This window comes from Cryobacterium sp. TMN-39-2, from assembly GCF_004402745.1.
Lineage (GTDB): Bacteria > Actinomycetota > Actinomycetes > Actinomycetales > Microbacteriaceae > Cryobacterium > Cryobacterium zongtaii.
On record NZ_SOFX01000027.1, the window covers coordinates 229,151 to 343,241 of the forward strand.

At 68.1% G+C, this 114,091-nt stretch carries 101 protein-coding genes, 3 tRNA genes and 1 pseudogene (2 of these 105 cut by a window edge); 38 read left to right on the forward strand and 67 right to left on the reverse strand.

The genetic code is table 11. The features are described 5' to 3' along the window. From E3O57_RS09160 to E3O57_RS09175, 4 genes and pseudogenes are all read left to right on the forward strand, one after another. Window positions 1-538: pseudogene (locus E3O57_RS09160) on the forward strand (DUF3000 domain-containing protein) (its annotated part extends 17 nt beyond the left edge of the window); the annotation flags it as partial. 592 nt (window positions 539-1,130) lie between these two features. Further along, window positions 1,131-2,342, forward strand: a complete 1,212-nt coding sequence (locus E3O57_RS09165) for an HRDC domain-containing protein (RefSeq protein ID WP_370289951.1) — start codon at window positions 1,131-1,133, stop codon at window positions 2,340-2,342. 77 nt (window positions 2,343-2,419) lie between these two features. Continuing rightward, entirely contained in the window at window positions 2,420-3,625 is a 1,206-nt protein-coding gene (locus E3O57_RS09170) for a thiolase family protein (protein WP_103479534.1), read from the forward strand. Continuing rightward, on the forward strand, window positions 3,622-5,814 hold the full coding sequence (locus tag E3O57_RS09175) for a 3-hydroxyacyl-CoA dehydrogenase NAD-binding domain-containing protein (protein ID WP_103479535.1): 2,193 nt from the start codon (window positions 3,622-3,624) through the stop codon (window positions 5,812-5,814). Before E3O57_RS09170 ends, E3O57_RS09175 begins: the two co-directional genes overlap by 4 nt. An 87-nt stretch (window positions 5,815-5,901) precedes the next feature. On the opposite strand, the gene E3O57_RS09180 is transcribed toward E3O57_RS09175, so the two are convergent. The 7 genes from E3O57_RS09180 to dut form a co-directional block, all read right to left on the reverse strand. After that, a complete protein-coding gene (locus E3O57_RS09180; RefSeq protein ID WP_103479536.1) occupies window positions 5,902-6,882 on the reverse strand; it encodes an aldo/keto reductase in 981 nt (326 codons plus the stop codon). Continuing rightward, window positions 6,879-7,259: a MerR family transcriptional regulator gene (locus E3O57_RS09185; RefSeq protein ID WP_103479537.1), complete on the reverse strand. Its 381-nt coding sequence runs from the start codon at window positions 7,257-7,259 to the stop codon at window positions 6,879-6,881. The genes E3O57_RS09180 and E3O57_RS09185 overlap by 4 nt, the downstream gene beginning before the upstream one ends. 156 nt (window positions 7,260-7,415) lie before the next feature. Beyond that, a complete protein-coding gene (dxs, locus tag E3O57_RS09190; protein ID WP_103459880.1) occupies window positions 7,416-9,377 on the reverse strand; it encodes a 1-deoxy-D-xylulose-5-phosphate synthase in 1,962 nt (653 codons plus the stop codon). A gap of 115 nt (window positions 9,378-9,492) precedes the next feature. After that, window positions 9,493-12,312 carry an aconitate hydratase AcnA gene (gene acnA / locus E3O57_RS09195; protein WP_103479538.1) on the reverse strand — a complete coding sequence of 940 codons (2,820 nt, stop codon included), beginning with the start codon at window positions 12,310-12,312 and terminating at the stop codon, window positions 9,493-9,495. A gap of 121 nt (window positions 12,313-12,433) precedes the next feature. After that, a complete protein-coding gene (locus E3O57_RS09200; protein WP_103479539.1) occupies window positions 12,434-13,240 on the reverse strand; it encodes a DUF3159 domain-containing protein in 807 nt (268 codons plus the stop codon). Between the two features lie 31 nt (window positions 13,241-13,271). Next, window positions 13,272-13,865 (reverse strand): DUF3710 domain-containing protein, encoded by a 594-nt coding sequence (locus E3O57_RS09205; RefSeq protein WP_103460028.1) that lies wholly within the window; start codon window positions 13,863-13,865, stop codon window positions 13,272-13,274. Window positions 13,866-13,960: 95 nt separating this feature from the next. After that, a complete protein-coding gene (dut, locus tag E3O57_RS09210; RefSeq protein ID WP_088456345.1) occupies window positions 13,961-14,473 on the reverse strand; it encodes a dUTP diphosphatase in 513 nt (170 codons plus the stop codon). A 38-nt stretch (window positions 14,474-14,511) separates the two neighbouring features. Between dut and E3O57_RS09215 the strand changes: the two genes are divergently transcribed. Further along, window positions 14,512-14,967 (forward strand): DUF3093 domain-containing protein, encoded by a 456-nt coding sequence (locus E3O57_RS09215; RefSeq protein WP_088456346.1) that lies wholly within the window; start codon window positions 14,512-14,514, stop codon window positions 14,965-14,967. Between the two features lie 6 nt (window positions 14,968-14,973). Here E3O57_RS09215 and E3O57_RS09220 read toward each other — a convergent pair whose 3' ends face one another. Beyond that, window positions 14,974-15,267 (reverse strand): DUF4193 domain-containing protein, encoded by a 294-nt coding sequence (locus E3O57_RS09220; protein WP_066599570.1) that lies wholly within the window; start codon window positions 15,265-15,267, stop codon window positions 14,974-14,976. Between the two features lie 196 nt (window positions 15,268-15,463). Here E3O57_RS09220 and sepH point away from each other — a divergent pair, with 196 nt between their 5' ends. The 4 genes from sepH to E3O57_RS09240 are packed head-to-tail and all read left to right on the forward strand — an operon-like array spanning window position 15,464 to window position 19,539. Continuing rightward, on the forward strand, window positions 15,464-16,579 hold the full coding sequence (gene sepH / locus E3O57_RS09225) for a septation protein SepH (protein ID WP_088456347.1): 1,116 nt from the start codon (window positions 15,464-15,466) through the stop codon (window positions 16,577-16,579). Window positions 16,580-16,608: 29 nt separating this feature from the next. Then, window positions 16,609-17,742 carry a winged helix DNA-binding domain-containing protein gene (locus E3O57_RS09230; RefSeq protein ID WP_103479540.1) on the forward strand — a complete coding sequence of 378 codons (1,134 nt, stop codon included), beginning with the start codon at window positions 16,609-16,611 and terminating at the stop codon, window positions 17,740-17,742. A gap of 51 nt (window positions 17,743-17,793) precedes the next feature. Next, window positions 17,794-18,837: an FUSC family protein gene (locus E3O57_RS09235; protein ID WP_341476139.1), complete on the forward strand. Its 1,044-nt coding sequence runs from the start codon at window positions 17,794-17,796 to the stop codon at window positions 18,835-18,837. A 9-nt stretch (window positions 18,838-18,846) separates the two neighbouring features. Beyond that, window positions 18,847-19,539, forward strand: a complete 693-nt coding sequence (locus E3O57_RS09240; RefSeq protein ID WP_088456349.1) for a TMEM175 family protein — start codon at window positions 18,847-18,849, stop codon at window positions 19,537-19,539. 88 nt (window positions 19,540-19,627) lie between these two features. Here E3O57_RS09240 and E3O57_RS09245 read toward each other — a convergent pair whose 3' ends face one another. Next, window positions 19,628-20,188 carry a YceI family protein gene (locus E3O57_RS09245; protein ID WP_088456350.1) on the reverse strand — a complete coding sequence of 187 codons (561 nt, stop codon included), beginning with the start codon at window positions 20,186-20,188 and terminating at the stop codon, window positions 19,628-19,630. Window positions 20,189-20,362: 174 nt separating this feature from the next. Here E3O57_RS09245 and E3O57_RS09250 point away from each other — a divergent pair, with 174 nt between their 5' ends. Continuing rightward, on the forward strand, window positions 20,363-21,226 hold the full coding sequence (locus E3O57_RS09250) for an oxygenase MpaB family protein (protein WP_103479541.1): 864 nt from the start codon (window positions 20,363-20,365) through the stop codon (window positions 21,224-21,226). Between the two features lie 19 nt (window positions 21,227-21,245). Here E3O57_RS09250 and E3O57_RS09255 read toward each other — a convergent pair whose 3' ends face one another. The 11 genes from E3O57_RS09255 to E3O57_RS09305 all read right to left on the reverse strand — a co-directional run bounded on the left by E3O57_RS09255 (window position 21,246) and on the right by E3O57_RS09305 (window position 34,723). After that, window positions 21,246-21,818: a hypothetical protein gene (locus tag E3O57_RS09255; RefSeq protein WP_103459886.1), complete on the reverse strand. Its 573-nt coding sequence runs from the start codon at window positions 21,816-21,818 to the stop codon at window positions 21,246-21,248. 85 nt (window positions 21,819-21,903) lie between these two features. Further along, window positions 21,904-22,428 (reverse strand): hypothetical protein, encoded by a 525-nt coding sequence (locus E3O57_RS09260; RefSeq protein ID WP_103459887.1) that lies wholly within the window; start codon window positions 22,426-22,428, stop codon window positions 21,904-21,906. Between the two features lie 55 nt (window positions 22,429-22,483). Then, a complete protein-coding gene (gene treZ / locus E3O57_RS09265; protein ID WP_241990360.1) occupies window positions 22,484-24,250 on the reverse strand; it encodes a malto-oligosyltrehalose trehalohydrolase in 1,767 nt (588 codons plus the stop codon). Next, on the reverse strand, window positions 24,247-26,568 hold the full coding sequence (gene treY / locus E3O57_RS09270; protein WP_103479542.1) for a malto-oligosyltrehalose synthase: 2,322 nt from the start codon (window positions 26,566-26,568) through the stop codon (window positions 24,247-24,249). The genes treZ and treY overlap by 4 nt, the downstream gene beginning before the upstream one ends. 5 nt (window positions 26,569-26,573) lie before the next feature. After that, entirely contained in the window at window positions 26,574-28,802 is a 2,229-nt protein-coding gene (glgX, locus tag E3O57_RS09275) for a glycogen debranching protein GlgX (RefSeq protein ID WP_103479622.1), read from the reverse strand. A 106-nt stretch (window positions 28,803-28,908) separates the two neighbouring features. Then, window positions 28,909-29,943, reverse strand: coding sequence for an LLM class flavin-dependent oxidoreductase (locus E3O57_RS09280; RefSeq protein WP_103479543.1), 1,035 nt, complete (start codon window positions 29,941-29,943; stop codon window positions 28,909-28,911). A gap of 82 nt (window positions 29,944-30,025) precedes the next feature. After that, window positions 30,026-31,489: an FAD-binding oxidoreductase gene (locus E3O57_RS09285; RefSeq protein ID WP_103479544.1), complete on the reverse strand. Its 1,464-nt coding sequence runs from the start codon at window positions 31,487-31,489 to the stop codon at window positions 30,026-30,028. Between the two features lie 114 nt (window positions 31,490-31,603). Beyond that, window positions 31,604-33,268: an ABC-F family ATP-binding cassette domain-containing protein gene (locus E3O57_RS09290; RefSeq protein WP_088456357.1), complete on the reverse strand. Its 1,665-nt coding sequence runs from the start codon at window positions 33,266-33,268 to the stop codon at window positions 31,604-31,606. Window positions 33,269-33,323: 55 nt separating this feature from the next. Beyond that, entirely contained in the window at window positions 33,324-33,752 is a 429-nt protein-coding gene (locus tag E3O57_RS09295) for a YchJ family protein (RefSeq protein WP_103479545.1), read from the reverse strand. Window positions 33,753-33,772: 20 nt separating this feature from the next. Beyond that, a complete protein-coding gene (locus E3O57_RS09300) occupies window positions 33,773-34,288 on the reverse strand; it encodes a heme-binding protein (RefSeq protein WP_088456359.1) in 516 nt (171 codons plus the stop codon). A gap of 84 nt (window positions 34,289-34,372) precedes the next feature. Further along, window positions 34,373-34,723, reverse strand: a complete 351-nt coding sequence (locus E3O57_RS09305) for a zinc ribbon domain-containing protein YjdM (protein ID WP_088456360.1) — start codon at window positions 34,721-34,723, stop codon at window positions 34,373-34,375. Window positions 34,724-34,980: 257 nt separating this feature from the next. Between E3O57_RS09305 and E3O57_RS09310 the strand changes: the two genes are divergently transcribed. Then, complete coding sequence (locus E3O57_RS09310) at window positions 34,981-35,607, forward strand: hypothetical protein (RefSeq protein WP_133159795.1); 627 nt, start codon at window positions 34,981-34,983, stop codon at window positions 35,605-35,607. After that, window positions 35,604-36,398 (forward strand): PspA/IM30 family protein, encoded by a 795-nt coding sequence (locus tag E3O57_RS09315; RefSeq protein WP_088456362.1) that lies wholly within the window; start codon window positions 35,604-35,606, stop codon window positions 36,396-36,398. Before E3O57_RS09310 ends, E3O57_RS09315 begins: the two co-directional genes overlap by 4 nt. A gap of 144 nt (window positions 36,399-36,542) precedes the next feature. Here E3O57_RS09315 and E3O57_RS09320 read toward each other — a convergent pair. The 10 genes from E3O57_RS09320 to rplU all read right to left on the reverse strand — a co-directional run bounded on the left by E3O57_RS09320 (window position 36,543) and on the right by rplU (window position 43,488). After that, window positions 36,543-36,618, reverse strand: a tRNA-Ala gene (locus tag E3O57_RS09320). 73 nt (window positions 36,619-36,691) lie between these two features. Further along, window positions 36,692-37,177 (reverse strand): ribosome silencing factor, encoded by a 486-nt coding sequence (rsfS, locus tag E3O57_RS09325; RefSeq protein WP_103459897.1) that lies wholly within the window; start codon window positions 37,175-37,177, stop codon window positions 36,692-36,694. A gap of 72 nt (window positions 37,178-37,249) precedes the next feature. After that, entirely contained in the window at window positions 37,250-37,996 is a 747-nt protein-coding gene (locus E3O57_RS09330; protein WP_103479546.1) for a hypothetical protein, read from the reverse strand. A gap of 206 nt (window positions 37,997-38,202) precedes the next feature. Beyond that, on the reverse strand, window positions 38,203-38,805 hold the full coding sequence (gene nadD, locus E3O57_RS09335) for a nicotinate-nucleotide adenylyltransferase (protein ID WP_255416811.1): 603 nt from the start codon (window positions 38,803-38,805) through the stop codon (window positions 38,203-38,205). Window positions 38,806-38,807: 2 nt separating this feature from the next. Then, the gene (locus E3O57_RS09340) at window positions 38,808-39,014 is read right to left on the reverse strand and encodes a hypothetical protein (RefSeq protein WP_088456365.1); all 207 of its coding nucleotides are present in this window, start codon (window positions 39,012-39,014) and stop codon (window positions 38,808-38,810) included. Window positions 39,015-39,120: 106 nt separating this feature from the next. Further along, entirely contained in the window at window positions 39,121-40,410 is a 1,290-nt protein-coding gene (locus E3O57_RS09345) for a glutamate-5-semialdehyde dehydrogenase (RefSeq protein ID WP_088456366.1), read from the reverse strand. A gap of 4 nt (window positions 40,411-40,414) precedes the next feature. Continuing rightward, window positions 40,415-41,215 carry a glutamate 5-kinase gene (gene proB, locus E3O57_RS09350; RefSeq protein WP_088458016.1) on the reverse strand — a complete coding sequence of 267 codons (801 nt, stop codon included), beginning with the start codon at window positions 41,213-41,215 and terminating at the stop codon, window positions 40,415-40,417. Between the two features lie 20 nt (window positions 41,216-41,235). Beyond that, window positions 41,236-42,819, reverse strand: coding sequence for a GTPase ObgE (obgE, locus tag E3O57_RS09355; protein WP_088456367.1), 1,584 nt, complete (start codon window positions 42,817-42,819; stop codon window positions 41,236-41,238). A gap of 84 nt (window positions 42,820-42,903) precedes the next feature. After that, on the reverse strand, window positions 42,904-43,161 hold the full coding sequence (rpmA, locus tag E3O57_RS09360) for a 50S ribosomal protein L27 (protein ID WP_066595878.1): 258 nt from the start codon (window positions 43,159-43,161) through the stop codon (window positions 42,904-42,906). Between the two features lie 18 nt (window positions 43,162-43,179). Continuing rightward, window positions 43,180-43,488, reverse strand: coding sequence for a 50S ribosomal protein L21 (rplU, locus tag E3O57_RS09365; RefSeq protein WP_066595881.1), 309 nt, complete (start codon window positions 43,486-43,488; stop codon window positions 43,180-43,182). A 260-nt stretch (window positions 43,489-43,748) separates the two neighbouring features. On the opposite strand from rplU, the gene E3O57_RS09370 reads away from it, so the two are divergent. After that, window positions 43,749-44,012, forward strand: a complete 264-nt coding sequence (locus E3O57_RS09370; protein ID WP_088456368.1) for a DUF4031 domain-containing protein — start codon at window positions 43,749-43,751, stop codon at window positions 44,010-44,012. 7 nt (window positions 44,013-44,019) lie between these two features. Here E3O57_RS09370 and E3O57_RS09375 read toward each other — a convergent pair whose 3' ends face one another. The 4 genes from E3O57_RS09375 to E3O57_RS09390 form a co-directional block, all read right to left on the reverse strand. Beyond that, window positions 44,020-45,474, reverse strand: coding sequence for a hypothetical protein (locus tag E3O57_RS09375; protein ID WP_103479547.1), 1,455 nt, complete (start codon window positions 45,472-45,474; stop codon window positions 44,020-44,022). Beyond that, window positions 45,464-46,261: a TIGR03943 family protein gene (locus E3O57_RS09380; RefSeq protein WP_241980143.1), complete on the reverse strand. Its 798-nt coding sequence runs from the start codon at window positions 46,259-46,261 to the stop codon at window positions 45,464-45,466. Before E3O57_RS09380 ends, E3O57_RS09375 begins: the two co-directional genes overlap by 11 nt. Before the next feature lie 4 nt (window positions 46,262-46,265). After that, window positions 46,266-47,327: a permease gene (locus tag E3O57_RS09385; RefSeq protein ID WP_088456371.1), complete on the reverse strand. Its 1,062-nt coding sequence runs from the start codon at window positions 47,325-47,327 to the stop codon at window positions 46,266-46,268. A gap of 144 nt (window positions 47,328-47,471) precedes the next feature. Then, window positions 47,472-50,138, reverse strand: coding sequence for an Rne/Rng family ribonuclease (locus E3O57_RS09390; RefSeq protein WP_103479549.1), 2,667 nt, complete (start codon window positions 50,136-50,138; stop codon window positions 47,472-47,474). Between the two features lie 278 nt (window positions 50,139-50,416). Here E3O57_RS09390 and E3O57_RS09395 point away from each other — a divergent pair, with 278 nt between their 5' ends. After that, window positions 50,417-51,016 (forward strand): vitamin K epoxide reductase family protein, encoded by a 600-nt coding sequence (locus E3O57_RS09395; protein WP_103431970.1) that lies wholly within the window; start codon window positions 50,417-50,419, stop codon window positions 51,014-51,016. An 80-nt stretch (window positions 51,017-51,096) separates the two neighbouring features. Here E3O57_RS09395 and ndk read toward each other — a convergent pair whose 3' ends face one another. The 5 genes from ndk to E3O57_RS09420 all read right to left on the reverse strand — a co-directional run bounded on the left by ndk (window position 51,097) and on the right by E3O57_RS09420 (window position 57,541). Then, a complete protein-coding gene (gene ndk / locus E3O57_RS09400) occupies window positions 51,097-51,516 on the reverse strand; it encodes a nucleoside-diphosphate kinase (RefSeq protein WP_088456374.1) in 420 nt (139 codons plus the stop codon). Further along, a complete protein-coding gene (locus E3O57_RS09405; RefSeq protein WP_103459903.1) occupies window positions 51,513-51,869 on the reverse strand; it encodes a DUF4233 domain-containing protein in 357 nt (118 codons plus the stop codon). The genes ndk and E3O57_RS09405 overlap by 4 nt, the downstream gene beginning before the upstream one ends. After that, window positions 51,866-53,236, reverse strand: coding sequence for a folylpolyglutamate synthase/dihydrofolate synthase family protein (locus tag E3O57_RS09410; RefSeq protein ID WP_088456376.1), 1,371 nt, complete (start codon window positions 53,234-53,236; stop codon window positions 51,866-51,868). Before E3O57_RS09410 ends, E3O57_RS09405 begins: the two co-directional genes overlap by 4 nt. Then, window positions 53,229-56,657 carry an isoleucine--tRNA ligase gene (ileS, locus tag E3O57_RS09415; protein WP_103479550.1) on the reverse strand — a complete coding sequence of 1,143 codons (3,429 nt, stop codon included), beginning with the start codon at window positions 56,655-56,657 and terminating at the stop codon, window positions 53,229-53,231. The genes E3O57_RS09410 and ileS overlap by 8 nt, the downstream gene beginning before the upstream one ends. Window positions 56,658-56,917: 260 nt before the next feature. Further along, window positions 56,918-57,541 (reverse strand): TetR/AcrR family transcriptional regulator, encoded by a 624-nt coding sequence (locus tag E3O57_RS09420; protein ID WP_240632186.1) that lies wholly within the window; start codon window positions 57,539-57,541, stop codon window positions 56,918-56,920. A gap of 124 nt (window positions 57,542-57,665) precedes the next feature. Here E3O57_RS09420 and E3O57_RS09425 point away from each other — a divergent pair, with 124 nt between their 5' ends. From E3O57_RS09425 to E3O57_RS09445, 5 genes are all read left to right on the forward strand, one after another. Beyond that, window positions 57,666-59,348 (forward strand): ABC transporter substrate-binding protein, encoded by a 1,683-nt coding sequence (locus tag E3O57_RS09425; RefSeq protein WP_174776233.1) that lies wholly within the window; start codon window positions 57,666-57,668, stop codon window positions 59,346-59,348. Beyond that, on the forward strand, window positions 59,333-60,322 hold the full coding sequence (locus tag E3O57_RS09430; protein WP_241990361.1) for an ABC transporter permease: 990 nt from the start codon (window positions 59,333-59,335) through the stop codon (window positions 60,320-60,322). The genes E3O57_RS09425 and E3O57_RS09430 overlap by 16 nt, the downstream gene beginning before the upstream one ends. An 80-nt stretch (window positions 60,323-60,402) precedes the next feature. Beyond that, a complete protein-coding gene (locus E3O57_RS09435) occupies window positions 60,403-61,203 on the forward strand; it encodes an ABC transporter permease (RefSeq protein WP_103479624.1) in 801 nt (266 codons plus the stop codon). Beyond that, a complete protein-coding gene (locus E3O57_RS09440) occupies window positions 61,200-62,951 on the forward strand; it encodes an ABC transporter ATP-binding protein (protein WP_103479551.1) in 1,752 nt (583 codons plus the stop codon). Before E3O57_RS09435 ends, E3O57_RS09440 begins: the two co-directional genes overlap by 4 nt. 27 nt (window positions 62,952-62,978) lie before the next feature. Further along, window positions 62,979-64,241, forward strand: a complete 1,263-nt coding sequence (locus E3O57_RS09445; protein ID WP_103479552.1) for a hypothetical protein — start codon at window positions 62,979-62,981, stop codon at window positions 64,239-64,241. A 15-nt stretch (window positions 64,242-64,256) separates the two neighbouring features. On the opposite strand, the gene E3O57_RS09450 is transcribed toward E3O57_RS09445, so the two are convergent. The 3 genes from E3O57_RS09450 to E3O57_RS09460 form a co-directional block, all read right to left on the reverse strand. Beyond that, entirely contained in the window at window positions 64,257-64,742 is a 486-nt protein-coding gene (locus tag E3O57_RS09450) for a hypothetical protein (protein ID WP_133159796.1), read from the reverse strand. An 89-nt stretch (window positions 64,743-64,831) separates the two neighbouring features. Then, a complete protein-coding gene (locus E3O57_RS09455; RefSeq protein ID WP_103479554.1) occupies window positions 64,832-65,425 on the reverse strand; it encodes a hypothetical protein in 594 nt (197 codons plus the stop codon). Beyond that, window positions 65,422-66,114 carry a hypothetical protein gene (locus tag E3O57_RS09460; RefSeq protein ID WP_103479555.1) on the reverse strand — a complete coding sequence of 231 codons (693 nt, stop codon included), beginning with the start codon at window positions 66,112-66,114 and terminating at the stop codon, window positions 65,422-65,424. Before E3O57_RS09460 ends, E3O57_RS09455 begins: the two co-directional genes overlap by 4 nt. A 157-nt stretch (window positions 66,115-66,271) precedes the next feature. Between E3O57_RS09460 and E3O57_RS09465 the strand changes: the two genes are divergently transcribed. Then, a complete protein-coding gene (locus tag E3O57_RS09465; protein ID WP_103479556.1) occupies window positions 66,272-67,762 on the forward strand; it encodes an HNH endonuclease in 1,491 nt (496 codons plus the stop codon). A gap of 35 nt (window positions 67,763-67,797) precedes the next feature. Here the strand turns inward: E3O57_RS09465 and E3O57_RS09470 are convergent, their stop codons facing one another. Further along, complete coding sequence (locus E3O57_RS09470) at window positions 67,798-70,716, reverse strand: S26 family signal peptidase (protein WP_103479557.1); 2,919 nt, start codon at window positions 70,714-70,716, stop codon at window positions 67,798-67,800. A 45-nt stretch (window positions 70,717-70,761) separates the two neighbouring features. After that, window positions 70,762-71,385, reverse strand: a complete 624-nt coding sequence (locus E3O57_RS09475) for a hypothetical protein (protein WP_088456382.1) — start codon at window positions 71,383-71,385, stop codon at window positions 70,762-70,764. A gap of 416 nt (window positions 71,386-71,801) precedes the next feature. Here E3O57_RS09475 and valS point away from each other — a divergent pair, with 416 nt between their 5' ends. The 3 genes from valS to E3O57_RS09490 are packed head-to-tail and all read left to right on the forward strand — an operon-like array spanning window position 71,802 to window position 75,110. Beyond that, a complete protein-coding gene (gene valS, locus E3O57_RS09480) occupies window positions 71,802-74,384 on the forward strand; it encodes a valine--tRNA ligase (RefSeq protein ID WP_088456383.1) in 2,583 nt (860 codons plus the stop codon). A 10-nt stretch (window positions 74,385-74,394) separates the two neighbouring features. Next, window positions 74,395-74,841: a GNAT family N-acetyltransferase gene (locus E3O57_RS09485; protein WP_088456384.1), complete on the forward strand. Its 447-nt coding sequence runs from the start codon at window positions 74,395-74,397 to the stop codon at window positions 74,839-74,841. Between the two features lie 2 nt (window positions 74,842-74,843). Then, on the forward strand, window positions 74,844-75,110 hold the full coding sequence (locus E3O57_RS09490; protein ID WP_088456385.1) for a hypothetical protein: 267 nt from the start codon (window positions 74,844-74,846) through the stop codon (window positions 75,108-75,110). A gap of 53 nt (window positions 75,111-75,163) precedes the next feature. Here the strand turns inward: E3O57_RS09490 and E3O57_RS09495 are convergent, their stop codons facing one another. Genes E3O57_RS09495 through E3O57_RS09505 form a run of 3 tightly spaced genes read right to left on the reverse strand, consistent with a single transcriptional unit; the run spans window position 75,164 to window position 78,700 of the window. Beyond that, complete coding sequence (locus E3O57_RS09495; protein WP_088456386.1) at window positions 75,164-76,375, reverse strand: thiolase family protein; 1,212 nt, start codon at window positions 76,373-76,375, stop codon at window positions 75,164-75,166. Beyond that, a complete protein-coding gene (locus E3O57_RS09500; protein ID WP_103479558.1) occupies window positions 76,356-77,801 on the reverse strand; it encodes a class I adenylate-forming enzyme family protein in 1,446 nt (481 codons plus the stop codon). Before E3O57_RS09500 ends, E3O57_RS09495 begins: the two co-directional genes overlap by 20 nt. 32 nt (window positions 77,802-77,833) lie before the next feature. Then, on the reverse strand, window positions 77,834-78,700 hold the full coding sequence (locus E3O57_RS09505; protein WP_103479559.1) for a class I SAM-dependent methyltransferase: 867 nt from the start codon (window positions 78,698-78,700) through the stop codon (window positions 77,834-77,836). Between the two features lie 67 nt (window positions 78,701-78,767). Between E3O57_RS09505 and E3O57_RS09510 the strand changes: the two genes are divergently transcribed. Further along, window positions 78,768-80,813 (forward strand): M3 family metallopeptidase, encoded by a 2,046-nt coding sequence (locus E3O57_RS09510; protein ID WP_103479560.1) that lies wholly within the window; start codon window positions 78,768-78,770, stop codon window positions 80,811-80,813. A gap of 81 nt (window positions 80,814-80,894) precedes the next feature. On the opposite strand, the gene clpX is transcribed toward E3O57_RS09510, so the two are convergent. From clpX to E3O57_RS09535, 5 genes are all read right to left on the reverse strand, one after another. Further along, complete coding sequence (gene clpX, locus E3O57_RS09515; protein WP_088456390.1) at window positions 80,895-82,175, reverse strand: ATP-dependent Clp protease ATP-binding subunit ClpX; 1,281 nt, start codon at window positions 82,173-82,175, stop codon at window positions 80,895-80,897. A gap of 158 nt (window positions 82,176-82,333) precedes the next feature. Beyond that, window positions 82,334-82,969: an ATP-dependent Clp protease proteolytic subunit gene (locus tag E3O57_RS09520; RefSeq protein ID WP_174776240.1), complete on the reverse strand. Its 636-nt coding sequence runs from the start codon at window positions 82,967-82,969 to the stop codon at window positions 82,334-82,336. Between the two features lie 63 nt (window positions 82,970-83,032). Further along, on the reverse strand, window positions 83,033-83,632 hold the full coding sequence (locus E3O57_RS09525) for an ATP-dependent Clp protease proteolytic subunit (protein WP_088456392.1): 600 nt from the start codon (window positions 83,630-83,632) through the stop codon (window positions 83,033-83,035). 165 nt (window positions 83,633-83,797) lie between these two features. Further along, window positions 83,798-85,204, reverse strand: coding sequence for a trigger factor (gene tig / locus E3O57_RS09530; protein WP_088456393.1), 1,407 nt, complete (start codon window positions 85,202-85,204; stop codon window positions 83,798-83,800). A gap of 54 nt (window positions 85,205-85,258) precedes the next feature. Further along, window positions 85,259-85,335, reverse strand: a tRNA-Pro gene (locus tag E3O57_RS09535). Window positions 85,336-85,541: 206 nt separating this feature from the next. Here E3O57_RS09535 and E3O57_RS09540 point away from each other — a divergent pair. After that, window positions 85,542-85,615 (forward strand) — tRNA-Gly (locus tag E3O57_RS09540). Window positions 85,616-85,643: 28 nt separating this feature from the next. Here the strand turns inward: E3O57_RS09540 and E3O57_RS09545 are convergent. Continuing rightward, window positions 85,644-86,597 carry an oxidoreductase gene (locus E3O57_RS09545; RefSeq protein ID WP_103479561.1) on the reverse strand — a complete coding sequence of 318 codons (954 nt, stop codon included), beginning with the start codon at window positions 86,595-86,597 and terminating at the stop codon, window positions 85,644-85,646. Between the two features lie 3 nt (window positions 86,598-86,600). Beyond that, a complete protein-coding gene (locus E3O57_RS09550; protein ID WP_103431987.1) occupies window positions 86,601-87,587 on the reverse strand; it encodes an L-lactate dehydrogenase in 987 nt (328 codons plus the stop codon). Between the two features lie 98 nt (window positions 87,588-87,685). Here E3O57_RS09550 and E3O57_RS09555 point away from each other — a divergent pair, with 98 nt between their 5' ends. After that, window positions 87,686-88,375 carry a hypothetical protein gene (locus E3O57_RS09555; protein ID WP_103479562.1) on the forward strand — a complete coding sequence of 230 codons (690 nt, stop codon included), beginning with the start codon at window positions 87,686-87,688 and terminating at the stop codon, window positions 88,373-88,375. Between the two features lie 103 nt (window positions 88,376-88,478). On the opposite strand, the gene E3O57_RS09560 is transcribed toward E3O57_RS09555, so the two are convergent. The 7 genes from E3O57_RS09560 to E3O57_RS09590 form a co-directional block, all read right to left on the reverse strand. Further along, window positions 88,479-89,177 carry a response regulator transcription factor gene (locus E3O57_RS09560; protein WP_088456397.1) on the reverse strand — a complete coding sequence of 233 codons (699 nt, stop codon included), beginning with the start codon at window positions 89,175-89,177 and terminating at the stop codon, window positions 88,479-88,481. Further along, window positions 89,177-90,628 carry a sensor histidine kinase gene (locus E3O57_RS09565; RefSeq protein ID WP_103479563.1) on the reverse strand — a complete coding sequence of 484 codons (1,452 nt, stop codon included), beginning with the start codon at window positions 90,626-90,628 and terminating at the stop codon, window positions 89,177-89,179. Before E3O57_RS09565 ends, E3O57_RS09560 begins: the two co-directional genes overlap by 1 nt. Before the next feature lie 78 nt (window positions 90,629-90,706). Further along, window positions 90,707-92,188, reverse strand: coding sequence for an amidohydrolase (locus E3O57_RS09570; protein ID WP_103479564.1), 1,482 nt, complete (start codon window positions 92,186-92,188; stop codon window positions 90,707-90,709). Next, window positions 92,185-92,841, reverse strand: a complete 657-nt coding sequence (locus E3O57_RS09575) for an FMN-binding negative transcriptional regulator (RefSeq protein ID WP_103479565.1) — start codon at window positions 92,839-92,841, stop codon at window positions 92,185-92,187. Before E3O57_RS09575 ends, E3O57_RS09570 begins: the two co-directional genes overlap by 4 nt. A gap of 65 nt (window positions 92,842-92,906) precedes the next feature. Next, a complete protein-coding gene (locus E3O57_RS09580; protein ID WP_103459927.1) occupies window positions 92,907-93,893 on the reverse strand; it encodes an Fpg/Nei family DNA glycosylase in 987 nt (328 codons plus the stop codon). A 41-nt stretch (window positions 93,894-93,934) separates the two neighbouring features. After that, window positions 93,935-94,423, reverse strand: coding sequence for a ribose-5-phosphate isomerase (locus tag E3O57_RS09585; RefSeq protein WP_103459928.1), 489 nt, complete (start codon window positions 94,421-94,423; stop codon window positions 93,935-93,937). A 41-nt stretch (window positions 94,424-94,464) separates the two neighbouring features. Next, a complete protein-coding gene (locus E3O57_RS09590) occupies window positions 94,465-95,091 on the reverse strand; it encodes a DsbA family protein (RefSeq protein ID WP_103431995.1) in 627 nt (208 codons plus the stop codon). 283 nt (window positions 95,092-95,374) lie between these two features. On the opposite strand from E3O57_RS09590, the gene E3O57_RS09595 reads away from it, so the two are divergent. From E3O57_RS09595 to E3O57_RS09605, 3 genes are all read left to right on the forward strand, one after another. After that, window positions 95,375-96,949 (forward strand): MFS transporter, encoded by a 1,575-nt coding sequence (locus tag E3O57_RS09595; RefSeq protein WP_088456404.1) that lies wholly within the window; start codon window positions 95,375-95,377, stop codon window positions 96,947-96,949. Window positions 96,950-97,112: 163 nt separating this feature from the next. Then, window positions 97,113-98,657, forward strand: coding sequence for an SDR family oxidoreductase (locus tag E3O57_RS09600; protein WP_103431997.1), 1,545 nt, complete (start codon window positions 97,113-97,115; stop codon window positions 98,655-98,657). A gap of 173 nt (window positions 98,658-98,830) precedes the next feature. After that, complete coding sequence (locus E3O57_RS09605; RefSeq protein WP_240632188.1) at window positions 98,831-99,586, forward strand: exonuclease domain-containing protein; 756 nt, start codon at window positions 98,831-98,833, stop codon at window positions 99,584-99,586. Window positions 99,587-99,593: 7 nt separating this feature from the next. Here the strand turns inward: E3O57_RS09605 and E3O57_RS09610 are convergent, their stop codons facing one another. Beyond that, window positions 99,594-100,631, reverse strand: coding sequence for a DUF2332 domain-containing protein (locus E3O57_RS09610; RefSeq protein WP_103479566.1), 1,038 nt, complete (start codon window positions 100,629-100,631; stop codon window positions 99,594-99,596). A gap of 102 nt (window positions 100,632-100,733) precedes the next feature. Between E3O57_RS09610 and pepN the strand changes: the two genes are divergently transcribed. From pepN to E3O57_RS09630, 4 genes are all read left to right on the forward strand, one after another. Beyond that, a complete protein-coding gene (gene pepN / locus E3O57_RS09615) occupies window positions 100,734-103,277 on the forward strand; it encodes an aminopeptidase N (RefSeq protein WP_103479625.1) in 2,544 nt (847 codons plus the stop codon). 116 nt (window positions 103,278-103,393) lie between these two features. Continuing rightward, the gene (locus tag E3O57_RS09620) at window positions 103,394-104,539 is read left to right on the forward strand and encodes a mechanosensitive ion channel family protein (RefSeq protein ID WP_103479567.1); all 1,146 of its coding nucleotides are present in this window, start codon (window positions 103,394-103,396) and stop codon (window positions 104,537-104,539) included. Beyond that, window positions 104,529-104,969, forward strand: a complete 441-nt coding sequence (locus tag E3O57_RS09625; protein WP_103479568.1) for a globin — start codon at window positions 104,529-104,531, stop codon at window positions 104,967-104,969. The genes E3O57_RS09620 and E3O57_RS09625 overlap by 11 nt, the downstream gene beginning before the upstream one ends. A 54-nt stretch (window positions 104,970-105,023) precedes the next feature. Next, window positions 105,024-106,709 (forward strand): FAD-binding dehydrogenase, encoded by a 1,686-nt coding sequence (locus E3O57_RS09630; protein WP_103479569.1) that lies wholly within the window; start codon window positions 105,024-105,026, stop codon window positions 106,707-106,709. A 24-nt stretch (window positions 106,710-106,733) separates the two neighbouring features. Here the strand turns inward: E3O57_RS09630 and E3O57_RS09635 are convergent, their stop codons facing one another. Next, the gene (locus E3O57_RS09635) at window positions 106,734-107,411 is read right to left on the reverse strand and encodes a hypothetical protein (protein ID WP_088456410.1); all 678 of its coding nucleotides are present in this window, start codon (window positions 107,409-107,411) and stop codon (window positions 106,734-106,736) included. Window positions 107,412-107,475: 64 nt separating this feature from the next. On the opposite strand from E3O57_RS09635, the gene E3O57_RS09640 reads away from it, so the two are divergent. After that, entirely contained in the window at window positions 107,476-108,351 is an 876-nt protein-coding gene (locus E3O57_RS09640; protein WP_174776328.1) for an acyl-CoA thioesterase II, read from the forward strand. A 36-nt stretch (window positions 108,352-108,387) separates the two neighbouring features. Continuing rightward, window positions 108,388-108,810, forward strand: a complete 423-nt coding sequence (locus E3O57_RS09645; RefSeq protein ID WP_103479570.1) for a ubiquinol-cytochrome c reductase iron-sulfur subunit — start codon at window positions 108,388-108,390, stop codon at window positions 108,808-108,810. A gap of 23 nt (window positions 108,811-108,833) precedes the next feature. Here the strand turns inward: E3O57_RS09645 and E3O57_RS09650 are convergent, their stop codons facing one another. The 4 genes from E3O57_RS09650 to E3O57_RS09665 are packed head-to-tail and all read right to left on the reverse strand — an operon-like array spanning window position 108,834 to window position 112,077. Then, window positions 108,834-109,310 (reverse strand): thioesterase family protein, encoded by a 477-nt coding sequence (locus E3O57_RS09650; protein WP_103432005.1) that lies wholly within the window; start codon window positions 109,308-109,310, stop codon window positions 108,834-108,836. Window positions 109,311-109,317: 7 nt separating this feature from the next. Continuing rightward, window positions 109,318-111,000 (reverse strand): energy-dependent translational throttle protein EttA, encoded by a 1,683-nt coding sequence (ettA, locus tag E3O57_RS09655; protein WP_088456413.1) that lies wholly within the window; start codon window positions 110,998-111,000, stop codon window positions 109,318-109,320. 5 nt (window positions 111,001-111,005) lie between these two features. Beyond that, window positions 111,006-111,512 (reverse strand): hypothetical protein, encoded by a 507-nt coding sequence (locus tag E3O57_RS09660; RefSeq protein WP_241990362.1) that lies wholly within the window; start codon window positions 111,510-111,512, stop codon window positions 111,006-111,008. A 46-nt stretch (window positions 111,513-111,558) separates the two neighbouring features. Further along, a complete protein-coding gene (locus E3O57_RS09665) occupies window positions 111,559-112,077 on the reverse strand; it encodes a single-stranded DNA-binding protein (protein ID WP_103459933.1) in 519 nt (172 codons plus the stop codon). 198 nt (window positions 112,078-112,275) lie between these two features. Here E3O57_RS09665 and E3O57_RS09670 point away from each other — a divergent pair, with 198 nt between their 5' ends. From E3O57_RS09670 to E3O57_RS09680, 3 genes are all read left to right on the forward strand, one after another. Beyond that, window positions 112,276-113,283, forward strand: a complete 1,008-nt coding sequence (locus tag E3O57_RS09670; RefSeq protein WP_103432009.1) for an aldo/keto reductase — start codon at window positions 112,276-112,278, stop codon at window positions 113,281-113,283. 108 nt (window positions 113,284-113,391) lie between these two features. Further along, a complete protein-coding gene (locus tag E3O57_RS09675) occupies window positions 113,392-113,748 on the forward strand; it encodes a hypothetical protein (protein ID WP_103479571.1) in 357 nt (118 codons plus the stop codon). A 32-nt stretch (window positions 113,749-113,780) separates the two neighbouring features. After that, on the forward strand, window positions 113,781-114,091 hold the 5' end (the start) of the coding sequence (locus E3O57_RS09680; RefSeq protein WP_103479572.1) for an EI24 domain-containing protein. It continues 508 nt past the right edge of the window; 311 of the gene's 819 nt are visible here — the first part of the coding sequence; it begins with the start codon at window positions 113,781-113,783; its stop codon lies beyond the right edge, outside the window.

Here is a 114,091-nt window from a genome sequence, read left to right on the forward strand (position 1 = left end):
TCAGCCCCAGCGCCCTGCGCAGTTTGCCGCGGCGCTCGACGCTATCCGTTCTTCCAGCCCGCGCCCGGAGCTGGTGGTCACCGAGATTTCGGCCCCCGGAAACCTCGCTCCGTATGCCGTGGCACTGTCTGCGGATGTCACGCCGGTGCGACACGGCAGCGACTCCGACTTCGGTACCGGACGCTTCATTCTGCTCTACGACCCCGACGAACCCGAAAGTTGGGGCGGACCCTTCCGCGTCGTCTGCTTCGCGCAGGCGCCCCTCGAGAACGACATCGGAGTCGATCCGTTCCTCGCCGAGGTCGCCTGGGCCTGGTTGGTGGATGCCCTGGACACCCGAGGTGCGAACTACACCGCCGCCTCCGGCACCGCCACCAAGATCCTCTCCTCGGGCTTCGGTGAGCTCGCCGCTCAGGGCGATGGCGCCCAGATCGAGCTGCGGGCGTCATGGAGTCCGTTGGACAACGACCTCGCCGCACACGTCGAAGGCTGGGGTGAGCTGCTGTGCATGCTCGCAGGCCTCCCGCCCGCAAGCGAGCTGCCCGCCCCGCCCCGTCACGGCCACCCTTCTTCCTCCCGTTCCTCGTCCTCTTCGTCCTCCTCCGCTCGGCATGGGCGTCCCTCCAGCGCTGAGGTACCCCGCTCCTCTGAACCGGGTGCTGACCATGGCGTGTCAGGACCGGGCTCGACGGGACCGGGCTCGCCAGGACAGGGCTTGTCAGAACAGGGCTTGTCAGAACAGGGCTCGAAAGAACAGGGCTCGAAAGAACAGGGCAGCTCAGGGATCACGCTGGGCCCGGTGGACCAGATCGGGCCGTCAGCCTCGTCTGTTCTGCGAACCGGCCCGGGATTGCATACGCTGGGAGTGGCCGCCGGCGGCCGCGAGTCTGCCGGCAGGGAAACGGCCGGTGGCGATTTCGCCGGCCTCGATGCGCCGGGCGCTGAACGCGCCGGCAGGGAGACCGCGGGAATGAACGTCATGGCAGGAAATGCAGTCGGAACCGAAACCAGCCCGGGGATGAACCCCGGGGCGTTGAGCAACACGGCGTTAGGCATGGGCAACACGCCTCTGACCAGCACGGCGCCGACTCTCACCAGCGTCGCGTATCTCTCGGCACATCGTGCATCCCGTGGTTGACCGACCCGTGGTCACCCACCAGGTCATCGACTCCCGCACAGCCTATCTGGCGGCACTCGACGTGCTCGCCCAGGGAACCGGGCCGATCGGCATCGATGCGGAACGGGCATCGGGTTTCACCTACTCCCAGCGTGCTTACCTGATCCAGATCTTCCGCCGGGATGCGGGCACCTTCCTGTTCGATCCGCCGGCTATCGGCGACTTCGGCGAACTCAACGACGCCCTCGCCGACGAGGAATGGATCCTGCATGCAGCAAGTCAAGATCTCGCCTGCCTCCGCGAGGTCGGCCTCGACCCCACCCGCATCTTCGACACCGAGCTCGCCGCACGCCTGCTCGGCCTGCCCCGCGTGGGACTCGGCACTGTCGTCGAAGAACTCCTCGGCATTCACCTAGCCAAGGAACACTCCGCCGCCAACTGGTCGACCCGGCCGTTGCCCGAAAGCTGGCTGGTCTACGCAGCCCTGGACGTGGAGCTGCTCCCGGACCTCCGTGACAGCATGGTCGACCTGCTCGTGGAATCCGGCAAAACCGAGATCGCCGACCAGGAGTTCGCCGCGGTACTCGCCAAGGAAGCGAAGCCGGCCCGCGCGGAGCCCTGGCGCCGCCTGTCCGGCCTGCACGCCGTGCGTGGCCAGCGCAACCTGGCCGTGGCCCGCGAGCTGTGGGTCGCCAGGGACACCCTCGCCCAGGAGCTCGACGTCTCCCCCGGCCGTTTGGTTCCCGACGCGTCGCTGGTGGCCGCAGCACGTCTGCTGCCCGCGAACCGGAACGCTCTCGCCGAGCTTCGCGAGTTCAACGGTCGCGCCAGCCGTACCGAGCTCGACAGGTGGTGGCAGGCCATCCTGCGTGGCCTCGCCAGCGTTGACCTGCCCTCGGTGAAGGCGAACGGCGACGCACTGCCGCCGCCCCGCGCCTGGGCTGACCGCAATCCCGACGCCGACCTGCGGTACAAGGCCGCGAGGGCCGCCCTGACGGCGGCCTCGGAGGAGCGCGCGGTGCCGTTGGAGAACCTCCTCACCCCCGACCACCTGCGTCGCGTGGCTTGGCAGCCGCCGGAGCCTGCCGGTGCCGATGCCGTGGGCGAGGCCCTCGCCGGTCTCGGTGCGAGAACCTGGCAGATTGAGGCCACTGCACAACTAATCGCTGATGCCTTTGTGGAAGTCCACCAAAGCGCGTCCGTTGCCGCCGACGCTGAGTCGTAGGAACAGTCAAAGGATTCACACCGGTTATTCCGTCACCCTAGGATCGTGCGATACCTGTTTTGAGTGATGGAGGCAAAGTGGCCGAGAGAACTGAAGTCGTCTTCGTGGACGGGGTTCGCACCCCGTTCGGTCGTGCCGGCGAGAAGGGTATGTATTGGAATACCCGCGCCGACGACCTGGTCGTCAAGGCGATCACCGGACTGATGGAACGCAACCCGAACGTGCCGGGCGAACGCATCGACGATGTTGCCATCGCGGCGACCACCCAGGCCGGTGACCAGGGGCTGACTCTCGGTCGCACCGCGGCCCTGCTGGCGGGCCTGCCCGTCTCGGTGCCGGGCTTCGCCATCGACCGCATGTGCGCGGGGGCGATGACCTCGGTCACCACCATGGGCGCCGCGATCGGTTTCGGCGCATACGACCTCGCCATCGCCGGCGGAGTCGAACACATGGGTCGCCACCCGATGGGCGCCGGGGTCGACCCGAACCCCCGGTTCCTCAGCGAACGCCTGGTCAGTGAGGACGCCCTCAACATGGGTGCGACCGCCGAGCGCATCCACGACCGGTTCCCCGAGTACACCAAGGACCGTTCCGACCGGTATGCCCTGCGCAGCCAGCAGAAGGTCGCGGCCGCGTACGAAGCGGGCAAGATTCAGCCGGACCTGGTGTCCGTGGCAACCCGCAGCGCCGCGGGCTGGGGCCTCGCCACCCGCGACGAGGCGCCGCGCCCCGAGACCACCCTCGAGGGCCTCGCCGGCCTGAAGACGCCGTTCCGGCCGCACGGCCGCATCACCGCCGGCAACGCGTCCGGCCTGAACGACGGTGCCACCGCCTGTCTTCTGGCCAGCGGCGCCACAGCTAAGGAGCTCGGCCTCAGCGTGAAGATGAAGCTCGTGAGCTTCGCCTTCGCCGGTGTCGAGCCTGAGGTGATGGGGCTGGGCCCCGTGCCCTCCACGGAGAAAGCGCTGCGCAAGGCCGGTCTGTCGATCACCGACATCGGCCTGTTCGAACTCAACGAGGCGTTCGCGGTGCAGGTGATCTCCTTCCTGGACCACTTCGGCATAGACGACGACGATCCCCGCGTCAACGAGTACGGCGGCGCCATCGCCATCGGGCATCCGCTCGCGTCGTCGGGCGTGCGCCTGATGAACCAGCTCGCCAGCCAGTTCGCCGAACACCCCGAGGTGCGTTACGGCCTCACGGCCATGTGCATAGGCCTCGGCCAGGGTGGCACTGTGATCTGGGAAAACCCGCACTTCAACAAGAAGGCAGCCAAGCGATGACCGACAAGACCAGCACCCCCATCGACTACGCCACCGTGGACTTCTCCCCGCTCATCGTGGTGTCTGGTGATGAAGTCGTCACCCACTCGCTCGTCCGGGACGTCCCGCTTTCCGGCGGCCGCACCCTCGCCCTCGTGACGCTGGACAACGGGCGGGACCACACCAGGCCCAACACGCTCGGCCCGGTCACCCTCCTGGAGTTCAGCGCCGTCATGGACGAGCTCACCGCCCGCGCCGGACGCGGTGAGATCCACGGCGTAGCCGTAACGGGCAAGCCGTTCATCCTCGCCGCTGGAGCCGATCTCAGTAAAGTCAGCGAGATCCCATCCCGCGAGGTGGGCAAGCTGCTCGCTCAGCTCGGTCACTTCGCCCTGGGCAAGCTGAGCACCTTGGGGGTGCCGTCGTTCGTGTTCATCAACGGTCTCGCCCTGGGCGGCGGCCTCGAGGTGGCCTTGAACGCCGACTACCGCACCGTCGACGCGAGTGTCCCGGCCATAGCGCTGCCCGAGGTCTTCCTCGGCCTGATCCCCGGCTGGGGCGGCTCCTACCTGCTGCCCAACCTGATCGGCATCGAGAATGCCCTCAAGGTCATCGTTGAGAACCCGCTGAAGAACAACCGCACCTTGACCGGCGCGGACGCACTCAAGCTGGGCATCGCCGACAGAATGTTCGGGTCGGTGACCTTCCTGGAGGACTCCATCCGGTGGGCAGACGGTGTCATCGCCGGCAGCGTTTCGGTGAGCCGGCCCAACGCGCCCGGCAAGATCGAGCGCATGGTCAAGTGGGATGCGGCCGTCGGTATCGCCCGCAAGATGCTCGAGTCCCGCATCGGCACCGTCGCGGCATCGCCGTACGCGGCACTGGACTTGATCAAGGCGGCCCGCACCGGCACCAAGGCCGAGGCCTTCGCCCGGGAGGACGAAGCCCTCGCCGACCTCATCTCCGGCGATCAGCTGCCCGCGAGCATCTACTCATTCAATCTGGTGCAGAAGCGCGCCAAGCGCCCGGCCGGCGCCCCGGACAAGACCCTGGCACGCCCCATCGGCAAAGTCGGTGTCATCGGCGCAGGCCTGATGGCCAGCCAGTTCGCCCTCCTGTTCGTGCGCCGGCTGAAGGTACCCGTCGTGATCACCGACCTCGACCAGGCCAGGGTCGACAAGGGAGTGGCCTACATCCACGGTGAGATCCAGACCCTGCAGGACAAGGGCCGGATCAGCTCCGACGAGGCGAACCGGCTGCGCGCCCTGGTGACAGGCACCACCGACAAGGCCGACTTCGCCGACGCCGATTGGGTCATCGAAGCGGTCTTCGAGGAGCTCGGGGTGAAACAGGACGTTTTCGCCGAAATCGAAAAGCACATCTCCCCCACCGCGGTGCTGGCCACCAACACGTCATCGCTGTCGGTGGAGCAGATCGGCGCGAAGCTGGCCCACCCCGAACGGCTGGTCGGTTTCCACTTCTTCAATCCAGTCGCCGTGATGCCGCTCATCGAGGTCGTGAACACCCCCGCGACCGATGACGCCACCCTCTCAACCGCGATGGTGATCGCCGCCAAGCTGCGGAAGAACGCCGTCATCACCCGCGACACCCCGGGCTTCGTGGTGAACCGGGTGCTAGCCAAGCTGCTCGGCGAGGCCATGCACGCCGTCGACACCGGCACACCGTTCGAGGTCGTCAACGGCGCCCTGGCGTCGTTCGGCCTGCCGATGACCCCGTTCGAGCTGCTCGAGCTGGTCGGCCTCAAGGTCGGCGCGCACGTGTTGGACACCCACCACGCGGCATTCCCCGACCGGTTCTTCGAGAGCACCAACCTGCACCGTCTGGCCGAGCACGGCAAGATCCTCGAGCGCAACTCCAGCGGCAAGGTCACCGGCTTCGACAAGGGTGCGGTGAAGATCGTCGCAGGCGGCACGACGCCCATCACGGCGGAGCAGATCCTGCGCCGGGTGGAGGACGGCCTCGCTGACGAGATCAAGCGGATGCTCGATGACGATGTGGTGCACGCGCCGGAGGACATCGACCTGTGCATGCTCCTCGGCGCCGGCTGGCCCTTCCAGATGGGCGGGATCACCCCGTACCTCGACAGGGTCGGCGCCAGCGAGCGGGTCTTCGGCGGCACGTTCCACACCCCGATGGTGCGCGGCGTCGGCTCCGCGGCAACGGCGAGCAGCACTCCCGTGTTGAGTTAGCCGCTCAGGGCACACCAACTGTTGCCCGTGCGGACAATTGTGGCCGGTGCGCCGGCCACAATTGTCCGTTTCGGGAACAGATGCGGGCTACCGGTTCAGCGGGCTCATGTCGGCGTAACGGTCTCCGACCGGGGCGTCGATCGCGGACAGGGTTGCGAGCTGGGCAGCGCTGAGCACAAGCGCATCCGCCGCGACGTTCTCCTCGAGCCGGCCCACCCTCTTGGTACCGGGGATCGGGGCGATGTCGGTGCCCTGAGCGAGCAGCCAGGCCAGGGCCACCTGGGCCGGCGTCGCATCGAGTTCCGTCGCGACAGCGTCGACCTGCTCCACGATGCGGATGTTGGCGGCGAGGTTGGCGCCGGCGAACCGGGGATTGCTGCGCCGGAAGTCATCCTCGTCGAGCTGGTCGAGTGTACGGATGGCGCCGGTCAGGAAGCCCCGACCGAGCGGCGAGTACGGCACAAAACCGATCCCGAGCTCGCGCACCAGGGGCAGCAGTTCCGTCTCGGGCTCGCGGCTCCACAGAGAGTACTCGGTCTGCAGCGCCGTGACCGGGTGAACGGCGTGGGCCCGCCTGATGGTGTCCGGCGCCGCCTCCGACAGGCCGTAGTGACCGATCAGGCCGGCGCTGATGAGCTCGGCCAGGGCACCGACGGTGTCCTCGATGGGCACGCCCGGATCCATCCGGTGCTGGTAGTAGAGATCGATGTGATCGGTACCGAGGCGGGCCAGTGACCCTTCGACGGACAAGCGCACGTTCTCCGGACTGCCGTCCAGTCCCCTGGAGCCGTCGGTGCGGTGTTGGATGGTACCGAACTTAGTGGCGATGACCACGTCGTCGCGGCGCCCGGTCAGCGCCCGGCCGAGGAGTTCCTCGTTGAGGTACGGGCCGTAGATTTCGGCGGTGTCGAACAGGGTGACACCGAGGTCGATGGCTCCGCGGATGGTGCGGATCGACTCGCCATCGTCGGTGCCGGCGCCGGAGTAGAACGCTGACATTCCCATGCAGCCCAGGCCGAGACGGCCGACCTCGAGTGGAGTGCTGGTACCCAGGGTGATGTGTTTCATGCTGTGGTCCTTTCGGCGTAGAGGGAGATCTTGTGGTCGATGGCGGCGAGGCTCGCCTGCATCTCGGCGAGCTGTGCCACGACGGCGATCCGGTGGCGTTGCAGCAGCTCGAGGCGCTCCGGCGTGGTGTCCCCGCCGCGCCGGGCGAGGTCGGCGTACTCCTTGACCTGCGCGATCGGCAGGGCGGTGCTGCGTAGCCGGGTCAGGAAGGTGATCCAGGTCACGTCCCGCGCCGAGTATGCCCGGTGGGTGGACGCAGCCCGATGGATGGGTGCGAGCATCAGGCCCGCTCGCTCGTAGTACCGCAGCGTATGGGCGCTCAGCCCGGTGCGCTCGGCGACCTCGGAGATCGAAAGCTGTTCGTCGGGTGGGGTCATGCTGCAACCCTAAAACCTCGAGTGCACTCTAAGTCAAGCGGTGTCCTGATCCGGCCATAACCATCCGCCAAAGCGGTCGCGTGGTCGCCTCGACGTGGTGGAGGTGACCACAGGGCCGCTTTCGCGGAACATAGCGACGGGCGGCGGGTGAGGCGGTCAGTCGCGGGGGGCGCGCTGCAGGGGGACGGTGCCGGTTTCGGGGCGGTCGGCGTCGGCCGGCAGGGGGCGGGCGTGCGGTAGCTTGCTGCCGAGGACCATCGCGACGACGTCCCTGGCGATGTGCTGCGGCGTGAGGCCGACCCGCTCGAGGATCTCGGCGCGGGTGCCGTGGTCCAGGAACTCGTCAGGCAGACCCAGCTCGGTGACGGCGGTGTCGACGCCGGCCTCGCGCAGGTCCTGACGGATGCGGGTGCCGATGCCGCCCACCCGGATACCGTCCTCGATGCTCACCACGATGCGGTGCTGGGCGGCGAGTTCGATGATGCTCTGGGGCACCGGGACCACCCAGCGCGGATCGACGACGGTCGCACCGATGCCCTGGGCGGCGAGCCGCTCGGCGACCTCGAGGCCCATTCCGGCCATCGGACCGACGGTGACGATCAGCACGTCCTGCTGGCTGCTGCGGAGGAGCACGTCGACGCCGTCGGACAGACGCTCGAGGGCGTCGAACTCGACGCCGGTGCTGCCCTTGGGGAACCGCAGCACCGTGGGCGCGTCGTCCACGAGGACCGCCTCGGCGAGCTCTTCCCGCAGTCGGGTGGAGTCGCGCGGTGCGGCGAGTCGGATGTGCGGGATGACCTGCAGGATTGCGAGGTCCCACATTCCGTGGTGGCTCGGACCGTCCGGCCCGGTGACCCCGGCCCGGTCGAGCACGAAGGTGACGCCGGCCCTGTGCAGGGCGACATCCATCAAGACCTGGTCGAAGGCACGGTTGATGAAGGTGGCGTAGAGGGCGACGACGGGGTGCAGGCCACCGAACGCGAGCCCGGCGGCGCTGGTCACCGCGTGCTGCTCGGCGATGCCGACGTCGTGCACCCGCTCGGGGAACCGCTCGGCCATCTTGTGCAGACCGGTGGGGCGCAGCATGGCCGCGGTGATCGCCACGAGCTTCGGATTGTCGGTGGCCAGGCTCAGCAGCTCATCGGCGAAGACCGAGGTCCAGGACGGTGCTCCCGCGGATTCGGTGGGCTCACCGGTCTCAGGGTCGATGACGCCGACGGCGTGGAACTGGTCGGCGACGTCCTGCACGGCGGGGTCGTAACCCTTGCCCTTCTGGGTGATGGTGTGCACGATCACGGGAGCGCCGTAGTCCTTGGCCTGGCGCAGCGCCTCGAGCATGGCCTCCATGTCGTGGCCGTCCACCGGCCCGATGTACTTGATGTCGAGGTTGGAATACAGCGCCTCGTTGTTGGAGAACCGGCTGAGGAAGCCGTGCAGACCGCCACGCACGCCGCGGAAGATGGCGCGAGCCGGCGCGCCCATGTGGTCGAAGGCCTCCCGGCTGGAGAGGTAGGCGGCCCGGTAGCTGCGGCGCAGGCGCACGGTGTTGAGGAACCTGGCCATGCCGCCGATGGTGGGCGCGTACGAGCGGCCGTTGTCGTTGATCACGATGATCAGGCGCCGGTTGTTGTCGTCGCTGATGTTGTTCAGCGCTTCCCAGGTCATACCGCCGGTGAGCGAGCCGTCGCCGACGACGGCTATGACGTGCCGGTCGCTCTGCCCGGTCATCTCGAAGGCGCGGGAGATCCCGTCCGCCCAGGACAACGAGCTCGACGCGTGGGAGCTCTCGACGATGTCGTGCACGGATTCGCTGCGCTGCGGGTAGCCGGCCAGACCATCGGACTGTCGCAACCGGCTGAAGTCCTGCCGTCCGGTGAGCATCTTGTGCACGTAGGACTGGTGACCGGTGTCGAAGACGATGGCGTCACGCGGCGAATCGAAGATCCGGTGGATGGCGATGGTCATCTCGACCACGCCGAGGTTGGGGCCCAGATGCCCGCCGGTCTTCGAGATCTCCGCCACCAAGAAGGCGCGAACCTCCGCAGCCAGCTCTTCCAGCTGGTCCTTCGTGAGGCCGTCAAGGTCCCGGGGACCGTGGATCGTCTCCAGAAGGGTCATGGGCACTACCTTTCACGTTTGTTGCAACGAACGGCTCACGCCGACGCAGAACTGGCGCGCAGTTCGGATTCCCCGAGTCTACGCGCCAGTCTGCGGCGATTCTGCGAATTCCCGGTTAGACGACGAGCGAGCGCAGCACGTACTGCAGGATGCCACCGTTGCGGTAGTAGTCCGCTTCGCCGGGGGTGTCGATGCGCACGACGGCGTCGAACTCGACAACGGCCTTGCCCGGAGCGGAGTGCTCGGTCGGGGTGGCGACAACGTGCACTGCCTTGGGCGTGCGGCCCTCGTTGAGTTCCTCGATACCGGTGATCGAGACGCTCTCGGTACCGTCCAGGCCCAGGGTCACCCAGGACTCGCCGGCGGGGAACTGCAGCGGGACCACTCCCATTCCGATCAGGTTCGAGCGGTGGATGCGTTCGAAGCTCTCGGTGATGACGGCCTTGACGCCCAGCAGGCTGGTGCCCTTGGCCGCCCAGTCCCGAGACGAGCCGGAGCCGTATTCCTTGCCGCCGAAAATGACCAGCGGGGTGCCGGCGGCCTGGTAGTTCTGGCTGGCGTCGTAGATGAACGACTGCGGCGCATCCGGCTTGGTGAAGTCGCGGGTGTAACCGCCCTCGACGCCGTCAAGCAGCTGGTTGCGCAGCCGGATGTTGGCGAAGGTGCCGCGGATCATGATCTCGTGGTTACCGCGGCGCGAGCCGTAGGAGTTGAAGTCGCTTCGGTCGACGCCGTGCTCCATCAGGTACGCACCGGCCGGGCTGTCGGCCTTGATGTTGCCTGCCGGGCTGATGTGGTCGGTGGTGACCGAGTCGCCGAGCTTGGCGAGCACCCTCGCGCCGACGATGTCGGCGACCGGGCTGGTCTCCAGCGTCATACCGTCGAAGTACGGGGGCTTCCGCACGTAGGTGGACTTGGGGTCCCACTCGAAGACCTCGCTGTCGGGCGTGGGCAGTGAACGCCAGCGCTCGTCTCCCTCGAAGACCTCACCGTATTCCTTGGTGAACATGGCCGTGTCGATCGAGCTGTCGATGGTGGACTGCACCTCGGCGGAGTCCGGCCAGATGTCCTTGAGGAACACGTCGTTGCCCTCGGTGTCCTGGCCGAGGGCATCCGTGTCGAAGTCGAAGTTCATCGATCCGGCCAGGGCGTACGCGATGACCAACGGCGGGCTGGCCAGGTAGTTCATCTTGACGTCCGGGCTGATGCGGCCCTCGAAGTTACGGTTTCCGGAGAGCACCGCGGTGACAGCGAGGTCGTTGTCGTTGATCGCGGCGGAGACCTCGTTGATGAGGGGTCCGGTGTTGCCGATGCAGACCGTGCAGCCGTAGCCGACGGTGTAGAAGCCGAGGGCCTCGAGGTCGTCGGTGAGGCCGGCCTTGGCGTAGTAGTCCGTGACGACCTTGGAGCCCGGCGCCAGGGTGGTCTTGACCCAGGGCTTGGACTTCAGGCCCTTCTTCACGGCGTTCCGCGCCAGCAGGCCCGCGGCGAGCATGACCGACGGATTCGAGGTGTTGGTGCAGGAGGTGATGGCCGCAACGGCGACGGCTCCGTGGTCGAGCGTGTAGCTCGCCCCGTCGGCCGTGGTGATCGGAACCGGGCTCGACACCGAGACGGGAGCGTGGCTCACGTGCTGGTGCGAAACCTGGTGGGCGCTCTGCTCGTCCTCGGCGGTGAAACCGATCGGGTCAGAGGCGGGGAAGGATGCCTCGACGGCCGCGTCCACCATGGACAGGTCGTGCGTGGCGTAGTTCTGCAGGTCGATCTCGAATTGCGACTTCGCGTTGCTGAGTTCGACCCGGTCCTGCGGGCGCTTGGGTCCGGCGATCGACGGTACGACGGTGCCCAGGTCGAGTTCGAGGTACTCGCTGAAGACGGGCTCCTGTGCGGGGTCGTGCCACAGGCCCTGCAGCTTGGAGTACGCCTCGACGAGTGCGACCTGCTCTTCGCTGCGGCCGGTGAGACGCAGGTAGCCGAGGGTGACGTCGTCGATCGGGAACATGGCAGCGGTGGAGCCGAACTCCGGGCTCATGTTGCCGATGGTGGCGCGGTTGGCCAGCGGCACCTGGGCGACGCCCTCGCCGTAGAATTCGACGAACTTCCCCACAACGCCGTGGCGGCGCAGCATCTGGGTGATCGTGAGCACAACATCCGTCGCGGTGACGCCGGCGGGGATGGAGCCGTTGAGCTTGAAGCCGACGACCTTGGGGATCAGCATCGACACGGGCTGGCCGAGCATGGCCGCCTCGGCTTCGATGCCGCCGACGCCCCAGCCGAGCACGCCCAGGCCGTTGACCATCGTGGTGTGCGAGTCGGTGCCGACACAGGTGTCGGGGTAGGCGCGGAGGACGCCGCCTACTTCGCGCGTGAACGTGACGCGGGCCAGGTACTCGATGTTGACCTGGTGCACGATGCCGGTTCCCGGCGGGACGACCTTGAAGTCGTCGAACGCGGTCTGGCCCCAGCGCAGGAACTGGTAACGCTCACCGTTGCGCTCGTATTCGATCTCGACGTTGCGCTCGAGGGCGTTCTCGCTGCCGAACAGGTCGGCGATGACCGAGTGGTCGATGACGAGCTCGGCAGGGGCGAGCGGGTTGATCTTGTTGGGGTCGCCGCCGAGGTCGGCGACGGCCTCACGCATGGTGGCGAGGTCGACGATGCACGGCACGCCGGTGAAGTCCTGCATGATCACGCGAGCTGGCGTGAACTGGATTTCTGTGTCGGGATCGCTGGTGGGAACCCACGCGCCGAGTGCGCGGATGTGATCCGCGGTGATGTTGGCGCCGTCTTCGGTGCGGAGGAGGTTCTCCAGCAGCACCTTGAGGCTGAACGGCAGCTTCTCGTATCCCTTGACGGCGTCCAGGCGAAAGACTTCGTAGTCCGTCGCACCGACGCGCAGGGTGTCCCGAGCTCCAAAACTATTAACAGCAGACACGATGCCCTCTCCTTTGTGGAAACCGACGGGAACCCGTCCGCGATCCTCAATCCTGACCAACTGACGCCGGGTTCTGCCAGCAAGGGTAGCCTTACCGCAAACTATCTTGACGTCGAGATAACTATAGCACCGGCCGCTGTGCGGCGGTCGCCGCGTACACGGAACGCACCATCAGCCAGGAGACCACAAGAAGCGGCGCATACAGCGGGATCCCCATGAGCAGTTTGGTCGCGCCCAACCACTCGACGTTGCCGGCGTAGTACAGGGGAAGCTGCACGGCCAGGCGCAGGATGAACAGTCCCGCCCACATGAAGGTAAGAATTGTCAGCACCCGTCGTTTGGACGGGTCGGCCCGCCAGGCGAGCTGCTCCCCCATCAGGAACCCGACGGCCACACCGATGAGCGGCCAGCCGATCAGTGCGGATACCAGCAGGGCCGCTCCGTACACACCGTTGGTCCAGAAGCCCGGCAGGTAGAAGTCTTCAGCGCGGCCGGTGAACAGGGCGAGCACGGCGCTGAGGCCGATTCCGACGAGTCCACCGACGGCCTGGGTGACGGTCTGTTTACGGGCCAGCCGGAGCGCGAAGAAGATCACCCCGATGATCACCGGAGCGATCAGGGACGGAATCAGCTCACGGGTGAGGGTGTAGGTGACCAGGAAGACCAGGCCCGGCAGGACGGCCTCGACCAGGCCGCGGATGCCGCCCATGGCAGCCAGCAGCGCGTGGCCGCTGATGGGTTCCCCGTCTGCGGCCGGACTGAACCCGGCGCGGCGGGCCGCCGCGGCCATACTGTCGGCGAGGGCGCCGGCGGGCTCTGCCGGGCTGCCGGCACTGTTGGCACCGGCTCTGGCGGCACTGTCAGTGCCGTCGGTGCCGTCGGACGTCTTACGCGGTTCGGGTTCTGGCCCGGAGAGGGAATCCGTCATCAGGTGACTTTCGGTGAGTGCACCTGACGGATCAGGTGCCGGTGGGTTCGGGCTTACCGGCCGGGGTGGCCGGCATCCGCAGCGGGATGAGGTCGCGCGGCGGCATCGGGGCCGAACCGCGCACCACGACGATGCTGCGGAACAGGTCTTCGATCTGCGCTGCGGCTTCGGGGTTGATGGCACCCTCGCCGGCGATGACGCCGCGGAGGAACCAGCGCGGGCCGTCCACGCCGATGAAACGGGCCAACCGGGTGGTGCCCGCGGGACCCTGGCCGGCTGCGACGGGGATCTCGGCGACGAGTTCGGGCCCGAACGGACCTTCGCGCGGAGTGGTCGAGCCACCCTGCTTGGCGATCTGGTCGGCGATCTGGGCGCGGATTTCCTGCCACAGGCCGCTGGAACGCGGCGCCGCAAAGGGCTGCACCTGCAGGGTCGAACCGGCATAGTCCAGGCCGATGGCAACGACTCGCTTGGAGCCCTCTTCGATCTCGAGCCGGAGGTGCAGGCCCTCGCGCGGCAGGATCTTCACGCCACCGAGATCGACGTATGGGCGGACCGGGTTCGCCTCAGACTCGTCGAGGGGACCGTCTACGTCACGGTCGACCGGAGCTGACTTGGCGTGCATGTCGGGGACCTGCTGCTCGGCTCCGGCGAGTTCGGCGCTGTCGGTGCCGGCCGTTTCGTCGGTGCTTGAGCGCGTGTCGGGGTTCACTTTGTCACTCACAGGGTTTCTCCGCTTCGGTGGGCGTCCGTCGGGGCGGACGATTCGGTCTGGGGGGCGCGGTCCGCAGGAGCGCCCGGCGCGACGCCGGTCGAGCCGAAGCCGCCCTCGCCACGCATGCTGCCGGGCAGCCGCTCGACTGGAACGAAGACCGCCCGGGCCACCGGAACCACGATGAGTTGGGCGATGCGGTCGCCGATGTTGATGGGGAACGGGGTGACGGTGTCGGTGTTGAGCAGGCAGACCTTGACCTCGCCCCGGTAGCCCGCGTCAACGGTCCCCGGCGAGTTCACGACGGTGATCCCATGCTTGACGGCCAGTCCGCTGCGGGGGACCACGAAGGCCGCGTATCCGTCCGGCAACGCTATCGACACACCGGTGCCGACGAGGGCCCGTTCACCGGGAGCCAGGACCAAGGCCTCCGAGGCGTGCAGGTCGGCTCCGGCGTCACCCGGATGGGCGTATGTCGGGAGAACGGACGCGGTAATCAGGACTTCGACGCTTTCAGCCACGTGTCGAGGGTAGTGCAGTTATCTGGTCGAATAGACCCATGCCCGATTATCGCGAAAAACTCTGGCCATCCCCATGGCTCTTCATCATCACTGCGCTTGTGATTCCCGCGAGCCTCCTGGTCTTCCTGCCGATCTCGGTGTTGGCGGGGATCCTGACCGGCGCCGGCCTCTACCTCGGCAGCGCCCTGCTGCTGGTGCTGGCGTCGCCGACGGTTTCGGTGTCCGACGGTGTCCTCACCGCCGGCCGGGCGCGCATCGAAACCCGCCTGCTCGGTGAGGCCGTCCCCCTCGAGGCTGCGGACGCCACTCTCGAGCGTGGCCAGAAGCTGGATGCCCGCGCGTGGCTGCTGATCCGTGGCTGGATCGCACCCGTGGTGCGGATCCCGCTTGAAGACCCGACCGATCCGGCGCCGTATTGGCTGGTCTCCAGCCGCCGGCCGCAGAAAATGGCCGCCGCGATCAATGGATCGCGACGGCCAGCATCAAGTAACTAAGCGCGCTTAGGCGTCGCACTCCAGGCAGACCGGGCCGAGCTTGGTCTCGTGCGACATCTGCGAACGGTGCTTCACGAGGAAGCACTCCACGCAGGTGAACTCGTCGGCCTGCGGGGGCAGGACGACGACGTCGAGGTCGAGGTCGGACAGATCGGCGCCCGGGAGGTCGAAGCCACCGGGGTTGTCGGAGTCGTCAACATCAACGACACCAGACATCTTGTCGGGTACACGCTCCTTGAGGGCCTCAATCGACTCTGAGTCGTCTTCGGTCTTTCGCGGTGCGTCGTAATCGGTTGCCATGCCCATCCATTTCATTAACGCCGATAAACGAAATCGGCGGCCATAGTTTGCAACAATCCGTGCGGAATAGCAAACCAATCACCAACCTTTCAGGTTGGCAATGGGAGCAACTTCCGGCACGCCCGCAGTATTCCCCGAAAAATGCCAGATTGCATGGCAGGGTTGGGCCATCAGTAATCGCGAGAGGGCTTTCGCCATGCAGGATTTGAAAGTTATCGGAGTCGAGAACGGCGCGCTGCTTGCAGCGTCAGAGGAGGGTGATCGCTTTCGGATCCCCATCGATGCGGTTCTCCAGTCCCGGCTTCGCCAAACCCAAACGGATGCGTCCGTTCGGCCCAAACTGTCGCCCCGGGAGGTGCAGGCGCACATCCGTGCCGGCATGTCCGCGGAGGACGTCGCTGCAGTGACCGGTGCGTCGCTGGACTTCGTCAAGCGGTTCGAGGGACCGGTGGTCGCCGAACGCGAATACATAGTGTCGAGCGCGCTGAGCGTACCCGTGCACACCGCGATCGACCCCGATCCCATCGACGAGCAGGCCAACTTCGGCAGCGTCATCCGGGAACGCCTGGCGTCCCTGGGTGCGTCCAACGAACGCTGGGCCAGCTGGAAGGAACCCGGCGCCGGGTGGATCGTCAAGCTCGCCTTTACGGCTGACGACATCGACCACGACGCCCGGTGGGGCTTCGAACCCAAGAAGAACACCCTCTCGCCGATCGGCAGTGAGGCCATTGCGCTCTCCCAGCAGGGCGAGCTCAAGGGTGCCCTGATCCCCCGGCTGCGTGCCGTCGGCGCCGAAACCAGCCTGGCCGACGTGAGCCGGTTCGACAGCGGCGCCTTCACCTTCAAGGAATCCCTGGCCGACGACATCCTCAACGACACGGCTCCGCTGCACGATCCGGTGCCGTACGCCCGTTCCGCCGGTACGACGGAGGCCGTGTCCAAGGCCGCCATCAAGCGAGCGGCCGAACCGCCGCAGAGCCTGAGCGAGACCGCGGACTTGCTCGAGTCGCTTCGCCGCCGCCGCGGCGAACGGGAAGCGGCCGCCGGAGAGACCGAAACGCCCGTCACGCCAGTGGTGGATACCCGCCGTACCGAGCGGGCACCGGCCGAGTCCGGGATCCGCCTGGTCAACGAGGCTCCCCCGGTCGCCGAGGCTGCCACCGCAGCCCCCGAGGAAACCCGCAACGTGTGGGCCACTCAGGCCGCCACGGGCCAACCACGCACCGGTCAGACCGGTCGCCGCGGCCGCGCATCGATGCCCAGCTGGGACGAGATAGTCTTCGGCGCACGAACCGACGACGACCTGGCCTGATCCTCACCTGAGTCATAGGCTGCGGTTCCATGACGCGTGCCTCCCGCTCCGACATCACCCGGCGTCGCCTGGCCAGCCAGGCGCTGACCGGGTCGATCACCGAGGCCGCCCAGGTCGTCGACCGCATGCTGGCCGTGCAGGCGCAGGACCTCCGCTGGGCGAAGTGGGCCGTTGCCGTGCGGGCCCCCGGAAGCACCTCCGCCGACATCGACACGCTGATCGACTCCGCCAGGATCGTGCGCTCCTGGCCGATGCGGGGAACCCTGCACCTGGTGCCGGGGCCGGACCTGGCCTGGATGCTCGGACTCACCACCGCCAGGCTCTGGGCCGGTGCGGCAACCCGGCGCCGCGACCTGGGCCTGGACGAGGCGACCATCGAACGCTCCCGCACCGTGGCCGAGAATGCCCTCAGCGGCGGACGGGAGCTCACCAGGGCAGCCTTCCTGGCACTGCTGGAGCGCCACGGCATCGGCACAGACGGCCAGCGGGGATATCACCTCATCTGGCACCTCGCCCAGTCGGGAACCCTCTGCTGGGGCCGGCAGCTCGACGCCCAACAGATGCTCGTGCTGCTCTCGGACTGGGTCCCGCACCCCCGGCAGCTCGAACGCGACCAGGCACTGGGCGAATACCTGCTGCGCTACCTGGCCGGACACGGGCCGGCTCCCCTGACCGACTTCGCCTGGTGGTCCCAGCTCACCATGAGCGACGCCAAGACCGCCCTGGCCGTTGCGGGAGGGCAGCTCAACAGCCTCGACGTCGACGGCGTGAGCCACCTGCTCCCCCAGAGCTCAGATCTCGGACCGCTGGGCCGCGCCGCGCCGGGGCGCGGTCCCAGTGCCGTGCTGGCCCTGCCGGGCTTCGATGAATACCTGCTCGGCTATCGGGATCGCAGCTTCGCGATCGAACCCGAGAACCTGACCAGGGTCGTCCCGGGCAAGAACGGGATCTTCCTGCCCGTCCTGGTTCGCGGCGGCCGCATTTTCGGCACCTGGCGGCGCGACTGGCAGCCCCGGGCGATCACGGTGCACCCTGCGCCGTTCACCCCGCAGGGCGCCGCATCGCTCCCGGGAACCGATCGGGCCCTTCACGAATACGCCCGCTTCCTCGGCCGCCCGGTGCAGGTGCTTCCGGCCTCACCGACCGTGCCCGCCGCGCCCTAGCCTGCCGTGGTGAGACCGGTGATCGGTCCGGTCCGTCGGGCCTTGTACCCTATGACAGTGCGAATAACGACCAGCCTGCGAGTATCCAGACGGATCCCGCTGCTGCAGACCCTCAAGACCTCGGTCGCCGTGGTCCTGGCCTGGGTAATCTCGCTGTGGCTCCTGCCCGGCGAGCTGCCCATCTTCGCCGCGATGGCCGCCATCTTCGTCGTGCAGCCCAGCATCAACCAGTCCCTGGGACGGGCCCTGGAACGCAGCCTCGGCGTCGTCGGCGGAGTCCTGGTCGCTCTGGGCATCGGGCTGTGGTTCGGACAGGACAGCTGGATCGTCCTGGCGGCGATCGTGCTCTGCATCCTGCTGGCCTGGGCCCTGAAGCTGTCGCCTGGCTCGGCGAATCAGATCCCGATCAGCGCGATGCTCGTCCTCGTGCTGGGTGCCGCGACACCGACCTACGCCAGGGACCGCATCATCGAGACCATCCTGGGCGCCGCGATCGCCGTGATCGTCAACGCGTTGATCGTCCCGCCGGTGCTGCTCACGCCCGCACACGACGCGGTGACCCGGCTCACCCTGGAGGTGGCCGCGACCTTCGACCGGGTGGCCACCGCGCTGCTGAGCCCGCAGAAGTACGCCGATCTGGAGAGCCTGATGATCCAGGCCCGACTACTGCGGCCCATGTTGGCCAAGGCCGAACGGGCCATCAGCCAGGCCGAGGAGAGCCTGACACTCAATCCCCGCCAAAGCAGGCACCGCGAGGTTCTCGACGCCGACACCGACCTCTACGCCCGCCTGGTGCCCCTGGTCACCCGGGCACTGGGCATGACGAGAGCGCTGCGGGACCACTACGACGACAGCCTGCACCTCGAGCCCACCGTGCAGGCCTTCGCCATCGAGCTGGAGAGGGCCGCGCACGATCTGCGATTGCTCACCGTGCCGGCGGACGGGAAGCCGTCCGCCTCAGCGGCTCCGGGGATCGAGCCGCTCGCCCTGACGGCGCCGCTGATGATCATGACTCCACATCCCCAGCACTGGATCTTGATCGGCGCCCTGATGGAGGACCTGCGACGGGTGCGCGAGGAGATCACCGGCGAGTAGGCTGCCCGCATGTCGAGCAGCCCGGAGCCCGAGCGCCACGCTGCGCCGACCACGGCGACGACGGCCCGGCGAACGGTTCTGTCCACCCGGCGGCTGGAATCGTACACTGACGGCGTCTTCGCCATCGCGGCCACGCTGCTGGTGCTGAACGTCTCCGTGGACAGCATCGGCGTCGTGACGTCGAACGCCGAGTTCCTACGGCAGGTCAACGCCTTGGCACCGAGCATCCTGAACGTGGTCATCAGCTTTCTGCTGCTCAGCCTGCTGTGGCTCATTCACGTGCGTCAGTTCGAGTTCATCCCCCGTGTGGATACCACCATCATCTGGCTCAACAATTTCCGCCTTCTCGGCGTGGTCCTGGTTCCGTTCACGACGAGTCTCAACGACGAACTCAGCCGGTACCTGCTGGGCCGCACGCTGTTACCCCTGAACTTCTTCGTGATCCTGCTCTTCAGCACCTGGCAGTGGTTCCACGCCAGCTCTCCCCGCAGACAGCTCGTGCATGGCGCATCCGCCACCGCCGTTCACAACGCACGGGTGAACAATGTCAGCGCGCTCGCACAGTCGTTCGCCGTCGTTCTGCTGGCGACGCTGGTCGGTTCCCCCGCGTTCTTCCTGTTCGCCCTTGATCCGCTCATCGCCCTGGTGTTGCGACGAATCGGGGTCCTGCGGCCGACGCCGGACGAACCGGTGGCCGGGTGACGGGCGGAACCGCACACAGAGACAACACAACCCAGACACAACAACGGGGACCCCACTGGTGGGATCCCCGTTGCGCGATGCCGAGTGCTTAGGCCTGGAGGGCACCCTGCAGTTCGAGGGTGATGGTGACCTTGTCGCCCAGCAGCATGCCGCCGGTCTCGAGGGCCGCGTTGTAGGTGAGACCGAAGTCTTCACGGTTGACCTGGGTCGTGGCGGTGGCGCCGAACTTGTAGTTGCCGTAGGGGTCGCCGCCGAAGCCACCGAACTCGAAGTCGAAGGTGACGGGCTTGGTGACGCCCTTGATGGTGAGGTTGCCGTCCACGAGGTAGTCGCCGCCGACGACGCGCACTCCGGTCGACACGAAGTCGATGGTCGGGTAGGTCTCGGCGTCGAAGAAGTCGCCGGTGCGCAGGTGGCCGTCGCGGTTGGCCTCGTTGGTGTTGATGGACGCGACGACGGCGGACGCCGTGACGCTGGTCTCGAGGGGGTTCTCGGTGGTGACGAAGGTGGCGTTGAAAGTCTCGAACGTGCCCTTGACCTTGCTGATCATGATGTGACGGATGCTGAAGCCGACGACGCTGTGCGTGGGGTCGATGGTCCAGGTTCCCGCTTTGTAGCCCGGGATGGTCGTGGTGGTGATGTCGCTCATGGTGCTCCTCAAGTCCGTGGGGGCGGTGGATTCGCTGCCCTCAGGTATATGCAAGCGCATAGGACTACAGGATATTCCATCACCGACCAGAAAAGATGTGAACGATTCAGGAACGCACGGAGAACCCGACTCCTCGGCGGGGAAGTAGGCTCGGCCTGTCAAGAGGAGTCCACGATGCCGACAGCGTCCCCGTCCAGTCCGGCGTCCCTGTCGAGCCCGGCACTGAGCATTCGCGATGTGGCCCCGGAAAGCGTTCTGGTTCTCGGCGGCGGTCGCGCGATCCTCCTACAGCTCGCGAACCCCGCCGTCGGGCACGGCGTCGCCAGGCACAGCGACTTCGCGACCCGACCGCTGAGTCGACTGAGCGGCACGCTCTCCTACGTATACGCAGTCACCTGCGGCTCGCCCATCGACCGGGCCGCGGCCGTGCGCCGGGTCTCCCTGGCCCATCGCCCGGTGCACGGCACCCAGAGCGTCGGCGCCCCGGCGTACAACGCTTTCGATCCGCAGTTGCAGCTCTGGGTTGCCGCGACCCTGTACGAATCCGCGACCCGTGTGCACGAGCTGGTCTACGGACCGCTCACGGATACCGACGCCGAGTCCGTCTACCGTGACTACGGCGTTCTAGGCACCGCCCTTCAGGTGCCGCCCGGGCTGTGGCCCGCGGACCGGGAGGCTTTCGCGGCGTACTGGAGCCGCGCAACGTCCGGCCTGGCGACCGACGAGACGACCCGATCGGTGGCCAGGCAACTGCTGCACCCCACCACCGGACCGGTCTGGTTGCGCCTGGCGATGCCGCTGGGGCGCCTGGTCACCACGGGCCTCCTGCAGCCCGACGAACGAGCCCTCTTCGACCTGCCCTGGTCGCCCGGACGCCAGCGCAGGTACAACGCCGTGATCGGCGTCATCCGTCTGATCTATCCGCGCCTGCCGACGCGGCTGCGGCAGGCCCCCATGCGGCACTACCTTCGTGCCGGCCGATCCCTCGCTGCGAGGGATCGCGCGACCGGGCAACCTGGCGGCGCCGACGGGCGTTGACTGGGCTGAGCTGAACCGCCTAGAAGAAGTCGTCCGGGGTACCGGCCGCCCGGGTCACCGCGACGGTGGACACACCGGCACCATCGAGCTTGGCCATTGCGACCCGAAGCCCGGACTCCATCTGGGAGGCCCACACCTCGGTCTCGCGGGCACCGGCCTCGACGGCCGTGAGCCTGGCGAGGGCCTTCTCCTTGTCGGCACGCTCAGTGGCGACCTGCTGGATGCTCAGGGTGACGGCGTAGTACGCCGCCACCATCGAGGCGATCGGCGTGGCGATGACGGCCAAGGCGATGATGCTCTCGTTGGAGACGTTCACGAAGATCATGATGATGAACGCGATCGTCAGAACGGCGATGCCTACGAGAACCACCAGTGCGGCCCGCTGCGGCGGCCCCGTTCTAAGGTCGGAGAGCAGGGTGCGGCTTCGGGTCTTGGTCCGGTTGGGGACCGGGGACTCTGCGGGGTCGACCGGCCCGTCACCCGTCGGCCCGTCGCCGGCGGGCTGAGTGCCCGGCATCGGCAGGCGTTCTGTGGTGGTCGAGGTGTCGAGGGGGAACGTTCGGTCGAACGGGTCATAGCTCTGATCGGTCATGGTCACTCCGTGGGTGGGTTTCGGTAGCTCGGGTGATGTCTCAAGGCTCTGTCGTTGAGGGGATCGTCGTTGCGGGGGTCGTCGTCTAGGGGGTTGGTTTTTCGGGGTCAGTTTCCGCGGATTCTGTCGTCGAGGGTAGCGCGTCCCCGGGAAGGATGACGCGTTTGTAACTGCGGCCATCCGCCAGCTCGACGGTGCGGCTGACCAGTTTACCTCTGCTCACCTGCAGGTACACCGCTTGAACGCTGACGCCGAGCAATCCGGCAGCCTCGGCCACCGAGTGCCCGGGCAGGTCGGTCGGAACGCTGCTGGGCCGCGCGCTGCGCTTGCGTCCGGCATCCAGGCGGGCCGCGATGTCGGAGTCGGTGCCCTGCCAGCGCCACTTGGCCGCGGTGGGTTTGAGCCCGGCGGCATCCGCGATCTCGGGCCAGCCCGCTCCATCGGACAGGGCGTCGCGTACGCTCGCCAGCGCGGCCGGGTCGGCGTCAAGGTGGTGAAGTACCGCACGAATGGCCCGCATCCGCTCCAGCGGCGGAGCCGCCGCGTTGGCGTCCAGCTCCGTCAGCCGGGCCAGCGCAGCCGCCGTCTCCGTGGATAGGAAATGGCCCATGGGTCCTCCTCGATGGTCAGTGGTACTGGCGAGTGGAGCTGGCGGGTAGATGGACCTAGGCGAGGACCGCGACCGAGTGCGGCGGCAGCAACACCCGGCCGGCGTCGAGCCGGGGGCTCGCATCGGCGTTGTTCGCGAAGGCGAGCAGGACGCTCTGCCCGGCAACCGGAACGGACCGAGCGGTCGCGGAAAGGTTGATCACGATCTCGGTCTCGCCGCGGGACAGCAACAGCCAGCCGTCCGCCTCGTCATAGGCCACCGCGACCCGCGCGAACCGTGGATCGGTCAGGTCGGCGAGCCGGCGACGGAGACCCGCGAGGTCACGGTAGAACGCCAGGAGACGACCGGAATCGCCACGCTGCAGTTCGGACCAGTCCAGTTTTGACCGCTCGAAGGTGGCCGGGTCCTGGGGGTCGGGCACCACGGCCGGGTCCCAGCCCATCCGGGCGAACTCGCCGATGCGGCCCTCTGCGGTGGCCAGGCCGAGTTCAGGCTCTGGGTGCGAGGTGAAGAACTGCCACGGTGTGCGCGCCCCCCACTCTTCGCCCATGAACAGCATCGGGGTGAACGGGCCGAGCAGGGTGAGTGCGGCGGCGATGCCCAGCTGGCCGGTGTCGAGCTGGGCGCTGAGCCTGTCGCCGATGGCCCGGTTGCCGATCTGGTCGTGATTCTGCGAGGCGACGACCAGCCGCCAGGCCGGCATCCGTTCGGTGTCGACAGGGCGGCCGTGGTGGCGGCCGCGGAAGGTGGACAGGGTGCCGTCGTGGAAGAACCCGCGGGTGAGCACCTTCGCCAGGGCGCCGAGGGGGGCGAAGTCGGCGTAATAGCCGACAGTCTCACCGGTGAGGGCGACGTGCACGGCGTGGTGGAAGTCGTCGCTCCACTGGGCGTCGAGTCCGTACCCGTTGGCTTCACGGGGGGTGATCAGCTTGGGGTCGTTGAGGTCCGATTCGGCGATGAGGGTCAATGGGCGGCCCACGGAGGCGCTGAGCACGGCCACCTCGCCGGCGAGCTGTTCCAGCAGGTGCACCGCGGAGTGGTCCTTGAGGGCGTGCACGGCGTCCAACCGCAGGCCGTCGACGTGATAGTCGCGCAGCCACATCAACGCGCTGTCGATGATGTACCGGCGCACCTCGTCGGAGTCCTGGCCGTCGAGGTTGACCGAGGCGCCCCAGGTGTTGCCCTCGGCGTCGCTGAGGTAGGGCCCGTAGTTGGGCAGGTAGTTGCCGCTGGGGCCCAGGTGGTTGTGCACGACGTCCTGGATCACGCCGATGCCGGCCGCGTGGCAGGCGTCGACGAACCGCTGGTACGCCGCCGGGCCGCCGTAGCCCTCGTGCACGGCATACCAGAGCACACCGTCGTAGCCCCAGTTGTGAGTGCCGTTGAAGCCGTTCACCGGCAGCAGCTCGACGAAGTCGACACCGAGTGACACGAGGTGGTCGAGCCGGCCGGCCGCGGCCTCCAGGGTGCCCTCGGGGGTGAACGTGCCGATGTGCAGCTCGTAGATGGTGGCACCGGCGAGCTGACGACCGGTCCAGGCGTCGTCCTGCCAGGTGTGCGTGGCCGGGTCGAAGCTGCGGGAGAGGTTGTGCACGCCGTGCGGCTGGCGGCGGGATCGCGGGTCGGGAAACGGGCCGGCGCCATCCAGCAGGAAGCCGTAGTCGACACCGTCAGCGCTGCCGGGCAGGCTGCCGTGCCACCAGCCGGCGTCGCCGCGGGTCATCGGCGCGGTGGCGTCGCCGGCCACCAGCCCGACGGTCTCGGCGGCGGGCGCCCACACGTCGATCGGAACGGCGACGACGTCGGGGTTGTCTGTCGTCACGGGGTGGCCTCCTCGATAGCGGTGGGTGCGGTGATGCTCGCGGGGATCAACAGCGCAACCGGATAGCGCGACAGCAGGTCGGCCAGACGCACCTGGCCGCCGGCGAAGCGGATGCCGGTGAGAGCATCCTGCCAGTCGTGCCCGGCGAGCATGATCGTGGTGTCACCCCAGCCGGTGCGGGCGAGCGCGACGGGCAGCCGGGTGGCGACGGTCACGGCGCCGCCGCGGTCGTAGGCCACCACGTGGGCGGCGGCCGGGCCGAACGCCTCGACCGGTGCGTGCCGGACGAACAGCTCCGGCCGATCACGGCGCAGGCGCAGGGCGTTGGTGGTGACGAGCAGTTTCGCGGCGCCGGTTTCATCGATCGGGGGCAGCCAGCCCGCGCTGACGCGGTCCAGGTAGCCCCGGCGCACGGTGTAGTCCACCGGGCGGCGGTTGTCGGGGTCCACGAGCGACATCTCCCAGAGTTCGCTGCCCTGGTAGACGTCGGGCACACCGGGCGCGGTGAGCTGGATGAGCTTGAGGGAGAGCGAGTTGCTCCAGCCGGCCTGCTTCACCCTGTCGACGAAGGCGGTAACGGTGCGGGTCAGGGGCCCGTCCTCGGCGAGTTCCCGAACCAGGGCGCGCATCCGGTTTTCAAAGTCGTCGTTGGGCGCGGTCCAGGTGGTAGAGAGGTTCGCTTCCCTGGACGCCTTCTCGGCATAGCCGATGAGACGGTCGGTGGAGGCGGGCCAGGAGCCCACGATGGCCTGCCAGAGTAGGTTCTCGAACGGGGCGTCGCCGAGCGGGGCCAGGGCACGCAGCTCGCCGAGCACAGCGGTCCACTCGTCAGGGATCTCGGCCAGGACCGAGATGCGGGCCCGCACGTCTTCGCCGCGCTTGGTGTCGTGGGTCGACAGGGTGGTCTGTGAGGCGGGCGCAACGGCCAGCCGGGTCTGCTGGCGGCGGTGGAATTCCTCCACCGGCACCGCGAACTCGCTCGGGTCCGCGCCGACCTCGTTGAGGGAGGTGAGCCGGCTGTAGCGGTAGTAGGCGGTGTCTTCGACACCCTTGGCCATCACCATCCCCGAGGTCTGCTGGAACCGCACGGCCGCGGGGTGTGCGGGGTCGGTGAGATACGGCAGCAGGGCGGTGATGGTGGCGTCGAGGTCGGGCCGGCGCTGCCGGGCAAGTCGCACGGCGGTGTCGAGTTCGTGGCGGCCGACGGGCAGGTAGGAGCGGTAGACCGGGAACCAGGCGATCAGTTCGGCGAGGGCGTCGGCTGCATCGGGGACCTCGGGGATCAGACGGTCGAGTCGGCGTACCTCACTCTGCAGGATGCCGTCGGCGATGGCGCGCTTGCCGGTATAGACCAGTTCGGTCCAGGAGACGGCGCCGCCCTGCAGGGTGGCCTCCAGGGTGTCGAGGGCGTCCTGGCCGGCCGGGTCCACCAGGACCCTGTCGAAGTCGGCAAGGGCGTCATAGCCGGTGGTGCCGTGGGTCGACCAGCTGCTGGGCAGCTGTTCGCGGCCCTCCAGGATCTTCTCCACCAGCAGGTAGCCGTCCGGCATGGCGGCGTGCAGCCTGTCGAGGTAGCCGGCCGGGTCGGCGAGGCCGTCCGGGTGGTCGACCCGCAGGCCCTGCACCTGGCCGGTGTGCACCCAGCGCAGGATCTCGCGGTGGGATTCGTCGAAGACCCAGGGCACCTCGACGCGCACACCGGCGAGCGTGTTCACGGCGAAGAAGCGGCGGTAGTTCAGGTCGGTGTCGGCGCGGCGCCAGCTGACCAGTTCGTAGTGCTGCCTGTCGTGCACCACGGCGGCGGGGGCGCCGTCGTCCGCGGTGCCGGGAGCCAGCGGGAACCGGTTGTCGTAGTAGCGCAGTTCGTCGCCCACCACGGTGAGCTGGTCGAGTTCGGTGTCGCCGTCACCGAGTACGGGCAGCAGCAGCCGACCGTTGCCGGCGGGCCAGTCCACGTCGAAGGCCTCGGCATAGCGGGAGCCCTGCCCGGCTCGGAGCAGGTCCCACCACCAGGCGTTGCTGTGCGGCGTCTGGACGCCGACGTGGTTGGGGACGATGTCCACCAGGATGCCGCGGCCGGCCGCGGCCACCCGCTCCGACAGTCGGGCGAGCGCCTCGGGGCCGCCGCGGGCCGGGTCGATGCTGCCGTGGTCGATCACGTCGTAGCCGTGGTCGGAGCCCTCCTCGGCCGTGAGCAGCGGCGAGAGGTAGAGCCAGTCCGCGCCGAGCCGGCTGACGTAATCGAGCACACCCGCCGCCGCATCCAGATCGAAGGCCGACGTGATCTGCAGGCGATAGGTGGAGACGGGGATGCTCATGGTGGTTACTCGTGTCCTTCGGTCGAGGAGTACGGGTCCGGCAGCACCGGCAGGGTCAGCGTGGACGTCGGCGGCGACGGGTGGCTTGCCAGCGACGCGGCAACGGAGTGGTCCGGAGCAACCTCGGGCACGTGGTACTCGCGCAGCACGACGAGTGAGCGTCCCATCACGGTGTGGGTGGCACCGGCCGGGCGGGGCTCCGAATCGGCACCCTCTCCCCCGGTGTCGATCACGATCTCCCACGCGGGCGAGTACTCGGCGCTCGGCAGGGTGAATTCGACGTCTTCGGCATCCGCGTTGAACAGCAGGATGAAGTTGACGTCGGTGACCTCGCGGCCGCGGGAGTCGCGTTCCCGGATGCCCTGGCCGTTCAGGAACATGCTGACGGTGCGGGACCGACTTTCGTCCCAGTCCTCCGCGCGCATCTCCTGGCCGTCGGTGTTCAGCCAAACGATATCTGCCAGCGGGTCGCCCTCGCCGCGCTTGCCGGGGTGACCGTCGAAGAACCGGCTGCGACGGAAGGTGGGGTGCTCCTTGCGCAGGCGGACCACGGCGGACGTGAACTCGATCAGGGGCTGGTCGGCCTCGTCCCAGTGGATCCAACTCAGCTCGGAGTCCTGGGCGTAGGTGTTGTTGTTGCCGTGCTGGGTGCGGCCGAGTTCGTCGCCGTGCAGGATCATCGGGACACCCTGGGAGAGCAGCATCGTGGCGATGAAGTTGCGCTGCTGGCGGCCGCGCAGGGTGCGGACGGTGTCGTCGTCGGTGGGGCCCTCCACTCCGGCGTTCCAGGACCGGTTGTGGCTTTCGCCGTCGTTGTTGTCCTCGCCGTTGGCGTCGTTGTGCTTCTCGTTGTACGACACGAGGTCGTTGAGGGTGAAGCCGTCGTGCGCGGTGACGAAGTTGATCGACGCGACGGGGCGGCGGCCGGAGTGCTCGTAGAGGTCGGCGGAGCCCGAGATGCGGGAGGCGAATTCGCCCAGGGTGGAGGGCTCGCCGCGCCAGAAGTCGCGCACAGTGTCGCGGTACTTGCCGTTCCACTCCGTCCACTGCGGCGGGAAGTTGCCGACCTGGTAGCCGCCGGGGCCGACGTCCCAGGGCTCCGCGATCAGCTTGACCTGGGAGACGATCGGGTCCTGCTGCACGAGCTCGAAGAAGGTGGACAGCTTGTCGACGTCGTAGAGGTCGCGGGCCAGGGCGCTGGCGAGGTCGAACCGGAAACCGTCGACGTGCATCTCGATGGCCCAGTAGCGCAACGAGTCCATGATCAGCTGCAGCGAGTGCGGGTGGCGCACGTTGAGGGTGTTGCCGGTGCCCGTGTAGTCCATGTAGTACCGGCCGTCGTCGTCCATCAGCCGGTAGTAGGCGGCGTTGTCGATGCCCTTGAACGAGATGGTCGGGCCCAGGTGGTTACCCTCCGCGGTGTGGTTGTAGACCACGTCGAGGATGACCTCGATGCCGGCGGCGTGCAGGTTCTTGACCATGCCCTTGAACTCCTGCACCTGCTGGCCGAGGTCGCCGCTGGAGGAGTAGGCGTTGTGCGGGGCGAAGAAGCCGATGGTGTTGTAGCCCCAGTAGTTGCTCAGCCCCTGGTCCTGCAGGGTGCTGTCGTTGACGAACTGGTGCACGGGCATCAATTCGATCGCGGTGACGCCGAGCTTCTGCAGGTGCTCGATGACCGACGGATGCGCGACGGCCGCGTAGGTGCCGCGCTGGGACTCCGGCACCTCCTGCTGCAGCTGGGTGAGGCCCTTGACGTGCGCTTCGTAGATGACCGATTCGCTGTACGGGGTGCGCGGGGAGCGGTCGCCGGTCCAGTCGAAGAACGGGTTGACGACGACGCCGAGCATCATGTGCGGGGCGGAGTCCTCGTCGTTGCGGGAGTCGGGTTCGCCGAAGTTGTACGAGAACAGTGCCTGGTCCCAGTCCATGACGCCGCAGGTGGCCTTGGCGTACGGGTCGAGCAGCAGTTTGTTGGGGTTGGCGCGCTTGCCCTCGCTGGGGTTGTATTCGCCGTGCACCCTGTAGCCGTAGCGCTGGCCCGGCTGCACCTCCGGCAGGTAGCAGTGCCACACGAAGGCGCTGGATTCCCGGACTTCGACGGGGGTCTCGGCGCCGTTCTCGTCGAACAGGCAGAGCTCCACCCGCTCGGCGGCCTCACTGAACAGGGCGAAGTTGGTGCCGCTTCCGTCATAGGTTGCGCCAAGCGGGTAGGCAGATCCGGGCCAGGTTTCCACGGTGTACTCCTCGAGGAAGGTCAGAACGAAAGGATGAAGGTGGGTGGTTTGCCCGAGCCGGGCCCACGTGTTCACGCTACCCCGTCCGGGGCACGCCAAATTCCCGTCAGGCCATCATTTCGTGTACCAGAGGGGCTACCTCGGTGCCGTAGAGCTCGATACTGGTCATCAGCTTGTCGTGCGAGAGGGTGCCGAGACTGTACTTGAGGTCGAAACGGGACAGCGAGAGCCCGGTGGCCATTTTGGCGATCTTGGTGGCGACGGTTTGCGGGGAGCCGACGAACAAAGCTCCGTCGGGGCCGGCATCCTGCTCGAATCTGGCCTTCGTGGCCGGGCCCCAGCCACGCTCGCGGCCGATCCGGTCCTGCATGGCGCGGTAGTGCGGCCACATCTCTTCGCGTGCCTGCTCGTCCGTCGCGGCGACGTAGCCGGGTGAGTGCTCGCCGATGGGTTGCGGGTCCTTGCCGAATTGGTCGAGTGCCCGGTGGTACAGGTCGGTGAACTGGGCGAAGGCGAGAGGCTCACCACCGATGATGGCGAGCATCAGCGGCAGACCGTAGTGGGCGGCGCGCACCACGGACTGCGGGCTCCCGCCGACACCGATCCAGGTGCGGATGGAGCCGGATTCGGTCGGCGGGAACACCCGCTGCTCGGTCAGGGAGCCGCGGGTGCTACCCGACCAGGTCACCGGCGCTTCCTTGAGCAGTTCGGCGAACAGCTCGAGCTTCTCTTCGAACAGCTGCTCGTAGTCGCTGAGCTCCAAGCCGAACAGGGGGAAGGATTCGGTGAACGACCCGCGGCCGAGGATGACCTCCGCGCGACCGTTGGAGACGGCGTCGAGGGTGGCGAAGCGTTGGAATACGCGCACGGGGTCGTCGGAGCTGAGCACGGTGACGGCGGAGCCGAGCTTGATGGTGCTGGTCTGACCGGCGATGGCGGCCAGCACGACCTCGGGGGCGGAGACGGAGAAATCCTCGCGGTGGTGTTCGCCGATACCGAAGAAGCTCAGGCCCACCTGGTCGGCGAGCACCGCCTCGGCGACGACGTTGCGCAGCACCTGGGCGTGGCTGAGCAGGCTGCCGTCCGCGGCGTAGGTGACGTCGCCGAACGTGTCGAGACCCAGTTCCAGTTTCGGTGCCATGTGTGGTGCGCCCTTCCGATCAGTTTGTATGCATACGCATACTAGGGCTCAACGGGGCGCACCGGCGTTCTATTCCGTGTCGCTACTGAGTGTCGCCGGTCGCGGTGTCGCCGGGCGACCCAGTGCGGGTGACCGTCGTCGGAATGTTGTGGTTGAGCCTCAGCAGATTCTCGGGGTCGTACTCGCGCTTGAGGGCGGCGAGTCGCTCCAGTTTGGCCGGCCCGTAGACGGCCAGCGCTTGGGCCACCGGGTCGGTGCCGGATTCCGCGCCGAGGAAGTTCACATAGGTGCCGCCGGAGCCCAGCACCGCCATCTCCGCGCCGAACTCGCGCACGAAGGCCACTCGCTCGGCGTCGTCGGCAGGGTCAGTCCAGAATCCGTAGATGTTGAGCCAGAACCGCGCTCCCCGATTCGGGAACGGCGTGTCGTCCTCGGCCACCCTGGCGAAGGCGCCGCCCATGTGGTGGATATCGAAGGCGGTGCCGAGCCAGGTCTGCTCCGCTCCGCGGCGTAGCAGGGTATCGATCACCGCAGGATCCAGACTGTCGAAGGAGGTGTTCTTCCAGTAGCCGCGCACACCCTTGGGGAAGACCCCGTCGACGGCGGACTGCCACGCGGTCCAGGGCATCGGCTCGTCGGCCTCGATCGCGGGCGGGGCGGCGCGGCGCATCCGGTCGATGACCTCCCGGGCCCTGTCGGTGTCGGTGCCGGCCCAGGCGAAACCCAGCAGCATCAGCGGCTCAGAGCCGAGCCCCATGGCCGGCGGCGGCACCAGCACGCTGAGGATGGAGGTCAGCTCGTCTGGCAGGTCCCTGGTCCACTCGTCGTAGGCCGCCAGCGTCGCCGCCCACTGCTCCTTCGGGTAGACGAAATTGCCGGTCACCGGCCGCGCCGGCAACGGATGCGCCCGGAAGGTGAACGAGGACACCACGCCGAAGTTGCCGCCGCCGCCGCGCAGCCCCCAGAACAACTCGGGGTTCTCGGTCGCGCTGGCCCGCACTCTCGTCCCGGCCACCGTGACGACATCCGCCGCCACCATGGCGTCTAGGGTCAGCCCGTGTGCCCTGGTCTGCCAGCCGACGCCGCCGCCGAGGGTGAGACCGGCGATGCCGGTGGCGGAGACCACGCCCAGCGGCACGGCGAGCCCATAGGGTTCGGTTGCCCGGTCGATGTCGGCCATGGTCGCCCCGGCCAGTGCCCGCACGGTGCGGGCGTCCGGGTCGACCTCGACGGTGTTGAGGGCGGCGAGATCGAGCACGATCCCCGCGTCGACGGTGCCGTTGCCGGCCACGTTGTGCCCGCCGCCGCGCACGGCGAGGGGCAGCCGGTGCCTGGCAGCCAGGGCCAGGGTCGGCGCGATGTCGCCGGTAGCACGGGCACGCACGATCAGCAGGGGCCGGTGGTCGATCATGCCGTTCCACACCCGCCTCGCGTCGTCGTAGCCGGGGTCGGTGTCGACGATCAGGTCTGCCTCTACGTCGGTGCGCAGGTCCTCAACCAGCCGGCGGGGATCTGTGCCGTTCTCGGGGAAGGTGCTCGATGTCATCGGGAGTCCTCCGTTGATCTACATCACGGGTCGACATCCATGACAGCACCCTCAGAGCCCGGCCGCAACGCCTGTCACGGCTTCGATGACACGGCCTCCGTCAAACGGTTTCCGTCACACGGACTCGGTCACCCGCCCATCCTCGACCGCCCAGTGCCGATCGAGGCGCACGGTGGCGAGCATCCGTCGGTCGTGGGTCACCAACAACAGGGTGCCCGTGTAGGACTCGAGTGCCTGCTCCAGCTGCTCGATCGCGGCGAGGTCCAGGTGGTTGGTTGGTTCGTCGAGCACCAAGAGGTTCACGCCCGTGGCCTGCAACAGGGCGAGACCGGCGCGGGTGCGTTCACCGGGTGACAGGGCGTCGGCGGGTCGGCTGACGTGGTCGGCGGTGAGGCCGAACTTGGCGAGCAGGGTGCGGATCTCGCCGGCCGAGAGCTCGGGCAGCCGCTGCTCGAAGATGGCCACCAGGGTCTGCTCGCCCGTGACGCTGGCCCTGGCCTGGTCGATCTCGCCGACGGCGACGCTCGCGCCCAGGCTTGTGGAACCGGAATCGGCCGCCAGGCGGCCGAGCAGGGCGCGCAGCAGCGTGGTCTTGCCGGCGCCGTTGGGTCCGGTGATGCCGATGCGCTCCCCCGCGTTGACCTGCAGGGAGACCGGACCGAAGACGAAGTCACCCTGGCGGATGAGCGCTTCGTTCAGGACCGAGACCACGCTGCTCGAGCGCGGTGCGGCGCCGATGGTGAACTCGAGCTGCCATTCCTTGCGCGGTTCGTCGACCTCGTCGAGACGACTGATGCGGCTCTCCATCTGGCGTACCTTCTGCGCCTGCTTCTCGCTGGATTCGGCGGCGGCCTTGCGTCGGATCTTGTCGTTGTCCGGAGACTTCTTCATGGCGTTGCGCACACCCTGGCTGGACCACTCCCGTTGGGTCCGGGCCCGGCCGACCAGATCGGCCCTCTTTTCGGCGAATTCGTCGTAGTCGGCGCGCTTCTGCCGTCTGGCCGTCTCGCGCTCCTCCAGGTAGGAGTCGTAGCCGCCGCCGAAAACCCGGTTGGCGCCCTGGGCGAGGTCCAGTTCGAGGATCTTGGTGACCGAGCGGGCCAAGAACTCCCTGTCGTGGCTGACCAGCACGACTCCACCGCGAAGGCCCGTGACGAAGCCTTCCAGGCGTTCGAGCCCGTCGAGGTCGAGGTCATTGGTGGGCTCATCGAGCAGCACGATGTCGAATCTGGACAGCAGCAGGGCGGCCAGTCCCACCCTGGCGGCCTGGCCGCCGGAGAGCGATGTCATCAACGCGTCCGCGGCCACGTCGGCGTCGAGGGAAAGACCGAGGTCATACAGCACGGCAGGGAGCCTGTCATCGAGGTCGGCCGCACCACTGGCCAGCCAGCGGTCCAGGGCCACCGAGTAGACATCGGCCGGGTCAGCCCCGCCCGGTGCGGCTGGTTCGGCCAGGGCAGCGGCGGCGGCGTCCATCTCCCTGGTCGCCTGGGCGCAGCCGGTGCGACGACCGATGTACTCCGCCACGGTCTCCCCTGGCACCCGTTCGTGTTCCTGGGGCAACCAGCCCACGAAGGCATCCGCCGGCGACAGGGCAACGGAACCGCCCTGCGGCTCGTCGAGGCCCGCGAGCAGGCGCAGCAGGGTGGACTTGCCCGCACCGTTCACGCCGACGATACCGACGACATCGCCGGGTGCGACGGTGAGGTCGAGGGAATCGAACAGTGTGCGGTGGGCGTAGCCACCGGCCAGGGCCTTGGCGACGAGTGTTGCGGTCATGGGTCCAGTTTCCCATCTGGACGTGACGCGCCCGACGCCCCGTCGATTCCGTTGCTCAGTCGGCCGCGTCGAGGTACAGCCAGGCGCCGGACACCTTGACGAATCGGCTGACTTCGTGCTGCTGAGCCCGCCGGCCGTCCTGACGCGAGTGTGCGGTGAATTCCACGACGCCCTCGGTGTCGAACAGGGTTCCCCGCTCGGTCCGGTCGATGTCAAGCCGCATCCACCGCACAGTCGTGTCCAACTCGATGGTGTCGGGCCGAGTTCTCGGATGCCAGGTGCGCAGGAGATAGCCTGCGTCGCCGACCGCGAAGGCCGAGTAGCGCGATCGCATGAGCTGCTCGGCCGTGGCGGCTCGGGCGTCGCTGCGGTGCAGGCGCCCGCAGCAGTCGTCGTAACTGTTGCCGCTGCCGCACGGACAGCGTACGGGAGCGGCGGGGATCGATGCCTGGTCTGAACGGGCTGCAGATGCTGAAGGGGGCATCCAGCCATTATCGACGCCCGTCAGGCCGAGGTCACTCGCACCAACGCCTCATTGCGCCCCCGGAGTCCGGGCCGGAACGGCGGGTCGAACCGTGCGTAGTAGACCGGCCCGTCCGGCAGGAGATCAGCGGCCTCCAGCGACCCGAGCAGGGAACGCCCGTGATCGGTGAATCTCTTTGTGCTCCAGCCCCCGCCGAACCGCAGGACCGCGGCCTCGTGGGCGGGCAGGACGATTATCCGCAACCTCTCGTCCAGTGGCAGGGGCGCACGGTCCGGGTCCGACTCACCCGGGAGCACGAAGCTGATCAGGTGCGCGGACTCCCCCGCCCGCTCGTGCAGCACCGGCGGCGCCATGGGGATCGTCGTTGCCGACAGGTTGTTGCCGGCGAGATAGTTCTGCAGCGGCCGGAAGCCCCGGCTCGCCGCCCGCGTGAAGCCCCCGTCGACCTGCACCTGCACGAGAACACAGTCCGGATAACGGCGCACATCGAAGCCAGGGAAGGCCCGCACCACGGTGTACTGCTGCTGCTCGGTCATATCGGGGAGTGTAATCCGAAGGCCCCCACTTGGGGGTGGAATCTGGGGCTGCAATCGTGACCCCCTTGACTGCCGAGCCGAGGGCTAGGCCTTCTTGACGACCCCGGACTTGAGCTGCATGCTCACTCCCTCGATTCGACATTCGATGTCGTGATCGCCCACACCCTGGCGCAGGCGGATGCCGCGCACCTTGGTGCCCACCTTGATGACGGTAGAGCTGCCCTTGAGTTTGAGGTCCTTGATGATGGTCACCGAATCGCCGTCGGCCAGCACGCTGCCGTGAGCGTCGGTGATCGCGGCATCCTGCACCGGCTCACCGGCGGAGGCGGCCCCTGCCGCCCACTCGTGCCCGCACAGTGGGCAGACCAGCAGCGCCCCCATCTCGTAGGTCAGTTCGCTGGAGCATTCCGGGCACGGCGGCAGGGTCTCATTCACCTCCCCATCGTAGAGCGGGGGCCCAGAGTCGATGGTCCCGCCCGCGGTGAGCCGTTGGCGTCGCCGCGGGTTGACGAGAGCGTTCAGACAAGAACAGGGCATTCCCCGACAACTCCACGCTAATGAGCGTATTTTGCCCGGTAGAGCGTGCCGTCGTTCGGGACGGCACCGCACCAGCCCTGGGATGAAGGTGGAGATATGACCCTGCACGTCCTTAAGAATCCGCCACTGGCGAGCGGACGAGGCGGGTGGTTGACGTGAGCGTCCTCGCTGAGATCCTGATCGCCCTCGCGGCGATCATGGTCGTGTCCACCGTCACGGTCATCGTCATTGCACGCGTGCTGTACAGGCGGCTACGGCGAAGTCGGGCTCTCAACGGTGCCGTGCTGCGTGTGCGCACGCGGGTGAGTGTCGGCCCGAACCACGAAATCCTCCGCCTTCGGTTGCGTCTGAGGGACTCGCTCGCCAGTGGACAGGCCGCGGTTGACCTCGCCGTGCAGAGCGGAGGCCCGCATGGTGAGTTGCAGAGGCTCGTCGGACGGTTGCAGAACGAGGGCACCAGAGTGGAGTCGCAATTGCTGTTGCTGGCCACCGAACGGGACCCTGTCGTGCTCCGAGAGACTCTCCCGGTGGCCAGTCGGCGCGTCGACCAGATCACCGGGTTGGTGGGGCGGGTCCGTTCCGTCGTTGCCGCCGGCCTCGGTGTGCGCACCGATGACACCCTCACGACCCTGGGCGCCGACGTGGACCGTGAGATCGCCGCCGTCGACGCCGGTGTCGCGGAGTTGCACGCCCTCACCCTGCTGGACGGGTTGCCCACGCCGGAGCGGACCTCGATGCAGCAAACCTCGGCGCACCGGCTAGACAAAAGGAGCACCCCATGACCTTCACCAACCGACTGCGAGTCATCTTCCGGAGCAAGGCCTCCCGCACCCTGGACCGACTGGAGGACCCGCGTGAAGCTCTTGACGACAGCTACGAGCAGCTGGTGCGGATGCTGCAGGACGTGAGGTTGGGCCTGGCCGAGGTTGCCACCGCGAAGAAACGGATCGAGCTGCAGGGCCAGGAGATGGGCGCCAGGCACCAACGGCTGGCCGACCAGGCCGATTCCGCCCTGAACCAGGGCCGGGAAGACCTGGCCAGGACCGCTCTGGAACGCCGCTCCCTGCTGGAGGGCCAGGTGGCCGCACTCCGTGACCAGTACACCCTCCTGCAGAAGCAGCAGGGGCAGCTGCAGGACAACGAACGGCGCCTGGCCGAAAGGGTAGCCGCGTTCCGCACCGAGAAGGAGAGCATCAAGGCCAGCTACGCCGCCTCGCAGGCGCAGGTGAAGGCGAACGAGGCCGCGGCCGGCCTCGGCTCGCAGATGAGCGAGGTCGGTGTCAGCCTCGACAGGGCCAAGGACCGGATCGTTCAGATGCAGGCCCGCGCCGCCGCGACCGACGAACTGCTCGCCAGCGGCGCCCTCACCGATCTCACTGCCCCACCGGATGCCGACCTGGAGCGCCAGCTGTCGTCCGGGGCGACCTCGGCAGAGGTTGAGCGGCAATTGCGAGCCATGAAGGATGCCAGGACGGCACGCCAGGGCCGGCCGGCCGGGTCTCGGGGAGCGGGGCCGGACGCGTGGCTCAGTATCGGGAATGGTCCGACCGGGCCAGGTCCTGAAGCCCCCTGAAGTGTGCCGCCAACTCGCCAACGCCGGGTGAGAAGAGCCGGCAAGAATTCCCCAGAAATATTTCCGGAAATTCTTTTCACCCGGGTTCACAGCACGACGAAAAAACCCCCGATGACTACTGTCATCGGGGGTTTTCCTTGTGCTTGGTGGATCCGAGGGGATTCGAACCCCTGACCCCCTGCATGCCATGCAGGTGCGCTACCAGCTGCGCCACGGACCCAGACTTTGTTTCGAATTCCTCCGAAACAACTTCATTAGGTTACTACATGTTTTGAGTGCTCGCGAACCAAACGCTAGTCCGCGGCGTCAATTTCCACGGTGGATTCGACATCCGCGGCGTCGACGGTCGTGTTTGCGGCGCCGTCTGCGGAGGTGTCGACGGACTCGTCGGACGAGGCGGCCTCGTCGATGGCGCGGGCACTGGCCTGGTCGATGGGGATGACCGGGCAGTCCTTCCAGAGGCGCTCGAGGGAGTAGTAGACGCGCTCTTCCTCGTGGAACACGTGGACGACGAGGTCGCCGAAGTCAACGAGAATCCAGCGCCCTTCGGCGCGTCCCTCGCGGCGAAGCGGCTTGTAGCCGGCCTCGATCAGCTTGTCCTCGATTTCGCCGGCGATCGCGACGACGTTGCGTTCGGAGCGTCCCGTGACGATGAGGAAGATGTCGGCCAACGGCAACGGGTTGGAAACGTCAATGGCAACGAGGTCCTCCCCCGCTTTCGAGTCGGCGGCGGCGGCAGCCACCTTGAGGAGCTCGAGAGCGTGGGCAGAAGCGGTCATCGATTGAATCCCTGAGTTAGTAAAAGCGAAAAAGATGGCATGAGGAGATATGGGGTTGGTGGATATTCGGGGTTAGTAGATATTGAGGGCGTAGCCGACGACGAACAGCGACAGCACACCGATGGCGAGCACCGCGGCGGTGATCGCGAGAACCGTTGGCAGGGAGGCGCCGCGTTTGCGAGGCGGCGTCATCACGCCCCGGGTGGAGGTGTGGGTGCTCACGGCGCGGCTGGCGCTCACGGGTGCCACATCGTTGTGGTGACCGCCCTCGTCGAGCTGGTCGAGCATGCGGTCCATTTCGGACGAGTCGAACAGGTTCGGGTGCTGACCGGTAGCGCCCAGGCTTCGCGGGAGGTCGATCGATCCCGTGATCATGATCTCCCCGGTGCTGGTGATGGGGCCGCCGGGGCCCTGACGCGGGATGGACGGCAGGATCAGGGCGTTGGTGGTCGTGGGCATGCCGCCGGCGCCGACGCCGCGGCCCACGAGGTCGTCGAAGGTCGCGTCGTCGCGGCGCCCGATGGTCTCGATGTGGCTGTCGTCCTCGCGGTCCATCGACCAGTGGCCGATCGGCGGGTGCAGAGAGTTGACCGCGGCCGGCGCTTCGGTTCGGGGCTGGTCGTCAGCGGGGGCGGAGCGGGGTGCGGAGACCGGAGCCGGTGGGGCCTGAGAAGGTGCGGCCTGTGCCTGGCCGGAGACCTCGTCGGCGGCACTCGCGGATGAGGCGGCCTGCAGGGCACGAAGCTCACGGCGGGTGAGGGTGCGACCGGCGTCGGCGACGGCCGGATCCTCGGGGACCGGCAGCGGGGCGGGGGCCACAGACGTGTGCCGCGAGTGGTGCGGCTCGGACTCGACAGGCTTGGACTCGACAGGCTCGGACTCGACGGGCTTAGCCTCGACGGGCGCAACGATGTCGCCTGTGGCAGTCTCCTCTGCAGAAGGCGTCTCTGTGACAGCCGGCTCGTGCTCCCGAGCCAACTCGCGCAACTGTCGTCGCGTCAGTGGCTGCGGGCTATTACCCAACGTCATGCCACACTCCGATACAGATGGTGCTTTGAGATGTACTGGACAACCCCGTCGGGGACCAAGTACCAGACCGGGAAACCCCGGTTCACGCGTGCCCGGCAGTCAGTAGACGAGATCGCCAGAGCCGGAACCTCCAGCAAGCTTACGTCCTGGTTAGGCAATCCTGAAATGCTCAGGTCGTGTCCCGGGCGACTCACAGCCACGAAGTGGGCCAGTTTCCATAGTTCGGCGACGTCTTTCCAACCCAGGATCTGAGTTATCGCGTCTGCGCCGGTGATGAAGAACAGCTCGGCATCCGGGCGTTCGGCGTGCAGGTCGCGGAGGGTGTCGATCGTGAAGGTCGGGCCGGTCCGGTCCACGTCGACGCGGCTGACCGTGAAACGGGGGTTGGACGCCGTGGCGATGACGGTCATCAGGTACCGGTGTTCGGCCCGCGTCACGTCGGTCTTCTGCCAGGGCTGCCCGGTGGGCACAAAAATGACTTCGTCGAGGTCGAAGCTCTGCGCAACCTCGCTCGCTGCGACGAGGTGCCCGTGGTGGATGGGGTCGAAGGTGCCGCCCATCACGCCGATGCGCGGGCGGTTCGGGGTCACGGCGCCGATTGTCAGTGGCCGTTGTGGCTGGCTGCGCCACCATGAGCCGCGGCATAGGCGTTGGCCTTGGCGCTGTGGCGGTTCGCGACGTCGCGGAAGCTCCAGACGACGAACCCGAGGGCGGCGAACACGATGAGGGCCACGAGGCCGTAGACCCAGGTCGCGACGGGCAGCTGGGTGTGCTCGACCTCGGCAAGGACAGCGGTCACGAACAACATGGAATCTCCGTTCAGGAATACTTTTTCGCGCTGCATCGGCGGGCGGCAGCGGTACCGCGACCAGTCTAGCGGGACGCTCCGCCCGTGCCGGTGAGCGGCACCGGCGCTAGTCGCGGATCTGGCCGGTACCGCGCACGATCCACTTGGTGCTGGTGAGCTCCGGCAGACCCATCGGTCCGCGGGCGTGCAGCTTCTGGGTCGAGATCCCGACCTCCGCGCCGAACCCGAACTCACCGCCGTCGGTGAACCGGGTGGACGCGTTGACCATGACCGCGGCCGAGTCGACCTCGTTGAGGAAGCGCTCCGCGTTGACGATGTCGTTGGTGATGATCGATTCGGTGTGCCCGGTCGAATACCGACGAATGTGCGCGATCGCGGCGTCAAGGTCGGCCACCACCTTGACGGACAGGTCCAGGCTCATGTATTCGGTCGCCCAGTCCTCGTCGGTCGCGGGAACCGCCGCCGGGTAGAGTGCTCGCACCGCGGCGTCGCCGTGGATGGTGACCCCGGCGCCGGCGAGCTTGGCGAGCACCCCTGGCAGCACCCGCGCGGCCGCCTGCTCGTGCACGAGCACGGTCTCGACGGCGTTGCAGACGCTGGGTCGTTGAACCTTGGCGTTGTGCACGATGTCCGCGGCCCACTGCTCGTTGGCGGAGGCATCCAGGAAGATGTGCACGACACCGGCCCCGGTCTCGATCACGGGCACCGTCGACTCGGTCACGACGGCCTGGATCAGCCCGGCACTGCCGCGCGGAATGAGCACGTCGACCAGCCCGCGGGCCTGCATCAGCGCCGTCGCCCCGGCCCGTCCGAACGGGTCGATGGTCTGCACGCACTCCCCCGGCAGGCCGGCGGCGACCAGCGCCTCGTGGATCAGGCCGACGAGTACCCGATTGGAGTTCTCGGCGGCGGACCCGCCACGCAGCACGGCGGCGTTGCCGCTCTTGAGGGCGAGAGCGGCGATGTCCACGGTCACGTTCGGGCGGGCCTCGTAGATGACACCCACGACACCGAAGGGCACGCGTATTTGGCTGATCTTGACGCCGTTGGCCAGGCTGCTGCCGCGCACGACCTGGCCGACAGGGTCGGTCAGCGCTTCGATCTCGTCGACGGCGTCGGCCAACGAGCGGATGCGCGCCTCGTCCAGGCGCAGCCGGTCGAGAAGTCCGGCAGTCAGGCCGTTCTCGGCACCGGCGGCCAGGTCGAGGGCATTGGCGGCGACGATCTGCGCCACGTTCTCGCGCAATGCCACGGCGATTCCCTGGAGCGCCGTGTTCTTCAGCCGGGTCGGCGCGGACGCCAGTGCGAGCGAAGCCGTCCGGGCTGCGACGAGCATCGCCGTGAACCCGTCAGGGCTGGAACCGGGCACGGCCGTGGCGGGTAGGGTCTGCGACATGCCGTCAGTTTAGGGCAGAACGCCTCACTGTTGTCGGGTCGGCCGGCTCGAACCAGGTGCCGATCGAGTCGCCGCGGAGGGCCTCGGCGACCAGCGCCGTCGACGTCACCAGGACCGCGGTTCCGGCCTCTGCGGCGATCCGGGCTGCGGAGACCTTGGTGCCGGCGCCGCCGGTGCCCACGCCGGACTGGGAGGAGCCGAATTCGACGCCGGGGAGGGTATCGCCCAGAGCCACGTGCTCGATTCGTTCCGCTCCGGGCAGGTGTGGGGGCCGGGTGTACAGCGCATCAACGTCGCTGAGCAGAACGAGCAGGTCCGCCTTGACGAGGGTGGCGACGAGGGCCGCGAGCCTGTCGTTGTCGCCGAACCGGATCTCGTGGGTGGCGACGGTGTCGTTCTCGTTCACGATCGGCAGGATGCGGAGGCCCAGTAGCCGTTCCATGGCGCGCTGGGCGTTGCTGCGCGGCGACGCGTTGTCGAGGTCACCCGCGGTGAGGAGCACCTGGCCGGCGACGATGTCGTACCGGTCGAGGCTGTCCTGGTAGCGGAAGATCAACAAGTTCTGCCCCACGGACGCTGCGGCCTGCTGGGTGGCGAGGTCGGTGGGACGCTCGTCGAGCTGCAGGTACGGCATCCCGGTGGCGATGGCGCCTGAGGACACCAGTACCACCTCGGCGCCGCGGCCGTGCGCTGACGCCAGGGCGTCAACGAGGGGTGCGATCTGCCCCACATTGGCGCCGCTGATCGAGGACGATCCCACCTTCACGACGATCCGTGCCGCAGTGCCGACGCCGCTGCGCTCCAGCGGCCGCGTCGCTCCTCCGGTCACTCGGAGTCGCCCTCCTTGACGCGCCGGCGGGCGGCGTTGTTCTCGGTGACTTCGCCTTCGCCGGCGTTGAACTCCTCTTCACCGGTGGACCACATACCGGCCTCGCGCTCACGGATGAGTTCGGCACGCGCGGCGGACTTGGCGTCCATGCGCTTGAGGTATTCCTCACGACGCTCGTTGCTGGTGCGGCGCTTGGAGTCGTCCATCCGACTGTCGGTACCACGCGGGGCAGTGATCAGCTCGGCTGTGGAGGTGAGGGTGGGCTCCCAGTCGAAGATCATGCCGTCGCCAGGGCCGATGACCACTGTCGAACCGGCGACAGCGCCGGCCTTGAACAGTTCGTCCTCGGTGCCGAGCTTGGCCAGTCTGTCGGCGAGGAAGCCGACGGCCTCGTCGTTCTTGAAGTCGGTCTGCTGCACCCAGCGTTCGGGCTTGGCGCCGAGGATACGGAAGATGTTGCCGAACGAACCACCCTCGACGCGCACGATGAAACCGCTGTCGTCGACGGGCTTGGGGCGGATGACGATACGCGGCTTGAGGGCCGCGGCTTCGGCGCTCGTGATCCGGCCGGCTTCGACGGTCTCGGCCAGGGCGAAGTTCAGCTGGCGCAGTCCCTCGTGGCTGACCGTGGAGATCTCGAAGACGCGGTAGCCGCGCTCCTCGAGTTCGGCCTTCACGAAGGCGGCGAGTTCGCGGCCTTCCGGTACATCGATCTTGTTCAGCGCGATCAGCTGGGGACGCTCGAGCAGGGGCGTCTGGCCCTCGGGCACCGGGTAAGCGGCGAGTTCGCCGAGAATGATGTCCAGGTCACTGATCGGGTCGCGACCGGGGTCGAGCGTGGCGCAGTCGAGCACGTGCAGCAATGCGGTGCAGCGCTCAACGTGGCGCAGGAATTCGAGGCCGAGCCCCTTGCCCTCGCTGGCGCCCTCGATGAGACCGGGCACGTCGGCGACGGTGTAACGCACCTCACCGGCATCCACTACGCCGAGGTTGGGCTGCAGGGTGGTGAAGGGGTAGTCGGCGATCTTGGGCCGGGCCGCCGAGATGGCCGCGATCAGGCTGGACTTACCGGCCGACGGGTAGCCGACGAGTGCGACGTCGGCCACGGTCTTGAGCTCGAGGTAGACATCGCCCTCGAAGCCGTAGGTGCCCAGCAGCGCGAAGCCGGGGGCCTTGCGCTTGGTGGAGGCGAGCGCGGCGTTGCCGAGTCCGCCCTGTCCGCCCGCGGCGACGACGATGCGGTAGCCGGGCTCGGTCATGTCGGCGAGCTCGTTGCCCTCCGCATCCTTGACGACGGTGCCCAGCGGCACGCTCAGCTCAATGATGTCGCTGCCGTACCCGTTGCGGTGGTCACCCATGCCGGGGCCGCCGTTCGCGGAACTGCGGTGCGGTGAACGGTGGAACGCGAGCAGGGTGGTCACCTGCGGGTCGGCGACGAGAACGATGTCGCCACCGTTTCCGCCGTTTCCGCCATCGGGGCCGGCGAGAGGCTTGAACTTCTCGCGTTTGACCGAGACACAACCGTTTCCTCCGTTGCCCGCTCGCAGGTGCAGCGTGACTTGGTCAACGAACGTGGCCATGGGAATGCCCCTTTCAGGTGGCGATACAAACAAACATGAGGACGAGCCGAAGCCCGCCCTCATGCTGAAAAGCTGTGTGGATGCCTAAGCGGCAGCTACCACGATGTTGACGACCTTGCGGCCACCCTTGGCACCGAACTCGACCGAGCCGGCTTCGAGGGCGAAGAGAGTGTCGTCGCCGCCACGGCCGACGTTCACGCCGGGGTGGAAGTGGGTGCCACGCTGACGGACGATGATCTCGCCCGCGCCGACAACCTGACCACCGAAGCGCTTCACGCCGAGGCGCTGAGCGTTGGAGTCACGACCGTTGCGAGTGGAACTCGCACCTTTTTTGTGTGCCATTAGTTATTCTCCTCGGGCCTAGGCGATGCCGGTGACCTGAACGCGAGTGAGCTCCTGACGGTGCCCCTGACGCTTCTTGTAACCGGTCTTGTTCTTGAACTTCTGGATGACGATCTTCGGGCCGCGAAGGTCGTTGAGGACCTCGGCGGTGACCTTGACGTTGGCCAGCGACGTCGAGTCAGAGGTGATCTTGTCGCCGTCGACGAGAAGCACGGCGGCCAGCTCGACGTTGCCGTCCTTGTCAGCCTTGATTCGGTCCATCGTTACGATGGTCCCGACCTCTACCTTCTCCTGCCGCCCACCGGCGCGCACAACTGCGTAAACCACTTTACGTACCTATCTCTGGGGAACCCCGGGGGCTCCGATTCCTATGATGGAAAGTTACCGAGTGCACATGGACCAAGTCGGACCATGTCACTTCAGAAAACCTTGGGCGCTACGTGGACAGAGTCCTTCGCACACCAACACTCGACTTTAGCTGATCGGAATGCCCCGGTCAAACCACCTCGAGAGGGCGTGTCGCGCCCTCGGTTCGATGGCGACGCCCTGGACAAGCTTAGGGCCGCGATTGTCCATACACTTTCAGCATGGGCATACTGATCGACCAGCCGGCCTGGGCGGCCCATGGCACGCTCTGGTCTCACCTGGTGAGCGACTCCTCGCTGGCGGAGCTGCACGCCTTCGCGGCCGCGCAGGGCATCCCCCGGCGCGGATTCGATCTGGACCACTACGACGTGCCCCAGGACCGCTACGACTCCCTGGTGGCGGCCGGAGCGGAGCCGGTCGACTTTCGCGGTCTCGTCACCCGGCTGCGGGCGAGCGGCTTGCGGGTCAAGGCCAGGGACCGCTGACAGACGCTCACCAGGTCGCGTCGATGCCCACGATGCTGCGAGTGATGGCCCCGGTTGACAGGTCGACGAAGAGTGTCGTCGCCGTGGTGGCCTGCGGGTCGACGGGGTAGCCATCCGTCACCTGGGTCTGGCTGTTCGGCACGGTCTGGATCGCCAGGTACTGGTCGTTGGGTGAGATGGCGAAGCCCACGATGGTCTCGTTGGGTAGCACCGGTTCGTAGACCACCCGCGTCGTCGGAGTCGCGGGGTCGCCCGTGACCAGGATCAGCGACTGTCCCACGCGCCCGGTCGCCTGGTCGAATTCGGCCACCCTCTGCACGTACCCCTCTCCCCCGGTGAGGAAGCGCAGTTCGGCTGTATACGGCGTGGTGCCGGCGACATCCTGCGGCACGATCGCCGCCTCGGCACCCGTGGACAGGTCGAGGATGTACTGGCGGTCCTGGTCTGACACGGCAATGCGCAGCCCGTCGGGGGCGAACGCGTTGAGGTTAGGGAATTGGCCGATGGGGATGGGTACGGTTTCGGTGCCTGCTCGGGGGTCTATCAGCAGCAGGGTGGTGTCGAAGAGCTGAGCCACGACCTCGGCGCGGTTGGCCATGAACCCCCAGGCGATGGCCTGCACGGGCTCACCATCGAGCCCGGTCACGGTGTCGACGGTGCCGCGGGTGAGGTCGAGCAGGAACAGGGTGTTGTCGTAGACGTGGCCTCCTGCTCCTGCTGCGCTGGTGAAGCGGAAGCCGATCGTGCTCGAGGACGGGGAGGCCTGCAGGTCGTGCACGGTTCCGGTGCCGGGCATGGTGAGTTCGGCGGAGCGGCCGTCACGGTCCACCAGACTGAGCGTGTTGGTGAGGTCCTCGGTGAGGGTGACCACCACGAGTTCGTCGCCGACAGGAACGAACGACTGGATGTATGGGGCGCTGAATGCGACGCTCGTCTCGGCGGATCCGACGGTGGTGCGTACGATCCGGTCGGGCGCCTTGGTCGGCTCGTTCGGCTGCGCCGGGGACCGGCTGAGCAGGTAGAGCGGCGCTTCGTCGGTGCGGAAGGAGACGGCGAGGTCGCTCGACCTGTCGGCGAACGGGCCGGTGACGTCGTTGACGGTCACCGTGTACTCGGTGTCGTAGGCGAGCGGCTGGGGGAAAACGATCACGATGGAATCGTTCCTGGTCTGCACGTCGACGACGCCGGCCGGGCTGACGGTGATCTGGTCCGTGCTCACCTCGGCGAGCTGCTGGTTCGTGTCGAGGACGAGCCGTTGGTTGGCCGTGGTGACGACGGCGCTCGTGTCGACCTGGAAACCGGTCAGCCGGGGCCCGTTGAGCACGTTGACGGCCACCAGGGCCAGACACAGCACGATCAGGCCGGTGAGGAGGGCGGCGAGGGTGCGGCGGAACCGCCGGCCACCGGCTGCGGTGTCCGGGTCGGCTGTCGAAAACTGCCCAGACGTGAGGTCAGTAGACATACGGGTCGCTCGGCTGGTCGACGGGCTCGATGGTGGTGGGAAGCACGGCGAGGGTGTCTGCGGATCGGGCGCTCGGGTTGCTCACGAAGGTGCCGGTCACCTGCACCCAGTCGTCGGTGTCGTAGCTGGCCTGCCAGCCGGGCTGGTAGACGGCAACGCCGATGGGCTGGGCGTCGACGGCGCAGCAGGTGACCACGAACCGGGCGGCGTAGAAGACGTTGTCGGGGTCTGCGGCGTCCGGCAGGACGAAGCCGGTGATGCTGGCCGTTTTGTCGGCGTAGAGGGCGGGATCCTCGGACTGGGCCAGGAGCGACACCCACTCCTTCACGCTCAGGCGTTCGTAGTCGCCGGTGCCCACCAGGGCGGCCGCCTCCTCCGCTGCGGCCTCGCTGTCCAGCCCGCCGGAATTGACCTCCCGTTGGGTGGCTGTGGCGCTGGTCAGGGTGGCCGGGGGCAGGGCCAGCACCGTGACCGTCGCGATGGCCAGAAGCAGGGCGCTGCCACTCAATGCCCAGGTCCGCCGGCCGGCGGACCTGCGGCCGGACGGCTCCGACTCCCCTGCCGCCGGGGTGCGAAACACGAAGCTGGCCACTACGAAGACGAGGCCGACAACGGCCATCACGGTGGTGAAGATGAAGTAGCGCGGGTGGATGTACAACCCGAGCTGCCCGGTGGCGCCGAGCCAGATGGTGGCCACCACGATCACCAGGCTCAGGCCGATGCCGCGCCAGCGCTCGGCCAGGTAGCCGGCCAACGTGCCCTTACGCGACATTTCCTTATGCGACATTTCCTTATGCGACATAGTTCACCAACAGGCCGGCGGCCGCGCTCATCAGGGCCACCAACGCGGTGATCTGCACGAGGGTGCGGGTGGTGAAGGTGGTGCGCATCAGGGCGAGCATCTTGACGTCGATCATGGCTCCGAAGGTGAGGAAGGCGGCGATGCCGCCAGGCATGAAGGTGCTGCCGAACGACAGCACGAAGAAGGCGTCGACGTTGGAGCACACCGCGACGATGAAGGCCAGGGCGATCATGGCCAGCACCGACCAGACCGGGTTGCTGCCGAGCGCCAGCAGCACCGAGCGGGGCACAAAAACCTGGACGAGCGCCGCGATCAGCGATCCGATGAACAGTGCGGGCATGATCACCGCGGTCTCGCGGGTGAACAGGTCGACTGACCGCTCGATACGGCCCGGCCGGGAACCGTGCGGGTGAGTGTGCCCCTCGTGCAACCCGCCGTCATGCCCGCCATTGCTCACCGGCGCGTCCGGCCGTTCGCAGGACGCTGAAAAGGTGCGGGTCAGGAGGCTGTCCGGGTCCGGGTGCCGGCTGAAGAGCCACCCGATAACGTTGGCTATCACGAAGCCGGCCACGATGCGGGTGATCAGGATCCCGTCTCCCCAGCCGAACGCCTGGTGGGTGGTGATGATCGTGATCGGGTTCAGGATGGGCGCGGCGAGCAGGAAAGTGATCGATTCCGGCACCGTGAAGCCGCCCACCATGAACCCGCGGGCCAAGGGCACGTTGCCGCATTCGCAGACCGGGAAGAACATGCCCAGCAGCGAGATGCAGGCGCGGCGGAGCACTGGTTGGCGGGGCAGGAATCGGGTGATGAAGCCGTGTGGGAGCCACACCTGCACCACCGTGGACAGCAGAATGCCGAGGAACACAAAAGGCGCTGACTCGATGATCACGCTCAGGGCGAGGGTGATGGTGTCCTGGACGCGGTCCGGCACTCCCCAGCCGGCGAACGCCGGGCTGACGGCACGGAGCGCGAACGCGGCGGCGACCAGGACCACACCGAGAATGAGTCCGGTGGGCACGCGCCGCACCGTCCCCCGATCCCTGTGCATCCATCGATCTTACCGGAGTGCGGCAACCAGACAGGCCAGGTCGACCGGCCAGGTCGACCGGCCAGGTCGACCGGCCCCGGACGACAACAGCGGTGCCGCCCGAATCGGGCGGCACCGCTGCAGGGCCGATGAGGCCGTCGACCGTTAGGCGTTGTCCTGCGTGGGAGCCACGATCGGCTGCACGGTGGCGGTCGGACCGCCGGCGGTGGTGACCCGACGGCTGCGCGAACGACCCTGGCCGGGCTGCTTGGGCTCCGGCAGGGCTTCAAGCACCGAATCGAGCAGCTGGTCGGTGACCTGCTTACTCACCGGACGGCGGCTGCGCGGTGACTTCTGCACGGGGATGTCGAGAATAGCGACACCGTCGGCCGAGTCGGCCGGCACGGCCTCCGGAGCCAGGAGAGGCGCCTGAACCGCCGGGGCGGCGGTGTCGGGCTCTGCGCCGAACGGGTCGGTGGACGCCCGGTCGGGCTGCACGGCGGGCGCACTGTCGGTCGACTGGCCGGTGCGGCCCCCCGAACGACTGCCCGAACGGTTGCCCCGGGAGTTCGAACGGGCCGTGGGCGCGGTGTCGACGCTCTCGGCCGCGGTCGGGGCGTCGGCCTCAGCAGCCGGGGCGGCGGCCGGGGCAGCCGTCTCGGTCGGCGCGAGCACGGGGATCGAACCGGTCAGTGAGCGGCTGATGGTGCGCGCGGCGATCAGCGCGAGGGCGTGCTTGGCGTCCTCGGTGATTCCGTGCGTGCCGTGGCCGGCCTTGGTGGAATCCGTCTGTACGGGCGCACCATGCGCCTGACCGGAATTCTGGTTGCCGTTGCCGCGCTGACCGGAGTTGCCGGCGTCGTGGCCGGAGCCGCCGTTGCCGTTGGACTTGCTGCGGGGGCGGCGCTCCTGAGTGGGCTGAGCGGTCTGGCGGTGCTTGACGACGGGGTCGTGGTGGATGACGATTCCACGTCCGGCGCAGGCCTCGCAGTTCTCGCTGAACGATTCGAGCAGGCCCAAGCCGAGCTTCTTGCGAGTCATCTGCACGAGCCCGAGCGAGGTGACCTCGGCCACCTGGTGCTTGGTGCGGTCGCGGCTGAGGCACTCGACCAGGCGACGGAGCACCAGGTCACGGTTGGACTCCAGGACCATGTCGATGAAGTCGACAACGATGATGCCGCCGATGTCGCGCAGGCGCAGCTGCCGAACGATCTCATCGGCTGCTTCGAGGTTGTTCTTGGTGACGGTCTCCTCGAGGTTTCCGCCGGATCCGACGAACTTGCCGGTGTTGACGTCGACGACGGTCATCGCCTCGGTGCGGTCGATCACGAGCGAACCGCCCGACGGCAGCCAGACCTTGCGGTCCAGTGCCTTTTCGATCTGCTCCGAGATGCGGTATTCGTCGAACGCGTCGCGCTCGCCCTCGTAGCGCTGGACGCGCTCGACGAGGTCGGGAGCCACCTGGCGCAGGTAGGACTCGATGACCTCCTGGGCGTCGTCGCCGGAGATGACCATCTTGTGGAAGTCCTCGTTGAAGACATCCCGCACGATCTTGATCAGCAGATCAGGCTCGCTGTGCAACAGGGCCGGACCGGACACCGTTTCAACCTGCTTGGCGATGGAGGCCCACTGCGCGGTGAGGCGGTTGACGTCGAGGGTGAGCTGTTCGTCGGTCGCGCCCTCGGCTGCGGTGCGCACGATGACACCCACGTTGTCCGGAAGGACCTCCTTGAGAATCTTCTTCAGCCTGGCGCGCTCAGTGTCGGGCAGCTTGCGGCTGATGCCGTTCATCGACCCATTGGGCACGTAGACGAGGTAGCGGCCGGGCAGCGACACCTGGCTGGTGAGCCGGGCGCCCTTGTGACCGATCGGGTCCTTGGTGACCTGCACCAGCACCTTGTCGCCGGGCTTGAGCGCCAGCTCGATACGGCGAGTCTGGCTCGCACCCGGGGAGTTCACCGCGGCGGCGTCCCAGTCGACCTCACCGGAGTAGAGCACGGCGTTGCGGCCGCGGCCGATGTCGACGAAGGCGGCTTCCATGCTCGGCAACACGTTCTGCACACGACCGAGGTAGACGTTGCCGATGAGCGACGCATCCTGGTTCTTGGCCACGTAGTGCTCGACGAGCACTCCGTCTTCGAGAACGCCGATCTGGATCTTGTTGTGCTTGGCCCGCACGACCATGGCGCGGTCGACCGACTCGCGGCGGGCGAGGAACTCGGCCTCCGTGATGACAGGGCGGCGGCGGCCGGCGTCGCGGCCGTCGCGGCGGCGCTGCTTCTTGGCCTCCAGGCGGGTGGAGCCCTTGATCCGCTGGGGCTCGGTGATCAGCTCGGGTTCGCGCGGAGTCCGCACCCGCACCACGGTGTTCGCGGGGTCGTCGCTGCGGCCTTCTTCACCGGTGCGACGGCGCGCGCGACGGCGCACCGTCGAGCCCTCTTCGGGGTCGTCATCCTCGTCGTCGAGCTGACGGCCGCCGGACCGGACCGGGGCCGGCAGAATCGCCGGGGCCTGGAAGATCAGGGACGTCGTCGGCCGGCGAACGACCTCGACGGTCTCGTCGAAGGGTGTCGGCAGGGCAGGGAATGCCACCGGCTGGTCCGCCGCGGCTGCCGCCTGGTCGGACGAGGCCTGGCCGAACGGCACCTGGTCGGAAGCCACTCGGTCGGCCGAAGCCGAGGGTGACTCCGGCGTCACGGCCGGGTCGTCCTGAGCGGGTACACGGGGCGTGTCACCGATCGGTTCGAGCTGCTTGGCCGGTGCCGCCTTCCTGGTTGTTTTGCGAGTGCCGAACAGGCCCTTGCGCTTCTTGTTGTCGTTGTCTTCCACCATCACTGGTGCGCTCCTTGACCGCTGTGGATGACCGCGCCACCCACTCGGTTACTCTCTCGTGCGTTGCTCTCGCTTGCGCGAAAACCCCGCGAATCCTATTGCGTGCCGCAACCGGCTCTTGGCTCTGGTTGCAAATACCTTTGGTCTAGGACCAATGAATCTGGGCGAATGCCGCCCATTAAGCCTTATGGCATCGGTTTGAGCGCGGCTCAAACGACTGTTTTGATTATCGCACGCATTCCCAGGGACGCGCACGCGACACATGACATAATCCGAATGTGCCATTCACCACGTCAAAAAAGCCTCCGATCGGTCTCGCCGTTTTCCTGATTCTCGCGGGGGCAATCGGTTTCGCGGCGGCATTCGCGCTCACCCTGGACAAGTTCACGATGCTGGAGGATCCCGCGGCGCAACTGTCCTGCAACTTCAGTGTCCTGGTGGGCTGCAGCACCAACCTCGGCTCCTGGCAGGGCGCGGTGTTCGGATTCCCGAACCCGTTGATCGGGGTGGCGGGCTGGAGCGTGGTGATCACCATCGGGGCGGCGATCCTTTCGGGCGCCCGCTTTGCCCGGTGGTTCTGGCTGGGCCTGAACCTGGGGGTCGCCGGTGCGCTCGCCTTCGTCATTTGGCTGATGGGCCAGAGCTTCTTCGTCCTCGACGTGCTGTGCCCGTGGTGCATGGTCACCTGGACGGTGACGATCCCGGTGTTCCTCGCCGTGACCCTGTACAACCTCAAGACCGGCATCATTCCGGGTTCGGCGCGGGTGCGGCGCCTCGCGGCCGGCGCCTATTCGTGGATCTTCGTCATCACGATCGCCTGCTACCTCGTCGCCGCGACGATCGCCCAACTCCAGATGGACTTCCTTCACCGCCTCTGAGGCTTCTCCAGCCCGCAAGACGTGAGAAAGGCCCCGAAAACTCGACGTTTTCGGGGCCTTTCTCGCGGTTCGGGAGGTGTTTAGGCGAACCAGAGGGCCAGCTCGCGGGCCGCGGACTCGGGCGAGTCCGAACCGTGCACGAGGTTCTGCTGAACCTTCAGGCCCCAGTCCCGGCCGAGGTCGCCACGGATGGTTCCCGGTGCGGCCGTGGTGGGGTCGGTGGTGCCGGCCAGGGCGCGGAAGCCCTCGATGACGCGGTCGCCGGCAACACGCAGGGCCAGGATCGATCCGCTTTCCATGAATTCGACGAGCGGTTCGAAGAACGGCTTGCCGGCGTGCTCGGCGTAGTGCTCGGCGAGGAGCGAGCGCTCGGCCTGCACGAGCTTGATGTCGACGAGGGAGTACCCCTTCGCCTCGATCCGGCGAAGGATCTCGCCGGAGAGGTTGCGCGCCACGCCGTCGGGCTTGACCAATACGAGTGTTTCCTGAACGTTCGTCATGAGTTCTCCTTGTTCTGTCTTTCGACGTTCTGTCTGTCGATCCGTGTGCCGGTGATCATGCAGTAGACCCACATGCCGGCGAAGAGTGCCCCGACGAAGAACATCGCCGGGTTGAGGAATCCGGTGGCGACGACGACGACCTGGACGGCCCAACCGATCAGGTAGGCCCAGTTGAACCGTAGCAACCCGAGGGTGGCGACCATGATCAGGCAGAGCAACGCTCCCCCGCCCAGGGTGACCCAGGCTGGCAGATCGCTCAGCCCGAAGATCACCAGGGTGGCCAGGAACACCACGATCAGCTCGAAGCCGAGCACGATCGAGGCGAGTGATCGTCGAACCGATCCGCTTCTCACGTGGTCATCCAGTCCCCCGCGTCGGCCAACGCGACGGCGTCACCGACGAGGGTGATCGACCCGGCGACGAGCACGGCGCGCTTGGGGGCGTCCTGGGCCCAGCCGCGAGCTGCGTCGAGGGCCTGGGCGAGGTCGCCGAACCTGAACGTGTCCGCGTCGCCGACGTGTTCAGCGACGAGGTCGGCGAGGTCGTCGACCGGGATCGCCCGCTCGGAGTGTGACTGGGTCACGTGGAAGCGGGCCACGGCGGGACGCAGGGCCTCGATGATGCCCGCGGCGTCCTTGTCGGCGAGGATGCCGACGACCACGACGATCTCGTCGAAGTCGAAATAGCTCTCCAGCGCCGCGGACAGGGCCAGGGCCCCGTGCGGGTTGTGCGCGGCGTCGACGAGCACTGTCGGCTCGATGCCGACCAGCTGCAGCCGTCCGGGCGAGGTCGCGGTGGCGAGTCCTTCCACCAGGATGTCTTCGACCAGGGCCTGGCTGCCCGCGCCGAGGAATGACTCGACGGCGGCGATGGCCACGGCGGCGTTCTGGGCCTGGTGGGTGCCGTAGAGCGGCAGGAACAGTTCGGAGTAGGTGCCGGCGATGCCGCGCACGGAGATGAGCTGGCCGCCGACGGCCACGTGGCTGGCGAGGAGGGCGAATTCGCTGCCCTCGCCCACCAGGGTCGACTCGGTGAGCTCGGCGGCCCGGGTCAGCTCGGTCATGGCCTCCGGCGGCTGCGCTGCGGTCACGACGGCCGCCGCGGGCTTGATGATGCCGGACTTGGTGCGCGCGATCTCGGCGATGGTGCTGCCGAGCCGCTTGGTGTGGTCCAGGGCAATCGGGGTGAACACGGCCACCTGGCCGTCGGCGACGTTGGTGGAGTCCCATTCGCCGCCCATGCCGACCTCGAGCACGACCACGTCGACCGGCGCATCCGCGAAGCAGGCGAAGGCCAGAACGGTGAGGGCCTCGAAGAAGGTGAGGGGTTCGTCACCGGCGGTGGCGAGTTCGGCGTCGACCATGAGCAGGTAGGGCTGGATGTCGGCCCAGTTCGCGGCCAGGGCCTCGTCGGTGATGGACTGCCCGTCGATCACGATGCGTTCGTTGAGTCGCACGAGGTGCGGGCTCACCAGCAGGCCGGTACGCAGGCCGTAGGCGCGCAGGATGCTCTCGATGATGCGGCTGGTGCTGGTCTTACCGTTCGTGCCGGTCACGTGGATGATCGGGTACGAGTTCTGCGGGTCGCCGAGCAGTTCGACCGCCCGGCGGGTCGCCTGCAGCCGCGGCTGCGGAGATCCCTCGCCCACCCTTTCGAGCAGTGCGGCGAGCACGGCGTCGCCGGCGTCACGGAATTCGTCGGGGTAGTAATCGTCAGACATTGATGGTTCCTTTGTCGCGGGCGACGGCAACGATGACCGGTCCGTGGTTCGCGTAGTGGTTGGCCTCGATGCGCACGTAGTGCTCCACGATCGAGCCGGTCAGACCGGGCAGCCATTCGGACGGGGTGCCGGCGGCATCGGCCGGTGCCGAGTGCGTGCTGAACCGGATGGCCAAGGTTTCGCCGGCGACGTCGACGCCTGTCGCCAACGAGAAGGTGGCGGCGTCGGCCTCGTCGAAGAAGACCAGGTCCAGGCGGATGCGGTCACTGACCTCGAAACCGGCCGACTTGCGGGTGTCCTGCACGGCGCGGATGAGGTCGCGGGCCAGGCCCTCCGCCTCGAGTTCGGGCGTGGTGGTGGTTTCCAACAACACGAATCCGCCGCCGGCGAGCAGGGCGAGCGCCGAACTGTTCAGCACCGACTCGGCGTCCGCGGCCGTGGAGGCGGCCTGCAGTTCCAGTTCGTACTCCCCCGCGACCAGTTCGATGCCGCCGGCGGTGACGACACCGTCGGTTTCGGACCAGTCGCCGGTGCGGGCGGCCTTGATGACCTGCTGCACCTGCTTGCCCAGGCGCGGGCCGGCGGCGCGGGCGTTCACCGTGAGCTTGGAGGTGATGCCGTAGCTCTCAGCGCTGTCGGCCTCCTGCTCGACCAGGGTCACGGCCTTGACGTTCAGCTCGTCGCGCAGGATGCCCTCGAAGCCGGCCAGGGCGGCCGCGGCGGTGGTGACCACGGTGAGGTTCGCCAGGGGAAGCCGCACCCTCAGGCCGGCCTTCTTGCGCAGCGACAGCACTGTGGAGCTGACCAGGCGCACCTGGTCCATGGCCGTGACCAGGCCGGGGTCGGCCGGGAACACCGTGGCGTCAGGCCAGTCGGTGAGGTGCACGCTGCGTCCGCCGGTCAGGCCCTGCCAGATGCGTTCGCTGATCAGCGGCAGCAGCGGCGCGGCTACGCGGGTCACGGTTTCGAGCACCGTGTACAGGGTGTCGAAGGCATCCGCACCGGTGCCGTCGGCGGTGACGCCTGCCCAGAACCTGTCGCGTGACCGGCGCACGTACCAGTTGGTCAGCACGTCCGCGAAGTCGCGCAGGCGCGAGGCGGCGAGGGTGCTGTCGAGGCGTTCGAGGTCGCCGGTGACGTCCTCGATGAGGTCGCGGGTCTTGGCCAGCAGATAGCGGTCGAGCACATCGGTGGAGTCGGTGCGCCAGGTGGCGGTGTAGTCGGTGGCGTTGGCGTAGAGCGAGAAGAAGTACCAGGTGCTCCACAACGGCAGCAGCATCTGGCGGGTGCCCTCGCGGATGCCCTCCTCGGTGACGATGAGGTTGCCGCCACGCAATACCGGGGAGCTCATCAGGAACCAGCGCATGGCGTCGGAGCCGTCGCGGTCGAAGACCTCGTTGACGTTGGGGTAGTTGCGCAGCGACTTGCTCATCTTCTGGCCGTCGTTGCCGAGCACGATGCCGTGGCTGACCACGTTCTTGAACGCGGGCCGGTCGAACAGGGCGGTCGAGAGCACGTGCAGCAGGTAGAACCAGCCGCGGGTCTGGCCGATATATTCCACGATGAAGTCGGCCGGGTTGTGGCTGTCGAACCACTCCCGGTTTTCGAACGGGTAATGCACCTGCGCGAACGGCATCGAGCCGGAGTCGAACCAGACGTCCAGGACATCCTCGATGCGTCGCATGGTGGACTGCCCGGTGGGGTCGTCGGGGTTGGGCCGGGTGAGCTGGTCGATGTAGGGGCGGTGCAGGTCGGTGGGGCGCACGCCGAAGTCCGCTTCGAGTTCATCGAGCGAACCGTAGACGTCGATGCGCGGGTAGGCGGGGTTGTCGCTCTTCCACACCGGGATCGGGGAGCCCCAGTACCGGTTGCGGCTGATCGACCAGTCCCGGGCGTTGCCGATCCACTTGCCGAACTGGCCGTCCTTGACGTTCTCCGGAACCCAGTTGACCTCTTGGTTGAGGTCGACCATACGATCGCGGAAGTCGGTGACCCTGACGAACCAGCTCGACACGGCCTTGTAGATCAGCGGATTGCGGCAGCGCCAGCAATGCGGGTAGGAGTGTTCGTAGCTGGCCTGGCGCAGCAGCCGGCCCTGCGACTTGATCAGCTGGGTGAGCGGCTTGTTGGCGTCGCTCCAGAGCTGACCGGCGACCTCGGTGACGGCGGGCAGGAATTTTCCGCCGTCGTCCAGCGAGAGGATGACCGGGATGCCGTAGGCCTGGCAGACCGTCTGGTCCTCCTCGCCGTAAGCGGGAGCCTGGTGCACGATGCCGGTGCCGTCGGAGGTGGTGACGTAGTCGGCGACCACGAAGCGCCAGGCGTTCTGGGTGCCCCACTCGCTCTCGTCGGCGTAATAGTCGAACAGACGGTCGTAGGAGACGCCTTCGAGGTCGCGGCCGGTGACGGTGCGGCTGATGGCGGCCGTCGCGTCGGCGGCGCTCTCGTAGCCGAGGTCCTTGGCGTAGCTGCCGACCAGGTCGATGGCCAGCAGGTACTCGGCGCCGAGCACCTCGGTGGCGGGATCGGGTGCGCCGGCCTGCTCGCGCAGCACCTCGGCATCCGGCGTGCCATTGGGGCCGGCGGGAACGACGGCGTAGACGATTTCGGGGCCGACGGCCAGGGCGAGGTTGGTCGGCAGGGTCCAGGGGGTGGTGGTCCAGGCAAGGGCCCGAACGGCGGTGAGGCCGAGGGTCTCGGCCTTGGCGCCGACCAGGGGGAAGGTGACCGTGACCGTCTGGTCCTGGCGCATTTTGTAGACGTCATCGTCCATGCGCAGTTCGTGGTTGGACAGCGGGGTCTGGTCCCGCCAGCAGTACGGCAGCACCCGGTAGCCCTCGTAGGCGAGGCCCTTGGTGTGCAGTTCCTTGAACGCCCAGATCACCGACTCCATGAAGGTGATGTCGAGGGTCTTGTAGTCGTTTTCGAAGTCGACCCAGCGGGCCTGGCGGGTGACGTACTTCTCCCAGTCCTTGGTGTATTCGAGCACCGATTCGCGGGCGACGGCGTTGAACGCGGCCAGGCCCATCTCTTCGATCTGGCTCTTGTCGGTGATGCCGAGCTTCCGCTCGGCCTCCAGCTCGGCGGGCAAACCGTGGGTGTCCCAGCCGAACCGGCGGTGCACCTGCTTGCCGCGCATGGTCTGGAAGCGCGGGAACAGGTCCTTGGCGTACCCGGTGAGCAGGTGGCCGTAGTGCGGCAGGCCGTTGGCGAAGGGCGGGCCGTCATAGAAGACCCACTCCGGCGCTCCCTCGCGGTTGTCGATGGAGGCCTGGAAGGTGCCGTCCTTCTCCCAGAAGTCCAGCACCTCGCCTTCGATCTGCGGAAGGTTCGGTGAGGGAACGACGGCTGCGTCCAAGCGGGCCGGGTCGGCGTCGGGGAGGCCGAACGCGTTGTCTGTGGGCTGCTGCGGGTACGTCATGCTTCTCCTGGACGAGGCGGTGTTGAGTCGCTGGCCTATTCCACGAGGACGCTCGCCCCGACAGGACGTTGCGCGGTACCACCTCGCTTGCCGTTCCTGGAAGTAGCGAACGACCGCTCAAACTAAGGCTGTGACGGGCCCGACCCGTTCGGCTCTACTTGTCGAGAACGTGCCGGGGCACGAACACGACGTTCTTCCGAAGACTCCCCGGTGATAGCCGGATCTGCGTCTGTGAATCACTATCGATCAATACTATCTTGTCAGGAATCCTGGACCCGGTCGAGAACCGGGTGGAATCCCGCGCAGACCGGCGAGATCGCCACGTCAACGTACCCGGCCAGCTCCCCGCGGCCCACGCCGGCAGCGGCCCACTCCCTGGCGGCCGCGACCGCCGCCGCCACCACCGCGCTCGAGAACGCCCGTCCGGCGAGATCGGCCAGGGCGGCCTGCCCCGGTCTGGCGCCGACGAACTCGTGCACGAGACCCACCTGCACGAGAAATCTGGCCAGCGCGGATGCTTCCAGCTCACTGCTCGTCGCCATCAACTCATACTGGGTGAGCGCCCAGGGCACCCGGCCGGGCCCGAACCCCGCGGCCACCCGCAGCAGAGCCTGTCGCACCGATTCGGTGACCGGGGCGGCCCTGTCGCAATCGGCGAGGGAGGCGGGCAGAACGTCCAGGCCCGCATCGACATCCACCCAGAGCAGATCGCTCTTGGCCGAGAAGTAATTGAAGAAGGTGTTGCGGCTCACCCCGGCCCGCCGGGCGATATCTCCGATCGTGGTACCGGCGTAGGTCTGCTCCAGGAACAGCTCCGCCGCGGCTTCTTCGAGCATGGCCCGGGACGACGCCTGGGGTCGACCGGGGGCACGGGAATCGGACACGGCTCTCCTGTGTTCTACGATGAGACTCAACACATCTTTTTTTGGACTGAGTCCAATAATGCCACAGCAGGCTTCCCCCGTATTTCCCCTGAACCGCACCGCTTTCGTGAAAAGAGACCGCCGCATGCCCCGTCCGGGAATCATTCCTTCGCGCTCCACCACCCTCGCCGCCCTGGCCGGTGCGGCCGCCCTCGGCCTCGCCCTGACCGGCTGCACGAGCGCCGCGTCCTCCGGAGGCGGCGACGAGCCCACCAGCGGTGGAACCCTGACCTACGCATCCGGTGACGCCGAGCCCACCTGCCTGGACCCCCACGTCGGCGGCAACTACCCGCAGGCCCTGGTCAGCTCCCAGTTCCTGGAATCCTTGGTCTCCCTCGACGCCGACGGCGCCATTATCCCGTGGCTGGCCGACAGCTGGACGGTGAGCCCCGACGGCCTCTCCTGGGAGTTCACGCTGAAAGACGGCGTGACCTTCACCGACGGCACCCCTCTGGACGCCGCCGCGGTGCAGGCCAACATCGCGCACCTGCAGGACCCGGAGACCGGTTCATCGACCGGATACCTGGCCCTGGCGAAGGTCACCGGTACCGAAGCGGTCTCGGATTCCGTGGTGCGGCTTACCCTGGCCCAGCCAGACAGTGCCCTGCTCGAGTCGCTCGCCCAGCCGTGGCTGGCCATCGAATCCCCCACCGCGCTCATGCGCAGCCAGGACGAGAACTGCGCCGCACCGGTGGGCACCGGACCATTCATCGTCGACTCCTGGGTGAAGCAGAACGCCATCACCCTGGTGCGGAACGAGGACTACAGCTCTCCCCCGGCCGATGCCGAGCACGACGGGCCGGCGTACCTGGAAGAAATCGTCTGGCGCTTCATCCCGGACTCGGCCTCCAGGTACGCCGCCCTGCAGGCCGGCGAGGTCGATGTGATCGACAACGCCCAGCCCGACACCATCAGCCAGGCGGAGGCCAGCGACACCATCGTTCACCTCGACGCGCCGCGCCCCGGCGCCTCCAATCGCATCGAACTGAACTCCGGCAAGGCACCGTTCAACGACGCCGCGGTGCGTGAGGCGTTCATCCGCTCGGCCAACGTCGACGACGCCGTTGCGTCGTTGTTCCAGGGCAGCGCCGAACGGTCCACCTCCGCACTGTCCAGCGTCGAACCGCTCGGGGTGTCCAGGCCGGATCTGTTCGATTACGACCCTGACGCCGCCGCCGAGCTTCTCGACGGTGCCGGCTGGGCGGAGAAGGACTCCGACGGCTACCGGGTCAAGGACGGAGTGCGACTCACCGTGGTCTTCCCGGTCAGCACCAACCAGTCCATCCCCGCCGAACAGTCGCTGTTCGAGCAGATTCAGGCGACGGCCAAGGAGACCGGGTTCGACGTTCAGCTGACCAAGCTGGACCTCTCCAGCTGGTACACCGCCCTGGGCAGCAACGCGTACGACGCCGTCAGCGCGCCGTACACCAAGATCGGCCCCGACGTGCTGCGAATCCTGTTCCACTCCGACGGCATCACCCCCGCGCCCAGCGGCTACTTCGCCAACCACGCCCAGGTGAACGATCCCGAACTGGACTCGCTCCTCACCGAGGCGAACCAGGTCTCGACAGGCTCGACCAACGGTGGTGACGCCGACCAGCGCGCCGCGCTGTACGAGGACGCTCAGGACCTGATCCTGGAGGGCTTCTACATCCTGCCGCTCTACGACCAGCAGAATCACTTCCTGCTCGGCACGGCGGTCGAGGGCGCTCGCGCGCTGCCGACGGTGTCGACGCCGGCGTTCTACGACGCGTGGCTGAACCGCTGACGACAGCCGCCCGGCGGGGCGCACGGCCTCGGCTCCGAGGTCTCGCCCGGCGACTCGCGGGCGCGGTCTTCGTGCTGTGGGCCGTCGCCACCGTCACGTTTTTCGCCGTGCGACTGATCCCGGGCGACCCTGCCGAGGCGATCCTCGGCGGTCCGGGCTCACAGACCTCACTGGAGGCGCTCGCGGCGGTGCGCGCCGAGTACGGGCTCGACCAGCCGCTGCTGGTGCAATATCTGCAGCAGCTGGGCCGCCTGGCCACCGGCAACCTCGGCCGGTCCTATGCGCTCAACATGGATGTCGGCCCGCTCGTGCTCAGCCAGCTCGGCGGCACCCTGGTCCTGGCCGTTCTCTCGCTCGCGGTCGCCTGGCTGATCGCCCTCGTCCTGGCCACGTGGTCCACCGGGCGCGGCCGCCTCGCGGCCCGGATCGGCACCGGCCTCGAGATCGTCGCTGCGGCTCTGCCGCACTTCTGGCTGGCCACCACGCTCATCGTGGTCTTCAGCGTCTGGTGGGGGGTGCTGCCGCCGATCAGCACCGCGGATGCCCGCGGCCTGGTCCTGCCCGTCGTCACCCTGGCCATCCCCCTGGCCGGTTTCCTCGGCCAGGTCATGCGGGAGAGCCTGAACACCGCCCTGGAATCACCGTTTGTGCTCTCGGCCAGGGCCAGGGGGGAAAGCGACCGCGGGGTGCTCTGGCGGCACGCCCTGCGGCACGCCGCACTGCCCGCGATCAGCCTGTCCGGCTGGGCGTTCGGCTCCCTGATCAGCGGCGCCGTGGTGGTCGAGACGATCTTCGCCAGGCCCGGCCTCGGCCGCACCCTGCTCAACGCCGTCACCGTGCGCGACGTTCCGGTGGTGGTCGGCGTGGTGATGGTGGTCGCTCTGGCCTACATCCTGATGACCATCGTCACCGACCTCGCGTCCGGCCTGGCCGACCCACGACCCACCGAAATCGGGAACGGAGCGCTCTCGTGAGCGAACTGGAGATTCAGGCGTCGGCGACCGGTCACAGTGCCGGCCGCTCCCAGTCATCCGCTCCCGGCGGGTTCGGCAGCATGCGGGCCTCCGTGGTGGAGCTCGCTGCCGTGCTGGTGGCCATGCTGCTGCTCACCGCGGCGATCGCGCCGCGCCTGCTCGCCCCGGGCGACCCGCTCGCCATCGACCCGCTGGCCGCGTTCGGCGCCCCGTCGTGGGACCACTGGTTCGGCACCGACGAATCGGGCCGGGACATCTACACCCGCGTCGTCGACGGCGCCAGGGACTCCCTCCTGATCGGCCTCACCGCCACCGTGATCGGGCTCGGCCTCGGTGCGGTCCTCGGCACGATCGCCGGCACCCTCGGCGCGGCCGTGGACTTCACGGTCAACAGGTTCCTCGAGGTGCTGTTCGCGTTTCCCGGGCTGCTGCTGGCGCTGCTGTTCATCCTGGTGTTCGGTCCGGGTCCGGGCAGCGCCATTGTGGCGGTGGGGCTCTCCACGGCGCCGGGCTACGCGCGCATCATCCGTGCCCAGCTGCTGCGGGTGCGCTCCTCGGCGTTCGTGGAGGCCGCCACCGTGCAGGGCCTCGGTCGCGGCCGGATCCTGGCCAGGCACATCCTGCCCAATACGCTGGCGCCGCTGTTCGTTCTCGGCACCCTCGGCATCGGCCAGGCCATCGTCTGGGCCGCCGCGCTGAGCTACCTGGGGCTGGGCGCGCAACCGCCGGCCGCCGAGTGGGGCGCCATGCTCTCCGCCGGCCGCACCTACATCACCTCGGCCTGGTGGATGAGCTTCTTCCCCGGTCTGTTCATCGTGCTCACCGCTGTGTGCGCGACGACCCTCGGCCGCTCGATCGAACGACGGATGAGGCACGCATGAGCGCCACGAATTCACGCTGCGCCGGCCCGCACCCGGCGGTCGCCCTGCGGGTGCGCAACCTCCGGGTGGGTTTCGGCGATGCGTCCGCCGCCGATGTCGTGCGCGGCGTCTCGTTCGAGCTCCCCGCCGGCGAATGCCTGGCCATCGTGGGCGAGTCCGGTTCGGGGAAGAGCGTCACCGCGCGGAGCATCCTCGGACTGGCCGGCACCGCCGCTCGGGTCAGCGCCGACGAGCTCAGCCTCGCCGGCGAGTCCGTGCTCGGGTTGTCGGAGGCAGCCTGGCGCCGCCGCCGCGGCCGGGACGTGGGTCTGGTGCTGCAGGACGCCCTTGCCTCCCTCGACCCGCTCCGCCCGATCATTCGCGAGATCGGCGACTCGCTGCGCCTGCACACCCGCCTCGACCAGACCGAACGCAGCCGTAAGGTCCTCGAGATCCTCGCCGCCGCAGGACTGGCGCAGCCGGAACTCTACGCGGGCCGGCGCTCCGGGGAGCTCTCCGGCGGCCAGCGCCAGCGGGCGCTGATCGCCGCCGCCCTCGCCCTCGATCCCCCACTGTTGGTGGCAGACGAACCCACGACAGCCCTCGACGTGACCGTGCAGGCCCAGGTGCTCGACCTGCTCGAGCAGGTGCGCGGCCGGGGAACGGCCATCGTGCTGATCAGCCACGACCTCGCCGTGGTGAGCCGCATCGCCGACCGGATCGCCGTGATGCACGAGGGCCGCATCATCGAGACCGGCACAACGGCCGAGGTGCTGCAAAACCCACGGCACGCCGAGACCAGGCGGATGCTGGCCGCGGTTCCCGTGGACAGGCCGCGCGGGTCCAGGCTCGCGCCGGCGACGGCCGTGCGGCAGCCCGTCGTGGCGCACCCGCCCGCGCGCGTCCCCGAGCACCTGGCCGAGCGGGTCCCCGTCAGCGTTGCGTCCCGGACCCCGGCGGCAAAGCCCGTTGCTGAACCGGTCAGCGCCCTGGAGGCCATCGGGCTGTCCAAGTCGTTCCGTGGCCCGCTCGGCACCGTGCACCGCGCCGTCGCCGAGGTGTCCTTCCGGCTGCCGAGGGGAAGCACCCTGGGCATCGTGGGCGAGTCCGGCTCCGGCAAGACCACCACCGCCAGGCTCGCCCTCGCGCTCACGGCAGCCGACACCGGTGAAGTGCGCCTGCTCGGCGAGGCGTGGAGCACGCTGCGCGAACGCGACCGCCGGGCCAGGCGGCCCCTGGTCGGCGCGGTCTACCAGGACGTGCTGGGATCGTTCGACCCCCGGCTGAGCGTGCGCGAGATCCTCTGCCATGCCGTCGCCGCCGCCGTCGGGAGCAGCGCCGGAGGAGGTTCGGCGGGGCGCCGCGCCATGCCCGCCCGGGTGTCCGCACTTCTTGACGATGTCGGCCTATCCGAGTCCCTGTTGGAGCGCCGGCCCACCGACCTCTCCGGCGGGCAACGCCAGCGGGTGGGCATTGCCCGGGCCCTGGCCTCCAGCCCCCAGATCCTGATCTGCGACGAACCCGTCTCCGCGCTCGATGTCAGTGTGCAGGCCCAGGTCCTCGACCTGCTCGACGAGCTGCAACGCGAGCTGAAGCTGAGCCTGCTGTTCATCTCCCACGACCTCGGGGTGATCCAGCACGTGAGTGACCACGTCGCCGTGATGAACGACGGCCGGATCGTCGAGACCGGCACCGCCGCCGAGGTATTCAGGGCACCGACGCATCCGTACACACAGGCGTTACTCGCGGCGGTGCCCCGGCTGCCGTGAACCCGCGGGTACCCTACGCTGAGCCATGTGTTCTCCATCGTGACCTCAACGCTTCGGCTGGCCGCCTCCAGGTGGCCGGTCCTGCTGGCGTTGTATCTGGCCGGATGGCTGGCGCGGTACCTCGTGATCGAGGTCGCCGCCCTGGTCGGGACCACGGACGCCCTGACCGCGTTCCTCATCATGCCCGTCGCCATCCTCGCCCGGCTGGCGAGCTTCATCGGTATGTTCCTGGTGCTGCGACAAGGGATGCCCGCCTTCGACGATCTGGCCAAGGCCGGCGACGACGCCATCGACCGCACCGAGGACGCCCCGGTCACCACGCGTCCCAGCATGCAGGACCTGTTCCTGGCCAGTGTCCTGCCCTTCTTCGCCTTCTACGCCGCCTGGCAGTTCCTGGCGGAGGACACCCTGCAGTACGCGGCCTCGGCACTGGCCAAGATCAACCCGTTCGACGACACCGACAACTCGGCCGGGGTGCTCAACCTCGAGCTCACCTGGGCCTCTGCGACGGCGATCGCTGTCGCATTCACCGGGCGATTCCTGCTCAAGCGGTACAGCGCCAGACTGCCGCGCTGGAGTGCCGTGGTGACCGTGTACCTCGAGGCCGTCTGGGTCTATCTCACCCTGTTCCTGATCAGCAACTACCGTGACGACTTCGAGTCGTGGGTCGCCAACCGGGCGGCGATGCACTGGATAGCAGATCTGCGCGCCGCGCTGGGAGACGTCTTCGCCCCCATCGGGGTCGCCTGGGACGGCATCGCCTGGGCGATCGGCGAGGCCGGCGCCCTCGTGCTGCTCCCCGTAGCCTGGCTCGCGCTCGCGGGCATCGTCTACGGCCGGGCCCTCACCACTGGCCCACTGCTCATCAGGGTGCCGCAGAACCGTTACTCCGACCGGGTGCGCATCCGCTATGCCCGCGTGCCCAGGGCCGTCTCCCGCCGATTTGCGGATGTCGGCACCGGCTTCGTGGGCCGCTGGAAGCCGCTCGCGAACGCCCTGACGTTGGTGTGGCGGGCCGGGGTGGTTCCGATGGGTATCTTCGTGCTCGCCTACACCGTGATCGAAGCCGCCGGGGCCTGGATCGGGTTCGGCGCGACCCGGCTGATCGGTGCCCACGACCTCGTGACGTGGTGGATGATCGTCGACGACGGCCTCATCTTCGCCATCGAGGTCCTCCTCGAGCCGCTGCGCATCTGTCTCATCGCCGCCGGCTACGACTACTGCCTGCGCCGGTTGGGCGAGCGGCGCCAGGCAGCCGCCCTCGCGGAACCTGTCAGCACGACCGTGTAACCCGCACCTGGCAGGTCAGTCCACGGCGAACCTGGCGTACTCGGGCAGGACGCCCGGGACGGAGATGTTGACGGTGAGGGACGAGGAGTCCCCCGCCTCGGCGGGCACCACGAACTCCGCCACGAAGGAATACCGGGTGCTCAGGTCTGAGCTGCAGGAGGTGAGCGACGGCCCTCCGGGGCCGAGGTCGATCGCACCCTGGCTGGCGTTCGACCAGCTCCGCGTCACGGTCCCGCCACCGGATTCCTCCAGCCGTGCGGTGCACCCGTCCGGCACGCCATCCGGCCCTGTGCCCGTCGGGTCGACCTCGACCGTGACGGATATCAGGTCGGTGCCGGCCGGGAGGTCACGCTCACGCCCGGCTGCGCTGTCTGCGCTGACCCTGTCGGTCGCCTCGATGCGCCACCGTGCGTTGCCGTACTCAAGCATTTCGCCCGCTGTGACGTTCACCGACCGGCTGGGCCCGTCCTCGACATACCGGATCCACTGGTTCGCGAACATGATCCCCAGCGTCGCCGGTAGGAGCACCAGAATGGCCAGCAACGCTCGGCCGTTCCGCCTCAGCCAACCCGCGCGCTCTCCGCCGCGACTCACCTGACGCCCCAATGGGGCAAGTCGACATCGATGCTCGGTCGCACGTCCAGTGCGGCCAGATCCACGGGCATCACAAGCAGGGAGTCGACGCGCGGGTCGGAATTCCTGGCGAGTTCGAGGGTGGCGCGTTCCGCAGCCGGAGCCGAGACGACGTCCGCGGGGAGTTCGAACATGAGCGGGCCGGTCAATGGGATGCCGGTGGCGGGCCTGCCTGAAACGAGCGTGGCGGTCCCCGGCCGGGTCGAGGCGCTGTATTCGGTGTCACCCACCCGCAGCACGGCCGTGCCGAGTGTCCTGTCCCGGTCTTCCACCACAGCCTCGACGCTGAGTTCGACAACAACCCAGACGCCCGGCGTGCTGCCGGCCCAGCCGTTTCCGGCGGTCACCGCCTCCGTGATCGCGACGGAATGCACGGTGGCGCGAATGTCCCGCCCGCTGGCCGGCTCCGCCAGCGTCGCCGCTACGACCATCGGTGAGTGCTGCAGCTCCCGGTTCGGCGTCGTGTGTAAGACGACCGACGCGACGGACAGGACGGCCAGCAGCGCCGCCCCGTTCGCGGCATACCGCCAGCGCGCGATCGGCGGGGTCATCCCGACACCCCGGCCCCGACGTCGCCCAGCTCCAGCTCCAGGGTGCCCGTCACGACGGGGTCGTCGTACAGTCCGCCGTAGGTGAGCTCGCCCTCGCTGATGAGCACGCGGTCGAGCAGCTGAACGTCGATGGAGTCACCCTTCGCCACGGCGTCGCCGGCAACCTCCCAGATGAATACGACCTCGACGGGCACGCCGGGTTGCGCGAACACCGTGCCGCTGCCGTCATCGATTACCAGGACACGGGTCGGCGGCTCGGCCTCGGGCAGACCGGGCACCCCGCCCACCCGGATCCTGTCCGACTCGGCCGTGCCCAGTCGGATGGCCTCCGTGGTGGTGTTGTCCACCATCGCCCGTACGACGAGCAGCCGGTTGCCCTCGGCCGGAACGAGCAACTGCTCAGGAAAGGCGTCGATGAGCAGCGCCTGGCTGACGGTGACGGTGAGCTCGGATCCGACGTGGCGTTCACCCGCCGCGATGACCGGGGCAGCCTGGACCGGTGCGTCAGAGAGGCCGCCGAACACGGCCGACAGCCCGAGGAGCACGGTCGTCAGTGCGGTCAGGAGCCACTTAGTCGGCAGCCGGTCGGCGAACCCAGGGATACGCTCCCGCCAGAAGGCGGGCCTGGGCGGCGGGGTCGGGGTCGCGCCGGGAGAATCGGGCGGGGCTGCCGCTGAATCATCCGGCACTGAATCCCCCTCGGTAGGCCATGGGGACATCGTAGCGAGCGAAGGGACCGTTGATGCGTCCAGCCCGCTACTCCTCCAAAGGCGGCCGGTTTGAGGACCTTTCCCCACCCGGTTCTGGAGGGGCTGGAGTGTCGGTGGTCGGTGCGATTATCGGGGTATGAGCAGCCCAGCTGAGCAGTTCCCGACCGACCCGGAGGACCCGGGTCACGACGCCCGCAGCCCCGATGCCGACGCCCACGCGCAGGCGCACCGGCGCCGCCGCACCCTGCAGGAGCAGGCGCAGGCCACCCTCGCCCGGAAGGTCACCAAGGCCAGGAAGGCCCACCGCAGGATCGCGAAGGCGACCGCCGAACGTGCTCGCGCACTCGCGGAGCTGCAGCGGTGGAGCTCCGACCCTGCCACCGCGAAACTGCTCAACCCGGACTACGCCGCCGAGTCGGCCCGCGGGCCGGTCCTCACCGACGCCGACGCGAGCCCGCGGAAGATCACGGCGTGGGAAGACCAGGAAATCGCCCGCCGCACCATCACGACCGAGGTCGCCTGCTCGCTGCGCCTGGCCGATCGCACCGCGGAGAACCTGATCGGTGAATCCTCCTTGTTCGCCGGCCCGATGCAGGCCACTTTGACGGCGATGAGTTCCGGCGAGATCAGTTACCGGCATGGCCAGGTGTTGATGGAGCAGCTCAGTTTCCTCCCGCTCGAGGAGGCCGCCGAGTTCGAAGCGAGGTTGCTGCCCGTGGCGAAAGACCTCACGGTCGGCAAGCTCGCGGTGAAGGCCCGGCGGATGCGGGAGCGGGCGCACCCGGAGACCCTGACCCAACGGGCCACCGCCGCGGTTGCCGAACGCGGGGTCTGGTGGGAGGGTCGGGCCGATGGCATGGGCACTCTGACCTGGTACGGCACCGCGGTGCAAACCCAGGCCGCACTCGACAGGTTGACCAGCATCGTCGAAACCACCCAGGCCTTAGAACGACACGACGCGTCGATTCCCGAGATGGACCGGCGCACGATCGGCCAGATCTACGCCGACGCGATGGCCGACCTGGTCCTGGACGGGGTCACCCCCGCCGGCACCGGCGGCGGCATCCGCGGCAGCGTGATGGTCACCGTCCCGGTCTTCACCCTGATGGGCCGAACCATGGAACCGGGATTCCTGGAAGGGTACGGGCCGATCCCGGCCGACACCGCCCGGGAGATCGCCGCCGGCTGCCCCAGCTTCATTCGGATACTCACCCACCCGGAGACCGGGGCCGTGCTTTCGGTCGGAAAAGAACACTACACAGCCCCCGCTGATATGCGCCGTTGGGTTGCGCTGCGGGACGGCACCTGCCGTTTCCCGGGCTGCACCCGGCCCGCATCCCGCAGCGATATCGACCACACCATCGCCCGAGAACACGGCGGACCTACCGACTTCGACAACCTGGCCCACCTCTGCCGCGCCCACCACCGGCTCAAACACCAAACACTATGGGCCGTGGTGCAAGAACCCGGCGGGGTGCTGCGCTGGACCTCCCCGGCCGGGGAAACCCACCGCACCTACCCCGAAACCACCCTCGGGCCACCACCCACCCTGGCCCCCACACCCAAACCACCAGCGACACCGGCACGGCCGCGGACAAGCGACCTGCCCGACGATCCGCCGTTCTGATCGGGCGGGTTCGGGCGAACTCCGCTATTCCACGACTACGGAGCGATCGTGAAACCGGGGCTGACCCCCGCCGCGAGGGTCCCCGACGTCGCGGTGAGCGTGTAGCTCCCCGCCCGATTCACCCGGCAACCGGCGAACGTCGCCACACCGGACACCGCGGCACGAGGGTTACTGGTACACGTGAGAGTGGCGCCTGCCGGGGTCGTCAGCCTGACAGTGACCGAGGCCGAACTCGCAACGACGTTGCCGCTGGCATCCTGGATGGCCACGCTCGGCTGGGTGCCCCAGACCTGGTTCACCGACCCACCCGACCCAGCCGCAACGAAGACCAGCTTGCTCGCGGCACCGGGCGTGACCGTGAATGCGGGACTCACGGTCGTCAGGGTGCCGGCGGTTGCGGTGAGTGTGTATGTACCGGCCTTGTCGATGCTGCATCCCGAGAAGATGAATCCCCAACCGACGTACGACGGCGCGGGATTTGTCGCGCAAGCCAGTGTTGCGCCGGCAGCATTGGTCAGGGCAAGCGTGGCCTGCCCGGTCGCGGTGACAGCGTTACCGCCTGCGTCTTGCACGGTCACTGTCGGCGTGTTTCCGAACGTGGTCGCCGAGGTCGTCGACCCTGGTGAAGAGACGAAGACCAGCCGGGCAGCGGGCCCGGTCGCGACCGTGAAGCTTGCGCTCGTGGCGGCGGTGAGATTGCCGGACACCGCCCGCAGTGTGTAGCTGCCGGCGCGGTCGACGGCGCAGCCGGCGAATGCGGCTGCGCCCGACAGCGGGGAGACCGGGTTCGTCGTGCAGGTCAGAGTGGCTCCGTTTGCGGTGGTCAGGCTCAGTGTCACCGGCGTGGTGCCGGTCGCGATGTTGCCGCCGGCGTCCTGCACCACGACCGTGGGTTGACCGGAGAACGCCACGCCGCCGGTCGACCCACCGGGGTTGACGCTGAAAGCTAGTTTCGCTGCAGGACCAGGGGTCACCGTGTAGCTGCCACTGACCGCCGGGGTCAGGACGCCGGATGTGGCGGTCAGCGTATAGCTGCCTGCCTTGTCGATCCTGCAGCCGGAGTACGTCGCAACCCCGGACGCTGCCGCCTTGGGGTTTGCTGTGCAGTACAGCGTGGCCCCGGCAGCGGTCGTGAGCTTCAGGGTCACTGCGGCGGTGCTCGCGACGGTGTTGCCGCCGGCGTCCTGAATCGCGACCGCGGGTTGGGTGTCAAAGGTGGTGTTGTACCGGGTCGTGCTCGGTGCCGACGTGAAACCCAGTTTCGTGGCGGGTCCGACCGCGATGGTGAAGCTTGCGCTCACGGCCGCCGTGAGTGTTCCCGAGCTGGCGGTCAGGGTGTAGGTGCCCGCCCGCCCGATAGAGCAGCCGACAAATGCGACGGTCCCGGTGCCCGTGGCCGGGTTCGCGCTGCAGGCGAGGGTTGCCCCCGCCGCTGTGGTGATCGCCAGGGTGACCGGCATGGTGGTGGCGACGGCGTTGCCACCCGCGTCCCGTACGGCGACCACGGGCTGGGTGCCAAAAGCTCTCCCGCCGGTTGAGCCGGACGGGCTGGTGGTGAAGACGAGGCGAGCGGCGGGACCAGCGCTGATCGCGACGGATCCGCTCACGGCCGCGGTCAACCCGGCCGAGGTCGCGGTCAGGGAGTAGCTCCCGGGCTTGGTGATCTTGCAGCCGGCGAAGGTAGCGGTTCCGGCCACGGCAGCTCTCGGGTTGGCCGTACAGGTGAGGCCGGCCCCTGCTGCGCTGGTCAGGCCCAGGGTGACGGCCGCTGTGCTGCTGACGGTGTTCCCGCCGGCATCCTGGATCGCCAGTATCGGCTGGATGGCAAAGGCTGTGTCCACCGATGTGGAACCCGGTTGGGCCGTGAAGACCAGCTTCGAGGCCGGGCCCGTCGTGATGGTGAATGTGGCGCTGAGAGCGGCGGGAAGTGCGCCGGAACGGGCGGTCAGGGTGTAGGTTCCGGCCCGGTCGATGCGGCAGCCGGCGAATGACGCCCGGCCGGAGACGGCGGCTACCGGATTGGCCGCGCAGGCCAGGGTCGCCCCAGCCGGATTGGTCAAGGTCAGGGCCACGCTGGCGGTGCTCGACGCGGTTTCCCCTTCGGCGTTCTGGATGGCCACGACGGGTTGACGGGCCCAGGCGACGCCGCCGGTTGACCCGGAGGGGGCGGTCGTGAAGGCCAGTTGGGTTGCGGGGCCGGCGGTCTCCCAAGAGCTGCCGGCCATGGTTGTGGAGGCGCTGAAGGCGGCGGTCACCTCGGTTGGCGGTGCCGCCACCAGTGTGACGGCGATCAGGGTCGCAACGACTCCCACTGCAGCCAGTTCGGCCGGAGCAACCCGCGGGCTCCTCCCCTGGCGGGACGGTCGGAAGTGACGTCCACGGGGCCGGCGCGGCCGGGGGTTCGCGGCGCCGTCCAGCGCGACGACGACGACGGCCGCGGCGGTGAGGATCAGCCACAGCACTAGCGGAGTAATGGCCGTCGTGGTCAGCCAGAAGGCGGGCAGCCCGATCCAGGGGATCAGGAGCTGGGCTTGGCTGATAATGTCGCCCCGGTCCAGGGGGCTGCTGTCCACGCTCTGGTTGGCGTCACCCGCCGTGATGAGCGACCCGTCCTCGTTGGCCCCGACGACCCGGTGCAGCATGGTGCCTGCGGTGGCAGATCCGGCCGGGGCGGGGAAGCTCACGACGCGCCCGAGGGGCGGCGGAGTGTCGGCCTCCATGGGCTCGGAGAGCACGACGTCGCCGGTGCTGATCAGCGGTTCCATGGACCCGCTCTGCACGATCGAACCCGTGAGGCCGGTGAGCATCGGCAGGGTGGCGCAGGCGCCCAGGGCAAGCATCAGCACCAGGTAGGCCCTCGACAGGGTGGCGATCGTCAGGAATCCCCAGCCCCCGCGCACGGCGCGGGGCTGGCGACCGACGGTGCTGTCGGTGGATCCGCTGTCGAGGGACACTGCTACCTGATCTGTCGGGGCGCTACCTGGTGGTGGATGGCCGAACTAGTTGCTGTTCTGCAGCTCCCAGACGAGGTCGATGCTGGTGGAGGCGCCCTGCAACGCGTCGACCTGCAGCTGGGTCAGTCCGGTCGCGTCGAAGGTCCAGGTGCCCTTGTAGGTCTTGGACTCCCCGCTGGCGTTTCCTGTGGTCGTCCACGCGCTACCACCGGTGGCGTAGTCGCTATTGACCGTGGACAGCGTGGCCAACGACGCTGCCGGCAGGACCGGGACCGCCGGGTCGATGACGAAACCCGTGCAGTCGGCGAAGCTCCCGCCGGTGCCCTGTTCGATCTTCAGCTTGATGTATTTCTCCAGTCCCTGCGCCGAGGGCGACAGGTTCTGCACATAGGCCTTGACTACCCCGGCGACGGACGACGATGCCGTCACGACGAGGCACTTCTCGCCCGTGTCGCCAGGCGTGACATTGGTGACCTGGAAGCCGGCGGTGCCGTTGTCGTCGTCCGTGAGGGCCACGCTTCCGGTACTCCAGCTATTGCCGGGGTTTCGGGTCGAGGATGAGAAGGCGGCGTTCGACGCCTGGAACACCATCGCGCCGGCGAGCAGGATGGCGGCCGGGCCAACACCAACGGTCACAATACGCCGGGCGAGTGTACTGGGTTTACGCATGACGGAATCCTTCGGTTCAGGGCAGGCCGGGGTCCAGAATGAAGGCCGCAGTATGCGACCCAATCGAAACCCTGAGTTGACCCAGTCAGGAAGGAAATTCCCCGGTAGACCCAAAAAAATCGGTTGCCCCTTCGCTCAAACTAGCGGTCTCCCACCACCGCGCACAAGTTAAATCTGAAGTATTTTCATGTCAATATTCTTCGCCATTCTGGCGACCGCCCCGGCACCGCGCCGCCCGCCCGCCAGGTGTCCGCCGAAAGGCAGATTCGGTGGGAGCCAACGTCGCGATCCTCGCTCGGATCAGCCCGTTCGCCCCCTCGTCGTGCGGCCTCGGGCGCAGAATCGGCTAGATTGGTTCAGCAGTACTGAAGGCACCTCACCATCGACACGGTGCCGCTGAACCGAATCGGAGTGTCATGACCAACGCTGACCGCGTTCCCGAAAAGCCCGCCCTCGAAGGGCTGGAAGCCAAGTGGGAGACCAGTTGGGAAGCACAGGGCACCTACCGCTTCGACCGCGCGGCCGCCACGAAGGAGTCGATCTTCTCGATCGACACTCCCCCGCCGACCGCCTCCGGCTCACTGCACATCGGCCATGTCTTCAGCTACACGCACACCGACGTCGTGGCTCGCTTCCAGCGCATGCGCGGCAAGAGCGTCTTCTACCCGATGGGCTGGGATGACAACGGCCTGCCCACCGAACGACGTGTGCAGAACTTCTACGGCGTGCGCTGCGACCCATCGCTGCCGTACACGCCCGACTTCGTACCGCCCTTCGAGGGGGGCGACGGCAAGAGCACCAAGGCCGCCGACCAGCTCCCCGTGAGCCGCCGCAACTTCATCGAACTCTGCGAACGCCTCACCGTCGAGGACGAGAAACAGTTCGAGGAACTGTGGCGCACCCTGGGCCTCAGCGTCGACTGGAACCAGAGCTACCGCACCATCGCGCCGGAGTCCATCACCGCCTCCCAGCTCGCTTTCGTCGGCAACGTCAACCGTGGCGAGGCCTACCAGGCCATGGCTCCCACCCTCTGGGACGTCACCTTCCGCACTGCCGTCGCCCAGGCCGAACTCGAGGACAAGGAGATGCCGGCCGCGTACCACCGGGTCTCCTTCCACAAGCCGGACGGCTCCACCATCGAGATCGAGACCACCCGGCCGGAACTCCTCGCCGCCTGCGTCGCTCTTGTCGCGCATCCGGACGACGACCGCTACAAGCCGTTCTTCGGCAGCACGGTACGCACCCCGGTGTTCGACGTCGAGATCCCGATTCTCGCTCACCACCTCGCCCAGAAGGACAAGGGCTCGGGGATCGCGATGATCTGCACCTTCGGCGACGTGACCGACGTGGTCTGGTGGCGTGAACTCGACCTGCCCAACCGCGCGATCATGGGCTTCGACGGCCGTATCATCGCCGAGGCCCCCGACGTCATCGTCACCCCGGCCGCGCTGGCCGCCTACGCCCAGCTCGCCGGCAAGACGGTCTTCTCGGCCAAGCAGGCCATGGTGGAGCTCCTCCGTGAGTCCGGCGACCTGATCGGCGACCCCAAGCCGATCGTGCACCCGGTCAAGTTCTTCGAAAAGGGCGACAAGCCCCTCGAGATCGTCTCTACCCGCCAGTGGTACATCCGCAACGGTGCCCGCGACGAAAAGCTTCGCGCCCGCCTGATCGAACACGGATCCGCTCTGCAGTGGCATCCTGAATTCATGCGCGTGCGCTACGAGAACTGGGTCAACGGCCTCACCGGTGACTGGCTTGTCTCCCGCCAGCGCTTCTTCGGAGTTCCCCTGCCCGTCTGGTACCCGCTCGACGCCGAGTCCAACCCGGTCTTCGACCAGCCGATCATCGCCACCGCCGACCTGTTACCCGTCGACCCGTCCTCGGATGTGGCCCCCGGCTACACGGCCGAGCAGCGCGGAGCGGCCAACGGCTTCGTCGGCGAGGTCGACGTGATGGACACCTGGGCCACCTCGTCCCTCACCCCTCAGCTGGCCGGCGGTTGGGAGCGCGACCCCGAACTCTTCGACCTCGTGTACCCGTACTCGCTGCGTCCCCAGGGCCAGGACATCATCCGCACTTGGTTGTTCTCCACCCTCCTGCGCGCCGAACTCGAACACGGCGAATCGCCGTGGAAGCACGCGGCACTGTCGGGCTTCATCGTCGACCCCGACCGTAAGAAGATGTCCAAGTCCAAGGGCAACGTGGTCACTCCCGCCGACGTGCTCAGTCAGCACGGTTCGGACGCCGTACGGTACTGGGCGGCGTCCTCGCGGCTGGGCACCGACGCGGCGTTCGACCCGAAGAACCCCACCCAGATCAAGATCGGCCGCCGCCTGGCGATCAAGATCCTCAACGCCAGCAAGTTCATCCTCGGCTTCGCCGGCGATGACGCAGCACCGGTGACCGAACCCATCGATGTGAGCATGCTCGCCCGTCTCGACGTCGTCGTCGGCCAGGCGACCGCCGCGTTCGACGCATTCGACCATGCCCGTGCGCTCGAGACCGCCGAGAGCTTCTTCTGGACCTTCTGTGACGACTACCTCGAACTGGTCAAGGAACGCGCCTACGGCGAGCCCGGTCCGGAGCAGGCGTCGGCCGTCGCCGCGCTGCGTACCGCCCTGTCGACCCTGCTGCGCCTGTTTGCCCCGTTCGTGCCGTTCGCCACCGAAGAAGCCTGGTCGTGGTCCAACGACGACTCGGTGCACCGTGCCCCATGGCCGGTCGCCTCTGGCACGACGCCGGACGCCGACAGCCTCGCGCTGCTGGACCTGGCCAGCCGGGCGCTCACGGGCATCCGCCGCGCGAAGACCGACGCGAAGGCGTCACAGAAGTCTGCCGTCGTCTCCGCCACCATCGGCGGACCGGAAGCAGAGGTTGCCCTGCTCGCGCAGGTCGCCGCCGATTTGAAAGCAGTAGGCCGGATCACGGACTTGACCTTCGTCAAGGCCGATGAGCTGGTCGTAACTGATATCGTGCTCGCCACGGTGTCGGAAATCTAAGGAGAACCGCATGTCAATCAAGGTCCGCCCGCTGGGCGACAAAGACTTCTTCCCGTGGCTGGGCCTGCTCGAAGGGTATAGCGAGTTCTCCAAGAGCGACCTGACCGACGAGAAGGCTCTGCGTGTGTGGAGCTGGATCATCGACAAGAACCATGACCTCGACGGCGCTGTCGCGGTCGACGACAACGGGGACTTCGTCGGATTCACGCTCTACCGACCGTTCCCACGCACCCTCAGCGGCGACGTCGGACTGTTCATCGACGACCTCTTCGTCACCTCGGCTGTCCGTGACGGCGGGGTGAGCAAGTCCCTGCTGGAATTCGCCCGCGAGTACGCCAAGGCGCACAATTACCGCACCCTGCAGTGGGTCACCACGGCAGACGACAAGTCCGCCAAGAAGCTCTACGACGAGGTCGGCACCCGCACCAGCTTGGTCACTTACCAGGCCGAGGTCTAACCATGCAGCTCGGAACCCGCTGGTCCCTCGGCGCAGAACCGCCGACCGGGCTGCCCGAGGTCGTCGTCATCGCCCTGCAGGCGGTCGAGGGCGACCTCGAGGCGCTGCCCGACGACACCAGCGCCTGGCGATGGACGTTGACCTGGCTGGAAGGCAACCCGGTCATCGAGCTCGACGACGGCACCGTCATCCGGTTCGACCCGAAGGAAGACAGCGCCACCATCACGCAGCCCGCCATCGTCATGGACGATGACGAGGACTGGATCTAGTCTTCGTTCCGCCACTGCCCTTGTTCCGCCACTGCCCGTTTTCTCCCAGCGCCCTAGCTCTCCCACCGCCACAGGGCGGCGAGCCCCAGTCCGCCCGCGATGCTCAGGGCGCTCAGGGATAGCTCACCCGCCGAAGCCTCGGCGCGGCACTGGCTGAGCAGGCGCAGAACCAGCAGCGCGCCGGAAGCTCCGTAGGGGTGCCCGAGCGCGATGGCACCGCCCTGCAGGTTGGCGCGCTCCACCGGGACCGCTATCAGGTCCAGCGATGCCAGCGTCTGCGACGCGAACGCCTCGGTGAACTCGACCCGGCCCAGCTGCGCGGCCGATACACCGGTGCGGGCGAAGAGTCTGAGCGCAGCCGCCCCGCCGCCGATCCCGAGCAGGTTGGGGTCGACGCCCGCCGGCACCGCATCTACGAAGGCCAGGCAACCGGATGCGCCGAGAGAGGCCGCCCGCGCCCGGCTGGTGACAACCACAACCACGGCGCCATCCGCGTCGCCGCAGGAGTTACCGGCCGTGACCGTTCCCCCAGCAGTGAACACCGCCGGAAACCGGGCCAGGAGGCTCGGGGTCAAGGTCGGCCGCGGTCCGGAATCCACCGAGACCGGCCCGTTCGCCGTCTCAACGTCGACGATCTCGGTGGCGAACGCGCCCGCCTGCCCGGCCGCAACAGCGAGCCGGTGGCTTCGGAGGGCAAAGGAATCCTGCCGCTCGCGTTCGATGCCGTAGGCGGCCGCGACCGTCTCTGCCGCAACGCCCATGTCCGGGTCGCCGATGTCGTCGGGCGAGAATCGCACCCGGTCGTAGAAATCCGGGGCGCCGTCCGTGGAACTGAGCCGGTGGGCTCGCAGCGGAGCCGTGCTCGTGCTCTCGACCCCGCCCGCGAGGTACAGGCTGCCGGCACCGGCCTGCACGAGCCGGCAGGCGAGAACGATGGCCTCGAGGCCCGATCCGCATTGCCGGTCGATGGTCACCCCGGGAACGGCCGGCGGAAGTCCCGCCGTGAGCAGGGCCAGTCGCGCCACGTTGCCGCCGCCGGCCACGGCATTGCCGATGATCACGTCATCGACGTCTGCGGCGGGCAGGCCACTGTCGGCCAGGACTGCCTCGAGCACCGGCGCCAGCAGCTCTGCGGCGGTCACGCCGCGTAGGGCCCCGTTGAAACGGGTGAACGCCGTGCGACGGCCCAGCAGGATGACGGGCTGCCGGTCATCAGGGATGACACCCGGCGTGGGGCTGAGCGGATCAGCGGAGGCGAACGACACGGGGGTCCTCCTCCTCGATCCACCGGGCCAGCAGGCCGCGACTGACCTTGCCGGCCGTCGTCACGGGAAGCTCGGTCAGCCGGAAGAAATCACGCGGCCGGTGCTCGCCGGCCAGCGCTGAGATGCAGGCGTTCCGGAGCCGGGCGGCGTCCACCACGGGCGCGGCGATCACGGCGGCGACGACCCGGGTGCCGACGACGGCATCGGCGCATCCCGTCACCACGGCGGCCTGCACTCCTGGCACCCGGTGCAGGGCGGCCTCCACCTCCTGCGGATACACATTGGTGCCGGCGCTGACGATCATGTCGGCACGGCGACCCAGCACGTGCAGCACGCCGGACTCGTCGAGAAAGCCCTGGTCGCCGACCGTGCACCACGCGCCGACGCGTGTAAAAGCCTCTCCGTCATCACCCCACAGGTAGCCGTCACAGACGAAGTCGCTGGCAACCTGGATGGTTCCGGTCGCACCGGCGGGGAGCGGTCGGCCGTCGTCGTCCGCGATGCGGATGCTGACCCCGGGAAAGGGCTGGCCCACGGCACTGTCGGCGCCGGCGACGGCGCTGCCGGCAGCGTCGCCAGGGGCCACCGACGACGCCGCGACGAAGCCCAGTTCGGCGGCGCCGTAATAGCTCACGATGGTGGCGTGGGGCGCCCACCGTTGCAGCAGCCCGGTGGTGGCCGCGTCGAGCCTGGCCCCACCGCTCACGATGCAGGTGAGCCCGCGATCCACCCGGCCGGCCGCCACCGCCCGGTCGGCGAGCATCCGCAGCACGGTCGGAACGGCCACCAGCCTGCTGATCCGTTCCCGCTCGAGGCAGCCCAGCACTGCCGCCACATCAAACCTCTCCAGGGTATGGAAGCTGCCGCCGGCCTGCAGCGATTCGGCCAACGCGTAGAGGTTGAGGCTGGCCGTGAGCGGACCCGGCGCGAGCGTGCGGTCATGCCGGGTGAGGTGCAGCACCTCGGCGCTGTGCTCGAGTGACCGCTGCCAGGACCGCCGCGTGCGGCGGAAGGCCTTGGGCAGGGAGGTTGTTCCCGAGGTGAATCCGTAGAGGAAGGTGGACTCTGCCGGACCGTCGGTAAGACGCCCCGCGGTGCCTCCTCCAGGACCGGACGCACCCGGCGCACTGCGCGCATCGGATCCGGTGGCGATGCCGCGTAGGCGCCCCTCGACCTCGGCGCGCTGCTCTGCCGGCCAGTGCGGGTCGAGCATGGCGACGCATCCGCTGCCCGACACAGCCGCGAGGAAGTCAGCGACGACGTCGATGCTGTTGACCCTGTTGAGCACGGTGAGGCCGGTGCTGCCGGGGTGGTCGAGAATGCGTTGGCGCAACTGGGCATAGCTGACCTTGTCGTCGTCAACGGCCACGGCGACCTGGTCGGGGAACGACTCGGCCCAGAGTTGGAGGGACGTGAGAATGGGCATCGGTACCATTTCTACCGCACTGTGCCGGCGGATCAGGACGGTTGGACGGCGATGATCTCGCCGTGCGGCATGCAGAACCAGCCGTCCGGATCCTCGGCCCACCGGTGCCACGCGGCGCTGATCTCGTGCAGGTCGCTCAGCCGGGCGGCCCCGGACTCGATGGCGTGAGCGGCGAAGTCCGCCTCGATCACGCGCGCCGCCCAGGATTCGCCCCACCATTCCCGCTCCGCCTCCGACGAGAAGCACCAGATCGACGCGCTCACGCTCACCGTGTCGAAGCCGGCCTGCCTGGCCCAGGCCTTCAACGCCCGACCGGCGTCGGGGTCACCGCCGTCGAAGCTGTGCACCGCGCGGTACACCTGCATCCACGAGCCGAGCCCGGCCAGCTTCGGGTACCAGGCCACGGCACCGTAGTCCGCATCGCGGGCGGCGAGGATGCCGCCGGGCTTGAGGACCCGCCTCATCTCACGCAGCGCCGCCACCGGGTTGTCCAGGTGCTGCAACACCTGGTGCGCGTGCACAATGTCCACGGATGCGTCCTCCGCCGGCAGCGCGTAGGCGTTCCCGACCGCGAACCTGGCGTTGTGCACTCCCTCATCGAAGGCCAGGCCCGCCGCCTGCTGCACGGCCAGGGCCGACGTGTCCACGCCGAGAACGGAGCCCGGCGCGAGCCGTCGGGCCAGATCGAGCGTGACGGTGCCCGCTCCGCTCGAGACATCGATCAGGCTGAGGCCGGGTCGCAAGTGCGGGAGCAGGTAGCCGGCGGAATTCTCGGCGGTGCGCCAGGTCAACACCCGTTGCGGGTGCTCGTGACCGAACGGATGCCCGGCACGAGGTGCGGTCTCCTGTCGCTCCGGGGTGTCACCCCGGCCTCCATTGCTCGTGCCGACACTGTTCATGCCGCCACTGTACGACGCCTGGCCCCGTTGTGAGCGGCCCCGTCAACCGGCGTCCTAGGCTGGGTCCATGGCCGACTCCGCGAATCCCTTCCTTGCTCCCAGCACCCTGCCCTACCAGCTGCCCCCCTTCGGTGAGATCCGCAACGAGCACTATCGTCCGGCGTTCGACGCCGGGATGGCCGAGCAGCTCGCCGAGATCACGGCCATCACGGCAGACCCCGCGGAGCCGACCATCGAGAACACCCTCATCGCACTCGAACGCAGCGGACAGGTTCTGCAGCGCGTGGCCACGGTGTTCTTCTCGCTGAGCTCGTCGGACGCCACAGAGTTCGGCACCGCACTCGAGGAGGAGCTCGCACCGCTGCTCGCAGCGCACGCCGACGCCATCCGGCTCGACCCTGCGCTGTACGCCCGTATCGCGTCGCTGCAGGAGCGACGTGATTCCCTGGATCTCGACCCGGAGACCGCGTACCTGCTCGAGCGATATCACACCGAGTACACCCTCGCCGGCGCGGCGCTCTCTGACGCTGACAAAGTATCCCTGCGCGACCTGAACATGCGTCTGTCCACCCTCACCACCCGGTTCGAGAAGAACCTGCTCGCCGACACCAACGACCTCGCCGTCGTGATCGACGACGTCGCCGAGCTCGACGGGCTCGGCGACGGCGAGATCTCGGCGGCCGCCGGCGCCGCCGCCGAACGGGGTCTTACCGGCAAGTACGTCATCACCCTGGTGCTGCCGACCAGCCATCCGTACCTCGCCTCGCTCACCAACCGCGCGGTTCGGGAACGCCTGCTGACCGCGTCCCGGTCACGCGGCATCCGCGGCGGCGAGCACGACAACCGCGAGCTGGTGCTCGAGATCACCCGCTTGCGAGCCCGGCGCGCGCGGCTACTCGGCTTCGCCAGCCACGCCGCATACGTCACGGCCGACGAAACCGCGAAGTCCCCGGAAGCCGTCGCCGGGATGCTGGATCGACTCGCGCCCGCCGCGGCACGCAACGCGCGCGACGAACAGCAGGCGCTGCAGGCCGCGGTACGAGACTCTGGCGGCGACTTCGAGCTCGCTGCCTGGGACTGGGCGTTCTACACCGAGAAGGTACGACAGGCCAGGTACGACGTCGACACGAGCGCCATGCGGCCGTACTTCGAACTGGAGCGGGTGCTGCACGACGGGGTCTTCTACGCTGCCACCCGGCTCTACGGGATCACCTTCACCGCACGGCCCGACCTCACCGCCTGGAATCCCGAGGCTCGCGTTTTCGAGGTCGCGAACGAGGACGGCTCCCCGGTGGGCCTGTACATCGCCGATTTCTACACCCGCGACTCCAAGCGCGGCGGTGCCTGGATGAACGCGCTGGTCTCGCAGTCCACCCTGCTGGGCACTCCCACCATCGTCACCAACAACCTCAACGTGCCCAAGCCCGCCGCTGGCTCCCCCACCCTGCTCACCTTCGACGAGGTCACCACCTTGTTCCACGAGTTCGGGCACGCCCTGCACGGTCTTTTCGCGCAGGTCACCTACCCGCGCTTCGCCGGCACCAATGTCTACAGGGACTTCGTCGAATTCCCGAGCCAGGTCAACGAGATGTGGATGCTCTGGCCCGAGGTCCTGGCGAATTACGCCAGGCACTACCGCACCGGCGAGTCCATGCCGCAGGAGCTCGTGGACCGCATCCGCGAATCGGCGACGTTCAACGAGGGATTCGCCACCAGTGAGTACCTTGCCGCCGCCCTGCTCGACCAGGCCTGGCACCGCATCACCGCCGACGACACCGTGGCGGATGTGGCTGCCTTCGAGGCGGCCGCGCTGGCCGCGGTGGGCCTGGACAACCCCGTGGTCCCCACCCGGTACGCGAGCACATATTTCGCGCACACCTTCTCCGGCGGCTACGACGCCGGCTATTATTCCTATATCTGGAGCGAGGTGCTCGACGCGGACACCGTGGCCTGGTTCACCGAGAACGGCGGCCTGACCCGGGCCAACGGTGACAGGTTCCGTGACCGGCTGCTCGGCGTGGGCGGCAGCGGCGACCCGCTGGTCGCCTACAGGTCCTTCCGCGGTCGCGACGCGCACATCCAGCCCCTGCTCGACCGCCGCGGGCTCGACTAACCGGCCGTAAACGTAATCGACCGTGGACGCAGAACCGCCCCCGATGTGAGGTCGGGGGCGGTTCGGGGCGGACGGGACCGGTTACGCGGACTTCTCCTCGCGCCGAGCCGAGTGCAGCACGATGGTGGGAGCCGCGTTCTCGAGGACCGATTCGCGGGTGACCACGACGCGGGCGACATCCGTGGCAGACGGTACCTCGAACATGATCGGTCCGAGCACCTCCTCCATGATGGCGCGGAGGCCTCTGGCACCGGTCTTGCGCAGGACCGCGAGGTCGGCGATGGCCTCGAGCGCGGGCTGTTCGAAGTCCAGTTCCACACCGTCGAGCTCGAACATGCGCTGGTACTGGCGCACCAGGGCGTTCTTGGGCACCGTGAGGATCTGCATCAGGGCGACCTGGTCGAGTTGGGTGACCGTGGTCACCACGGGCAGCCGGCCGATGAATTCGGGGATCAGCCCGAACTTGTGCAGGTCTTCCGGCAGCACCTCACTGAAGAGGTTGATGTCGTCGCCCTTGCTGTGCAGCGGGGCGCCGAAGCCGATGCCCTTCTTGCCGGCACGCTGGGAAATGATGTCGTCGAGCCCGGCGAAGGCGCCGGCAACGATGAACAGCACGTTGGTGGTGTCCACCTGGATGAACTCCTGGTGCGGATGCTTGCGGCCGCCCTGCGGCGGCACCGAGGCGACGGTTCCCTCGAGGATCTTCAAGAGCGCCTGTTGCACGCCCTCCCCGGACACGTCGCGGGTGATCGACGGGTTTTCGGCCTTGCGGGCGATCTTGTCGATCTCGTCGATGTAGATGATGCCGGTCTCGGCGCGCTTCACGTCGTAGTCGGCGGCCTGAATGAGCTTGAGGAGGATGTTCTCGACGTCTTCACCCACGTAGCCGGCCTCGGTGAGGGCCGTGGCATCCGCGACGGCGAACGGCACGTTGAGCCGCTTCGCGAGGGTCTGGGCGAGGTAGGTCTTGCCGCAACCGGTGGGGCCGATCAGCAGGATGTTGGACTTGGCGATCTCGACGTCGTCATGGATGGCGTCCGCCGCGGTCAGGGTGGCGCGGCTGCGCACGCGCTTGTAGTGGTTGTAGACGGCCACGGCGAGGGCGCGCTTGGCGGCTTCCTGCCCGATGACGTACTCCTCGAGGAATCCGAAGATCTCCCGGGGCTTGGGCAGCTCGAATTCGCTGCCGACTTCTTCGGCTCCGGCCTCGGCCAGACGTTCTTCGATGATCTCGTTGCAGAGCTCAACGCATTCATCGCAGATGTACACGCCGGGTCCGGCAATGAGCTGCTGCACCTGCTTCTGGCTCTTTCCGCAGAAAGAACACTTCAACAGGTCGGCGCTCTCGCCTATTCGGGCCATCCGTGAGCCTCCTCCATCAATGACGCTGAATTCGAGCCTAGCTTGTGCGTGTGACAGATGCGTGCAGCCACGGAACAATGCGAAACGGCGCGCCGCCTCGGGGCGACGCGCCGTTCGGTGAACAGGCTGACCAGAGGGCCAACCCGTCCGTTGCGGTACTACTTGACCAGCGTGGGCACGTTCTTGCGGCTGGTCAGGATCTGGTCGATCAGACCGTATTCGAGGGCCTCTTTCGAGCCGAGGATCTTGTCGCGGTCGATATCCTTGTGGACCTGCTCCTTGGTGCGGTTGGAGTGACCGGCGAGGGTCTCTTCAAGCCATTCGCGCATCCGCTGGATCTCGGCCGCCTGGATTTCGATGTCGGAGGCCTGGCCGCCACCCTGGCCGCCGGCCGACGGCTGGTGGATGAGGATACGGGCGTTCGGCAGCGCGAGGCGCTTGCCGGGTGTTCCACCGGCCAGCAGCACGGCGGCGGCGGAGGCCGCCTGGCCGAGGCAGACCGTCTGGATGTGCGGACGGATGTACTGCATGGTGTCGTAGATCGCCGTCATGGCGGTGAAGGAGCCACCGGGCGAGTTGATGTACATCACGATGTCGCGGTCGGGGTCCTGGCTCTCGAGGACCAGGAGCTGGGCCATGACGTCGTCGGCCGAGGCATCGTCAACCTGCACGCCGAGGAAGATGATGCGGTCCTCGAACAGCTTGGCGTACGGGTCCTGGCGCTTGTAGCCGTAGGCGGTGCGCTCCTCGAAGGTGGGGAGGATGTAACGCGACTGCGGGGCCTGCGGTGCCATTCCACCGGGCGCCATTCTGCCGGCCTGGTGGCCAAAATTAGTGAATTCCATTTTCTGCCCGTCCTACTTCTTGTTCACTGAGTCGTCGGTGCCGCCGCCGCCGACAACCTGCGTCGCAGATTCGCGCAGGTGGTCAACGAATCCATAGTCCAGGGCTTCCTGGGCGGTGAACCAGTTGTCGCGGTCGTTGTCGATGAGGATCTGCTCGACCGACTTGCCGGTCTGCTCGGCCGTGAGCTCTGCCATCCGCTTCTTCATGTCGAGGATGACCTTGGCCTGGGTCTGGATGTCGGCCGCCGTGCCGCCGAACCCACCGGACGGCTGGTGCAACAGCACGCGCGCGTTCGGGGTGATGTACCGCTTGCCCTTGGTGCCGGAGGAGAGCAGGAACTGGCCCATCGAGGCCGCCAGTCCGATTCCCACGGTGACGATGTCGTTCGATACGAACTTCATGGTGTCGTAGATTGCCATGCCCGCGGTGATCGAGCCACCGGGTGAGTTGATGTAGAGGAAGATATCCCGCTGCGAGTCCTCTGCGGCCAGCAGCAGGATCTTGGCACAGATCTCGTTGGCGTTGTCGTCTCGCACCTCTGAGCCGAGCCAGATGATGCGGTCGGCCAGCAGTTTGTCAAAAACGCCGGGTGTAAGTGCCATTTCGGCCATGTCGCGCTCCGTTTCGCTTGTCGCTTCAGAATGAATCTATAGGGTCCAACGCGCGCAAAAGGCTCTGTTCGCCCTCGGCAGATTCACGCCGGCGGCGGTACACGCAGAACGGGCCGGATGTCCGCAGACATCCGACCCGTTTACCAGCGCCATCAGGCGTCGGGGTTACTTCTTTGCAGCAGCCTTCTTCTTCGGCTTGGCCTCGGCGGCCGGGGCCTCCTCGGCTGCTTCATCAGAGGCGGCTTCATCAGAGGCGGCTTCGTCAGAAGCAGCCTCGTCGGCTGCAGGCTCGTCGTCGACGACGGCCGTGAACTCGGACAGGTCGACGGAGGCACCGTTGGAGTCGGTGACCTCGGCCTTGCCCAGGGCGATCGCGAGGGCCTTGTTGCGGGCGACCTCGGCGACCATGGACGGGATCTGGCCGTTGCCGGACAGGGCCTGAACGAACTCGCTCGGGTCCATGCCGTACTGCGAGGCACCCTGGATCAGGTACTGGGTGAGCTCGTCCTGGCTGACCTTGACCTTCTCAGCCTCGGCGATGGTGTCGAGCAGGATCTGCTGACGGAAGGTCTTCTCGCTGGCCTCGGTGACCTCGGCGCGGTGGGTCTCGTCTTCGAGGCGGTTCTCGCCCTCGAGGTGACGGTGCACCTCGTCGGCGATGATGGCCTCGGGGATCGGGACCTCGACGGAGGAGAGCAGCTGCTCGATGAGCAGCTCGCGGGCCTGGTTGCCCTGGCCGAAGACCTTGGAGCGGCCGACCTGGACCTTGAGGCTCTCGGTGAGCTCGTCGATGGTGTCGAACTCGCTGGCGATCTGCGCGAAGTCGTCGTCGGCGGTGGGAAGCTCGCGCTCCTTGACAGCGATGACGGTGACGGTGATCTCCGCGGTCTCGCCCTCGTGGTCGCCGCCGAGCAGCTTGGAGGCGAAGGTGGTGGTCTCACCGGCGGTGAGGGACTCGAGGGCCTCGTCGATGCCCTCGATGAGGTCGCCGGAGCCGACCTCGTAGGAGATGCCGCTGGCGTTGTCGACCTCGACACCGTTGACGGATGCGACGAGGTCGATCTGGGCGAAGTCGCCCGAGGTGGCGGGACGGTCGACCGTGATCAGCGTGCCGAAGCGGCTGCGCAAGGTGTTGAGTTCTTCGGTGACCTCATCGTCGGAGATCTCGACGGCGTCGACGGTGAGCTTGATGCCCTCGTAGACGGGCAGGTCGATCTCGGGACGCACGTCGACCTCGATGGCCAGCTGCAAGTCTCCGGAGAAGTCCTTGTCGCTGGGCCACTCGACGATGTCGGCCTCCGGACGGCCGAGCGGGCGCAGCTTGTGCTCGTCAACGGCCTTGCGGTAGAAACCGTCGAGGCTCTCGTTGACCGCGTGCTCCAGCACGGCGGACTTGCCGACGCGCTGGTCGATGATGGCGGGCGGGACCTTGCCCTTGCGGAAGCCGGGGATGTTGATGTCTTCGGCGATGTGCCCGTAGGCGTGGGTGATGCTGGGCTTCAGCTCTTCCGGAGTCACCGAGATGGTGACCTTGGCGCGCGTGGGGCTCAGCTTTTCTACCGTGGACTTCACGTTTAAATCTCCTGTGTTCGACAGATTATGTTCGACAGATGTGCAGGGGGGTGATGGTCGGGGCGACAGGATTCGAACCTGCGACCTCTCGGTCCCAAACCGAGCGCTCTACCAAGCTGAGCTACGCCCCGGATGTCATCTCACCCGTTGGGGCCACCAACTTGGCACGCATACTCACGCGACAGGCGGATTGACCTCCGTCAGTCTAGTGCACCACCCGCAGCCCGGGGCGTCCCTGAGCGGATTCCGGGCGCGTTCCGGGGTGTTTGTCGGCGCTGGGGAAATCACGCACCGAAACCTGTACTACGATATTCGAGTGCCAGCAGGTGTGGCACATGGGGATGTAGCTCAATGGTAGAGCCTCAGTTTTCCAAACTGATGGCGCGGGTTCGATTCCCGTCATCCCCTCCATATTGCAAGGGTCTCGGGCCCTTCCGGGTCAGGCGAAGACGTAGGTCACACCGGTGAGGCGCTCGCTCTCCGTCCAGAGGCGGCGGGCGTCGTCGGTGTTCTGTGCGCGCTTGGAGCGTGTGACGGGCACCGGATGCCCGTGCTGCTGCCCGAACCCCTCCGGCCCGACGAACGAGTTGCCGGCCAGCCCGGGCAGGGTGGCCGCGTACAGCGACGGCAACGCACCCCACACCGCCGGTTGGGCGAATTCCCGGGTCAGCGTCGCCATCAGGCGGCTGCGCCTGGTGGTGGTCTTCGCACCGCGCATGGCAGGACCGGCGGTCTGCAGGTTCGTCAGGGCGAAGCCCGGATGCGCAGCCATCGCCCGCAGGGACAGCTTCGCGGCCGCCGACCGGCGCTGCAGCTCGCTGGTGAACAACAGGTTGGCGAGCTTGCTCTGCCCGTACGCCGGCCACGGCCGGTAGCGCCTGGTGCCCATCAGGTCGTCGAAGTTCATCCGTCCGATGCGGTGCACCGTCGACGACAGCGTCACCACGCGCGCATCCGGGCCGGCCACCAGCAGCGGAAGCAGCCGCCCGGTCAGTGCGAAGTGACCCAGGTGGTTGGTGCCGAACTGCATCTCGAAACCATCGACGGTGCGCCGCTCGGGCAGGTTCATCACACCGGCGTTGTTCACCAGCAGGTCGAGACGACCGGGGCCGGCGATGAACTCCTCGGCGAAAGCGGCAATCGAGACCAGGCTGGCCAGGTCCAGCACTCGAACCGACAGATCGGCATCCGGCAGGCGATCCCGCATCCGCTCCACGGCCGCCGCTCCCCTGGCGCCGTCCCGCACGGCCAGGGTCACGGATGCGCCGTGCGCGGCCAGCTGCGCCGCGGTCACGAAGCCCAAACCCGAGTTGGCTCCGGTCACGATGGCGGTGCGGCCGGTGAGGTCGGGAATCTTGTCTTCGGTCCAGCCGTAGCCGAGTTTCGGTTCCACGGGTCAGGCCAGTCCGAGGGTGTCGAGGGAGGCGCGGAGGGTGGCGGCGGAGTGTTCGAACAGCGCCTGCTCCTTGGCCGAGAACGGCACGTCGATGACGCGGGCGATACCGCTGGCGTCGATGACGCTGGGCACCGACAGGGCCACCCCGCTGACACCCCGGTAGTCGGTGAGCACCGAGCTGACCGGCAGGATGGCTCCCTCGTCACGCAGCACCGCCTCGACAATGCGGGCGCCGGAGAGGCCGATGGCGTAGTTGGTGGCGCCCTTGCCCTCGATCACCTTGTAGGCAGCGTTCTTGACCTCGTCAGCGATCGACTCGAACTCGGCCTCGGAGAACGGCACAGATCCGCTGCCCTGCGCCGGTCCGGTGGCGCCGCGGGCCAGCATCCAGTCGGCCAGCGAGATCGGCCCGATACGCGCCTGCGACCAGAGCGGGAACTCGGAGTCGCCGTGTTCGCCGACGATGAGGGCGTGCACGTTGGAGATCGCCACGCCGACGCGTTCGGAGAGCATCCAGCGCAGCCTGGAGGAGTCGAGCACGGTGCCGGAGCCGAACACCCGCGCCGGCGGCAGGCCGCTGAACTGCTGGGCGGCCACGGCGAGCACGTCGACGGGGTTGGTGACGAGGACGAAAATGGCGTCGGGGGCCCGCTCGACGAGCTTGGGCATCAGGTCGCGCAGGATCTCGACGTTCACGCCGGCCATCTCGAGGCGGGACTGGCCGGGATGCTGGCGGGCGCCGGCGGTGATCACGACGACGTTGGCGCCACTCACCACGTCGAGGTCATCGCCGCCGGTGACCCTGGATGCCCCGGTGAACTGGGTGCCGTGTGCGAGGTCGAGCACCTCGGCGGCCACCTTGGCCGAGTTGATGTCGTACAGAGCCACCTCACGGGCGGACTCGCGGATCAGGGCCGCGTAGGCCAGGGATGTGCCGACGGCGCCGGCGCCGACGATGGCCAGTTTGGAGTTCTCAATCACGCTCATGGTCCCAGTGTCCTCTATCGTGGGTCCGCTCCCTCACGCCGTGCCCTGTCACGCCGGGTGCCCTGTGCGGCTTGGCGGATGCGGGCCACTATGGCTGCATGCCCGACGAGGAACCGGCGCCGGCCCGCCCGAACCCGGAGGTACCGCCCGCGGTGCGCGCCCAGCTGCTCGCCACCGAGCACTGGAGCCTGCTGGCTTCGCGCAGCACCACCCAGGGTGAGGTGCTCACCCGCATCAGCATGTTCCTGTACCTGGTCTCGGCCGGGCTGGTGAGCCTGGCCCTGGCCGGGCAGGCCACCCAGTTCGACGAGGGCTTCCCCGGTTTCGCCCTCACGGTGCTCGGCATCATCCTGCTCGTGGGTGTCCTCACCCAGGTACGGGTGACGAATGTGAGCATGGAGGACCTGGCCTACGTGCTGGCGATGAACAGGTTGCGGGCGGCGTACGTGGAGCTTGACCCCGGGGTCGCGCCGTACCTGATGGCGTCCCGGTTCGACGACCTGCCCGGCACCCAGACCACCTACTACTTCCTGGGCGGCCAGCCGCGGAATTTCAGCCAGGTTCTGGGCAGCAGCATGATGTTCATCATCGCGGTGAACTCCACCCTGCTCGGCCTGTTGTTGGCCGGGATCACTCTGGGGCTTGGCCTGCCGCTGCTCGTCTGCCTCGCGATCTCCGTAGTGGGCGGCGTGGGCTTCCTGGCCGGCTCGATCGTGGTGGGCGGCACCCGCTATCTCGGCTTCTGGCGGCGGTACACGCCGTTGTTCCCGTCTCCCCCTGCCGAGTGATCCCTGCTCTTCGCCGACGTGCGAACGAAGCACCGTGTGCGGGCGTTGACGGGGCACGGTGCCGCAAGACAGGGGCGCCCTGCAGTTGCTAGCCCTGCAGTTGCTAGCCCTGCAGGAAGGCCAGCACCGCGAGCACCCGGCGGTGATCGGACCCGGTGTCGTCGAGGCCGAGCTTGACGAAGATCGCGGTGACGTTCTTCTCCACCGCGCCGACCCCGATCACGAGGCGCTCGGCGATGCCCACGTTGGTGCGCCCTTCCGCCATCAGGCCGAGCACGTCACGCTCCCGCGGGGTCAGCGCCGCCAGCGGACTGGTGCGGCGGGCCAGCAGTTCGCGCACCACCTGCGGGTCGAGCACCGTGCCGCCGGCGCTCACCCTGGCGACGGCATCCTGCAGCTCGTCGAGCGACGCGACCCGGTCCTTGAGCAGGTAGCCCAGGCCACCCTCCCCCGACGCCAGCAGCTCCTGCACGTAGGTGCCCTCGACGTACTGGCTGAGCAGCAGGATGCCGATGCCCGGCAGCCGGCGCCGCAGCTCGATCGCGGCGCGCACCCCCTCGTCGCGGAAGGTGGGCGGCATCCGAACGTCGAGCACCGCCAGGTCGGGTCGCAGGGCTTCTATCTCGGCGAGCAGGGCGTCGGCGTCGCCGTAGGCGGCCACGGTGTCGAAACCTGCCTCGGCGAACAGCCGCACCAGACCCTCACGCAGCAGCACGGAGTCCTCTGCCAGGACCAGGCGTAGCGGTGCGGTCGGGGTGGGACGCTGGAGTGTGCTCACCCGTTCAGGATAGGGCGCACTCATCACCGAACGACGGAGCTGCCCAGGTCGTGCACCACAGGGATGTGCGCGCCCACCGCGGTGGGGCCGCCGTGCGGGCTCCGCACCGACAGGATGCCGCGCAGGCCCTTGAGGCGTTCGTCCAGGCCGGCCAGACCGTGGCCGTCCTGCAGCACCGCGCCGCCGCGGCCGTTGTCGATCACCCAGAGGTCCAGCCAGGTGGAGTCGTCCTCCGGGACCCGGCGGAGTTCCAGGTGCAGCCGGATGCCAGTGGCCCCGGCATGCTTGGCCACGTTGGTGAGCAGTTCGGCGGCGATGAAGTAGCTGCTGCGCTCGATCTCCGAGGGCAGCCGCAGGTCGTGGTCCACCTGCAGTTCCAGCTGAACGGGCACGGTGCTGCGAGCGGCCAGCGACTCCAGGGCCACGATCAGGCCGCGGTCCTGCAGGATCGGCGGCACCAGTCCGCGGGAGAGTGCCCGCAGTTCCTCGAGCGTGTCGCGCGCCTGTTCGCGGGCCTCGACGAGAAGCCGGCGCGCGGCATCCGGGTCGTCGTCGAGCCGGCGTTCGGCGCTGGCGAGATCCATCTGCAGGCGCACCAGGCGCTGCTGGGGCCCGTCGTGGATGTCGCGTTCGAGCCGCCGCAGCGACTGGTCTTCAGCCGACACGGCCGCGCCGCGGGAGGCGCTGAGGTCGGCGACCTCGCGCTGCAGGGCCTCGGACGACCAGGCGCCGAGCATCACGCTGGCGATGCCCTGGTGCATCAAGACCATGCCGCGGGTGACGAACGGCAGGGTGAGCAGGAAGGCCAGGCCCAGGGCGGCGTTCAGCACGTTCTCGGCGGCCAGGTTCTGGCCGCTGTCGGGGCCGAACGAACCGGTAATCAGATCGAAGAGCCCCACGGACTCGCTGTCGTTGGGCAGCGACCAGCTCCAGATCCAGTAGGTGAGCCCGCCAAGCGCGCCGGACAGCCACACGATGACGATCGACCAGGACACGACGCCCACGATGAAATTCACGATCATGCCGTGCAGCAGGTACAGCCAGTAATGACCGGACACCAGCGGGCCGAGGATGGCGCGCAGCGGCGTCGCGGGTTCGCCGCGCGGTGTCCACTGCGGCGGGGTGATGGCCGGCTGGCCGGCCCAGCGCAGCCGGGTGAGCTCGACGACGCCGAAGCCGCGGGCGGCGTAAAGGGCGGCCACGACGATGAACAGGCCCACGAACAGGGCCACCAGGCTCACTCCCGTGGCGAACAGGGTCACCAGGACGGTCAGGGACACGATGACGATGGGCAGGGTCGGCAGCAGGAAGCCGAGCTCCCCGGGCGTGCGCGCCCACAGGCTGAGATAGCCGGTCGGGCTCTGGCCGCTCTCGGCGGGCTTGATGGCGGGCTGCACGAAGCCCAGCGTGGCAGAGTTCGGGCTCTCGGTGGTGTCACCGGCGCCCGTGGCGGAATTGAGGGTGTCGTTGGTCATGGTTCCAGCGTGCTCTCGGCGGCGGCCTGCGCCCATCCCCTCAGCCGCCGGATCTGTGTGGGGGTTATCCCCCGCACCTCAGAGTGTGCTGTGCGTGAACCGGCCACCGAGCAGTGTCGCGGCCACGGGCATCCGTCGCAGATCGGCCACCGACGCCACAAACGGGTCGATCTCGCAGATCGCGAGGTCGGCGATCTGGCCCACACCGATGCCGTGCCGGCCTCGGGCGGATGCCGCCAGCGCGGCCTGCCGGGAGATCGCCTGGTCGGGGTGCCAGGCGGCGCGCTCGCCCCGGCTGCGCCCCACGGCGGCCGAGATGGCCACCCACGGGTCGAGTGGCGCGACGGGTGCGTCGGAGCCGAGCGCCAGCTGCACCCCGGCGGACAGCAGGTCGGCCAGCGGGAACGCCCGTTCGGTGCGGCCGGCCCAGTACCGGTCGGCCACGTCGCGGTCGTCGAGGGCGTGTTCGGGTTGAACGCTGGCTGTGATCCCCAGGCGGGCGAACCGGGCCACATCGGCCGCGGTGAGCAGTTGGGCGTGCTCGATGCTGCCGGTGCAGCCCACGGCCTCGAAGGCGTCGAGGGCGAGACTGTTGGCGTTGTCGCCGATGGCGTGCACGGCGGGGCGGATGCCGGCGGCGGCGGCCCGCCGCATCAGGGCCTCGAGCTCGTCGGCGGGCACGGTGAGCATGCCACGGTCGTGGTCGCCGGAGAGTCCTGGGTAGGCCTCGAAGCAGTACGCGGTGCGGGTGTTCAACGAGCCGTCGGTGATCACCTTGTACGGGCCGACGGTGAGCAGCCCGCCGGTGCCGTCGATCACCTGGCCGCTGGTGAGACCCTGCGCGATCGCGTCGTCGAGGTGGTGCGTGTACAGGCCGAAATCGACCCGCAGGCTGTCGGTGCCCGCATCGATGCGGCGCCGCCAGACGTCGAGGTTCCAGGTCATCTCCAGGTCGACGATGCCGACCACACCGCGGGCGGCCGCAGCACGGGCGGCCTCGTCGGCCCAGGCGTCGAGGTCGGCGTCCGGCACGTTGTCGATGGCGTGTTCCACCGCGAAGGCGTCGTCCTCGCGCAGCAGCCCGGTCTGGTGGCCCGCGAAACCGTAGACCGCGAGGGCGGCGGAATTCAGCCAGCAGCTGTGCAGGTCGCCGCTGACCAGGACCACCGGCACCGGCCCTGACGCGGCGTCGAGCAGAGTGCGGCTCGGGGCATCCGACCACAGGGCGTCCCGAAAGCCGAAGCCGACGAGTCTGTCGTGCTTGCCGGCGGCCGGCACCGCGGCCAGCCGGTCGGCGACCAGATCGGCGGCCGCCCGGGCGCTCGTCGCGTCGGACACGTCGAGGCGCCTGGCGGTCTGGGACCACTGGCTGAAGTGCACGTGATTGTCCCAGAGCCCCGGCGTGATCCAGCGCCCGTCCAGATCAACGGTCCGGGTCGCCGGCGAGTGGCCGCTCGCGGGTGCGAGGTAGCCGATCGAGGTGATCAGGCCGTCGTCAACGCGCACGTCGACGAGGTCGTCGCTGCCGGGCAGGCGGCCGTTGCGCAGTACCAGGCTCATTCGGCGGCGCTGGGTTCGGCGGCGCTGTCGCGGGCCCGGCGCATCCGGGCGGCCAGCGCCGGGCTCGCGTACGGACCGTCACCGTCGAGCTCGACGAGGATACGGTCGACTGTGGCGGCCGGCTTGTTCTGGCTCATTTTGTCCTTCGCCGTGAAGCGCGTCACCCGCAGGCGGAAACCCACGGTACCGGCGACGATGCGGGCAGCGTAGTCGGCGTTCTCCGGGGTGCCGTTCATGCGCCGGGGCTCGTCCATGCGGTCCTCGAAGTGGTCGACCAGGGCCGCGAGTACCCGCAGGTTCTCGGCGTCGGAGAGTATCTCGGGAGTGCCGTGCAGGTGCGCGGTGACGAAGTTCCAGGTGGGCACGGCGGGGCGGGCGTCGTACCAGCCGGGCGAGATGTAGCCGTGCGGGCCCTGCACGATCACGAGGATCTCGTGCGCGCCCAGCTCGTGCAGCTGCTCATCGGGCCGACCGACGTGGCTGAGCAGCACGATCTCGCCGTCGGCGGCCGCCGTGTCGAGGATCACCGGGTAGTGCGAGGCGACGAGCTCGCCCGCCTCCGTGGAGCTCACCAGGGTGACCCAGGGGTACTCCTGAATCAGACGGCGTACCTCGTCGACCTGGTCGAGCGCGAAGCTGGGGTTGGTTCTCACGGGCGGGCTCCTGGGGTGCGGGCGGGGTCAGCGATGACAGACGCAGGTGCGGCGGATGGGACGGGTCAGGCCTGGCAGGACGGGCAGTAGTAGAGCTTTCGAGCGCCCATCTCCTCGAGGGTGATGTGGGTGCCGCAAACCCGGCAGGGCAGGCCCTCGCGCTTGTAGACCCAGTGCCGGTCGGCGCGGTTCTTCATCGCGAGTCGGTAATCCTCGCCCGTCAGGTCGTCCATTGTCATCATCTGGCCGGTGTTCACACCGATGGCCAGCAGATGCGCCCAGTCCCGCCAGAGGGCCCGCAAGCTCTCCTCGGTCAGCGACTTGCCCGGGGCATGCGGGTTGATCCTCGCCCGGAACAGCAGCTCGGCGCGGTAGACGTTGCCGATACCGCTGACGACGGACTGGTCCATCAGCAGCAGGCCGATACGGGTGGGCTTCTTGCGCACGATGTCCACGAAGCGCTGCTCGGCCTCCGGGCTGTCGTCGAGCTGCGGGTCGGGGCCGAGCCTGGCCAGCACAGCGTCAACCTGAGCGGGGTCGAGCACCTCACAGGCGGTCGGGCCGCGGAGGTCGGCCGAGACCGTGTCGGTGAGCAGGCGCACCCGCACCTGACCGACGGGTTCGGGCGGGAAGGTGTCGAGCTGGTCGATCTCCTTTTCTTGCTCGGCCATGCGCACCCGGGTGCGGCGGGGCGCACCGATGCTGTGCATCGAGTTCTCGCCCGCTGAATCCAGCACCGGCGCGAGGTCGGTGCCGCGCTGGTTGGTCTGTCCCATCCGGCCGTTGCTCGAGGCGATCGTGGCGTCCATGATGATGTCGCCCGCGAAGTCCCAGGCGCCGTACATGCCCAGGTGCACCCGTAGCCAGAGCCCGTTGTCGAACTCCAGGAACATCTGTTTGCCCACCGCGCGGGCATCCGTCATGACGTGACCGCTCAGTTGTGCCGCACCGGCGGCGAACCGGCCCTGCGGCGACGAGAGCTGCACCGGGCGGCCCACGAAGTTGCGCGCGAATTGCCGGGTGATGCGATGGACGGAATGACCCTCTGGCACGGCGATGCCTTTCCGACTCGGTGGATCAGGTGAGGTGCAGCTCAGTTGCTCAGGACGGTGCCGGCGATGGTGCCGGTGGTCTCGTATTCGGCCAGCTGGTCGATACGGCGCTGGTGGCGTTCCTCGCCGGGGAACGGGGTGGCGATGAAGGCGTCGATGAACGCGATGACGTCCTCGATGGGGTGCTGGCGGGCGCCGATCGCAATCACGTTGGCGTTGTTGTGTTCGCGGGCGAGTGTCGCCGTGGCCGCGTTCCAGACCAGCGCGGCGCGCGCGCCGTGCACCTTGTTGGCCGCGATCTGCTCACCGTTGCCGGAGCCGCCGAACACCACGCCGAGTGCCTCGACGCCGGCCGCCTGGTCGGCGACCACGGCCACCGCCGCGCTGATGCAGAACGCCGGGTAGTCGTCGAGCGGTTCGTAGCTGGTGGGCCCGTGGTCGATGACCTCGTGCCCGGCCGTACCGAGGTGGCTGATCAGGAGGGTGCTGAAGTCGAGGCCGGCGTGGTCGGTGGCGATATGGATGCGCATGATCAGCAGTCTATTTAGTCGGGCGGGATGCTGCGGCGCTGCTACTCGGCGGCCGCAACGAGGGCGGGCGCGAAGATCGGGTCGCGGGTGCGGCTGCGCTTGATCTCGAAGAAGCCGTCGTAGCCGGCCACCGCGACCACGCCGTCCCACAGGGCCAGCGCTTGATCCCCGGTCGGTGCCGGCGAGATGACCGGGCCGAAGAAGGCAACGTCGTTCACGGCGATCACCGGGGTGCCGACGTCCTGGCCCACCCGGTTGATGCCGTCGAAGTGGCTGGCGCGCATCTGCACGTCGAACTCGTCGCTCTCGGCGTAGCGGGCGAAGTCGGCCGGCAGGCCCACCTCGGCGAGCGCCGCGGGAATCACGGAATCGGCATCCGAGTTGCCCTCGTGGTGGATTCGGGTGCCCAGCGCGTCGTAGAGAGCCTTGACGGTCTCCTGGCCGTGCAGCTCCTGAGCGGCCTGCACCAAACGGGTGTATTTGAGGGCCCGGGGGAAGAACGCGCGGTACTCCTCGGAAACGTCGGTGTTTTCGTTCAGCACCGCGAGGCTCATCACCTGCCAGCTCACCTCGAAGCCGCGCAGATCACTCACCTCGTCCACCCAACGAGAAGTCATCCAGGCCCAGGGGCAGGAGGGGTCGAACCAGAAGGTCACAGAGTCGCTCATCGACCCAGCCTAAGCGAGTCAAAGGTCCCGAAATGCCGCCGAAGCGGCGCGCACCGAACCCGGCTAAAGCCCTGTCCAGAGCGGCTATCGAAAGAGAAATGCCTGATTCTGAGGCAAATTGCGCTAAAATTGACGCTTATGCCCATCGAGGGGCGGCCCCGCATCCGGGGCACATGACCTCCATCTGAGGCATCTCACGACCTCCATTCGAGGCTCGACGTGCCTGCGCAAGAGTCATGTCATGACCTCCACAAGAGGCATCTCTACTGTCAGAAAGTGACACATGTCAAACGCTATTAACGGTGCTGATCGCACCGTGAAGAAGATCAAGAAGCCGCTGTTGCGCCGGAAGCTCAAGGTCTCCGACGTGAACGTCGTCGACCGCCCGATGCTGAAGAAGGCGCTCGGCGGCACGATCGTCGGAAACACCATGGAATGGTACGACGTCGGAGTCTTCGGCTACCTGATCACCACCATGGGTCCCGTCTTCCTCCCCGAAGCCGACCCGACCGTGCAGACGCTGTTCCTGCTCGGCACCTTCGCCGCCACCTTCATCGCCCGCCCCCTCGGTGGCGTGTTCTTCGGTTGGCTCGGCGACAAGCTGGGCCGCCAGAGGGTGCTCGCCATGACGCTGATGCTCATGGCCGCCTCCACCTTCGTGGTCGGCATCCTGCCCGGCTACGCCCAGCTCGGCATCTGGGCAGCGGTGCTGCTCGTGCTGACCAAGCTCGTGCAGGGCTTCTCCACCGGCGGCGAGTACGCCGGTGCCACCACCTTCGTCAGCGAGCACGCTCCGGACAAGAACCGTGGCTTCCTCGCCAGCTTCCTCGACATGGGCAGTTACCTCGGCTTCGCCATGGGTGCCGCTCTCGTGTCGATCCTGCAGGTGACTCTCGGTCAGGCGGCCATGGAAGAGTGGGGCTGGCGTCTGCCGTTCCTGCTCGCCGGACCGCTGGGCCTGATCGCCATCTACTTCCGGATGAAGATCGAGGAATCCCCGGCCTTCCAGGCCAGCCTGGACGCTCAGGAAGTCAACGCCAGGAACCCCGACTTCGTTGAGGACGACAGCATCCCCAAGGGACCTGTCGCCATCTTCAAGAACTACTGGCGCGGCATCGTCCTCGCGATGATCCTCGTCGCCGCCGCGAACACCGTCGGATACGCGCTCACCTCGTACATGCCGACCTACCTCACCAGCACCATGGGGTACGACGAGCTGCACGGCACGCTGCTGACCATCCCGATCCTCGTGATCATGGCCTGCTGCATCCCGCTCACCGGTCGCCTGAGCGACAAGATCGGCCGTCGCCCAGTGCTCTGGATGGGTTCGATCAGCGCCGTGGTCTTCGCTATCCCCGCGTTCCTGCTCATCGGTATGGGCTCCGTCTTCACGACCCTCGCCGGTCTGGCCCTGATCGCCCTCCCGGTGACGTTCTACGTCGCCAACCTCGCCTCGGCGCTGCCGGCCCTGTTCCCCACGGCCAGCCGCTACGGCGCGATGGGCATCGCGTACAACTTCGCCGTCGCCATCTTCGGTGGCACCACGCCGTTCATCATCGCGGCGCTCATCGCCGCCACCGGTGACGACATGATGCCGGCCTACTACCTGATGGCCACCTCGTTCATCGGTGGAATCAGCATCTTCTGGCTCAAGGAATCCGCCAACCGCCCGCTGCCCGGCTCCATGCCGAGCGTGGAATCGGTCGAAGAGGCACACGAGCTCGTTGCCGGCCAGTTCGAGAACCCCCTGCTCGACCACGACGAGATGCCGTTCGACGCCACCTTCGAGCCGCCGACCTCGTCGATGGACCTGAGCGCGCTCAAGACCGAGACCGACTCGGAGCCGGCCAAGGTCTAGCTCCACCTCGTACCGCCCCTCTTCGGAGGACTGCTTTTCAGAAGCGACTGTGGCCGGTGCGGACAATTGTGACCCGCACACCGGGCGCAATTGTCCGCACCGGCCACAGTTGTCTGTTCGCCCGGCTGTGTGAGGGGCGGATGCGCCGTCGTAGAATTCTCTGATGACCACCGAGCAACACCCGCAGAGCACACCCGTAGAGCCCGCATCCGTCGCGTCCGTCGATGATGCCCCCACCGGCGACGCATCCGCGACACCCGCGATCGACCCCCACGACCTCGAGGTGGCCCTGCGCGTGCTCGCCTCCCTGGCCACCATCGACCCGGACGACCCCGACTTCGTCACCGTGCGCCAGGCCACCGCCAAGATGTTCAAGTCGGTGAAGACCGTGCGCCGCCACGAGAAGCGCCAGCTGATCGCGGACGCGGACCGAGAGGTCATTGCCGCCACCGCCACCGGGGCTCCCACCCGCATCGACGACGAGACCATCGGCGCCCAGTTGCGTCTGGGCACCGACCGGCCCTCGGCCGGCGAACTGCTCGTGCCGCGCGCCTGCTACATCTGCAAGCAGAAGTACACCCTCGTCGACGCGTTCTACCACCAGCTCTGCCCGAGCTGCGCGGCGATGAGCCACACCAAACGCGACGCCCGTACCGACCTCACCGGCAAACGCGCCCTGCTCACCGGCGGCCGCGCCAAGATCGGCATGTACATCGCCCTGCGGCTGCTGCGCGACGGCGCCCACACCACCATCACCACCCGGTTTCCCCGCGACGCGGTGCGCCGGTTCAGCGCCATGCCCGACTCGAAGGACTGGCTGCACCGCCTCCGCGTTGTCGGCATCGACCTGCGCGACCCCGCCCAGGTGATCGGCCTGGCCGACTCCGTCGCCGCGCAGGGTCCGCTGGACATCCTGATCAACAACGCCGCGCAGACCGTGCGACGCTCCCCCGGGTCGTACTCCCCGCTGGTGGAGGCCGAGTCCTCGCCGCTGCCGGACGGCGAACTGCCCGAGATCGTCTCGTTCGGGCACACCAACGATGCGCACCCCACCGCGCTGGCCGCGTCCGTGGCCAGCCACCCAATCCTCGCCGCCGCGGCCACCGGCGCCGCCCTCACCGCCGACGACCTCACCGCGTTGGCCCTGGCCCCCGGCTCCTCGTCGCTGGCACGGCTGGCCGCTGGCACCGCCATCGACGCGGGCGGACTGGTGCCCGACCTGCACGAGGAGAACAGCTGGACGGCCAACGTCGAAGACGTGGACCCACTCGAGATGCTCGAGGTGCAGCTGTGCAACACCACGGCCCCGTTCCTGCTGGTGAGCCGTCTGCGGGCCTCGATGGCGGCATCCGAGGCTCGGCGCACCTACATCGTGAACGTGTCAGCGATGGAGGGTGTCTTCGGCCGCGGTTACAAGGGTCCGGGGCACCCGCACACCAACATGGCCAAGGCCGCCCTGAACATGCTCACTCGCACCAGCGCCAAGGAGATGCTCTCCGACGGCATCCTGATGACCAGCGTCGACACCGGCTGGATCACCGACGAGCGTCCGCACCCCACCAAGATCCGCCTGGCCGAGGAGGGTTTCCACGCCCCCCTCGACCTGGTTGACGGCGCCGCCCGGGTGTACGACCCCATCGTGCGCGGTGAGGCAGGTGAAGACGTGCACGGGGTCTTCCTCAAGGACTACCGCGCCGGTACCTGGTAAGGGCCGCACCACCCCCTCTTAGCGAAAGGTTCATCTCGCGAAAGCGGGTTCACGGCTGCCTCCGCGGCGCTGAAGCAACCGATTCACCGCTTTCGCGATGAGTTGTGGAGAGGATGCGCGGCACTCCCGGCCGCCTCACCGGGAGTGTCGGTGGGCGCCGATAGGGTCGGAACGTGCAGACATCAACCGCCAAGACCGCGATCGCCGACATCCCCTCGCTGTGCGTGTTCGACCTGGAGACCACGGGTGTGAACACCGATGAGGACCGCATCGTCACGTGCTTCATCGGCCGCGTCATGCGCGACGGCACGGTGAACGGCTCGTACAGCTGGCTGCTCAATCCCGGCATCCCCATTCCGGAGGGAGCGTCCGCCATCCACGGCATCACCGACGAGGTCGCCCAGCGTGACGGCGTCGACCCGGCCACCGCCATCGCCGAGATGCTCACGGTACTGCGCCGCAGCATCGACGGAGGCCGCCCGATCGTGGCCTACAACGCCAGCTTCGACCTGTCGATGCTCAACGCCGAAGCCCGCCGCTACGGGTTGGCGCCCATCGAGGACTTCGGCCCGGTGCTCGACCCCTACGTGATCGACAAGGCTGTGGACCGCTACCGCAAGGGCAAGCGCACCCTGGTGGCCACCGCCGAGTACTACGGCGTGCTGCTCGAGGGGGCCCACGACGCCGAAGCGGATGCCGTGGCCACCGGTCGGGTCGCCTGGGCCCTGTTGGCCAAGACCGAGGAGACCGACCTGTACACCCTGCACGACCGCCAGGTCGGTTGGGCCAGGGAGCAGGCCGAGAGCTTCCAGACCTACCTGCGCAAGTCCAAGGGCGACGACCTGATCGTCATCGACGGTGCCTGGCCGATCCGGGCCGGCGCCGACCGTGCCGCGGCTGCGCCCATGCTGGCCACACCGGCGATCTAGCCTGCCCTCAGCCGAGCCAATGCACCGCGCGACCGTGCGGCTGGGCTAGCGCGACCGCCCGGCCGTCCAACGACAGCACGAAGTCAGCCGAACCGGATGCCGCAGGCAGCGTCGACGGCAGCGTCCCGGCCACCCCTGGCACCACGGTGCGCCCCTCGTTGGCCAGCCAGCGCACCCCACGCTCGGCCCTCAACCGGGCCATGGTCGCCACGAACCGGTCCCGGCCGGCCTCGTCGAGATAGGCCAGCACCGCCGTGTGGAACACCACGACGGTCGCATCCGGCGGGGCCTCGGCCACGAGAGCCTCGACCTGCTCGTTGAGGTCGCCGCGCACTAGCCGGGGCGGGGCTGTGCGGGCGACCTGCACGGCCGCCCGCAGCCGGGCCCGCCGGTCATCGTGCTCCGGCCAGATCAGGGCCTCCAGCCAGGCCACGTCGGCGGGATCTGTCACGTCGAGCGGGTTGAGGTCGATACCGGCCCGCCACACCACGCGAGGCAGCCGGCTCGGCACGGGAACGGAACCGGTCACCGCGCACTCCAGCAGCACCGGGCTGGTCCCAGCGGGCGGGTCGAGCAGGGCCGCGCCGTCACCCGGGCCGTCAGCACTGCGACCGCCCGGCCGATACCGATAGCTGTATAAGTCCGGCAGCAGGCAGAGCCCGGCCGACGCCCCCACCTCGATCAGGGCGAGCGGCCCCGGCAGACTCCCGAGCGCCGGGAGCAGCACCGCGCATCGGCCCGGCTCGTTGGTCTGGGTCGCGTGGCTGCGGCACGTCTGCTCGACCACCGCCCAGTTCGCGGCCAGCCAGGCCCGGAAACCCAGATAACCGCCGGCCTCGGCGCCGTGGAACCTGGCCGCGCTGAACACCAGATTGGGTTGCCGTTTGGTCGGCGGCAGCCGGTCGATCAATCCGATCGTCGCCGCATCGAGCGCCACCCCCGCCGCCCAGGCCTCGTAGCAGGCGCTCAGCCCCCGGGCCTCGACCTCGGCGAAGGCTCGATAGCGCAACGCGGTATCGGCGCCGGCATCCGTGCTGGTTCTCATGCCGGCAGCCTAATCAGGCGCGCCACCACCGCCACCGTGGCTAGGCTTGTTCTCTATGCGGATGCGCCAGAGCGCTCTCGCGAAACGAAGATGGAGAAACCGTTGCCCGGAGAAAACCTCACCAGGATCGAAGCCCAGGAGCGCAAAGCGCTCGTCAGCGTGACCAGCTACGACGTCACCCTTGACCTGACAACGGGTCCCACGACCTTCGCCAGCACCACCACGGTCGCCTTCAGCGCCGTGGCCGGTAGCTCGACCTTCATCGACGCGATCACCGAGAGTGTGCACAGCGTCACCCTCAACGGCGCCTCGCTTGACCCGGCTGTCGTCAGCGACGGCGTCCGCATTCAGCTTGACGACCTCGCGGCCGAGAACGTGCTCACCGTCGTCGCCGACGCCGCGTACACGAACACCGGCGAGGGCCTGCACCGTTTTGTCGACCCCGTCGACAACGAGGTGTACCTGTACAGCCAGTTCGAGGTGCCAGACTCCCGCCGCGTCTTCGCGGTGTTCGAGCAGCCCGACCTCAAGGCCGCCTTCACCTTCACCGTCACCGCGCCCGGCGCCTGGGAGGTCATCTCCAACTCGGCCACGCCAGAGCCCACGGATGCCGGCAACGGCAACAAGACCTGGGCGTTCGAACCCACCCACACCATCTCCAGCTACATCACCGCCCTCGTGGCCGGTCCGTACGCCGTGGTGCGCAGCGAGCTCACCTCCAGCGACGGCCGCATCATTCCGCTGGGCCTGTTCAGCCGCAAGAGCCTGTTCGAGTACCTGGATGCCGACTACATCTTCGACAAGACCCGCCAGGGCTTCGCCTACTTCGAGGAGAAGTTCGACTTCCCGTACCCGTTCGACAAGTACGACCAGATGTTCGTGCCGGAGTTCAACGCCGGCGCGATGGAGAACGCCGGCGCGGTCACCTTCACCGAGACCTACGTCTTCCGTTCCAAGGTCACCGACGCGATCAAGGAACGCCGGGTCGTCACGATCCTGCACGAGCTGGCGCACATGTGGTTCGGCGACCTGGTCACCATGAAGTGGTGGAACGACCTGTGGCTGAACGAATCGTTCGCCGAGTGGGCGTCCACCATCGCCACCGCCGAAGCCACCGAGTGGACCGAAGCCTGGACCACCTTCGCGGCAATGGAGAAGAGCTGGGCGTACCGCCAGGACCAGCTGCCCTCCACCCACCCCGTCGTGGCCACCATCACCGACCTCGAAGACGTGCAGGTCAACTTCGACGGCATCACCTACGCCAAGGGTGGATCCGTTCTCAAGCAGCTCGTCGCCTGGGTCGGCATCGACGCGTTCTTCACCGGCGTCGCCTCGTACTTCAAGAAGCACGCCTGGGGCAACACCGAGCTCTCCGACCTGCTCGTCGAGCTCGAGGCCGCCAGCGGCCGAGACCTCTCCGGCTGGGCCGCCCTCTGGCTCGAGACCGCCGGCGTCAACACCCTGCGCCCGCAGATCGAGGTCGACGACGCCGGGGTCATCACCGCGTTCGCCGTGCTGCAGACCGCCACCGAGGACTACCCCACCATCCGCCCGCACCGCCTCGCGATCGGGTTCTACGACCTGGTCGACGGCGCCCTGGTGCGCACGCACCGCGTCGAGCTCGACGTCGACGGCGTGCAGACGGATGTGCCGGAACTCGTCGGTCGTACCCGTGCCGATCTGATCCTGCTCAACGACGACGACCTCGCCTACGCCAAGGTTCGCCTCGACCCGGCCTCGCACGCCGTGGCGCTCGAGCACCTCGCCGCGATCGAGAGCCCGCTGGCCCGCTCGCTGGTCTGGGGTTCCGTCTGGGACGCCACCCGCGACGCCGAGACCTCGCCGCGCGACTTCGTGAAGCTGGTGCTGGGCAACGTCGCCACCGAGACCGAGTCGACGACGCTGCGCACGGTTCTCGGCCAGGTATCACTCACCGCGCAGTATTACGTGGCCCCCGAGCACCGCGACGCCACCGTCGCCTCGGTCGGCGACGCACTCTGGGCCTTGGCCCAGGGCGCAGAGGCCGGCAGCGACGCTCAGTTCCAGTTCGTGAAGTTCTTCGCCTCCGTCGCCGAGACGCCGGCCCAGCTGGCCGCCGTTGCGGGCCTCCGCACCGGTTCGTTCAAGCTACCGGGCCTGGACATCGATACCGACCTCAGCTGGGAGCTGCTCGCGGCGCTGGTCGCCGGCGGCGAAGCCGGCGAGGCGGAGATCGCCTCCGCCCTGGCCGCGGACAACACCGCCACCGGGGCCCAGTCCGCCGCCAACGCGCGCGCCGCGATCCCCACCATCGAAGGCAAGCAGGCAGCCTGGGCCTCGCTGATCGACGTGGACACCGCACCGAACACCATCGTGCGGGTCACCGCCGCCGGATTCCTGCGCGCACACGACACGAGCCTGCTCGAGCCGTTCGTCGGCCAGTACTTCGACGTGCTGCAGAAGGTATGGGCCGAGCGCAGCTACTCCATCGCCGAGAAGCTGATCGTGGGCCTGTACCCGTCGCCGCTGTCGAACCAGGCCCTGGTCGACGCGACCCGGGCGTGGTTGGACGCCAACCCGGAGCCCGCGGCGCTTCGCCGTCTCGTGGTGGAGAACCTCGCCGGCGTCGAGCGGAGCCTGCGCGTGCAGGCCCGCGACCTGGAGTAGTCCGCCGGCACCACCGGCCAACGGCGCCGCCTTCGATGATTTTCATCGTGGCGGCGCCGTTGTCGTATGGCACCTTCAGGAAGCGCCGAGTCGGCGCTCGGTAGACTGGTCGATCTATGAACCGGGACACTTTTTGGGCTACGGCCGACTACATCTGGAACCTGACCATCGTGCAGGTCGTCGTCATCATCATCTTCGCGCTGGTCGCCCGCTGGGTGTTGCTCTTCGTGATCGGGCGGGTCGTCACGCAGATCGTGTCCGGGGTGAAGAAGGGCCAGAACGTCGACGACACCCAGTCGCTTGACGTGTCACCGGTCACCGCGGTGCGTGTCGTGCAACGCACCCGCACGCTCGGTTCGGTACTGACCAATATCGTCAACGTGCTCATCGTGGTGGTGACGATCCTGCTGATCGTGACCGAAATCAATCCGGGCATCCTCGGGTCGTTCGCCCTGCTCACCGCCGCTCTCGGCGCCGGCCTGGGTTTCGGCGCCCAGAACATCGTGAAGGACGTGCTCAACGGTCTCTTCATGGTGATGGAAGACCAGCTCGGCGTGGGCGACGTGGTGGACCTCGGCCTGGCCACCGGAGTCGTCGAGTCCGTCGGCATCCGTATCACCCAGGTGCGTGACATCGAGGGCACCCTCTGGTTCGTCCGGAACGGCGAGATCCTGCGCACCGGAAACATGTCCCAGGGCTGGGCCCGCGTGATCGTCGACCTTGCGATCCCCTATTCGTCGGATGTCGAGGCTGTGCAGGCCGAACTGCTCAAGGTCGCCCGAGCCTTGGCGTCCAGCCGCAAGTGGCGCGGGGCGATGCTCGGCAAGCCCGAGATCTGGGGCCTCGAATCCATCTCGGCGGAGGCCCTCGTTGTGCGCCTGGTCGTGCGCACCCGGGTGGGCGCCCGCTGGGACTTCGCTCGCGACCTGCGGCTCCATCTCAAGAAGGCCCTCGACGGGATGGGCTCAGGACTCACCCCGCTCAATAGCGTGGTGATGGCCGCGGCCGACGGATCGGTGTCCGCCGGAAGCAACAACGGTGACGGCGCGGCAGACGGTGTCCCGGTGGATGCAGCGGCCCAGGCCGCCGCCGCGCTGCCGAGCACCGACACGGCGCCATTCGAACAGCCCGTCCCCGCCCGCCGGGTTCGTGCCCCGCGCCGGCCGAAGAAGCCTGCGACGGACCAGCAGCCCGATTCCGGATCGGCCGGCACGCCAGGTGGCGCAGCGGCCACCGAACAGGAGAAGCCCGATGACAAGTGACAACATCCCGCTCGGAGTACACCTTCGGTCGAGCGAGAACGCCGCCGCCGTGAGCCCGTCGTTCTACCAGGAGGTCGGCGGCCGGCCGTTCTTCGAGAAGCTCGTCGCCGAGTTCTACCGGGGCGTCGCCGGCGACCCGGTCCTCAAACCGATGTACCCGGAGGAGGACCTCGGCCCCGCTGCGGAGCGGCTGACCGGTTTCCTCGAGCAGTACTGGGGCGGGCCGGGCACCTACAGCGAGCAACGCGGACACCCGCGGCTCCGCCAGCGGCACCAGCCTTTCAAGGTGAACCCGGATTCCCGGGACCGCTGGTTGCTGCACATGCGCAAGGCCGTCGACTCCTGCGACCTGCCCCCACTGCAACGCGCCACCCTGTGGGACTACCTCGAGCGAGCCGCACACGCTATGGTCAACACCTTCGACGCGTAACACTCGAACCGCACCATCCGCCCCGCAGCACCCCTCACTGACAATGGAGTCACCATGAGCCCAGCCCGCCCCGGCCTGCCCACGCATCCGAACACCTCCGCCGACGTGATCGTGGTGGGGGCCGGCCTGGCCGGCCTGGTGGCCACGGCCGAACTCGTGGAGGCGGGGAAACGGGTGCTGCTCGTCGACCAGGAGAACGCCGCCTCGCTCGGTGGTCAGGCCTGGTGGTCGTTCGGCGGGCTGTTCCTGGTCGACTCCCCCGAACAACGCCGAATGGGAGTCACGGACTCCCTGGCTCTGGCCCGGCAGGACTGGTTCGCCAGCGCCGGGTTCGATCGCGGTGAGGACTACTGGCCGACCCGGTGGGCCGAGGCGTACCTCAACTTCGCCGCCGGCGAGAAGCGGGCCTGGCTCAAGGAACGCGGCGTGACGTTCTTCCCGGTCGTCGGCTGGGCCGAACGTGGCGGTTACACCGCCCTGGAACACGGCAACTCGGTACCGCGCTTCCATATCGTCTGGGGAACCGGGCCCGCGATCCTGGAGCCGTTCATCACCAGGGTCCGTGAAGGGGTGCGCGCCGGCCTGGTCACCACCCTGCACCGGCATCGTGTCGACGAGTTGATCGTCGAGGGAGGCGCCGTGGCGGGGGTGCGGGGCAGCCTGCTCATCCCGAGCGCTGCGGCGCGCGGTCAGGCCAGCAGCCGGGAGGTCGTCGGCGAGTTCGAGCTGCGGGCGTCCGCGGTGATCGTCACCAGCGGTGGGATCGGCGGCAACCACGACCTGGTGCGCGCCCAGTGGCCGGCCCGGCTGGGACCGGCACCCACCAAGCTGCTCTCCGGTGTGCCCGCCCATGTCGACGGCCGGATGCTCGGGATCACCGAGAAGGCCGGCGCCCGACTGATCAACGGCGACCGTATGTGGCACTACACCGAGGGCATCGTCAACCACGACCCGGTCTGGCCGGCCCACGGCATCCGCATTCTGCCCGGCCCGTCATCGCTGTGGCTGGACGCCACCGGAAAACGTCTGCCGGCCCCGCTGTTTCCCGGTTTCGACACCCTCGGCACGATGGAACACCTGCTCAAGACCGGCCACGAGCACAGCTGGTTTGTGCTGACCCAGAAGATCATCGAGAAGGAGTTCGCCCTCTCGGGCAGCGAACAGAACCCCGACCTGACCGGCAAGGACCTGCGCCTGCTCGCCCAGCGGCTCGGATCGGGCGCGCCCGGCCCGGTGGAAGCGTTCAAGAGCAAGGGTGAGGACTTCGTGGTGGCCGATACCCTGCACCAGCTGATCAAGGGCATGCAGCAGCGTTCCCCCGAGGTGCGCATCAATGCCGCGCAGGTGGAACGGGAGATTCTGGCCCGCGACAGGGAGCTCGACAACGACTTCTGCAAGGATGCCCAGATCAACGCGATTCGCCAGGCCAGGCACTATCGCGGCGACAGGCTCATTAGGGTGGCGAGCCCGCACAAGCTGCTCGACCGCGCCAACGGGCCGCTGATCGCGGTGAAGCTGCACCTGCTCACAAGGAAGAGCCTGGGCGGCATCGAAACCGACCTCTCCGCCCGGGCGCTCGGAGCCGACGGGCAACCGGTCCCCGGACTCTACGCGGCAGGCGAGGCCGCCGGCTTCGGCGGCGGCGGCGTGCACGGCTACCGCTCGCTGGAGGGCACCTTCCTCGGCGGCTGCCTGTTCTCCGGCCGCACCGCCGGCCGGGCCGTCGCCGCCGCGCTCTAACCCGTCCCGCACCCGGGTGGAGCGTCAGGCGCGCAAGGACCAGGGCTTGCGGCGTACCAGAATGTGGCCGCGGGCTGTGCTCAGACGCGTCCAGGGGCCGGTCTCGAAGAGCTGCACCGGCTCATCCGCCGCCAGGAAGCCCAGGCTCACGGCGGCGAACCCGGCACCGGCGGGTACGAAGTCCAGGGCCTCGATCGGGCGGCCCCAGACCTCGGACCGTACCCGTTGGACGATCTGCTCACCGGTGCCGGTCGGGATGACGGACGCGACTTCGGCGATGCCCTCGCGGGCGGCGCCCTCCAGCACAGCCGGTGAGGCGCTGCCATGGGATGTCCAGCCTCCCTTCGGCGGCGTGATGCCCGCCCAGGTGACCGAGGACACCTGCAGCGGCACGGTGACGGTGACCGGAGCATCCGCGTCGGTGACGGCGGCCTCGAGGCGCAGCAGCCGATCCAACAGCGACCGCACCGGAACGACGACGTCGAGGTCAACAGGTTCGGTGAGCGCGAAGGTGCGCAGGCCCAACACCGTGGGGCTCGAGTCCAGCAGACCACGCGGGTACAGGATCGCCGTGTACACGGCGAGCACGCCCGCCGCGGAGACGAGCCGCACCGATCCGTCCTCCACCCGGCTGGCGCGCGAAAGGTAGACCCGGAGGTCGCCGAGGGACAGGGAATCTGAGAGGGAAAATGACTGGCTCATCTGCTGTCTAAACTACCAAGGTACGTCGGTGTCCCGGGGACCCGAGCTCGAACAAGGAGGCAGCATGCACGCACCGCTGGAGGGTCTTCTGGCCGCTCTCGACCTGACCGACACCGGTGCCCGCACCAGTGAGGACATCTTCACCGGCCCCTCGCAGTGGATGCCACAAGGTCGCGTCTTCGGCGGCCAGGTGCTCGCGCAGTCCCTCGTCGCCGCCATGCGCACAGTGCCCGACGAACGAAACGTGCACTCCATGCACGGTTACTTCCTGCGCCCCGGCGACGTCAACCACCCGATCACCTTCTCGGTCGACCGCATCCACGACGGCCGATCGTTCTCCACTCGACGCACCCAGGCGTACCAGAACGGCGTGCCGATCCTGTCGATGATCGCGTCGTTCCAGGACACCGACGAGGGTCTCGAGCATCACATCGAGATGCCGACCGACCTGCCCGACCCCGAATCCCTGCCGACCACGGCAGACACCCTCGGTCACATCGACCACGACTTCGCGCGGGCCTGGGCCAACGACCGCCCGTTCGACATGCGCCACGTTCCCTCGTCGATCTACCTCACCGTGGACGGCGAGCACACCAGCAAGCAGATGATCTGGATGAAGACCTTCGAGCCCATCCCCGACGACCCCGACCTGCACCGCGCCGCACTCGCTTACGTCAGCGACTATTCGATCATGGAACCCGTTATGCGCCGGCACGGCCTGCCCTGGGCCACCCCGGGCCTCAAGGTCGCCAGCCTCGACCACGCCATGTGGTGGCACCGCTTCGGCCGGGTCGACGAGTGGATGCTGTACGTGCAGGACTCCCCCTCCGCCCAGGGCGGCCGGGGACTGTCCACCGGCAGCATCTACAGCCGCGAAGGCCTGCTGCTGGCCACGGTGGCCCAGGAGGGCATGGTGCGGGTTCCCAAGCCCCGTGACTAGGCTGCAGCCCAACCTGTCCGAGCCAGTAGGAGCATCATGACCTACGACGCTGACCTCACCCGCCGTACCCTGCTCGTCGCCGGAGGCGCCGGTACCGCCCTGGCCCTGGCGGCCTGCGCACCCGGAGACCCGAACACGAACACGGATACCGGCGCCGGCACGGCCTCACCCGCCGAGGTCGCGGTACTCTCCGACATCCCCGTGGGCGGCGCCATCGCTGTCATGTTCGACGGTGCGCAGATCATCGTGTCGCAGCCCACCGCCGGCGAGGTCGTGGCGTTCAGCGCCATCTGCACCCACCAGGGCTGCATCGTGGTTCCGGAGAAGAAGGGCCTGAACTGCCCCTGCCACAAGTCTCTGTTCGACACCGCCACCGGCGCGGTCCTCCAGGGACCAGCCACCGACCCCCTCCCGGCGGTCACGGTCACCCTCGACGGCGACAAGGTCCTCGCCGGCTGACCCGTTCACGCTCGTAAATGGGGCTACTTGCGGGTGAAGGGAACCGCGGGCTCCAGGTATGGGGTCCAGGCGGCTCGTTCGACGTCGTTGATCTTGCGGGGGCGCTCCGTCGCCGCATCCACCAGGACGATCGTGGTGGTCGCGCGGGCGTACAGCGGCGCGGACTCCTGCCCGGCCGGTCCGTATACCTCGTAACACACGTCGAGGCTTGCGCCGCCGAGCTTGCCGATCCACAGCTGCACGTCGATGGGCTCCCGCAGATACGGGATCGGTGCGAGGTACTCGATCTCCATCCGGGCGATCAGGGTCAGCGTCGCCGCCCCCGGCCGCCCGTCCAGCACCGCGGTTCCCCGGGCACCCGATGCACCGGCCGCCTCGTCGTTGACCCAGAACGCCTGGATGCGCGCCTCCTCGAGGAGGCGCAGCATCTCGGCGTTGTTCACGTGAGCGTAGGCGTCGAGGTCCGACCAGCGCAGCCGGATGGGAACGTGCAGCCGCATGGGGTTCCTAGTCGCGCGTCAGTTTGCGGTACGCGGACCGGTGCGGCTTGGCCGCGTCCGGGCCGAGTCGCTCGATCTTGTTCTGCTCGTAGGACTCGAAGTTGCCCTCGAACCAGTACCAGTTCCCCGGCGCCTCAGCGGTGCCCTCGTACGAGAGGATGTGCGTGGCGATGCGGTCGAGGAACCACCGGTCGTGAGTGATGACCACGGCGCAGCCGGGGAACTCGAGCAGCGCGTTCTCGAGCGAACCGAGGGTTTCGACGTCGAGGTCGTTAGTCGGTTCGTCGAGCAGCAACAGGTTGCCGCCCTGCTTGAGCGTCAGCGCCAGGTTCAGGCGGTTGCGCTCACCACCGGAGAGCACACCGGCCTTCTTCTGCTGGTCGGGGCCCTTGAAGCCGAACGTGGACACGTAGGCGCGAGACGGCACCTCGGTCTTGCCGACCTGGATGTAGTCCTGGCCGTCGGAGACGACCTCCCACAGCGACTTGTTCGGGTCGATGCCGCCACGGCTCTGGTCGACGTAGGAGATGTCGACGGTCTCGCCGATCTTGAGGTCACCGGCATCCAGCGGCTCGAGGCCCACGATGGTCTTGAACAGGGTCGTCTTACCGACACCGTTCGGGCCGATCACGCCGACGATGCCGTTACGCGGCAGGGTGAAGGAGAGATCTTCGACCAGCACCCGGTCGCCGAAGCCCTTCTTGAGCTTCTTGGCGTCGATGACCTGGGCGCCCAGGCGGGGGCCGACGGGGATCTGGATGTCTTCGAAGTCGAGCTTGCGTCCGCGCTCGGCCTCGTTCACCATCTCCTCGTAGCGGGCCAGGCGGGCCTTCGACTTGGCCTGACGGCCCTTGGCGTTGGAGCGCACCCACTCGAGTTCCTCGGCGAGACGCTTGGAAAGCTTGGCGTCCTTCTTGCCCTGCACCTGCAGGCGCTCCTGCTTCTTCTCCAGGTAGGTGGAGTAGTTGCCCTCGTAGGGGTACAGGTGGCCGCGGTCGATCTCGGCGATCCACTCGGCCACGTGGTCGAGGAAATACCGGTCGTGGGTGACGGCGAGCACGGCGCCGGGGTACTTGGCGAGGTGCTGCTCGAGCCACAGCACGCTTTCGGCGTCGAGGTGGTTAGTCGGTTCGTCCAGGAGCAGCAGGTCGGGCTTCTGCAGCAGGAGCTTGCAGAGCGCCACGCGGCGCTTCTCACCACCGGAGAGGTCGACGACGGGGTAGTCGCCCGGCGGGGTGCGCAGTGCATCCATGGCCTGCTCGAGCTGGGAATCGAGGTCCCAGGCGTCGGCGGCGTCGATCTCTTCCTGCAGGGTTCCCATTTCGGCGAGCAGGGTGTCGAAGTCGGCGTCGGGTTCGGCCAGCGCGGCGCTGATCTCGTTGAACCTGTCAACCTTGGCCTTGATCGGGCCAACGCCTTCCTGCACGTTCTCCAGCACGGTCTTGGTCTCGTCGAGCTCCGGCTCCTGCATGAGGATGCCGACGGAGTAGCCCGGCGAGAGCCTGGCCTCACCGTTGCTCGGGGTATCGAGCCCGGCCATGATCTTCAGGATCGTGGACTTACCGGCACCGTTGGGGCCCACCACACCGATCTTGGCTCCGGGGAAGAACGACATTGTGACGTCGTCGAGGATGAGCTTGTCGCCGATTGCCTTGCGCGCACGCACCATCGAGTAAATGAATTCAGCCATAGTGTTTACCAGTCTATTTGGCGCGTGGCTCCGACGAGACACGTTCCGGTTGCGAGCAGGGGGGCGACGACGCTGTGGTAGCCGCCGGTGGAGGGACCGTTCTGGCCGATCAGGCACTCTCCGGCGATGTTCACGGAGAACTGGATGGAGTCCGCCGGTTCACCCTTGGTGGTGGTGTCGGCGGTGACCTCCATCGTTGTCTTGTCGAAGCCGGCGGCGACCAGGGCGTCGATGTAGCTGCGGCCGGCGACGTTGGGGTCGGCGGCGAGCGCCGCGGTGATGACCGAGTCGAAGTAGGGCAGGTTCTCGGCGGCGGTGCCCTCCGGCATGAGCGCCGGCGGCGCAACCTCCGTCGGGGTGGGGCTTGCCGTCGCGGTCGCTGTCGCTGTCGGCGTCGGGCGGTCGACGGGGGCGGCGGAGCATCCGGCCAGGCCTAGGCCGAGGACAAGACATGCTGCCCAGGTCGTCGCTCTGCGGCTGTGCCGCACGGGTGCGTCCAAAATCCAGGCCACGCGTAGTCCTCCCCCACCGCCGCACGCTGCGACCGAGAAGTCGAGTCTAAGCGGACCGTGTTTCCGATTCCCCCTGCCCGGTGTCAGGTTCGGCCGGCGCGGCATCCGCTTCGGCCGGCGCGGCCGTGGCCTCGCCCGCAGTGCCGCCCGCTGTGCCGCCCGTTGCGCCGCCCGCCGGGTCGGCATCCCGCTGCTCGGCGGCGGACGGGGCGGTGCTTCGCATCAGCGCCGTCGTTCCCCAGGTCAGGTTGTGGCCTACGGCGTCGGCCTCCACCTCCACCGAGGTGCCCGTACGGTCCTCGTTCTCCCAGTCCCGGATGCGCAGGCGCCCGGTCACGAGCACCGGCTCGCCCTTGTGCACCGACCGCTCCACGTTGTGGGCGAGCTGCCGGAAGCTGGAGACGGTGTACCAATTGGTGTCGGCGTCCACCCAGGCGTTCTTCACCCTGTCGTAACGGCGTTGCCGGCAGGCCAGCCGGAATGAGGTGATGGCCAGGCCGGAACTGGTGACGAGGTGCCGCGGGGTGGTGGCCACGATTCCGGTCAGGGCTATGGTGTCGGTCACGGGAGTCTCCTGGGCGGCACGAGGCTGATGGAGGTATCGAACGCGACCCGGGAGCAGTCCTCGTGCCGGGTTCGTGTTCCCGGGCCGCGCTGCATTCACCCTCCCCGTTCCGGCACCTCCTCTGGGGCCGGCCGTCCAGGGTGTGCAGAACCCGAGCCGCAGCCGCCTGGGGAGGAAGCGCGGATCTAGAGTGAGACCATGACCTTCGATGCTGCAGAGAACCGTTATTCCGAGATGCCCTACCGCCGAACCGGGCGCAGCGGCCTGAAGCTGCCCGCTCTGTCGCTGGGGTTGTGGCACAACTTCGGCCACGAACGCCCGATCGACACCCAGCGCGGCATCCTGCGCCGGGCATTCGACCTCGGCGTGACGCACTTCGACCTGGCCAACAACTACGGCCCGCCTCCCGGTTCCGCCGAAACCAACTTCGGGCGCATCTTCGCCGAGGACTTCCGTGGGTATCGCGACGAGATGATCATCTCCAGCAAGGCCGGCTACGACATGTGGGCAGGCCCCTACGGCGACTTCGGCTCGCGTAAATACCTGCTGTCGTCGCTGGATGCCAGCCTCGGCCGGCTGGGAATGGACTACGTCGACATCTTCTACTCCCACCGCCCCGATCCCGAGACCCCTATCGAGGAGACCATGGGCGCCCTGGCCACCGCGGTGCAGTCGGGCAAGGCCCTCTACGCGGGCATCTCGAACTACAGCCCGGAGCAGACCGTAGCGGCCTACGCCGCCCTGGCCGAGCACAAGATCCCGCTGCTGATCCACCAGCCGCGCTACTCGATGTTCGACCGGCACATCGAAGAGGGACTCTTCCCGGTGCTCGACGACCTCGGCATGGGCAGCATCGTGTTCTCCCCCCTCGCCCAGGGCCTGCTCACCGACCGCTACCTCGACGGTGCGGTGCCGTCGGACTCCCGGGTGGCCACGAGCCGGTTCCTGAACGAGAGCTCCCTCAGCGCGACCTACCTCGAGCGCGCCCGCGCCCTGAACACCATTGCGGCCGACCGCGGCCAGACCCTGGCCCAGCTCGCGGTCACCTGGATCCTGCGCCAACCGCAGGTCACCAGCGTGCTCGTGGGCGCCAGCAGCATCGGCCAGCTCGAGCAGACCGTGGCGGCGCTCGAGGCGCCGGCGCTGGACGCCGATGAGATCGCCGCCATCGAGCCGTACGCGGTACACGGCACCGGCATGAACTAACCCACGCCGGTCCCAGTCAGGGGCGAGGGGTGGATGTCGGTGGCCGGTTCTACGGTAAGGCCAACGGCATCCGCCCTCGCATTGGAGCACACCATGAGCATTGGGACCATGAGCACTGCCACCATGAGCACTGCCGCCATGAGCACTGCAGCCATGAGCACTGCAGCCAGAGCTGTCCAACCCCGGACTGTCCTCCCCGCGACCGCACGACCCACGACCATCGCCCACGCCGCCGGCCCGGCCCGGCCGAGCAACTCCGCCCGGTCGAGCGGTCCCAGCCTGGTCGCCGTGCGCGATGGCCTGTGGCGGGTCGTCGACCGGTCCGGCGCGGTACTGGGGCACATCGAGCGTGAGACGCACGCCGACGGCGAGCGGTACCTCGCCCGGCGCCTGGTGATGCCCACCAGGCGCATCGAGCTCGGTGCCTTCTGGCGCATCGATGACGCGGCTGACTGCTTTCGCTGACTCCGCCGTACCCACCCCGGTACGCTGAAACGATGTTGCCCCAGCCCACTCCCGTCCCCCCAGTTCCGGCCCGGCAGAGGCTGGTTCCCGACCTCCTGGCGGGGGTGGGGTACCTGGGTCGTGGTTTCGGCATGTGGATCACCTCCCCGAAGCTGATGCTGCTCGGCGCGCTGCCGGCGGTGGCGGTCGGTGCCGTGTACCTCGTCGGCATAGTGCTTCTGCTCGTCAACCTCACCTCGATCGTCACGTGGGCGACCCCGTTCGCCGACGGCTGGGCCGAGCCCGTCATCCTCACGACGCGGGTGGCTGCGGCGCTGGTCTTCGTGCTCGTGGCCGCCCTCTT

Excerpts from the sequence above, each read along its gene's own strand:
- E3O57_RS09220 (WP_066599570.1), bottom strand. The coding sequence starts at position 15,267 with ATGGCAACCGATTACGACGCACCGCGAAAGACCGAAGACGACTCAGAG.
- E3O57_RS09440 (WP_103479551.1), top strand. The coding sequence starts at position 61,200 with ATGAGCGCCACGAATTCACGCTGCGCCGGCCCGCACCCGGCGGTCGCC.
- E3O57_RS09185 (WP_103479537.1), bottom strand. The coding sequence starts at position 7,259 with ATGACCCCACCCGACGAACAGCTTTCGATCTCCGAGGTCGCCGAGCGC.
- E3O57_RS09585 (WP_103459928.1), bottom strand. The coding sequence starts at position 94,423 with ATGCGCATCCATATCGCCACCGACCACGCCGGCCTCGACTTCAGCACC.
- E3O57_RS09550 (WP_103431987.1), bottom strand. The coding sequence starts at position 87,587 with ATGAGCGTGATTGAGAACTCCAAACTGGCCATCGTCGGCGCCGGCGCC.
- E3O57_RS09205 (WP_103460028.1), bottom strand. The coding sequence starts at position 13,865 with ATGCACGCCAAGTCAGCTCCGGTCGACCGTGACGTAGACGGTCCCCTC.
- E3O57_RS09180 (WP_103479536.1), bottom strand. The coding sequence starts at position 6,882 with ATGAAACACATCACCCTGGGTACCAGCACTCCACTCGAGGTCGGCCGT.
- E3O57_RS09525 (WP_088456392.1), bottom strand. The coding sequence starts at position 83,632 with ATGGCCGAAATGGCACTTACACCCGGCGTTTTTGACAAACTGCTGGCC.
- E3O57_RS09600 (WP_103431997.1), top strand. The coding sequence starts at position 97,113 with ATGACCACCGAGCAACACCCGCAGAGCACACCCGTAGAGCCCGCATCC.
- E3O57_RS09565 (WP_103479563.1), bottom strand. The coding sequence starts at position 90,628 with ATGACCAACGACACCCTCAATTCCGCCACGGGCGCCGGTGACACCACC.
- E3O57_RS09590 (WP_103431995.1), bottom strand. The coding sequence starts at position 95,091 with ATGAGCGACTCTGTGACCTTCTGGTTCGACCCCTCCTGCCCCTGGGCC.
- valS (WP_088456383.1), top strand. The coding sequence starts at position 71,802 with ATGACCAACGCTGACCGCGTTCCCGAAAAGCCCGCCCTCGAAGGGCTG.
- E3O57_RS09285 (WP_103479544.1), bottom strand. The coding sequence starts at position 31,489 with ATGACATCGAGCACCTTCCCCGAGAACGGCACAGATCCCCGCCGGCTG.
- treY (WP_103479542.1), bottom strand. The coding sequence starts at position 26,568 with ATGAGCATCCCCGTCTCCACCTATCGCCTGCAGATCACGTCGGCCTTC.
- E3O57_RS09620 (WP_103479567.1), top strand. The coding sequence starts at position 103,394 with ATGAACCGGGACACTTTTTGGGCTACGGCCGACTACATCTGGAACCTG.
- E3O57_RS09380 (WP_241980143.1), bottom strand. The coding sequence starts at position 46,261 with ATGTCGCATAAGGAAATGTCGCGTAAGGGCACGTTGGCCGGCTACCTG.
- E3O57_RS09645 (WP_103479570.1), top strand. The coding sequence starts at position 108,388 with ATGACCTACGACGCTGACCTCACCCGCCGTACCCTGCTCGTCGCCGGA.
- E3O57_RS09240 (WP_088456349.1), top strand. The coding sequence starts at position 18,847 with ATGTCGAGCAGCCCGGAGCCCGAGCGCCACGCTGCGCCGACCACGGCG.
- rpmA (WP_066595878.1), bottom strand. The coding sequence starts at position 43,161 with ATGGCACACAAAAAAGGTGCGAGTTCCACTCGCAACGGTCGTGACTCC.
- E3O57_RS09610 (WP_103479566.1), bottom strand. The coding sequence starts at position 100,631 with ATGAGAACCAGCACGGATGCCGGCGCCGATACCGCGTTGCGCTATCGA.
- E3O57_RS09315 (WP_088456362.1), top strand. The coding sequence starts at position 35,604 with ATGACCTTCACCAACCGACTGCGAGTCATCTTCCGGAGCAAGGCCTCC.
- E3O57_RS09290 (WP_088456357.1), bottom strand. The coding sequence starts at position 33,268 with ATGACCGCAACACTCGTCGCCAAGGCCCTGGCCGGTGGCTACGCCCAC.
- E3O57_RS09230 (WP_103479540.1), top strand. The coding sequence starts at position 16,609 with ATGACGCGTGCCTCCCGCTCCGACATCACCCGGCGTCGCCTGGCCAGC.
- clpX (WP_088456390.1), bottom strand. The coding sequence starts at position 82,175 with ATGGCCCGAATAGGCGAGAGCGCCGACCTGTTGAAGTGTTCTTTCTGC.
- E3O57_RS09235 (WP_341476139.1), top strand. The coding sequence starts at position 17,794 with ATGACAGTGCGAATAACGACCAGCCTGCGAGTATCCAGACGGATCCCG.
- E3O57_RS09435 (WP_103479624.1), top strand. The coding sequence starts at position 60,403 with ATGCGGGCCTCCGTGGTGGAGCTCGCTGCCGTGCTGGTGGCCATGCTG.
- E3O57_RS09675 (WP_103479571.1), top strand. The coding sequence starts at position 113,392 with ATGAGCACTGCCACCATGAGCACTGCCGCCATGAGCACTGCAGCCATG.
- E3O57_RS09385 (WP_088456371.1), bottom strand. The coding sequence starts at position 47,327 with ATGCACAGGGATCGGGGGACGGTGCGGCGCGTGCCCACCGGACTCATT.
- E3O57_RS09340 (WP_088456365.1), bottom strand. The coding sequence starts at position 39,014 with ATGTTGTTCGTGACCGCTGTCCTTGCCGAGGTCGAGCACACCCAGCTG.
- E3O57_RS09370 (WP_088456368.1), top strand. The coding sequence starts at position 43,749 with ATGGGCATACTGATCGACCAGCCGGCCTGGGCGGCCCATGGCACGCTC.
- E3O57_RS09560 (WP_088456397.1), bottom strand. The coding sequence starts at position 89,177 with ATGAGTGCGCCCTATCCTGAACGGGTGAGCACACTCCAGCGTCCCACC.
- E3O57_RS09520 (WP_174776240.1), bottom strand. The coding sequence starts at position 82,969 with ATGGCACCGCAGGCCCCGCAGTCGCGTTACATCCTCCCCACCTTCGAG.
- E3O57_RS09250 (WP_103479541.1), top strand. The coding sequence starts at position 20,363 with ATGCCGACAGCGTCCCCGTCCAGTCCGGCGTCCCTGTCGAGCCCGGCA.
- E3O57_RS09390 (WP_103479549.1), bottom strand. The coding sequence starts at position 50,138 with ATGGTGGAAGACAACGACAACAAGAAGCGCAAGGGCCTGTTCGGCACT.
- E3O57_RS09280 (WP_103479543.1), bottom strand. The coding sequence starts at position 29,943 with ATGGCACCGAAACTGGAACTGGGTCTCGACACGTTCGGCGACGTCACC.
- E3O57_RS09425 (WP_174776233.1), top strand. The coding sequence starts at position 57,666 with ATGCCCCGTCCGGGAATCATTCCTTCGCGCTCCACCACCCTCGCCGCC.
- E3O57_RS09635 (WP_088456410.1), bottom strand. The coding sequence starts at position 107,411 with ATGAGCCAGTCATTTTCCCTCTCAGATTCCCTGTCCCTCGGCGACCTC.
- obgE (WP_088456367.1), bottom strand. The coding sequence starts at position 42,819 with ATGGCCACGTTCGTTGACCAAGTCACGCTGCACCTGCGAGCGGGCAAC.
- E3O57_RS09345 (WP_088456366.1), bottom strand. The coding sequence starts at position 40,410 with ATGTCGCAGACCCTACCCGCCACGGCCGTGCCCGGTTCCAGCCCTGAC.
- ettA (WP_088456413.1), bottom strand. The coding sequence starts at position 111,000 with ATGGCTGAATTCATTTACTCGATGGTGCGTGCGCGCAAGGCAATCGGC.
- E3O57_RS09295 (WP_103479545.1), bottom strand. The coding sequence starts at position 33,752 with ATGCCCCCTTCAGCATCTGCAGCCCGTTCAGACCAGGCATCGATCCCC.
- E3O57_RS09500 (WP_103479558.1), bottom strand. The coding sequence starts at position 77,801 with ATGCCCATTCTCACGTCCCTCCAACTCTGGGCCGAGTCGTTCCCCGAC.
- E3O57_RS09175 (WP_103479535.1), top strand. The coding sequence starts at position 3,622 with ATGACCGACAAGACCAGCACCCCCATCGACTACGCCACCGTGGACTTC.
- E3O57_RS09485 (WP_088456384.1), top strand. The coding sequence starts at position 74,395 with ATGTCAATCAAGGTCCGCCCGCTGGGCGACAAAGACTTCTTCCCGTGG.
- E3O57_RS09640 (WP_174776328.1), top strand. The coding sequence starts at position 107,476 with ATGCACGCACCGCTGGAGGGTCTTCTGGCCGCTCTCGACCTGACCGAC.
- E3O57_RS09555 (WP_103479562.1), top strand. The coding sequence starts at position 87,686 with ATGCCCGACGAGGAACCGGCGCCGGCCCGCCCGAACCCGGAGGTACCG.
- E3O57_RS09300 (WP_088456359.1), bottom strand. The coding sequence starts at position 34,288 with ATGACCGAGCAGCAGCAGTACACCGTGGTGCGGGCCTTCCCTGGCTTC.
- E3O57_RS09260 (WP_103459887.1), bottom strand. The coding sequence starts at position 22,428 with ATGGGCCATTTCCTATCCACGGAGACGGCGGCTGCGCTGGCCCGGCTG.
- E3O57_RS09595 (WP_088456404.1), top strand. The coding sequence starts at position 95,375 with ATGTCAAACGCTATTAACGGTGCTGATCGCACCGTGAAGAAGATCAAG.
- E3O57_RS09245 (WP_088456350.1), bottom strand. The coding sequence starts at position 20,188 with ATGAGCGACATCACCACCACGACCATCCCGGGCTACAAAGCGGGAACC.
- rsfS (WP_103459897.1), bottom strand. The coding sequence starts at position 37,177 with ATGACCGCTTCTGCCCACGCTCTCGAGCTCCTCAAGGTGGCTGCCGCC.
- E3O57_RS09505 (WP_103479559.1), bottom strand. The coding sequence starts at position 78,700 with ATGAACAGTGTCGGCACGAGCAATGGAGGCCGGGGTGACACCCCGGAG.
- E3O57_RS09650 (WP_103432005.1), bottom strand. The coding sequence starts at position 109,310 with ATGCGGCTGCACGTTCCCATCCGGCTGCGCTGGTCGGACCTCGACGCC.
- dxs (WP_103459880.1), bottom strand. The coding sequence starts at position 9,377 with ATGACCCTTCTGGAGACGATCCACGGTCCCCGGGACCTTGACGGCCTC.
- E3O57_RS09455 (WP_103479554.1), bottom strand. The coding sequence starts at position 65,425 with ATGACCCCGCCGATCGCGCGCTGGCGGTATGCCGCGAACGGGGCGGCG.
- ndk (WP_088456374.1), bottom strand. The coding sequence starts at position 51,516 with ATGACGAACGTTCAGGAAACACTCGTATTGGTCAAGCCCGACGGCGTG.
- E3O57_RS09375 (WP_103479547.1), bottom strand. The coding sequence starts at position 45,474 with ATGTCTACTGACCTCACGTCTGGGCAGTTTTCGACAGCCGACCCGGAC.
- ileS (WP_103479550.1), bottom strand. The coding sequence starts at position 56,657 with ATGACGTACCCGCAGCAGCCCACAGACAACGCGTTCGGCCTCCCCGAC.
- E3O57_RS09670 (WP_103432009.1), top strand. The coding sequence starts at position 112,276 with ATGACCTTCGATGCTGCAGAGAACCGTTATTCCGAGATGCCCTACCGC.
- E3O57_RS09465 (WP_103479556.1), top strand. The coding sequence starts at position 66,272 with ATGAGCAGCCCAGCTGAGCAGTTCCCGACCGACCCGGAGGACCCGGGT.
- E3O57_RS09475 (WP_088456382.1), bottom strand. The coding sequence starts at position 71,385 with ATGCGTAAACCCAGTACACTCGCCCGGCGTATTGTGACCGTTGGTGTT.
- E3O57_RS09510 (WP_103479560.1), top strand. The coding sequence starts at position 78,768 with ATGGCCGACTCCGCGAATCCCTTCCTTGCTCCCAGCACCCTGCCCTAC.
- E3O57_RS09200 (WP_103479539.1), bottom strand. The coding sequence starts at position 13,240 with ATGACGGATTCCCTCTCCGGGCCAGAACCCGAACCGCGTAAGACGTCC.
- E3O57_RS09215 (WP_088456346.1), top strand. The coding sequence starts at position 14,512 with ATGCCCGATTATCGCGAAAAACTCTGGCCATCCCCATGGCTCTTCATC.
- E3O57_RS09255 (WP_103459886.1), bottom strand. The coding sequence starts at position 21,818 with ATGACCGATCAGAGCTATGACCCGTTCGACCGAACGTTCCCCCTCGAC.
- E3O57_RS09490 (WP_088456385.1), top strand. The coding sequence starts at position 74,844 with ATGCAGCTCGGAACCCGCTGGTCCCTCGGCGCAGAACCGCCGACCGGG.
- E3O57_RS09450 (WP_133159796.1), bottom strand. The coding sequence starts at position 64,742 with ATGTTCGCGAACCAGTGGATCCGGTATGTCGAGGACGGGCCCAGCCGG.
- sepH (WP_088456347.1), top strand. The coding sequence starts at position 15,464 with ATGCAGGATTTGAAAGTTATCGGAGTCGAGAACGGCGCGCTGCTTGCA.
- E3O57_RS09410 (WP_088456376.1), bottom strand. The coding sequence starts at position 53,236 with ATGTCTGACGATTACTACCCCGACGAATTCCGTGACGCCGGCGACGCC.
- E3O57_RS09630 (WP_103479569.1), top strand. The coding sequence starts at position 105,024 with ATGAGCCCAGCCCGCCCCGGCCTGCCCACGCATCCGAACACCTCCGCC.
- E3O57_RS09625 (WP_103479568.1), top strand. The coding sequence starts at position 104,529 with ATGACAAGTGACAACATCCCGCTCGGAGTACACCTTCGGTCGAGCGAG.
- E3O57_RS09570 (WP_103479564.1), bottom strand. The coding sequence starts at position 92,188 with ATGAGCCTGGTACTGCGCAACGGCCGCCTGCCCGGCAGCGACGACCTC.